Source organism: Pseudescherichia vulneris NBRC 102420 (genome assembly GCF_000759795.1).
GTDB classification, from domain to species: domain Bacteria; phylum Pseudomonadota; class Gammaproteobacteria; order Enterobacterales; family Enterobacteriaceae; genus Pseudescherichia; species Pseudescherichia vulneris.
Window position 1 is genome coordinate 343,314 of record NZ_BBMZ01000008.1, and the last position, 113,893, is coordinate 457,206.

Annotated in this window: 103 protein-coding genes (1 of these 103 running past the window's edge); 63 read left to right on the forward strand and 40 right to left on the reverse strand. The window is 55.5% G+C overall.

What is annotated here, in order from left to right; all coding sequences use genetic code 11:
* The 10 genes in view from EV102420_RS07470 to EV102420_RS07510 are tightly spaced (at most 52 nt apart) and all read left to right on the forward strand, a layout consistent with a single transcriptional unit that may run on beyond the window.
* Positions 1-1,699, forward strand: partial view of a hypothetical protein gene (locus EV102420_RS07470; protein ID WP_042390497.1) — the 3' portion only. It extends 1,157 nt beyond the left edge of the window; 1,699 of the gene's 2,856 nt are visible here — the last part of the coding sequence; its start codon lies off the left edge, out of view; the stop codon is at positions 1,697-1,699.
* 52 nt (positions 1,700-1,751) lie between these two features.
* On the forward strand, positions 1,752-2,219 hold the full coding sequence (locus tag EV102420_RS22305; RefSeq protein ID WP_072015205.1) for a hypothetical protein: 468 nt from the start codon (positions 1,752-1,754) through the stop codon (positions 2,217-2,219).
* 3 nt (positions 2,220-2,222) lie between these two features.
* A complete protein-coding gene (locus EV102420_RS07475; RefSeq protein ID WP_042390499.1) occupies positions 2,223-2,513 on the forward strand; it encodes a hypothetical protein in 291 nt (96 codons plus the stop codon).
* Positions 2,510-2,881 carry a hypothetical protein gene (locus tag EV102420_RS07480; protein WP_131406001.1) on the forward strand — a complete coding sequence of 124 codons (372 nt, stop codon included), beginning with the start codon at positions 2,510-2,512 and terminating at the stop codon, positions 2,879-2,881. Before EV102420_RS07475 ends, EV102420_RS07480 begins: the two co-directional genes overlap by 4 nt.
* Positions 2,868-5,309 (forward strand): hypothetical protein, encoded by a 2,442-nt coding sequence (locus tag EV102420_RS07485; RefSeq protein ID WP_131406002.1) that lies wholly within the window; start codon positions 2,868-2,870, stop codon positions 5,307-5,309. The genes EV102420_RS07480 and EV102420_RS07485 overlap by 14 nt, the downstream gene beginning before the upstream one ends.
* 48 nt (positions 5,310-5,357) lie before the next feature.
* The gene (locus tag EV102420_RS07490; RefSeq protein WP_042390504.1) at positions 5,358-5,912 is read left to right on the forward strand and encodes a hypothetical protein; all 555 of its coding nucleotides are present in this window, start codon (positions 5,358-5,360) and stop codon (positions 5,910-5,912) included.
* A 1-nt stretch (position 5,913) separates the two neighbouring features.
* Positions 5,914-6,558 carry a hypothetical protein gene (locus EV102420_RS07495; RefSeq protein ID WP_042390506.1) on the forward strand — a complete coding sequence of 215 codons (645 nt, stop codon included), beginning with the start codon at positions 5,914-5,916 and terminating at the stop codon, positions 6,556-6,558.
* A gap of 2 nt (positions 6,559-6,560) precedes the next feature.
* Complete coding sequence (locus tag EV102420_RS07500) at positions 6,561-6,980, forward strand: DUF6950 family protein (protein ID WP_042390508.1); 420 nt, start codon at positions 6,561-6,563, stop codon at positions 6,978-6,980.
* Positions 6,962-10,486 (forward strand): phage tail tip fiber protein, encoded by a 3,525-nt coding sequence (locus EV102420_RS07505; RefSeq protein ID WP_077776501.1) that lies wholly within the window; start codon positions 6,962-6,964, stop codon positions 10,484-10,486. The genes EV102420_RS07500 and EV102420_RS07505 overlap by 19 nt, the downstream gene beginning before the upstream one ends.
* Before the next feature lie 51 nt (positions 10,487-10,537).
* Entirely contained in the window at positions 10,538-10,813 is a 276-nt protein-coding gene (locus EV102420_RS07510; protein WP_255211658.1) for a hypothetical protein, read from the forward strand.
* Between the two features lie 11 nt (positions 10,814-10,824).
* On the opposite strand, the gene EV102420_RS07515 is transcribed toward EV102420_RS07510, so the two are convergent.
* Positions 10,825-11,271 carry a glycoside hydrolase family protein gene (locus tag EV102420_RS07515; protein WP_042390513.1) on the reverse strand — a complete coding sequence of 149 codons (447 nt, stop codon included), beginning with the start codon at positions 11,269-11,271 and terminating at the stop codon, positions 10,825-10,827.
* Positions 11,272-11,315: 44 nt separating this feature from the next.
* Here EV102420_RS07515 and EV102420_RS07520 point away from each other — a divergent pair, with 44 nt between their 5' ends.
* The 4 genes from EV102420_RS07520 (at position 11,316) to EV102420_RS07540 (ending at position 13,768) form a co-directional block, all read left to right on the forward strand.
* Positions 11,316-11,756: a GIY-YIG nuclease family protein gene (locus EV102420_RS07520; RefSeq protein ID WP_042390516.1), complete on the forward strand. Its 441-nt coding sequence runs from the start codon at positions 11,316-11,318 to the stop codon at positions 11,754-11,756.
* A 609-nt stretch (positions 11,757-12,365) separates the two neighbouring features.
* Positions 12,366-12,698, forward strand: a complete 333-nt coding sequence (locus EV102420_RS07530; protein WP_042390517.1) for a hypothetical protein — start codon at positions 12,366-12,368, stop codon at positions 12,696-12,698.
* Positions 12,698-12,976, forward strand: coding sequence for a hypothetical protein (locus tag EV102420_RS07535; RefSeq protein ID WP_042390520.1), 279 nt, complete (start codon positions 12,698-12,700; stop codon positions 12,974-12,976). The genes EV102420_RS07530 and EV102420_RS07535 overlap by 1 nt, the downstream gene beginning before the upstream one ends.
* 81 nt (positions 12,977-13,057) lie before the next feature.
* Positions 13,058-13,768, forward strand: coding sequence for a hypothetical protein (locus EV102420_RS07540; RefSeq protein ID WP_042390523.1), 711 nt, complete (start codon positions 13,058-13,060; stop codon positions 13,766-13,768).
* A gap of 57 nt (positions 13,769-13,825) precedes the next feature.
* Here the strand turns inward: EV102420_RS07540 and EV102420_RS21210 are convergent, their stop codons facing one another.
* On the reverse strand, positions 13,826-14,074 hold the full coding sequence (locus EV102420_RS21210; protein WP_255211659.1) for a hypothetical protein: 249 nt from the start codon (positions 14,072-14,074) through the stop codon (positions 13,826-13,828).
* A 45-nt stretch (positions 14,075-14,119) separates the two neighbouring features.
* Here EV102420_RS21210 and EV102420_RS07545 point away from each other — a divergent pair, with 45 nt between their 5' ends.
* A complete protein-coding gene (locus tag EV102420_RS07545) occupies positions 14,120-14,833 on the forward strand; it encodes a class I SAM-dependent methyltransferase (protein WP_042390524.1) in 714 nt (237 codons plus the stop codon).
* Between the two features lie 43 nt (positions 14,834-14,876).
* Here the strand turns inward: EV102420_RS07545 and EV102420_RS22870 are convergent, their stop codons facing one another.
* Together EV102420_RS22870 and nadC are read right to left on the reverse strand one after the other, a co-directional pair.
* A complete protein-coding gene (locus tag EV102420_RS22870) occupies positions 14,877-14,963 on the reverse strand; it encodes a prepilin-type N-terminal cleavage/methylation domain-containing protein (RefSeq protein ID WP_115084489.1) in 87 nt (28 codons plus the stop codon).
* 187 nt (positions 14,964-15,150) lie between these two features.
* The gene (gene nadC / locus EV102420_RS07550) at positions 15,151-16,044 is read right to left on the reverse strand and encodes a carboxylating nicotinate-nucleotide diphosphorylase (RefSeq protein ID WP_042390525.1); all 894 of its coding nucleotides are present in this window, start codon (positions 16,042-16,044) and stop codon (positions 15,151-15,153) included.
* An 88-nt stretch (positions 16,045-16,132) separates the two neighbouring features.
* Between nadC and ampD the strand changes: the two genes are divergently transcribed.
* Positions 16,133-16,696, forward strand: coding sequence for a 1,6-anhydro-N-acetylmuramyl-L-alanine amidase AmpD (gene ampD, locus EV102420_RS07555; RefSeq protein ID WP_042390528.1), 564 nt, complete (start codon positions 16,133-16,135; stop codon positions 16,694-16,696).
* Positions 16,693-17,547, forward strand: coding sequence for a beta-lactamase regulator AmpE (gene ampE / locus EV102420_RS07560; RefSeq protein ID WP_042390529.1), 855 nt, complete (start codon positions 16,693-16,695; stop codon positions 17,545-17,547). The genes ampD and ampE overlap by 4 nt, the downstream gene beginning before the upstream one ends.
* A gap of 92 nt (positions 17,548-17,639) precedes the next feature.
* Here the strand turns inward: ampE and EV102420_RS07565 are convergent, their stop codons facing one another.
* The 3 genes from EV102420_RS07565 to aroP all read right to left on the reverse strand — a co-directional run bounded on the left by EV102420_RS07565 (position 17,640) and on the right by aroP (position 21,548).
* Positions 17,640-18,590 (reverse strand): glycoside hydrolase family 43 protein, encoded by a 951-nt coding sequence (locus EV102420_RS07565; protein WP_042390532.1) that lies wholly within the window; start codon positions 18,588-18,590, stop codon positions 17,640-17,642.
* On the reverse strand, positions 18,590-19,996 hold the full coding sequence (locus EV102420_RS07570) for a glycoside-pentoside-hexuronide (GPH):cation symporter (protein ID WP_042390533.1): 1,407 nt from the start codon (positions 19,994-19,996) through the stop codon (positions 18,590-18,592). Before EV102420_RS07570 ends, EV102420_RS07565 begins: the two co-directional genes overlap by 1 nt.
* Before the next feature lie 175 nt (positions 19,997-20,171).
* Positions 20,172-21,548, reverse strand: a complete 1,377-nt coding sequence (aroP, locus tag EV102420_RS07575) for an aromatic amino acid transporter AroP (RefSeq protein WP_106403906.1) — start codon at positions 21,546-21,548, stop codon at positions 20,172-20,174.
* Positions 21,549-22,080: 532 nt separating this feature from the next.
* Here aroP and pdhR point away from each other — a divergent pair.
* The 4 genes from pdhR to lpdA all read left to right on the forward strand — a co-directional run bounded on the left by pdhR (position 22,081) and on the right by lpdA (position 29,289).
* The gene (pdhR, locus tag EV102420_RS07580) at positions 22,081-22,845 is read left to right on the forward strand and encodes a pyruvate dehydrogenase complex transcriptional repressor PdhR (protein ID WP_042390535.1); all 765 of its coding nucleotides are present in this window, start codon (positions 22,081-22,083) and stop codon (positions 22,843-22,845) included.
* Between the two features lie 241 nt (positions 22,846-23,086).
* Entirely contained in the window at positions 23,087-25,750 is a 2,664-nt protein-coding gene (gene aceE / locus EV102420_RS07585; protein WP_042390537.1) for a pyruvate dehydrogenase (acetyl-transferring), homodimeric type, read from the forward strand.
* Positions 25,751-25,764: 14 nt separating this feature from the next.
* Positions 25,765-27,666 carry a pyruvate dehydrogenase complex dihydrolipoyllysine-residue acetyltransferase gene (gene aceF, locus EV102420_RS07590; protein WP_042390539.1) on the forward strand — a complete coding sequence of 634 codons (1,902 nt, stop codon included), beginning with the start codon at positions 25,765-25,767 and terminating at the stop codon, positions 27,664-27,666.
* A 198-nt stretch (positions 27,667-27,864) separates the two neighbouring features.
* The gene (gene lpdA / locus EV102420_RS07595; protein WP_042390717.1) at positions 27,865-29,289 is read left to right on the forward strand and encodes a dihydrolipoyl dehydrogenase; all 1,425 of its coding nucleotides are present in this window, start codon (positions 27,865-27,867) and stop codon (positions 29,287-29,289) included.
* A gap of 74 nt (positions 29,290-29,363) precedes the next feature.
* Here lpdA and EV102420_RS07600 read toward each other — a convergent pair whose 3' ends face one another.
* Positions 29,364-30,158, reverse strand: a complete 795-nt coding sequence (locus EV102420_RS07600) for a DUF2950 family protein (RefSeq protein ID WP_042390541.1) — start codon at positions 30,156-30,158, stop codon at positions 29,364-29,366.
* A gap of 12 nt (positions 30,159-30,170) precedes the next feature.
* Positions 30,171-31,712 (reverse strand): DUF3300 domain-containing protein, encoded by a 1,542-nt coding sequence (locus EV102420_RS07605; protein ID WP_042390543.1) that lies wholly within the window; start codon positions 31,710-31,712, stop codon positions 30,171-30,173.
* A gap of 457 nt (positions 31,713-32,169) precedes the next feature.
* Between EV102420_RS07605 and EV102420_RS07610 the strand changes: the two genes are divergently transcribed.
* From EV102420_RS07610 to yacL, 3 genes are all read left to right on the forward strand, one after another.
* Positions 32,170-33,390 (forward strand): hypothetical protein, encoded by a 1,221-nt coding sequence (locus tag EV102420_RS07610; RefSeq protein WP_255211660.1) that lies wholly within the window; start codon positions 32,170-32,172, stop codon positions 33,388-33,390.
* 397 nt (positions 33,391-33,787) lie between these two features.
* Positions 33,788-36,385, forward strand: coding sequence for a bifunctional aconitate hydratase 2/2-methylisocitrate dehydratase (acnB, locus tag EV102420_RS07615; RefSeq protein WP_042390546.1), 2,598 nt, complete (start codon positions 33,788-33,790; stop codon positions 36,383-36,385).
* 140 nt (positions 36,386-36,525) lie between these two features.
* Positions 36,526-36,888, forward strand: coding sequence for a protein YacL (gene yacL / locus EV102420_RS07620; protein ID WP_042390547.1), 363 nt, complete (start codon positions 36,526-36,528; stop codon positions 36,886-36,888).
* A 50-nt stretch (positions 36,889-36,938) separates the two neighbouring features.
* On the opposite strand, the gene speD is transcribed toward yacL, so the two are convergent.
* The 3 genes from speD to EV102420_RS07635 all read right to left on the reverse strand — a co-directional run bounded on the left by speD (position 36,939) and on the right by EV102420_RS07635 (position 39,052).
* Complete coding sequence (gene speD, locus EV102420_RS07625) at positions 36,939-37,733, reverse strand: adenosylmethionine decarboxylase (protein WP_042390548.1); 795 nt, start codon at positions 37,731-37,733, stop codon at positions 36,939-36,941.
* On the reverse strand, positions 37,730-38,602 hold the full coding sequence (speE, locus tag EV102420_RS07630) for a polyamine aminopropyltransferase (RefSeq protein WP_042390549.1): 873 nt from the start codon (positions 38,600-38,602) through the stop codon (positions 37,730-37,732). Before speE ends, speD begins: the two co-directional genes overlap by 4 nt.
* 102 nt (positions 38,603-38,704) lie before the next feature.
* Complete coding sequence (locus EV102420_RS07635) at positions 38,705-39,052, reverse strand: YacC family pilotin-like protein (protein ID WP_042390551.1); 348 nt, start codon at positions 39,050-39,052, stop codon at positions 38,705-38,707.
* Positions 39,053-39,197: 145 nt separating this feature from the next.
* On the opposite strand from EV102420_RS07635, the gene cueO reads away from it, so the two are divergent.
* Positions 39,198-40,745, forward strand: coding sequence for a multicopper oxidase CueO (gene cueO, locus EV102420_RS07640; RefSeq protein ID WP_042390553.1), 1,548 nt, complete (start codon positions 39,198-39,200; stop codon positions 40,743-40,745).
* 146 nt (positions 40,746-40,891) lie between these two features.
* On the opposite strand, the gene EV102420_RS07645 is transcribed toward cueO, so the two are convergent.
* Together EV102420_RS07645 and EV102420_RS07650 are read right to left on the reverse strand one after the other, a co-directional pair.
* Positions 40,892-41,554 (reverse strand): CPBP family intramembrane glutamic endopeptidase, encoded by a 663-nt coding sequence (locus EV102420_RS07645; RefSeq protein ID WP_042390555.1) that lies wholly within the window; start codon positions 41,552-41,554, stop codon positions 40,892-40,894.
* A gap of 298 nt (positions 41,555-41,852) precedes the next feature.
* Positions 41,853-44,243: a glucose/quinate/shikimate family membrane-bound PQQ-dependent dehydrogenase gene (locus EV102420_RS07650; RefSeq protein ID WP_042390557.1), complete on the reverse strand. Its 2,391-nt coding sequence runs from the start codon at positions 44,241-44,243 to the stop codon at positions 41,853-41,855.
* Positions 44,244-44,445: 202 nt separating this feature from the next.
* Between EV102420_RS07650 and hpt the strand changes: the two genes are divergently transcribed.
* The gene (gene hpt / locus EV102420_RS07655; RefSeq protein WP_042390558.1) at positions 44,446-44,988 is read left to right on the forward strand and encodes a hypoxanthine phosphoribosyltransferase; all 543 of its coding nucleotides are present in this window, start codon (positions 44,446-44,448) and stop codon (positions 44,986-44,988) included.
* Positions 44,989-45,048: 60 nt separating this feature from the next.
* Here hpt and can read toward each other — a convergent pair whose 3' ends face one another.
* Positions 45,049-45,711: a carbonate dehydratase gene (can, locus tag EV102420_RS07660; protein WP_042390559.1), complete on the reverse strand. Its 663-nt coding sequence runs from the start codon at positions 45,709-45,711 to the stop codon at positions 45,049-45,051.
* A gap of 107 nt (positions 45,712-45,818) precedes the next feature.
* On the opposite strand from can, the gene EV102420_RS07665 reads away from it, so the two are divergent.
* The 3 genes from EV102420_RS07665 to EV102420_RS07675 are packed head-to-tail and all read left to right on the forward strand — an operon-like array spanning position 45,819 to position 48,756.
* Positions 45,819-46,745 (forward strand): ABC transporter ATP-binding protein, encoded by a 927-nt coding sequence (locus EV102420_RS07665; RefSeq protein WP_042390560.1) that lies wholly within the window; start codon positions 45,819-45,821, stop codon positions 46,743-46,745.
* Positions 46,742-47,512: an ABC transporter permease gene (locus tag EV102420_RS07670; RefSeq protein ID WP_042390561.1), complete on the forward strand. Its 771-nt coding sequence runs from the start codon at positions 46,742-46,744 to the stop codon at positions 47,510-47,512. The genes EV102420_RS07665 and EV102420_RS07670 overlap by 4 nt, the downstream gene beginning before the upstream one ends.
* Positions 47,512-48,756, forward strand: coding sequence for a polysaccharide deacetylase family protein (locus EV102420_RS07675; protein WP_052512334.1), 1,245 nt, complete (start codon positions 47,512-47,514; stop codon positions 48,754-48,756). Before EV102420_RS07670 ends, EV102420_RS07675 begins: the two co-directional genes overlap by 1 nt.
* Positions 48,757-48,759: 3 nt before the next feature.
* On the opposite strand, the gene panD is transcribed toward EV102420_RS07675, so the two are convergent.
* The 9 genes from panD to thpR form a co-directional block, all read right to left on the reverse strand.
* Positions 48,760-49,140: an aspartate 1-decarboxylase gene (panD, locus tag EV102420_RS07680; protein ID WP_042390564.1), complete on the reverse strand. Its 381-nt coding sequence runs from the start codon at positions 49,138-49,140 to the stop codon at positions 48,760-48,762.
* 65 nt (positions 49,141-49,205) lie between these two features.
* Positions 49,206-50,072, reverse strand: coding sequence for a pantoate--beta-alanine ligase (gene panC, locus EV102420_RS07685; protein ID WP_042390566.1), 867 nt, complete (start codon positions 50,070-50,072; stop codon positions 49,206-49,208).
* Positions 50,073-50,083: 11 nt separating this feature from the next.
* On the reverse strand, positions 50,084-50,875 hold the full coding sequence (panB, locus tag EV102420_RS07690) for a 3-methyl-2-oxobutanoate hydroxymethyltransferase (RefSeq protein ID WP_042390568.1): 792 nt from the start codon (positions 50,873-50,875) through the stop codon (positions 50,084-50,086).
* A 94-nt stretch (positions 50,876-50,969) separates the two neighbouring features.
* The gene (folK, locus tag EV102420_RS07695) at positions 50,970-51,449 is read right to left on the reverse strand and encodes a 2-amino-4-hydroxy-6-hydroxymethyldihydropteridine diphosphokinase (RefSeq protein WP_042390570.1); all 480 of its coding nucleotides are present in this window, start codon (positions 51,447-51,449) and stop codon (positions 50,970-50,972) included.
* On the reverse strand, positions 51,446-52,843 hold the full coding sequence (pcnB, locus tag EV102420_RS07700) for a polynucleotide adenylyltransferase PcnB (protein WP_072015208.1): 1,398 nt from the start codon (positions 52,841-52,843) through the stop codon (positions 51,446-51,448). Before pcnB ends, folK begins: the two co-directional genes overlap by 4 nt.
* 55 nt (positions 52,844-52,898) lie before the next feature.
* On the reverse strand, positions 52,899-53,795 hold the full coding sequence (gluQRS, locus tag EV102420_RS07705; protein ID WP_042390573.1) for a tRNA glutamyl-Q(34) synthetase GluQRS: 897 nt from the start codon (positions 53,793-53,795) through the stop codon (positions 52,899-52,901).
* A 68-nt stretch (positions 53,796-53,863) separates the two neighbouring features.
* A complete protein-coding gene (gene dksA / locus EV102420_RS07710) occupies positions 53,864-54,319 on the reverse strand; it encodes an RNA polymerase-binding protein DksA (RefSeq protein ID WP_007373199.1) in 456 nt (151 codons plus the stop codon).
* A gap of 176 nt (positions 54,320-54,495) precedes the next feature.
* Entirely contained in the window at positions 54,496-55,200 is a 705-nt protein-coding gene (gene sfsA, locus EV102420_RS07715) for a DNA/RNA nuclease SfsA (RefSeq protein ID WP_042390576.1), read from the reverse strand.
* Between the two features lie 9 nt (positions 55,201-55,209).
* Positions 55,210-55,740, reverse strand: a complete 531-nt coding sequence (gene thpR / locus EV102420_RS07720) for an RNA 2',3'-cyclic phosphodiesterase (protein WP_042390579.1) — start codon at positions 55,738-55,740, stop codon at positions 55,210-55,212.
* 78 nt (positions 55,741-55,818) lie between these two features.
* Here thpR and hrpB point away from each other — a divergent pair, with 78 nt between their 5' ends.
* From hrpB to fhuB, 6 genes are all read left to right on the forward strand, one after another.
* Positions 55,819-58,248 carry an ATP-dependent helicase HrpB gene (hrpB, locus tag EV102420_RS07725; RefSeq protein WP_042390719.1) on the forward strand — a complete coding sequence of 810 codons (2,430 nt, stop codon included), beginning with the start codon at positions 55,819-55,821 and terminating at the stop codon, positions 58,246-58,248.
* A gap of 100 nt (positions 58,249-58,348) precedes the next feature.
* Positions 58,349-60,901 (forward strand): bifunctional glycosyl transferase/transpeptidase, encoded by a 2,553-nt coding sequence (gene mrcB / locus EV102420_RS07730; protein WP_042390581.1) that lies wholly within the window; start codon positions 58,349-58,351, stop codon positions 60,899-60,901.
* A 223-nt stretch (positions 60,902-61,124) separates the two neighbouring features.
* Positions 61,125-63,317 carry a ferrichrome porin FhuA gene (fhuA, locus tag EV102420_RS07735; RefSeq protein WP_042390582.1) on the forward strand — a complete coding sequence of 731 codons (2,193 nt, stop codon included), beginning with the start codon at positions 61,125-61,127 and terminating at the stop codon, positions 63,315-63,317.
* A gap of 55 nt (positions 63,318-63,372) precedes the next feature.
* Positions 63,373-64,170: a Fe3+-hydroxamate ABC transporter ATP-binding protein FhuC gene (gene fhuC, locus EV102420_RS07740; RefSeq protein WP_042390583.1), complete on the forward strand. Its 798-nt coding sequence runs from the start codon at positions 63,373-63,375 to the stop codon at positions 64,168-64,170.
* The gene (gene fhuD / locus EV102420_RS07745; RefSeq protein ID WP_042390584.1) at positions 64,170-65,060 is read left to right on the forward strand and encodes a Fe(3+)-hydroxamate ABC transporter substrate-binding protein FhuD; all 891 of its coding nucleotides are present in this window, start codon (positions 64,170-64,172) and stop codon (positions 65,058-65,060) included. Before fhuC ends, fhuD begins: the two co-directional genes overlap by 1 nt.
* Positions 65,057-67,039, forward strand: coding sequence for a Fe(3+)-hydroxamate ABC transporter permease FhuB (fhuB, locus tag EV102420_RS07750; protein ID WP_042390586.1), 1,983 nt, complete (start codon positions 65,057-65,059; stop codon positions 67,037-67,039). Before fhuD ends, fhuB begins: the two co-directional genes overlap by 4 nt.
* Positions 67,040-67,126: 87 nt before the next feature.
* On the opposite strand, the gene hemL is transcribed toward fhuB, so the two are convergent.
* Positions 67,127-68,407 carry a glutamate-1-semialdehyde 2,1-aminomutase gene (gene hemL / locus EV102420_RS07755; RefSeq protein ID WP_042390588.1) on the reverse strand — a complete coding sequence of 427 codons (1,281 nt, stop codon included), beginning with the start codon at positions 68,405-68,407 and terminating at the stop codon, positions 67,127-67,129.
* Positions 68,408-68,507: 100 nt separating this feature from the next.
* On the opposite strand from hemL, the gene clcA reads away from it, so the two are divergent.
* The gene (clcA, locus tag EV102420_RS07760; RefSeq protein ID WP_052512335.1) at positions 68,508-69,914 is read left to right on the forward strand and encodes a H(+)/Cl(-) exchange transporter ClcA; all 1,407 of its coding nucleotides are present in this window, start codon (positions 68,508-68,510) and stop codon (positions 69,912-69,914) included.
* 81 nt (positions 69,915-69,995) lie between these two features.
* A complete protein-coding gene (gene erpA, locus EV102420_RS07765) occupies positions 69,996-70,340 on the forward strand; it encodes an iron-sulfur cluster insertion protein ErpA (RefSeq protein WP_042390590.1) in 345 nt (114 codons plus the stop codon).
* A 108-nt stretch (positions 70,341-70,448) separates the two neighbouring features.
* Here erpA and EV102420_RS07770 read toward each other — a convergent pair whose 3' ends face one another.
* Genes EV102420_RS07770 through mtnN form a run of 3 tightly spaced genes read right to left on the reverse strand, consistent with a single transcriptional unit; the run spans position 70,449 to position 72,574 of the window.
* Positions 70,449-71,072: a TRIC cation channel family protein gene (locus EV102420_RS07770; protein ID WP_042390592.1), complete on the reverse strand. Its 624-nt coding sequence runs from the start codon at positions 71,070-71,072 to the stop codon at positions 70,449-70,451.
* Between the two features lie 13 nt (positions 71,073-71,085).
* On the reverse strand, positions 71,086-71,883 hold the full coding sequence (gene btuF / locus EV102420_RS07775; RefSeq protein WP_042390594.1) for a vitamin B12 ABC transporter substrate-binding protein BtuF: 798 nt from the start codon (positions 71,881-71,883) through the stop codon (positions 71,086-71,088).
* On the reverse strand, positions 71,876-72,574 hold the full coding sequence (mtnN, locus tag EV102420_RS07780) for a 5'-methylthioadenosine/S-adenosylhomocysteine nucleosidase (protein ID WP_042390597.1): 699 nt from the start codon (positions 72,572-72,574) through the stop codon (positions 71,876-71,878). The genes btuF and mtnN overlap by 8 nt, the downstream gene beginning before the upstream one ends.
* An 82-nt stretch (positions 72,575-72,656) precedes the next feature.
* Between mtnN and dgt the strand changes: the two genes are divergently transcribed.
* The 3 genes from dgt to cdaR all read left to right on the forward strand — a co-directional run bounded on the left by dgt (position 72,657) and on the right by cdaR (position 77,052).
* On the forward strand, positions 72,657-74,171 hold the full coding sequence (dgt, locus tag EV102420_RS07785) for a dGTPase (protein WP_042390599.1): 1,515 nt from the start codon (positions 72,657-72,659) through the stop codon (positions 74,169-74,171).
* 136 nt (positions 74,172-74,307) lie between these two features.
* Positions 74,308-75,738, forward strand: coding sequence for a serine endoprotease DegP (gene degP, locus EV102420_RS07790; protein ID WP_042390601.1), 1,431 nt, complete (start codon positions 74,308-74,310; stop codon positions 75,736-75,738).
* A 156-nt stretch (positions 75,739-75,894) separates the two neighbouring features.
* Positions 75,895-77,052, forward strand: a complete 1,158-nt coding sequence (gene cdaR / locus EV102420_RS07795; protein WP_042390603.1) for a DNA-binding transcriptional regulator CdaR — start codon at positions 75,895-75,897, stop codon at positions 77,050-77,052.
* Between the two features lie 86 nt (positions 77,053-77,138).
* On the opposite strand, the gene EV102420_RS07800 is transcribed toward cdaR, so the two are convergent.
* From EV102420_RS07800 to map, 4 genes are all read right to left on the reverse strand, one after another.
* A complete protein-coding gene (locus EV102420_RS07800) occupies positions 77,139-77,528 on the reverse strand; it encodes a DUF3461 family protein (RefSeq protein WP_042390605.1) in 390 nt (129 codons plus the stop codon).
* A 109-nt stretch (positions 77,529-77,637) separates the two neighbouring features.
* Positions 77,638-78,462, reverse strand: a complete 825-nt coding sequence (gene dapD / locus EV102420_RS07805; RefSeq protein ID WP_042390607.1) for a 2,3,4,5-tetrahydropyridine-2,6-dicarboxylate N-succinyltransferase — start codon at positions 78,460-78,462, stop codon at positions 77,638-77,640.
* Positions 78,463-78,492: 30 nt separating this feature from the next.
* Positions 78,493-81,165 (reverse strand): bifunctional uridylyltransferase/uridylyl-removing protein GlnD, encoded by a 2,673-nt coding sequence (gene glnD / locus EV102420_RS07810; protein WP_042390608.1) that lies wholly within the window; start codon positions 81,163-81,165, stop codon positions 78,493-78,495.
* Between the two features lie 71 nt (positions 81,166-81,236).
* Positions 81,237-82,031 (reverse strand): type I methionyl aminopeptidase, encoded by a 795-nt coding sequence (gene map / locus EV102420_RS07815; RefSeq protein ID WP_042390610.1) that lies wholly within the window; start codon positions 82,029-82,031, stop codon positions 81,237-81,239.
* A 325-nt stretch (positions 82,032-82,356) separates the two neighbouring features.
* Between map and rpsB the strand changes: the two genes are divergently transcribed.
* The 20 genes from rpsB (at position 82,357) to tilS (ending at position 105,765) form a co-directional block, all read left to right on the forward strand.
* Entirely contained in the window at positions 82,357-83,082 is a 726-nt protein-coding gene (rpsB, locus tag EV102420_RS07820; protein ID WP_042390612.1) for a 30S ribosomal protein S2, read from the forward strand.
* A gap of 137 nt (positions 83,083-83,219) precedes the next feature.
* Positions 83,220-84,071, forward strand: a complete 852-nt coding sequence (gene tsf, locus EV102420_RS07825) for a translation elongation factor Ts (RefSeq protein ID WP_042390614.1) — start codon at positions 83,220-83,222, stop codon at positions 84,069-84,071.
* Positions 84,072-84,191: 120 nt separating this feature from the next.
* Positions 84,192-84,917 (forward strand): UMP kinase, encoded by a 726-nt coding sequence (pyrH, locus tag EV102420_RS07830; protein WP_042390616.1) that lies wholly within the window; start codon positions 84,192-84,194, stop codon positions 84,915-84,917.
* Positions 84,918-85,079: 162 nt separating this feature from the next.
* Positions 85,080-85,637 (forward strand): ribosome recycling factor, encoded by a 558-nt coding sequence (gene frr, locus EV102420_RS07835; RefSeq protein WP_042390618.1) that lies wholly within the window; start codon positions 85,080-85,082, stop codon positions 85,635-85,637.
* A gap of 111 nt (positions 85,638-85,748) precedes the next feature.
* A complete protein-coding gene (gene ispC / locus EV102420_RS07840; RefSeq protein WP_042390620.1) occupies positions 85,749-86,948 on the forward strand; it encodes a 1-deoxy-D-xylulose-5-phosphate reductoisomerase in 1,200 nt (399 codons plus the stop codon).
* A gap of 187 nt (positions 86,949-87,135) precedes the next feature.
* Positions 87,136-87,894, forward strand: a complete 759-nt coding sequence (gene ispU / locus EV102420_RS07845) for a (2E,6E)-farnesyl-diphosphate-specific ditrans,polycis-undecaprenyl-diphosphate synthase (protein ID WP_042390622.1) — start codon at positions 87,136-87,138, stop codon at positions 87,892-87,894.
* Between the two features lie 12 nt (positions 87,895-87,906).
* Positions 87,907-88,764 (forward strand): phosphatidate cytidylyltransferase, encoded by an 858-nt coding sequence (cdsA, locus tag EV102420_RS07850; protein ID WP_042390624.1) that lies wholly within the window; start codon positions 87,907-87,909, stop codon positions 88,762-88,764.
* Positions 88,765-88,775: 11 nt separating this feature from the next.
* Positions 88,776-90,128 (forward strand): sigma E protease regulator RseP, encoded by a 1,353-nt coding sequence (rseP, locus tag EV102420_RS07855; RefSeq protein ID WP_042390626.1) that lies wholly within the window; start codon positions 88,776-88,778, stop codon positions 90,126-90,128.
* Between the two features lie 29 nt (positions 90,129-90,157).
* A complete protein-coding gene (gene bamA, locus EV102420_RS07860; RefSeq protein WP_042390629.1) occupies positions 90,158-92,575 on the forward strand; it encodes an outer membrane protein assembly factor BamA in 2,418 nt (805 codons plus the stop codon).
* A gap of 115 nt (positions 92,576-92,690) precedes the next feature.
* The gene (gene skp / locus EV102420_RS07865) at positions 92,691-93,185 is read left to right on the forward strand and encodes a molecular chaperone Skp (RefSeq protein WP_042390631.1); all 495 of its coding nucleotides are present in this window, start codon (positions 92,691-92,693) and stop codon (positions 93,183-93,185) included.
* Between the two features lie 3 nt (positions 93,186-93,188).
* A complete protein-coding gene (gene lpxD / locus EV102420_RS07870) occupies positions 93,189-94,217 on the forward strand; it encodes a UDP-3-O-(3-hydroxymyristoyl)glucosamine N-acyltransferase (RefSeq protein WP_042390632.1) in 1,029 nt (342 codons plus the stop codon).
* Positions 94,218-94,316: 99 nt separating this feature from the next.
* On the forward strand, positions 94,317-94,772 hold the full coding sequence (gene fabZ, locus EV102420_RS07875; RefSeq protein WP_006173598.1) for a 3-hydroxyacyl-ACP dehydratase FabZ: 456 nt from the start codon (positions 94,317-94,319) through the stop codon (positions 94,770-94,772).
* A gap of 3 nt (positions 94,773-94,775) precedes the next feature.
* Positions 94,776-95,564, forward strand: a complete 789-nt coding sequence (gene lpxA, locus EV102420_RS07880) for an acyl-ACP--UDP-N-acetylglucosamine O-acyltransferase (protein WP_042390639.1) — start codon at positions 94,776-94,778, stop codon at positions 95,562-95,564.
* A complete protein-coding gene (gene lpxB, locus EV102420_RS07885; RefSeq protein ID WP_042390640.1) occupies positions 95,564-96,712 on the forward strand; it encodes a lipid-A-disaccharide synthase in 1,149 nt (382 codons plus the stop codon). Before lpxA ends, lpxB begins: the two co-directional genes overlap by 1 nt.
* Positions 96,709-97,305 carry a ribonuclease HII gene (rnhB, locus tag EV102420_RS07890; RefSeq protein ID WP_042390641.1) on the forward strand — a complete coding sequence of 199 codons (597 nt, stop codon included), beginning with the start codon at positions 96,709-96,711 and terminating at the stop codon, positions 97,303-97,305. The genes lpxB and rnhB overlap by 4 nt, the downstream gene beginning before the upstream one ends.
* A gap of 32 nt (positions 97,306-97,337) precedes the next feature.
* Positions 97,338-100,820, forward strand: a complete 3,483-nt coding sequence (dnaE, locus tag EV102420_RS07895; RefSeq protein ID WP_042390642.1) for a DNA polymerase III subunit alpha — start codon at positions 97,338-97,340, stop codon at positions 100,818-100,820.
* A 12-nt stretch (positions 100,821-100,832) separates the two neighbouring features.
* On the forward strand, positions 100,833-101,792 hold the full coding sequence (accA, locus tag EV102420_RS07900) for an acetyl-CoA carboxylase carboxyl transferase subunit alpha (protein WP_042390644.1): 960 nt from the start codon (positions 100,833-100,835) through the stop codon (positions 101,790-101,792).
* Positions 101,793-101,888: 96 nt separating this feature from the next.
* Positions 101,889-104,027 (forward strand): lysine decarboxylase LdcC, encoded by a 2,139-nt coding sequence (locus EV102420_RS07905; RefSeq protein ID WP_042390645.1) that lies wholly within the window; start codon positions 101,889-101,891, stop codon positions 104,025-104,027.
* Between the two features lie 56 nt (positions 104,028-104,083).
* Positions 104,084-104,476 (forward strand): VOC family protein, encoded by a 393-nt coding sequence (locus EV102420_RS07910; protein ID WP_042390647.1) that lies wholly within the window; start codon positions 104,084-104,086, stop codon positions 104,474-104,476.
* On the forward strand, positions 104,473-105,765 hold the full coding sequence (gene tilS, locus EV102420_RS07915; protein WP_042390649.1) for a tRNA lysidine(34) synthetase TilS: 1,293 nt from the start codon (positions 104,473-104,475) through the stop codon (positions 105,763-105,765). Before EV102420_RS07910 ends, tilS begins: the two co-directional genes overlap by 4 nt.
* A gap of 29 nt (positions 105,766-105,794) precedes the next feature.
* On the opposite strand, the gene rof is transcribed toward tilS, so the two are convergent.
* A complete protein-coding gene (rof, locus tag EV102420_RS07920; RefSeq protein ID WP_042390651.1) occupies positions 105,795-106,055 on the reverse strand; it encodes a Rho-binding antiterminator in 261 nt (86 codons plus the stop codon).
* Positions 106,042-106,242 (reverse strand): YaeP family protein, encoded by a 201-nt coding sequence (locus EV102420_RS07925; RefSeq protein WP_042390653.1) that lies wholly within the window; start codon positions 106,240-106,242, stop codon positions 106,042-106,044. Before EV102420_RS07925 ends, rof begins: the two co-directional genes overlap by 14 nt.
* 159 nt (positions 106,243-106,401) lie before the next feature.
* Between EV102420_RS07925 and EV102420_RS07930 the strand changes: the two genes are divergently transcribed.
* Entirely contained in the window at positions 106,402-106,947 is a 546-nt protein-coding gene (locus EV102420_RS07930) for a YaeQ family protein (RefSeq protein WP_042390655.1), read from the forward strand.
* Positions 106,944-107,363: an alternative ribosome rescue aminoacyl-tRNA hydrolase ArfB gene (gene arfB / locus EV102420_RS07935; RefSeq protein ID WP_042390657.1), complete on the forward strand. Its 420-nt coding sequence runs from the start codon at positions 106,944-106,946 to the stop codon at positions 107,361-107,363. The genes EV102420_RS07930 and arfB overlap by 4 nt, the downstream gene beginning before the upstream one ends.
* Positions 107,364-107,406: 43 nt before the next feature.
* Here arfB and proS read toward each other — a convergent pair whose 3' ends face one another.
* The 6 genes from proS to metN all read right to left on the reverse strand — a co-directional run bounded on the left by proS (position 107,407) and on the right by metN (position 112,992).
* Positions 107,407-109,125, reverse strand: coding sequence for a proline--tRNA ligase (gene proS / locus EV102420_RS07940; RefSeq protein ID WP_042390659.1), 1,719 nt, complete (start codon positions 109,123-109,125; stop codon positions 107,407-107,409).
* A gap of 111 nt (positions 109,126-109,236) precedes the next feature.
* Positions 109,237-109,944, reverse strand: a complete 708-nt coding sequence (tsaA, locus tag EV102420_RS07945; RefSeq protein ID WP_042390660.1) for a tRNA (N6-threonylcarbamoyladenosine(37)-N6)-methyltransferase TrmO — start codon at positions 109,942-109,944, stop codon at positions 109,237-109,239.
* Positions 109,941-110,348 carry an envelope stress sensor lipoprotein RcsF gene (gene rcsF, locus EV102420_RS07950; RefSeq protein WP_042390662.1) on the reverse strand — a complete coding sequence of 136 codons (408 nt, stop codon included), beginning with the start codon at positions 110,346-110,348 and terminating at the stop codon, positions 109,941-109,943. Before rcsF ends, tsaA begins: the two co-directional genes overlap by 4 nt.
* 107 nt (positions 110,349-110,455) lie before the next feature.
* Positions 110,456-111,271, reverse strand: a complete 816-nt coding sequence (locus EV102420_RS07955) for a MetQ/NlpA family lipoprotein (protein ID WP_042390665.1) — start codon at positions 111,269-111,271, stop codon at positions 110,456-110,458.
* Positions 111,272-111,314: 43 nt separating this feature from the next.
* Positions 111,315-111,968, reverse strand: coding sequence for a methionine ABC transporter permease MetI (locus tag EV102420_RS07960; protein WP_042390667.1), 654 nt, complete (start codon positions 111,966-111,968; stop codon positions 111,315-111,317).
* Positions 111,961-112,992: a methionine ABC transporter ATP-binding protein MetN gene (metN, locus tag EV102420_RS07965; RefSeq protein WP_042390669.1), complete on the reverse strand. Its 1,032-nt coding sequence runs from the start codon at positions 112,990-112,992 to the stop codon at positions 111,961-111,963. Before metN ends, EV102420_RS07960 begins: the two co-directional genes overlap by 8 nt.
* A gap of 186 nt (positions 112,993-113,178) precedes the next feature.
* On the opposite strand from metN, the gene gmhB reads away from it, so the two are divergent.
* Entirely contained in the window at positions 113,179-113,745 is a 567-nt protein-coding gene (gene gmhB, locus EV102420_RS07970; RefSeq protein WP_042390671.1) for a D-glycero-beta-D-manno-heptose 1,7-bisphosphate 7-phosphatase, read from the forward strand.
* Positions 113,746-113,893: the final 148 nt, after the last annotated feature.

The window sequence follows — 113,893 nt, forward strand, 5'->3', positions numbered from 1 at the left end:
AGCTCAAACTACGTTAGAACAGCAATCAATATGGTTTAAGTTCAAGAATACCAGTAATTTTTATGTTGAATATGGCGGTGTAGATACCTCTGGTAGTGCTTTAAGTCTTGCAGTATCACTAACAGTTAATAAAACGAAAACAGAAGAGGGTGCTATTAAGTACCGTTGCGGTCTGCCAATCACTACTACAGATGGCAGCATTACGGCGATGAATGTACCAATGAATCATTTTACACGGGTCAGTAAACCAGACGGCGGGCAATACCTTACAGCCGATCTACGTATGATTAGTGATTATGGTTCTAATACTGTTACCAAGTTTGAGTACCAGTCAGGTATTGCAGGCAAGTGCTACGATAATGTTGTTACAAGTACTATGGACAGTGACGGCGGTATGGTTGTTGGTTTCTGGATTTTTGATAATGAGAAACAGGATATTGGTACTTTCACATATCGCAGCTATAACGATAATTTTAATTTTCGTATTAGCGATGATAACAACTGGCGTTGGTGGGCTATGTTACCAGCAACTAATGGTGAATGGGTTACAAAAGTATTTTCTATCACGGATTTTAAACTTAATAGTTACCAACCAGATCATCCATTAGTTACAGATCCAGAGGATGGGGCAGAAATTCAACCCGACCCAATTCCGGCTTCACCAACACTGACGGGTAGAGAAGATTTTACGTTACTACTTGATGATGAACCTGTAGATGGCGTATCTGGACGTATTGACTGGTATTGTATTAATGATTTGCCAGAACTATATGATGATGGCGGTACGGGTGATTATTCGGTACTACTAAGTTTAACTTTCAATGATAGTACAGGTAATGGTTATACTGCCCGCTTGGGTGATTGTACAATCAAACAATACATGCTTGATAGTCTCGCATATACACCAGGTCTAATACCATTCAGTAATATTACAGATCCATATGCACAGCTTTATTCTGGCTGGAGGGGATTACCATATCCGGGGTATCAACTGCCCGCTATATGGTGTTTTAAAGGCACTCCAATTGATGAAGTGAGACTAAATAACAGTATTAAATTCCTCTGTGATGCACAAAACTGGTTTACTAATAAGTTCAAGCCCGTATTACCTGGCCCATGTGCTCAGGCTTTTGTTTGGAATAGACAAGACGCATTAGCGTACTTACCAGATGGTGAGGAACCAGATACGTTTCTCATGCAGCACTGGTATGCAGAAGCCTGGTCAGGTTATGAACCTCGTGCCTTTTTTGCCGGATGTGATGTAGTACATGAACTTTATCAACGTGGTGATTATGCGATACCTCAGAACATCATTATGTACTGCCTGAACTGGATGAACTACCTAAAGTGGTTCATGAAAAACAATGATGGTCATGCACCAACGTATTTTAAAGATACTGGTGAAGTACTTTACGATGGTTTTACAGGTCATATGTCCGGGTTATGGTTAGCAGGTGCTTCAATGATGGCTATTGCTGGTTATCCAGATCATGAGCTATTAGATTTGTTGTTTACAGAGATTCAAAATAACTACGATGTAATTACACCAAATCATGTAATGAATGGTTGCTGGAGTCCAGCTATCAGAAGCGGTAATGAGACAACAGAACAAAATAATAGTATGTACTTTGGATTCTATACAGGGGAACTACTCAGAGGTTTAGGGCTTTATATGAAGTACTACAACCTTTATATATAAATAAGAAGAAGGGGTGAAAAGGAATTTCACCCTAAATTTAAAGGAATAAATTATGTTTAATTCAATTTTTGTTGGTAACAACGTTAAGGTAGAAATCGCTGATGCACCAGTAGGTGGCGGCCAGGCTACTTCTTTTACAACCGTCGAAGATGTTAGTGCGTTCCCAGCCGCAGCAGGGGCAGAAAGTACCGTTGTGAGTGTGAATGTTTTTGGTGAACAATATGCAAAAAAATTAGTTGGTAGTCGTAGCGTACCTGATCTTAACCTTTCAGTACTATGGCGTCCGGGTGCAGTAGGCCAGGAGAAACTTGCCGCTGCTGCAACTTCCCAGCAACTGATTCAAGTTAAAGTAACCTATTATCAAAATCCAGGTTTTACAGGTTCAGCTTATTATTCTGTAGTGAATGGGTATGTAAGTTCTGATGCAATCTCTGGAGATTTTGACAGTGCTGTTAATCGTGATTTTGTTATCTCTGTAACTGGTGCTCCAGTAGCTACTGGTGAACTGTCTGGAGAATAATGAATGAACTTTGATAATTTAATGGAAGTTATTGGCGTAAAACTTACCCCATTCAAACTTACTGAAGAAGTTACAGTTTATATCAAACTACCATCAATTAAAGATAACGCAGAAGTTGCTGATCCATTCAAAGCTATTTTTTATTGTGTAGTGGATGAGTCTGGTAAACAAATCTTTGATTCAGCAGAACAAGTAGAAAAAAATGTAGACCTAACTATTCAGTTAAAGCTGAATAATGAAGTTGGTCGTGTTTTTGCCGAAGCATTCAAACCGGAAGACGTAGAGGTAAAGTGAGACGCGATCCGATTTTAAAATTGGGCCTATCTCTACTTAATAAAAATGGGTGTGGTGTGGAAGAACTCTGCACCATGCCCATTTTGCTTTTTTACTATCTCTTAATTTATAACGAAACAGTAAATCCTGATTCTGCACAGATAGAACAGATTCGACATACAGAACTACTACAGGCTATATGGTTGAGTACTGGTAATATAAAAAAGGAAGATATTCATAAATTTAATATTCACGAATTGGATTCTTTGAATTTAGTGTCTAACCAAACACTGGCAGAACGACAAGTAGAAAGAGAGAAGCGGATCGCAGAACAAAATAAAAATAACATGCTCACATGGATGGGAGTAAAACCAAATGGCACAAAATAATACACAGGCAATGATATTTGAAATCAGAGGTGATGAATCTGGTTTACAAAGATCATTAAAAAATGCCGCAAATAGTATCGGTGATTTTAGTAACAGGGCCGGGGGTTCATTCTCTGGTATTACTGCTGGTTTATCACAAACACAAATAGCTGTAGGTAGTTTAGCTGGGGCAGTTGGTGTAGCTGGTTTAGCAATTGCTGGTACTATGGCAAAAGTAGCAGCTCAATCAGAAAAGGCTTTTGAAATTTTCCAGGCTGGTTCTTTATCTCAAATGGGTATTACTCAACTACAGCAAATGGCTAACATATATGCGACTGTAGGATTAACTATTGAGAATATTGCCGATCAACAAAAAGATTTAAAAGATCGTATTGGTGATGCATTGACAAATGGGGCAGGGTCTTTTTTGACCGACGTGGTTCAACCATTGAGATTAAATATTCTTGAATTACAAAAGATGGCAGATGCTGGCGAAGATGTTTATGCACATATCTATTTCGCTGCAAAAGCTCAGGGTTTAAGTGCTTCTCAGATGGTCAATATGTTTGAGACTATGGGTAGTGATGCAGCCAAAAGGTTAACAGTACTCAAGCAATACAATAGCGAACAGGAGTACAATAATAATTTAAGTACTCAACAAGTTCAGTTAACTGAGGAACAAAGTACAGCATTTGAAAAATATCGTGAAAGTACTGCCACATTATCTATCGCTTGGGAAAAATGGAATAACTCTGCGATTGCACCGATTGCAAGTAATCTTGCTGATATTTTAAATTTAATGACTCGTATCCTTAATAGTAAACCCGTTGCCGCCGCAGCCGCTGCTACCGGGCAAGAGGGCTTAGATCGCGTCAAAAACTATCAGCAAGGTTTTCAACAAAACTTACTCAAAAATAGTTCTATCTTTGGACAACAGTTAGCAGAACAAAGTGAAAAAGATTCGATGCAGCTTAATAATAATTTAAGTTTTGCCGTAGGGTTAGCACAGGCCAATTTAGATAATCTGAAGAGTACTATTGCTGATTACAGTAAGGGCGTTGAGAAAAGTACTATCACTGCCTCAATGAAAACTTTCCAGACAGCGAAACAGGCTACTCAGGATTCTATCGATGCTCTGGATGTACAGTACAAGCAGACCAAGGAAGCGATTGAGAAGAGTGTACTTAAGGCTTACGGTGGTAATACTAAAGCCATGCAGGCCGATATCGATACACTTAGTGAAGGTTACAAAAAGAAACGTGCAGATCTTGTAAAAAGTCTAACTGCTGAAGAGGACAAGGCCGCCGACGCCGCCAAGAAGAAAGCAGAGGCTGAAGGGAAGAAGGCTGAAGCAGCTCAGAAACAGGCCGACGCAAAACGCATCCAGGCACAGAAGGTATTACAGCAAACCCTAACCGCTATCGCCGGTACTGGTGCTCAGGTACAGGTACAGCAGTTCACTGAACAACAGAACGCTATCGAAACTCGTATCCGGGACAGTGCAAAAACGTTAGGTACATCTGAAGCAGAAGTTACAGAGATGCTGAAGGGTCAATACGAGTCTCGTAAGCGTATGTTCAAGGAAATGACGGAATCTATGTTGAATGAGTCCGATCCCAAGAAGCTGGCACAGAACATTGCCGCTATCGGTGGGAACAACATCAACGGTACTCAACTTTCAGACATACAGAACGCACAGGATGAACGCCTTGGTATAGACAGTACCAGTCCGTTCCAGATGACAGCCGGGCAAAGTACCCTCGATAAGATCAGTACTGACGGTCAGGCAGAACTTGCACTTAACCAACAACTATACGAAGCCAAGCTTCTTGGGGATCAGGAGTATCAAGATCGTATGTTAGCAATCAATGATGCCACCAGTAATAAGATCGCTCAGGCAAACACTGATGCTGCTAACAAGACCCTCAGTATGTACGCAACTGGTGCTGAAAATCTCGGTACTATGATGGCCGGGGCTTTTGGCGAGTCGAACGCCGCAGCCGTTGCAAGTTTCGCGATCTCCAAAGGCGTAGCCGTGGCCCAGAGTATGATCAACATACAGCAAGGTATAAGTGAGGCAATGAAGCTCGGTTGGCCCCTGGGTATCCCGGCTGGACTCAAGGTTGCAGCGGAAGGTGCAAAGATTATGAGTACTATCAAAGGTACTAAGATCCAGGGTCAGGCTCATGACGGTTGGGACTCACTACCCAGTACTGGTACGTACAATCTTGAAAAAGGCGAGCGTGTAGTAGGGAAGTCTCTAAACCAGGATCTTACAAAGTACTTGAGCAATCAGGGAAGTAGTAGTACTGGTGATATTAAAATTGATGCCCCGTTAATTATCCAAAATGCTGGAGAACTTTCAGATAGTAAGTTTCAGGAAATGTGTGACAGGCACGCTGATACTTTAGTACAGGTAATTCGTAAATCTCAGAAGAAAAACGTATAAATACAATGTAGCCCACAGGACGTGGGCTTATTAATAAAGGATTATTAAATGTTTAATAACGCATTAATCAGCGAATATGTACTATCTGATAATATTCCACAATATCAAAATCAAACATGGTCGGGTGAGACTATTACCCGTATGGTTGGAGTACAGTACTATACCCTGAGTTTTAAAGTAACCCTAAACAAAAAGTACCGTAACGAGTTAGCAAACTTCTATGCTTCATATGCGTATGGCAAGCCGTTCGATATGTCATTAGGGTGGTGGGGTTCATATACTGGTACTCAAACATCTGGTATCCAGGCTACCGGGGCAAGAGCTGCCGGAGCTACTTCTATTGCCGTTACACAAAATACTTTAGAGATTGGTAGTTTAGTACAATTCAATGGACACAAAAAACTATATAGAGTTGTCGGTAACGATGGTTACACCATTACTATCTTCCCAGGCTTAACGAGAGCCATCCAGACAAGTGAAGTACTCATGTACGATAACTTACAAGGTTCTTTTATCCTAACGCCTCAGAACGCTACCTATCAGCTTCCAAGTACTAACGTTATTGAAGTGACAATTCAAGCCACCGAAAACATCAGGGGGTAATATGTCAATTCCAAATAATGTACTGAATAATCCAGTACTGGTGAACTACTGGAACATGATGAGAGGGGATAGTAAAAGTACTCTTACAGAGAAAGAACTATACCAGTGTGGGATTATGGTTAAGTTGATAGACCTGTTACCAGCTCAGGGAAGTAATATCTATCTTACAGATTCTATTGCAGACCAAAACTATAACGGGATTGTTTATCAATCTGTACCGGACTTTCTTGATTCAAGCTTTGCAAACTATGTAGAGAAGAACCAGATTAACAATAATGGTACTTCTTTCAAGGTTAGTAATGTTAGTCAGGATTATCTATCGATGGCACTACGTGGCCTTTGGAATGATGCAAAGGTTAATATCTGGATGGGTATTGTTAATCCTGCTGATGGTTCGATTCTTTACGCCTATCGAATCTTTAGTGGTTATGTGGATTACTTTAGCTCAGATTTTAGTATGCAGGGTACAGATACTACCAATACAACGACAGTTACACTGAATAGTATCTGGAAAAAATTAGATCAAACTCAACGGTTACTATCAAGTACAAGCATTCATCAAAGTACTCATGCTAATGATCACTTTTTTGACCTAATTAATATTCTCAACGCGAGTGAGCAGAACTGGAAGAGTAGTAAGAAATAATTATGAAAAATGGATTTATAACAGAGTATCTTAGTACTTTGGCAGGGAAGCCATTAGTTTATGGTGAGAACGATTGCCACGTTATGGTACTCACAGTAATTGATATGATCACAGGTTCTGATTACCGTGATGAAATATATCAGAAATACAATACACCAACAGCAGGTAGAAAATATGCAAAAGAACATTGCTCATTTCCTACATTACTCGGGTTATGTAAAGAGAAAGGCGAATTAGTTAATGAACCATTAGACGGGGATATTATTATTGCATCAGGCCATAGTACTGTGTACTGGCGGGGCAAGGTAGTAGTACTTTCAGAAGATAAAACTAAATATATCGTTTCTTATTTCAACCCGGATCAAAAACAAAAAATATACAGATTTACGGGGAGTAATAAACAATGGCTGTTGCAGCATTAGGAGTAGCATTAATCGCCGGGGCAAGTGCAGCGGCTGCGGCTTATGCAGCAGGACTATCAGTACTGGCAATTGTGGCAGTAGGTATTGGTACTGCGGCATTATCTTACATTTCATCTTCACAGATGATGAGCATAGGACAATCTGGTGTTTCATATCCCAGTACTGGTAGTAGTAACGCCCGGTCAACGAGTCCCAGTACTGGTATACCCATCGTGTATGGCGGTACTAACCGGAACAACCTTGATCCAGCCTATACCAAGGTAGGATCGATCGTGGTCTGGCAGAACGTACCTCAGGGAACGTCTAACCAGCTCTGTACGGTACATGCAATTAGTATCAGTGAGATAGGTTTAGAGCCAGGTGCCGGTACTGCTGGCGGTGGAGTTATCAAACAACTGTACATTGATAACGCACCAATACTTGTTGATGGAGCATTCATTACCGCCGAAGGGCAACTACCCCAGTCAATGTTATTACCGAAATTTAGAAATTATCTACAGATTGAAGTACGTTTCGGAAAACCTTCTTACGGTGGTTCAATGACATTAGCACGTCAGTATGGCGGTAGTCGCTGGACTGATGATATGCGAGGTGATGGTTTAGTACAGATTTGTACTGTGATTAAAAAAACTAACGATTCATTAATTGATGGTATTTTAACAAACATGAATTACACCCTCTCAGTAGAGATGAAAGGGAGGCTAATTTATGACCTAACAGATAATATTAAAAAACCAAGTTCAAACCCACCAAGCCAGATTTATGACTTTATTACGAATACAGAGTTTGGATTTGGACTAAACCCAAGTGATATTGATATTACAAGTTTTCGTAATATGGCTAACTACTGTAAGGCAAACCACTTTTATTCAAATGGCTCTATTCAGTATGATAAATCCTACAAAGAAAATATTGAAGCGATGTTAAGTACTTTCGGTGGTGTTCTGTATGAATCAAACGGTGTACTTTATCTTACCGTAGATGCACCAGATCTTCCAGTACAGCATTTTGATGAAAGTAATATCATCGGTAGCGTCAACATTACTACAGGTACTAAATCGGAATATGTTAATACGATGGATAGTACTTACACGAATCCCGAGAATGACTATTCAGAAGATATTATTCGTTTTCCAAGTGATGCAATCAATAACGATACAGTAGTAAAAGATGGCTATATCATTAAGAAAGATTTGAACTACAAATGGATTCAGGACAAAACTCAGTTAGCAACACTAAGTAATATTGAGCTATTAAAATCAAAGTACATTCACAATACAATCACTTTTAATACTTACATTACTGATATGAAAGTATTTGATGTTTTCACCATCAGTTTTAAAGAAGCTGGTTTTGAAAACAACAAGTACCGGGTAGTATCTCGTACTGTACCAATGACAGTAGATAAGACGGGTATCATTCAGATTACTGCAATCTCGTATGATGATGGTATCTATCAGGGTAAAGATCCGGGACGATTCCCACAGGAAGGGCTAACCAACCTACCGAACCCAACCTATGTTGCCCCACCAAGCAACCTAAGAGCACAGCGTTTAGGTGCTACGGCTTCTGGTAATGCGGTACTACTCTCATGGGATCTGAGTCAAGATACCTCAGTACGTGGTTACAAGATTCGGTACAAGCGTAGCGATTCAACTACCTGGATCAACATTGGCAACGTAGGCCAGTACTCAACCAGTTTCGAGATTTTGAATCTTGTATATGGTGTTCAGATTGATTTTGGTATCGAAGCGTACAATACCCTTGGTTATTCATCAGAGTTAGTTGCTATCTACAACCAGATGCCACAAGTCATCTTTGCACTACCGAAGATTACTAATCTGGATATGGTGAATGATGATTTAAGCTTAAACCAAACATATGCACAAGATTTCATATTTCAGTGGGATGATCAAAGTTCTACAGTAGTAAACGGTAAAACCTTTGCAGACTTCTTTAAGTACTATGAGATCCGCGTATATGACCGTTACCGTAAGTATATTAAATCGTACTATACAACTACCAATACCTGGACATATACCTTTGCAATGAATACGAGTGATGGTCTAAACCGTTATAGAGTATTCGGTATTATTGCACACGGCTGGGGTACTGGTATCTACTCAGAAGAAGTGCAGATTGAAGTAAGCAACCCACAACATCCACAATTATTGGGTATCAACCTTAAGAGCGGTTTTGACTCTGTATTCATTGACTGGACAGAATCTAACGTACCGGATTATGCAGGTATTGTAATGCAGATCGCCAAGGATGAGGGATTTAGCTCAGGCTCTAAGTACTTCAGCTCTACTAACCGCTATAGTACTTCATTTGGAATTGAGGACGGATCTTGGTATGCACGCGTGGCTGCTCAAGACGTGTTTGGAGCCGATGAACTTGTATGGTCGCCAACTATTGGTTTTAACCAGAACACGAAAGTACCGTACAGTAAGCTTAATGATGATGTAGTTGATAATCTTCTAAAAAGTGATGTTGCTACTGGTATTGTTGAGAAACAGATCGTAGATGAGCTTGGTTCACGCTGGCAGGTACAAGTATCCAATAATGGTAACGTAACAGGTATCGCATTAGCAGCAGATGAAAAGGATTCTGTGTTTACGGTTATGGCAGATCGCTTTAGTATCATCAGTACTGATAGTGCCAAGCAGAGTGATAAGGTTTACCCATTTGTAGTACAGAACGGAAAAACTTTTATTAATTCGGCAGTTATTGCCACGGCATCGATCAATGAAGCTATGATAAATGATCTCAGCGTCTCACGAGCGAAGATACAAACTGCCGCTATCGATAGTTCCAAAATAGCACAATTGAGCGTACAAAATTTTCACCTTCAAGATGGTATTATTGATTCAGCTAAAATATCCCAACAGCTACAAAGTGCTAATTGGAATGGTTTTTATGGCTGGATGATGAATAAGGATGGGTCTGCATATTTTGGTAATGTCACTGTTAGAGGTAATATTCAGGCAACATCTGGTACTTTGGATAACGTAACTATCAATGATAGCTGTACCATTAAAGGTACTCTATCTGCTGCAAGAATACTTGGTGATCAGTGCAGACCACAAACAAGTGGGGTAGAACGTAGCCCAAACATCTGGGGTACTACACCAGTAGCTGGAAGGCTTTATACCGCCTTAAGAATTAATGGTGAAGACTTTGACCGAGTTTTGAATAGTAATATCCACCTGATTTTTGGTGCATGGAAATGGAACATGTTTCAGGTTTTCATGGGGGGTGATGGTCTTGCTAATCAGTTAATCTGGTCATTTGATGCAGGTACTGGCGGTAAATATGCACCGAAAACCTTTGATGTTGATAATCTCATTATTCCTGCGGTAGGTCGTGGAAGGATGAATTACATATACGTAATGGCATCTGATGATCGTACTGGTAGTTGTGGTATTGGTATCGGTAAGGTTGTGGATGATCGATTAGATATCATGTTGTACCGTGCGGGTGAGAATCCAGTAAGTAATGCATAAATAATATGGGGTGAAAACCCCATTCCAATAATAATAAGAATAAAGAGGTACATGATGGATATTGGAACTATCGTATCACTGGCTATTGCGGGGGTTGCACTACTTTGGTCAATCTACCGTGATAAAAGTTCAGATACAGAAGATCTTCAGAAAAGAGTAAGTACTATTGAGACTAAGGTTGTACTTGCAGAAAGTACTATCGAACGCCTTGAGACAGAACAAGACGAAATGAAGAAAATGCTAAAAAGTCTGGAGAATCAAATTAACCAGATGAACTTAAAAGTTGAAAAGATTTTAACAATTTTAGAAAACACAAAAGGGGCTTAAGCCCCTTTTTATTATTTGTTGATTAGATGAGAAACCATATCACGTACACGGAATGGTGTTTGTGCATTCCATTTAGAATCCTGAGCTTGAAGTACTGCTTCACGATAATTTTTCTCATTCAATGCGGCAATCATTTTTTTAAAATTCTTTACTCCATTGATCCCTAACTGGAAGGTCATGAGAATTAGAAAATCATTCCAATCGGATGGTACATCAATCCCTAATGATTGTACTTGAAGTACCGCATTTGCTAAATCTTTTGATAGTAGTTTGTCGGCTTCTTCTTCAGTAAGCCCCTTTGAATAATCTTCCCCTTGTTTAATGAGATGACCATAACCTACAGTCATTTTACCCAGCGAATCCGCATAAGGGTAAAACTTACCATCTCTAAAGTACTTGAACTTTGCCTGATACTCTTTTGTACCTTCATAGATTTTTAATCGTTCTTTTAATTCCATTTATGTAATTCCTAATAAATATTCCATATATAGGAGTATTTATTATGAGAATTACGAAAGACTGGGAAATGTATAATCCAGAACAATGGGAATTAACAGATGTAGATAGCGGCAATTACGCTTCGTTTGTTTATATTATCCGTTTTGAAGATGGTCGGTTTTATATCGGTATGAAGAATGTATATAAGCGGCTACGAGATGCTAAGAAGCTATTAAGTACTACACAGTCAAGCGACTGGAAGAAGTACACGGGAAGTAGTACAAAAGTTAATAAACTCATTGATGCTGGATACGATTATGAAAAATCTATCTTATGGTGTTTCAAAACAGCAAATGAAGCGGCAATAGTAGAAGCTGCATTGATCTGTATGTTCGGCCTACTACCGGATAATTTAAACAAAGCTGTTATGTGCAAAGCTCGTTTACCTCTCAATGGTGCAGCTCTGTATGGAGTTATTCAAACATTAATTGGGGAGTTACAGTAATGACATGGCGTAGGGGTAATAGTCCCAATGATATGAGACGGTTTATCAATAACAATAGTCCGAAGATAGGTGATCAGTTTAAAAAAGAACTAAGCACGAGAATGCGTACCGTAACTCAGCAGATGCAAGTAAAGCTAAACCAGGAGGTAAAGGGTGGGGCAGTACCGTTTACTACTCGCAGTTTGAAGTTTAAGTTTCAGAAGGTTAATCAGAACGAAACTGTTAACCAGATTATAGTACTGCCAAATCAATCTTCTTATCTGAAGTACATTCTCGATCCTCAGTACTCACATCGTCCAGAGTCGAAGATGATACCGTACCAGAACGCCAAGCTAACGAAGCAGGGTAACATTACACAGCTACGTGCCAGATCTCAGAGTAATAAGTACAAGAAGATTAAGAGTAGTAACGGCAATACATACCTCATCGACACAACAAAGAAATCATCAAAGCGTAACCCAAAACTTGCACGAGATAAGCGAGTAATTGGGTACTACGGTTCAGTAGGTAGAAAACCACTATTTGATTTTTATGATGAAACAGAGAAGAGGGTAATACAACAACTAAGAACATTACGCGGTACATTCGATTACCGTTGGAGAAATTAAAATGACAGATTTAGAACAATTCCCCTGTTATGACTATACAGTACTGAAAGATTTTTCATTTCAGACAATCACCCCAGTTAGTGTAACCATTCCATATGACAATGCACTATCAGGTAGTAAGTACATTAAAAAGAAAGTAGATAAGGGGCAGGGTGATTTAGTAGTTTATACGTTCAGTCATGATAATACGCCGCGTGTTAACGAGGATGATGCACTATCGGTTGAACTACTCAAGAATATGGTTAATGTGAAGGTACTATATCTCTTTAACCACGTTTTCAAGGGGCATCGCGTTTATTCATGTGTATGTCAGATTATGCAGGATGCAAAATAATGATTAATTTAATTTTAGAAGTTATCAAAGCTGGGGTAGGGTTCTTTCAGAAGAAAAGTGAAGGTACTAAACAGATTGCAAATGATGTTAATGAAACTAATAGGGAAGAGATCAAACAGGGTTATAGTTGGCGTAATGCATTAGGTTATGTATGTGTTGCGATTTTAGCATATAGCTACGTGATTGTACCTTTACTCGATTATTTTGGAATCGTTGTTTTTCAACTACCTTTAGGGGACATTATTAGAATCATTGTACTTCTACTATCTGGTAGTTAAAGTGTAGTTATGAGGATTTGTGTTGATCGTTCTTTTTTAATGATTTAGTATGCATGTGTATCATTGTAATGAGATATTCAAATGAAATTAATATATAAAATATTAGGTGGCATACTTCTATTGGCTATATTCTCTGCTTTCCTTTTTTCACTTTATAGAGGTGATATTGAGAAAAGCAATCTAACAGACTGGATCTCAGCTTTTTGCAATTTGGCAATGGCAGCAGCGGCATTAGGTGGTTATCTTATTGCTAAGGATTGGCAAAGACAAAAGATGGATGAGGATGCATACCAATTATCTAAGCAAATTGTGTTACATAATTATAGAGATATAGCAAATGTTCATTCCAGCATATACGGCATTTGCGATTATTACGGCGTTATGATTGCTGCCTTACCCCAACGTGGAAAAGAGTACATGCCGACTTTAGAAAATATTAGAGAGTATAACGAAAAGCTTTATAGTATATATGAGTTGAGACGTACTTTAGATGACAATATCATTTTTATAGAAAAGTTAGGATGGGCTTTTAAAGAAAAGTTAAATTCCTTTTACGATGATTTTACAAGCATTGCCTTTGGTAAAATACTTTCCTTGACCGCTGAAGCACTTTCTACGCTTGAGAAGATACGAAATTTAATAGATGAAAATGATGATGAGCATTTAAGAGAGGAAAGTTTAAAATACTTAAAGTTAATTAATGAGTTAAGGAAAGAACAGAATAAGTTAGATGAAAAATATAAGTTTTTTAAATCATTCTCTATAACTGTTAAAGGTTATTTCGAAAATTAAAGCTAATTCATTAAATCCTTCACTTAAAAAGGTTGCCTCATATGAGACAACCTTTTTTCACTTACATTCCCAGATAGTATTTTGTACACCTGTTCCTGCGGGTAGATTCGGGTTCATGTTAGCACTATGGGTATAAGTTGCTTTCGATTTACCATACTGCTTACATGCGTTATTAGCTGTTTTCTGTAAACTATCTAAACCATACCAAGCGTCAGCCTGAATACTAACAGTTTTACCATCATTGTACTGAACCATTGCACAACCTGTTAAAGCAAATGCAATTAACATCATCCAAAGGTTTTTCATTATTTTTTCCTAAATACCCGTACTTAAATTGTACAGGTATAGATTATGGTAAAATTAACAAAAAAGGAAACGAAATTACATCAGCAAGTGATGGAGTTAGTACATTCAGATCGGGTACTCAAATATGAAGAAAAAGAGTTTATCCTCCAGAACTATGCAGGGGATGCAGTAGGGGCTACTGGGGCATTCTTTACTCCAGAAATGCTCTCATGGGACTTTATCATTGATGCCGGATGTACTGGACGTTGCATTGAACTATGTGCAGGTATTGGACGGCTATCCTTCGATCAGTATCAGCGGAACAAACCAGAGAACATTACTTGTGTAGAACTCAATCCAGAGTACGTGATGATTGGTAAGAGGGTACTCCCGGAAGCAGAGTGGGTTACTGGTGATGCATTAACTTTTACAACTTCAGAACGGTACGATGTTGTTTATGGCAATCCACCCTTCGGTAAGATCAAGACCAGTGATATCAAAACTGGTAAGTACTCTGGTTCAGAGTTTGAGTACAAGGTGATCGAACACGGCAGTACCTTAGCCCCATATGGGGTATGGATTGTTCCACAGGGTAGTGCAGGGTTTGTCTACAGTGGGGTACATTGCTATGAGCGGAGAGAATCAGGGAAGTACCAGAAATTCGCTCAAGATACTGGCTGGACGTTTGAAGCAGGGTGCGGTATCGATACCTCAATCTACCGGGATCAGTGGCATGGCACGAACGTAGTATGTGAAGTGGTAACGGTTGAGTACTTCTAAGTAAATTACAGATAAATCAGCGAGTTATGTCTATCCATTAATTTTAAATTAAGTACTTCATTTTAGCTGTACTAAGCACCATCAGCTCGATTAAGGTAAACCCCTGCTGTTTTTTCAATGACTGTTTCATGATGTGCTCCCTGGTTGATGCCGGGGAGTGTGTCAGCCCAGAGAGAGTGTGACGAGGGAGCAAAACGACGTTCGGGAAGGCCGCTTCCCGATTTTTTTACGTCGTTGCAGGGAGGAACAAAGCTTTTGCGAGCAGGAACGAAATCCGTCGCCCCGGTTAGCGCAGCACCACCGGGGCATTACCGGGACTAACGAAAACGCATCGAGAGATCGAGCGCACGTACATGCTTGGTCAGCGCGCCCACCGAGATATAGTCCACGCCGGTTTCCGCAAACTCGCGGATCGTGTCAAAGGTGACGTTGCCGGAGACCTCCAGCCGCGCCTGACCGTCGGTGATCCGCACCGCCTCGCGCATCTGCTCGGTGGTGAAGTTATCCAGCATGATGATATCGGCCCCGGCCTTCAGCGCCTCTTCCAGCTCCGTGAGCGTCTCCACTTCTACCTCGACCGGCACGTCCGGGTGCAGCCAGAAGGCTTTCTCTACCGCCTGGCGTACCGAGCCGGAGGCGATAATATGGTTCTCTTTGATCAGGAAGGCATCGGAGAGGCCGAGGCGATGGTTGGCCCCGCCGCCGCACAGCACCGCGTACTTCAGGGCGGTACGCAGGCCGGGCAGCGTTTTACGGGTATCCAGCAGCTGGGTTTTGGTGCCCGCGAGCAGATCCACGTAGCGGCTTACCTCACTCGCCACGCCGGAGAGGGTCTGCACAAAGTTCAGCGCCGTGCGCTCGCCGGTTAGCAGCACGCGGGAGGTGCCGTCCAGCTCGAACAGCGGCTGGTTAGCGGTCACGCGCTCCCCGTCGGCAACGTGCCATTGGATCTGCACGTCGTCGCCTGCCAGCTGAATAAAGACCTCTTCCACCCAGCGCTTGCCGCAGAAGATGCCATCTTCACGGGTGATCACCACCGCGTGCGAGCGCGTATCTTCCGCCAGCAGCTGGGCGGTAATATCGTTGTTCGCATCCACCTCGCCGCCCAGGTCTTCACGCAGGGCCTGCGCCACGGCGGCGGGGATATCCAAATTTATACGTTCCAGCAGCGCATCACGACGGCTATCGGGGTTGTAACGGCGAGGCGGCATGATAAAACTCCAAAAAGGGTAACGAATCAGAAGATTGAAACATGCTACTCTGAAGCGAGTATTAGAGCCATACTTGAGGAGTTCCCGTATGCAGTTAAACGAGGGCTGGCTGGTCGATGCGCGGCAGGTCCGCTCCCCGCATTATGACTGTCGCCCGGATGATGAGAGTCCCTCCCTGCTGGTCGTGCATAACATTAGCCTGCCCCCCGGTGAGTTTGGCGGGTCGTGGATCGACGCCCTGTTTACGGGCACGCTGGATGCCACCGCGCATCCCTTCTTTGCCGAGATTGCCCATCTGCGCGTCTCTGCACACTGCCTGATCCGCCGCGACGGCGAAATCGTCCAGTATGTGCCTTTTGATAAGCGCGCCTGGCACGCGGGCGTCTCCCGCTATTGCGGGCGCGAGCGCTGCAACGATTTTTCCATCGGTATTGAGCTGGAAGGGACGGATACGCTGCCCTATACCGAAACGCAGTATCAACAGCTGGCGGCGATTACCCAGGCGCTGGTTGCGCTTTACCCCGCCATTGCTGACAATATGACCGGACACAGCAACATTGCGCCCGAGCGGAAAACCGACCCTGGCCCGGCCTTTGACTGGGCGAAGTTTCGCGCTCTGCTTGCCCCCTCGTCAGATAAGGAGATGACATGACGCTATTCACGATGCTGCTGGTATTGATCGCCGAGCGCCTTTTTAAGCTTGGTGAGCACTGGCATCTGGATCACCGCCTTGAGGTGCTGTTCCGCCGGATAAAGCGCTTCTCGATGCTGCGCACGCTGCTGATGGCTGCCGTGGCGATGTTAGTGACCTTTCTGCTGCTGCGTGCGCTCTACGGACTCTTTTTCAACGTGCCGCTGCTGGTGGTGTGGATTATGCTCGGCCTGCTCTGCATTGGCGCGGGTAAGGTGCGCCTGCACTACCACGCCTATCTGAAGGCGGCCTCGCGAGATGACGGCCACGCGCGGGATACCATGGCCAGCGAGCTGACGCTGATCCACGGCGTACCGCCAGAGTGCGACGAGCGTGAGTACCTGCGCGAGCTGCAAAATGCCCTGCTGTGGATTAACTTCCGTTTCTACCTGGCTCCGCTGTTCTGGTTTGTTGTCGGCGGTGCGTGGGGGCCGGTGCTGCTGGTGGGCTACGCCTTCCTCCGCGGCTGGCAGTCGTGGCTGGCGCGATACATGACGCCGCACGCGCGCTTACAGTCTGGTATCGACGCTATTCTGCATCTGCTGGACTGGATCCCGGTGCGGCTGGTGGGGGTGGTTTATGCGCTCATTGGTCATGGTGAAAAGGCGCTGCCCGCCTGGTTTGCCTCGCTCACCGACTGGCGCACCTCGCAGTATCATGTCCTGACCCGGCTGGCCCAGTTCTCCCTAGCGCGTGAGCCGCATCTCGATAAAGTCGAAACGCCAAAAGCCGCGGTATCAATGGCGAAGAAGACCTCCTTCGCCGTAGTGGTGGTGGTGGCACTGCTAACCATTTACGGTACGTTGGTCTAAGAACGCCGGGTGGCGCTACGCTTACCCGGCCTACGGTCGCATCGTAGGCCCGGCAAGCTTGCGCCGCCGGGCGTTATACCTTGTCTGACATCTTAATAAGTATCCGCAGGCGGAACGCCAAAAATTGGCATGCCGTCGTTGTCCCACTGGATCAGCTTCAGGCGGGTATGACGGTTCGGATCGTAGAGCGGGTCGCCCTCAATCTCGGTGTAGTTCCGCGCATGGTAAACCAGCACGTCCTCACCGTCCGTTGTACTGGTAAAACTGTTGTGGCCTGGCCCGTACTGCTGGTTGTCGTAGCTGGTGGTAAACACCGGCTGCGGTGACTTATGCCAGTTCTCCGGCTGGCGTGGATCGGCATCAATAGCGATCCACAGCAGGCCCAGACAGTAGTTCTCATCAGTAGCGCTGGCGGAGTAGGTGACAAACAGCCTGTCACCATGCGTAATCACCGCCGGCCCCTCGTTGACCAGAAAACCCCGGCACTCCCACTCAAACTCCGGCTTGCTGAGCATCACCGGGTCGCCTTTCAGCGTCCACGGGTTCTCCAGCTCCGCCAGGTAGATGTTTGAGTTGCCTGCAATATCGGGGGCTTTCTGCGCCCACAGATACCACTGTTTGCCCTGGTGGTTGAACGTCGTGGCATCCAGCGCAAAGGTATCAAACGGCGTCTGCACTTGCCCCTTCTCTGTCCAGCGCCCGGTTAGGGGATCGGCATCGGCACACTCCAGCACAAACATGCGGTGCTGGAACATATTCAGCGCATCGAGATCGTGCGTATGGGTCGCGGCAAAATAGATGTACCACTTCCCGTCAATCTGATGCAGCTCCGGGGCCCAGATCAGCTGGCTCATCGGGCCGGTCTGCGGTTTACGCCATACCACCACCGGCTCGGCGTCGCGTAGCCCCTCCAGGGTAGCGGCGCGGCGGATCTCCAGCCGGTCATACTCCGGCACGGAGGCGATAAAGTAGTACCCATCACCGTGACGCAGAATGAACGGGTCGGCGCGTTGCTCAATAAAAGGATTTGGCCACTGGCGCATTATGCTTTCCTCACGTTGTCGCCTGTTGGAAGATCGGTGCTGTCACTCAGCTCGCGGTAATTAATGCGGCGCTTCTCCAGGTCGGCCTGGATCTGCTGCATGAATGTGCGGTCGACCTTCAGCATACGCACGACCCCGGCGGTAATCAGATAGCCGACGCCCGGAATAACGGTGAACAGCAGCATGATGCCGTTGATCGCCGTGGCGCTTTGCTGTTTCGCACCCGCATCGTAGCCGTACCAGGAGAGCAGGAAGCCTACCATCGCCCCGGCTACCGCCAGCCCGACTTTCAGGAAGAAGAGGTTACCAGAGAAGCTGATCCCGGTGATGCGTTTGCCGGTCTTCCACTCGCCGTAGTCGTCGACGTCTGCCATAAGTGACCAGTGCAGCGGGGAGGGGATCTGGTGAAGAATATTGAGCAGGAAGTAGAGCACCACGATCAGCACGGTCGCATGAGGATCGAAGAAATAGAAGGCTCCAGAGAAGAGTGCCAGCGCAATATTGGTCCAGAAAAACACTTTCAGCTTGCACCAGCGATCGGTCAACACTTTGGCGAGCATGCTGCCGATCATCATGCCTACTACGCCAAGGCTGATAAACAGCGTCGCGAAGTGGGTGCTCTGGCCCATAACCCAGGTGACATAGTACATGGTGGCGGCCATACGGATAAAACCGGGGCAGACGTTGCACAGGGTCAGCAGCAGAATGCGCACCCACTGGTCGTTTTTCCAGACGTCCCGCAGGTCTTTCTTCAGATCGTCATTGGTCTGCACCGCCGGACGGACGCGCTCGCGCACGGTAGCAAAACAGTAGAGGAACATGCACATGCCGATAAAGGCCAGCACCATCATCGCCATCTGATAGCCTTTGGCCTTATCTTCTCCGCCGAACCACTCCGCCATCGGCAGCAGCGTTAACGACAGCAGCAGCGTGGCGATGCCCACCAGCACGAAGCGGTATGACTGGCAGGCGACGCGCTCTTTGGGATCGTTGGTGATGACGCTGCCGAGAGAGCAGTAAGGAATATTGATGGCGGTATAGGTAATTGACAGCAGGAAGTAGGTGACGAAGGCATAGATAACCTTGCTATGGTAGCTCCAGTCCGGCGTGGTAAACATCAGCACGCTGAACACGGCGTAGGGCAGGGCGATCCACAGCAGCCAGGGGCGAAAACGGCCATATTTGCTTTTGGTACGGTCGGCCAGCGCCCCCATAATCGGGTCCGTTACGGCATCAATAACGCGGATAGAGAGCAGAAGCACCCCGACCAGCGCCGGTGCCAGACCAAATATGTCGGTATAAAAGTAGTTAACGAACAGCATGATAGCGCCGAAGATGATATTGCATCCGGCGTCGCCCATGCCGTAGCCGATCTTCTCTTTCACTGACAGCTTGTTATTATCCATCGCGAAATCTCCCGTTGATATAGAAAGAGATTATTTGCTCGCTACGGAATTTTTGCGTTACAGGATAGGGGTGCAGAGATGGACAAAACGGCTACGAAAGTGAATTTGTGAAGCGTCTTACAGTTTCACATCTGCCCTGCCTCCCTGGATTTAGGAGGCAGGGCAGCGCGTGCGGTTAGTGTGCCTTAACCGGCTTTCCCGCTTTTTGCTGCTTAATGAAGTAACCCACGGCAAGGATGGCCACCCAGACTGGGATCAGCCAGACGGAGATCGCCATGCCAGGGGTGATCGCCATGATCACCAGCACCGCCGCCATAAACAGCAGGCAGATCCAGTTTCCCAGCGGGTAGAAGAGCGCCGGGAAGCGCGTCTTCATGCCCTGCTTGTCTTTAGCGCGGCGGAACTTCATGTGCGCCAGGCTGATCATCGCCCAGTTGATCACCAGCGCGGAGACCACCAGCGCCATCAGCAAGCCAAAGGCTTCGCCAGGGGCGAGGTAGTTAATCAGCACGCACAGCGCGGTAAAGAGGGCAGAGGTGAGAATGGTCGCCACCGGTACGCCGCGTTTATCGACTTTCGCCAGCGCTTTCGGGGCGTTGCCCTGCTTGGCCAGGCCAAACAGCATCCGGCTGTTGCAGTAGACGCAGCTGTTATAGACCGACAGCGCGGCGGTTAAGACCACGATGTTGAGAGCGTTAGCAACAAAGGTATCTCCCAGCTCGTGGAAGATCAGCACAAACGGGCTGGTGTCGGCGGTTACGCGCGTCCAGGGCAGCAGCGAGAGCAGCACCGCCAGCGAGCCGATGTAGAAGATCAGGATCCGGTAGATAACCTGGTTAGTGGCTTTAGGAATGCTCACTTCCGGGTTATCTGCCTCAGCGGCGGTGATGCCTACCAGCTCTAGGCCGCCGAAGGAGAACATAATGATCGCCATCATCATCACCAGCCCGGTAAAGCCGTGAGGCAGGAAGCCACCCTGTTCCCAGAGGTTACGCACGGTGGCCTGCGGGCCTGCGCTATCGCTAAACAGCAGCCAGCCGCCGAAGAGGATCATCGCGACCACGGCAATAACTTTAATAATGGCAAACCAGAACTCCATCTCCCCGAACACTTTGACGTTGGTCAGGTTAATGGCGTTGATGATCACAAAGAAGGCCGCCGCCGATACCCAGGTGGGGATCTCCGGCCACCAGAACTGGATGTATTTCCCCACGGCGGTCAGCTCAGCCATCGCCACCAGCACGTAGAGTACCCAGTAGTTCCAGCCGGAGGCAAAGCCAGCAAACCCGCCCCAGTATTTGTAGGCGAAGTGGCTGAACGATCCGGCGACCGGCTCTTCAACGACCATTTCACCCAGCTGGCGCATAATTAAGAACGCGATAAAACCGGCGATGGCATAGCCGAGGATAATCCCCGGCCCTGCGGACTGAATAACGGATGCGCTGCCCAGAAACAGACCCGTCCCGATAGCACCACCCAGCGCAATTAGCTGAATGTGGCGGTTTTTAAGGCCGCGCTTCAGCGTTTCACCGTGCTGTTGACCTTCCATCATGAAACCTCATTTGTGGTTATTTTGTGTACGCTGTTGTGTGCGTGTACGTATAAAATTCCATTTTTGTATTTTTTTATTTACGTAAGCGGGATCTGAAATATCTGCCCATATCTTTCGTAAGGCTCAGAATAGTGATAAGCGCGCGGGAATGCACCTGCTTTATGCGGGGGTAGCGACGGGTTGGATAAAAAGAAAACGTTTGTAAATACTCCTTGCTACCCCCTAAAACATCCATTTAAATAATTAATCATGAAATTTGATTGAATATGCAAAATATAGCCCACTGAATCGGTTCAATTTGCACCGGGTACGTTTCAAAGAGGTTAAATCTGCCTCTTAAGGGGTAACGGTATCTTTTGTGCAAAGTTACATTCCTGAAACGTCATTTCTGTAATGTTGTTAAAATGTGCAGGGTTCCCTGATTTCAATCAAAACCTGTATGGACAGAAGGTGAATACTTTGTTACTTTAGCGCTAAGAACATGAAATTGGTAAGACCAATTGACTCCGGGCTAATGGCAGAGACAGGGAATATGGCCTACAGCAAAATCCGCCAACCAAAACTATCCGATGTGATTGAGCAGCAACTGGAGTTCTTGATCCTTGAGGGGACACTGCGCCCCGGTGAAAAACTTCCACCTGAACGCGAGCTGGCTAAACAGTTCGACGTTTCCCGTCCTTCGCTCCGTGAGGCGATCCAACGTCTTGAAGCCAAGGGCCTGCTGCTTCGTCGCCAGGGCGGCGGTACGTTTGTCCAGAACAGCCTGTGGCAGAGCTTTAGCGACCCGCTGGTCGAACTGCTCTCCGATCATCCTGAATCCCAATTTGACCTGCTTGAGACGCGCCATGCGCTGGAAGGGATTGCCGCCTATTACGCGGCGCTACGCGGCACCGATGAAGATCGGGTGCGTATCCGCGAGCTGCATCACGCCATCGAGCTGGCGCAGACGTCAGGGGATCTCGATGCCGAGTCTAGCGCGGTGGTTCAGTATCAGATTGCTGTCACCGAAGCGGCGCATAATGTGGTGCTGCTGCATCTGCTACGCTGCATGGAGCCGATGTTAGCCCAGAACGTTCGCCAGAATTTTGAATTGCTCTATGCCCGCAGGGAGATGCTCCCGCTGGTAAGCAAACATCGCACCAGTGTTTTTGAGGCGATTATTGCCAGGGAACCGGAGCAGGCGCGTGAAGCGTCGCACCGTCACCTGGCATTTATTGAGGAGATATTGCTGGATCGCAGCCGTGAGCAGAGCCGTCGGGAACGCTCAATGCGCAGGCTTCAGCAACGAAAGGACTAAGCGTGGTTCTTTAAACGCGCGGCAACTCACGCAGAACCTGTCTTATTGCGCTTTTGGTTGCCCAAAATAATTCAGGTTGTATCGCGGCGGCAAGCGACCGAATCCCCAGGAGCATAGTGAACTATGTGACTGGGGTGAGGAGCGTAGCCAACAAAGATACGACCTGAAGAATGAAGGGCAAAGAGTGCAATGGGACAGGTTCCAGACAATTAACGTAATCAGATAGATAAGGAATACCCCCATGTCAGAACGTCTCCAAAATGACGTGGATCCGATCGAAACTCGCGACTGGCAACAGGCGATCGAATCGGTCATCCGTGAAGAAGGTGTTGAGCGCGCTCAGTATCTAATTGAACAGATGCTTTCTGAAGCCCGCAAAGGCGGCGTGAAAGTAGCTGCAGGTGCAGGGGCTAACAACTACGTAAACACGATTGCCGTTGAAGACGAACCGGAATACCCGGGCAATCTGGATCTGGAACGCCGCATTCGTTCTGCAATCCGCTGGAACGCCATCATGACCGTGCTCCGTGCGTCTAAAAAAGACCTCGAGCTGGGCGGCCACATGGCGTCCTTCCAGTCTTCTGCGACCGTTTATGAAGTGTGCTTTAACCACTTCTTCCGCGCGCGCACCGAGAAAGACGGCGGCGACCTGGTGTACTTCCAGGGCCACATCTCTCCGGGCGTTTACGCACGTGCGTTCCTGGAAGGTCGTCTGACTGAAGAGCAGATGAACAACTTCCGTCAGGAAGTGCATGGCAACGGCCTCTCTTCTTACCCGCACCCGAAACTGATGCCGGAATTCTGGCAGTTCCCGACCGTATCCATGGGTCTGGGCCCAATCGGTGCGATCTACCAGGCTAAATTCCTGAAATATCTGGAACACCGTGGCCTGAAAGATACCTCTGAGCAGACCGTATACGCCTTCCTCGGCGACGGCGAGATGGATGAGCCAGAATCCAAAGGCGCGATCACCATCGCCACCCGTGAGAAGCTGGACAACCTGTGCTTCATCATCAACTGTAACCTGCAGCGTCTGGATGGTCCGGTAACCGGCAACGGCAAGATCATCAACGAACTGGAAGGCATCTTCGCTGGTGCTGGCTGGAACGTGATTAAAGTGATGTGGGGCGGTCGTTGGGATGAGCTGCTGCGTAAAGACACCAGCGGTAAACTGATCCAGCTGATGAACGAAACCGTTGACGGCGACTACCAGACCTTCAAATCCCGCGATGGCGCTTACGTGCGCGAGCACTTCTTCGGTAAATACCCGGAGACCGCAGCGCTGGTAGCTGACTGGACTGACGAGCAGATCTGGGCCCTGAACCGCGGTGGTCACGATCCGAAGAAAGTCTACGCTGCACTGAAAAAAGCGAAAGAAACCAAAGGTAAAGCGACTGTAATCCTGGCCCACACCGTTAAAGGTTACGGCATGGGTGATACCGCAGAAGGTAAAAACATCGCTCACCAGGTTAAGAAAATGAACATGGACGGCGTGCGCTATATCCGCGACCGTTTCAGCGTTCCAGTGACCGACGAGCAGGTTGAAAACCTCTCTTACATCACCTTCCCGGAAGGGTCTGAAGAGCACACTTACCTGCACGCCCAGCGTCAGAAGCTGAACGGCTACCTGCCGTCCCGCCAGCCTAAATTCAGCGAGAAGCTGGAACTGCCTGCGCTGGAAGACTTCAAATCGCTGCTGGAAGAGCAGAACAAAGAGATCTCTACCACTATCGCTTTCGTTCGTGCCCTGAACGTGATGCTGAAGAACAAGTCGATCAAAGATCGTCTGGTTCCGATCATCGCTGACGAAGCGCGTACTTTCGGTATGGAAGGTCTGTTCCGTCAGATCGGTATCTACAGCCCGAACGGCCAGCAGTACACTCCGCAGGACCGTGAGCAGGTTGCTTACTACAAAGAAGACGAGAAAGGCCAGATCCTGCAGGAAGGTATCAACGAGCTGGGCGCAGGTTCTTCCTGGCTGGCAGCGGCGACCTCCTACAGCACCAACGATCTGCCGATGATCCCGTTCTACATCTACTACTCCATGTTCGGTTTCCAGCGTATCGGCGACCTGTGCTGGGCAGCAGGTGACCAGCAGGCGCGCGGCTTCCTGATCGGTGGTACCTCCGGTCGTACGACCCTGAACGGTGAAGGTCTGCAGCACGAAGATGGTCACAGCCACATTCAGTCGCTGACTATCCCGAACTGTATCTCCTACGATCCGTCTTATGCTTACGAAGTGGCAGTCATCATGCATGACGGTCTGCAGCGTATGTACGGCGAAGCGCAAGAGAACATTTACTACTACATCACCACGCTGAACGAAAACTACCACATGCCGGCTATGCCGCAGGGTGCAGAGGAAGGTATCCGTAAAGGTATCTACAAACTCGAAACCGTTGAAGGCGCGAAAGGTAAAGTTCAGCTGCTGGGCTCCGGTTCTATCCTGCGTCACGTACGTGAAGCAGCGCAGATCCTGGCGAACGACTACGGTATCGGCTCTGATGTTTACAGCGTGACCTCCTTCACTGAGCTTGCTCGTGACGGCCAGGACTGTGAGCGTTGGAACATGCTGCATCCGATGGAAACCCCGCGCGTGCCGTACATCGCTCAGGTGATGAACGATGCACCGGCAGTGGCGTCCACTGACTATATGAAACTGTTCGCCGAGCAGGTTCGTACTTATGTACCGGCTGATGATTACCGCGTACTGGGTACTGACGGTTTCGGTCGCTCTGACAGCCGTGAAAACCTGCGTCACCACTTCGAAGTGGATGCATCTTACGTGGTTGTTGCAGCGCTGGGCGAACTGGCTAAACGTGGCGACATCGATAAGAAAGTGGTAGCGGAAGCCATCACCAAATTCAATATCGATGCAGATAAAGTTAACCCGCGTCTGGCATAAGAGGTAAAGAGAGAATGGCTATCGAAATCAATGTACCGGACATCGGGTCGGACGAAGTAGAGATCACCGAGATTCTGGTCAACGTGGGCGACAAGGTTGAAGCTGAACAGTCGCTGATCGTCGTAGAAGGCGATAAAGCCTCTATGGAAGTTCCGTCTCCTCAGGCTGGCGTTGTTAAAGAGATCAAAGTCTCTGTTGGCGACAAAACCGAGACCGGTAAACTGATCATGATTTTCGATTCCGCCGACGGTGCAGCAGCTGCTGCACCTGCGCAGGAAGAGAAGAAAGAAGCTGCTCCGGCTGCCGCTGCACCAGCAGCCGCTGCTAGCGCGAAAGAAGTGAACGTGCCTGACATCGGCGGTGACGAAGTTGAAGTAACCGAGATCCTGGTGAAAGTAGGCGATACCGTTACCGCTGAGCAGTCCCTGATTGTCGTAGAGGGTGATAAAGCCTCTATGGAAGTCCCGGCACCGTTCGAAGGTACCGTTAAAGAGATCAAGATCAACACCGGTGACAAAGTCTCTACCGGCTCCCTGATCATGGTCTTTGAAGTCGCGGGCGCTGCCCCGGCTGCCTCCGCTGCCAAACCGGAAGTGAAAGAGCAGGCTGCCGTTGCGCCAGCCGCTGCCGCTGGCGCGAAAGAAGTTCACGTACCGGACATCGGCGGTGACGAAGTTGAAGTCACTGAAGTGATGGTGAAAGTCGGCGATAAAGTTACCGCTGAGCAGTCACTGATCACCGTTGAAGGTGACAAAGCCTCTATGGAAGTTCCGGCACCGTTCGCCGGCACCGTTAAAGAGATCAAGATCAGCACCGGCGACAAAGTCTCTACCGGCTCCCTGATCATGGTCTTCGAAGTAGAAGGCGCTGCGCCTGCTGCTGCACCGGCCGCTGCCGCTCCGGCTCCAGCTGCTGCCCCGGCTCAGGCTGCTAAACCTGCTGCGGCGCCTGCTGCAAAAGCAGAAGGCAAATCTGAGTTCGCTGAAAACGACGCTTACGTCCACGCGACCCCGCTGATCCGCCGTCTGGCGCGCGAGTTCGGTGTGAACCTGGCGAAAGTGAAGGGCACCGGTCGTAAAGGCCGTATCCTGCGCGAAGACGTTCAGGCTTACGTGAAAGACGCCGTTAAGCGCGCTGAGTCTGCACCTGCTGCCGCTACCGGTGGTGGTCTGCCAGGCATGCTGCCGTGGCCGAAAGTGGACTTCAGCAAGTTTGGTGAAGTTGAAGAAGTGGAGCTGGGCCGTATCCAGAAAATCTCTGGTGCGAACCTGAGCCGTAACTGGGTGATGATCCCGCACGTTACCCACTTCGACAAAACCGACATCACCGATCTGGAAGCGTTCCGTAAACAGCAGAACGCCGAAGCTGAGAAGCGTAAACTGGACGTGAAATTCACCCCGGTTGTCTTCATCATGAAAGCCGTTGCCGCTGCCCTCGAGCAGATGCCGCGCTTCAACAGCTCGCTGTCCGAAGATGCACAGCGCCTGACGCTGAAGAAATACATCAACATCGGCGTTGCGGTTGATACCCCGAACGGTCTGGTTGTTCCGGTCTTTAAAGACGTGAACAAGAAGAGCATCACCGAGCTGTCTCGTGAGCTGACCGTGATCTCCAAGAAAGCGCGTGATGGCAAGCTGACCGCTGGCGAAATGCAGGGCGGTTGCTTCACCATCTCCAGCATCGGTGGCCTGGGGACAACCCACTTCGCGCCGATCGTTAACGCGCCGGAAGTGGCCATCCTGGGCGTCTCCAAGTCCGCGATGGAGCCGGTCTGGAATGGGAAAGAGTTCGTACCGCGTCTGATGATGCCGATCTCTCTCTCCTTCGACCACCGCGTGATCGACGGTGCTGATGGTGCGCGTTTCATTACCATCATCAACAACATGCTGTCTGACATCCGCCGTCTGGTGATGTAATCGTAAAAGCCGGCCTAACGGTCGGCTTTTTTCTGGTAATCTCATTATGTCGTTGAGGTTATTGGGACAAAGGACACTTCGTTTGCCGTTTGTTGTTTCAAAAATGTTAACAATTTTGTAAACTGCGAGCGGATAGAACGTCCCGGCGGATGCAAAGCCAAAGCACTTTGTACGGCCGGAAATAATTAAGAGGTCATGATGAGTACTGAAATCAAAACTCAGGTCGTGGTACTTGGGGCAGGCCCGGCAGGTTACTCTGCTGCTTTCCGTTGCGCTGATTTAGGTCTGGAAACCGTCATTGTTGAGCGTTACAGCACCCTCGGTGGTGTTTGTCTGAACGTCGGCTGTATCCCTTCTAAAGCGCTGCTGCACGTAGCGAAAGTGATCGAAGAAGCGAAAGCGCTGGCCGAGCACGGTATCGTTTTTGGCGAGCCGCAAACCGACATCGACAAAATTCGTACCTGGAAAGAAAAAGTCATCAACCAGCTGACCGGTGGTCTGGCAGGTATGGCGAAAGGCCGTAAGGTAAAAGTGGTTAACGGCCTGGGCAAATTCACCGGCGCGAACACCCTGGAAGTGGAAGGCGAAAACGGCAAAACCGTAATCAACTTCGACAATGCGATCATCGCGGCAGGCTCCCGTCCGATTGAACTGCCGTTCATTCCGCATGAAGATCCGCGCGTGTGGGACTCCACCGATGCGCTGGAGCTGAAAGAAGTGCCGAAGCGTCTGCTGGTTATGGGCGGCGGCATCATCGGTCTGGAAATGGGTACCGTGTACCATGCGCTGGGTTCAGAGATCGACGTGGTTGAGATGTTCGACCAGGTTATCCCGGCCGCTGACAAAGATATCGTTAAAGTCTTCACCAAACGCATCAGCAAGAAGTTCAACCTGATGCTGGAAACCAAAGTGACCGCCGTTGAAGCGAAAGAAGACGGCATCTACGTTTCCATGGAAGGCAAAAAAGCGCCGGCTGAAGCGCAGCGTTACGACGCGGTGCTGGTGGCTATCGGCCGCGTGCCGAACGGTAAAAACCTCGACGCAGGCAAAGCCGGTGTTGAAGTGGACGACCGTGGCTTCATCCGCGTTGACAAGCAGCTGCGCACCAACGTACCGCACATCTTTGCTATCGGCGACATCGTCGGTCAGCCGATGCTGGCACACAAAGGTGTTCACGAAGGTCACGTTGCCGCTGAAGTTATCGCCGGTATGAAACACTACTTCGATCCGAAAGTGATCCCGTCCATCGCCTACACCGAGCCAGAAGTTGCCTGGGTTGGCCTGACCGAGAAAGAAGCGAAAGAGAAAGGCATCAGCTACGAAACCGCCACCTTCCCGTGGGCTGCTTCTGGCCGTGCTATCGCTTCCGACTGCGCAGACGGTATGACCAAGCTGATCTTCGACAAAGAAACTCACCGTGTGATCGGTGGCGCGATTGTCGGCACCAACGGCGGCGAGCTGCTGGGTGAGATCGGTCTGGCTATCGAAATGGGCTGTGACGCTGAAGATATCGCGCTCACCATCCATGCGCACCCGACCCTGCACGAATCCGTGGGTCTGGCGGCAGAAGTGTTTGAAGGTAGCATCACCGACCTGCCAAACGCGAAAGCCAAGAAGAAGTAAGCTTCGACGCAGTATGATGAAAGCGGCTCATGGAGCCGCTTTTTTTATGGGTCGGGCCGACAAACCCTGCCGGATTAAGGTTCTACAGGCTGCCACGGCTCATTGGCGGCAAACGTATCGATCGCCTGCGCTTTCTTGCTCGTCTCCTTGCCTAAATCTGCCTGATAGACGCGGTCGTCCTGATCCACCATAAAGCTCATCACCCCGGTTTTCTGCCACTCTACCGGCCACGCCAGTAGAGCAAATCCTTGCGCGCTGTCGCTGTGGATGATCCGAAAGTGGTAGCCGTGATAGCCCTCGCCCGGCACGCCTGGGCTAAATGCTGGGCCGAGTGGGCTGGGTGCCTCGTCGGGCTTTACCGGCCAGTAGAGGCCGTCCTGCTGGCCTTCGCTGCTGATGAGTTTCGTGGCATAGACCTGCTTGCGCTGCCGGTAATCGTATTGCGCATCGACGTAGGCATGCATGGCTCCAATCGCCGACAGCTCGTTGCGGCCAATGGCGCGGGTCAGGATCTCCTCCTGCGCCGCAGGCATATCAAAGTGCCAGCCTCCGGCGATGTTGACTATAGGGATCGGCAGCTGCCAACCCGCGTCGCCGACGTTGAGATGGGCAACATTCTCTTGTTCGACAACCTCATGCTTCACTGCCCAGTCTCGGTTGAAGCGGGCGATAGCTTCGGGATCGACCTCCCTCTGCGGTAGAAACTGCCGCCAGTCATCGCCCAGCACGGCGGCAAGCTGGGCTTCGTTTTGATCCGCCACCGCTGTGGCAAAAGCACTCGCCGCCTCGTCAGAAGAGGAGAACAGCTGTTGCGCATAGCTCATCAACGGCAGCGAGAGCAGCAGGGTGCTTAGCAGGATTTTTTTCATTGTCGGCTCCGGTTAACGACGGCGAAACTCATGGCGTTCAGACAGGGCTTCACGCCCGGCTGCTCGCTGTTCAAGGTTGCCACTGTTGATGCGGCGGCTCTGCTCGCCGCGCAACTGCTGCGACTGCCATGATGGCGAGCGACTATCGTTTCCGCTAAAGGCGTTAGCGTGAGTGCTCACCAGACGCTGCTCGCGCTGTGGAGAGGTGGGGACGGTTCGCTGGTGCATCTCTCTCGTTACCCTTTGTTTCGGTTGAAGGGTTTCTTTAGCCAGTTCCTTTTTTGTCTGATGGGCTGGGCGCGTCGTGTCGCTATCGTAGCCGCGGTAGTTATTCCGCTGCGCAATCTGGTTGAGCTGCTGCGAGGCGGCCTTGCGCTGCGCATCGCGTGAAGAGACGCCCGCTACGCTATTCGCTGGCGCGTGATTACGCTGCTCGAACTGCGCCATGGCTGCCTGACGCTGGCTATCTCGTGAAGCCGTCGGCTTCTGCGTGGCGCTCAGTCCGCCGCTAACGTCAGTGGGGTGAAAACGCTGGGCAACCGCGCCGCTCTGGTAGGGGACGCCATTGCGATACGCTGGATTATGCTGCCAGGTCATGTTCTGCTCTTTCAGAGCCTGCCCTGAGATGCGGTTGAAGTTGTTAACGTTGATGTTGATGTTATCCCCGTTATGCTGGTAGCCGTTACCGTGGTAACCCTCATCATGATGATCGTGGTGATGATCATCGTCATCGTCCCAGTCGATGTTGCTGAACAGGGCATAGGTCGTAGCAACGCCCAGGCTATAGCCGAAGCCTTTGACAAAGCTCTCTGCAAACTGCTGGCCGGGAGGCGGGGGCAGATAGACCGGCGGGTAGGCCGTGTTTGGCCAGCTGCCGTAGACCGTAGCGGGGTTGTAGTTAGGGACATACACCACCTGCGGATCGGCAGGCTCAATCTTGATCACCGTCGGGGCAGGGGCAGGGGCGGGCGCGCTGCTGCTTTGTACCGTTGCAGGTGCGGTCGCTTTCTTCGGCGTGCTGCTTACCGTCTGCTGCGGCGTTGATTTTAGGGCGCCGGTCTGCTGAGCCAGCTGCCGCAATCGCTGTACGGAGTCCATCACATCCTGCGGCTGGGCGAGAAATGCATCGCCAAGATTTTGTACCCACTCCGGGTTCTCACCCATCAACGCCATCAGCTGCGGGAAGGCAACCAGCGACTTCACGCTCGGATCCCAAGGCTGCCCAGAGACCGCCTGGATGGCCGCATCGCCCTGTAGGGTTGGGTTATCCCGCGACCACTGCACCGCCTGTACTACGTTGGCCGGGTAGGTGGCAGCCATTAATACCTGAGAAAGCAATGGATCAGGATAGAGCGCCACCGGCGCGACCCACTGATCGATCTGCGCCGAGGTAAACGCAGCCTTCACCATCGACGGCTGGGGTTGGGGAGTCACAGGCACTGTCTGGGCAGACGTCTCAGGAGGGCGGCTTTTGACATAGAGCACGCCCGAGGCGGCAAACAGCCCGGCGCTGCACACGAGGGCCAGCGCAGCGTATTTAAAAGGCAGGGTCATTTTTTTCTCCCGATTTCCACAGAAATCGCAGGGTCAGATATAGCCTGAGTATGAAAGAGAAGAGATTTTATTTTTTGATTAATGTTGCGGGTAGCAAGTGTAGAAAAGGCGTCAGTGAAGCCCTCCTGATACGAAGGGATTGAAGCAGCGAGTAAATTTTAGCGATTCAGCCCCGTTTTTCGGCTAAAAAAAATAAACGTTACGCTACCTCTGCCGATGTTATTACTCTACCCCTAACGGTGAGAGGGAGTTTCATCGCATGATCCACGGTCTTAACTCAACCACGACGTTGCCTTTTACAGCACGTGTGAGTTCTCCACTACAGCCTGGCGCAAATGCACGTGCTGCCAGTAATAGCGTTCCCCCAACCAGCGCATCGACAAAAGTGATGTTTGGCAGCCAGACGCCGGAGATCGCAGCCGTTTACAGCCTGTCGCCAAAGAAAATCTCGGCCAGCATGTTAGTACCACAACATACTCAGCTCCTCGGACTGATGCAGGCGGTATCGGGCGGGTCGGTCTCCTCTTTTGCCAGCCTTGGCAGCGCGCTACTTAGCAACCTCAACGATAAGCGCGAGAATGTGACTCAGGCGCTGAGCGGAGCGGACATGGGCGCGGTAAATGCGTCCAGTGATGCTGCGGTAGCGCTGAATATCGTTACGCACTCCGGTTCGACGGTGAGCCTGGTCATGACCCAGCAGGCTGAAGGTTTGGCCGTCGAGGTGAAAACGCAGGGTGAGGCGCTCAGTGATGATGAAGCGGCTGCGGTAGCTAACCTGAGCGGGGCGCTGGAGAAGACGCTAAACGGTCTGGGCCAGCAGCCGCCACAGCTGGATCTTCTTGGTTTGACTCACTTTGACAGCAGCGTGCTGAAATCCATTGATCTGAAAACGGATCTGCGCAACGGCGAGGCTACGTTACAGTCGCTCAATTTCCATGCCGATGATAAAACGCGTTCGGTGACGTATGAGGATGCCGAGTTCTCGCTCGAGATGAGCAGCGACACCTCCCATCCGGCATTGACCGGCAATGCCGCACAGCAGCAATCTGCGCTGAGTGCGTGGGATGACAAACTCGACAAGGCGCGTAGAGCAGGGCATGGCGACCGCGATCAAATCGCGGTGCTGAAGTCGGTATTCCGTGCGTTAAACAGCCATACCGAGAGTGAGGCGGCGGCGATAAGCGACAGCAAAGCGATCCGCATCGGCGATAACGGTGCGTCGCAGCTGAGTGGCTTAAATGATTTTTCACTGTCGCTGACGCAAACGCAAAAATCAGCTAACCCGGCGCGCGGTGAGGAAAATGACCGCTTTGCCTATTCAGCCTCGCAGTCGACGGAAGAGAGTACCGGCAGCAGCGGTGTGAACACCGTGAAGCAGACGACGCATAGCCATCTCAGCGCCGCCTGGCACGAGGCGCTCGATCCGTCGATTCCATTGGCGTTGAACGCCATGAAGTCGTCGCAAAACTATTATTATCATCTGCTGGATAATGATGAAGAGAGCGCCACCACGCTAAACTATAACGGGCATGGACAGCTGGCCAGCGTTGGGCAACATGAGCAGGTAAATAACCGCGAAACGGTGAAAAAATACGTGCTGGGCAAACTGGTTGATCAAACCGTGACGCCGGAAGCCTATTCGCGTGATAAGCAGCTGGCGATATTAAAAACGCTGTAGCGCTGTGGAAAGTGACACGGCCCGGCAGGGCCGTTATGTCGACACGGGCGTAGATTTTCGCGTTAAAAAAGGCGCGTCCCTCCGTTTTATTCCACCCTTAACGATTCAGCTAATATTTAATGTTGCTTTTTTGTAAACAGATTAACACCCCCCCTAAATCCTGATATGCTGCCCAATGCGGTATCGGGCATTACCCTACAAACTACTGTTTCACAGAAGCATGAAGAGATCGCCTGTACACACAATCATTCAAGTTACCTCAAGGCGGCAAGGGAGTGAATCCTCAGGAGCTTACATAAGTAAGTGACTGGGGTGAACGAGCGAAGCCAACGTAGAAGTAGCTTGAAGGATGATGTGTCGCCGCACTATGACAATGAGAGCGAGGAGAAATACCGTCGTGCTAGAAGAATACCGTAAGCACGTAGCCGAACGTGCCGCCCAGGGAATTGTACCCAAGCCTATCGATGCAACCCAAATGGCCGCACTGGTCGAGCTGCTGAAATCCCCGCCAGCGGGTGAAGAAGAGTTCCTGTTAGATCTGCTTTCCAACCGTGTTCCGCCGGGCGTTGATGAAGCCGCCTATGTAAAAGCAGGCTTCCTGGCCGCCATCGTAAAAGGTGAAGCCACCTCGCCGCTGATTACAGCGGAAAAAGCCGTTGAGCTGCTCGGCACTATGCAGGGTGGTTACAACATCCATCCGCTGATTGAGGCGCTGGACAACGACGCGCTGGCCCCGATTGCCGCGAAAGCGCTCTCCCATACGCTGCTGATGTTCGACAACTTCTACGACGTGGAAGAGAAAGCGAAAGCGGGCAACGCCCATGCGCAGCAGGTGATGCTCTCCTGGGCTAACGCCGAGTGGTTCCTGAGCCGCCCGCCGCTGGCTGAAAAAATTACCGTTACCGTCTTCAAGGTGACTGGCGAAACCAACACCGATGACCTCTCTCCGGCACCGGATGCCTGGTCACGCCCGGATATCCCGCTGCATGCGCTGGCGATGCTGAAAAACCCCCGTGAAGGCATTGTGCCGGACGTGGTGGGTGCCGTTGGCCCGATTAAGCAGATTGAAGAGCTGAACAAAAAAGGTTTCCCGCTGGCCTACGTCGGTGACGTGGTTGGTACCGGTTCCTCCCGTAAATCCGCTACCAACTCGGTGCTGTGGTTTATGGGCGACGACATTCCGAACGTACCGAACAAACGCGGCGGCGGTCTGGTGCTGGGCGGCAAAATCGCGCCAATCTTCTTCAACACTATGGAAGATGCGGGTGCGCTGCCCATCGAAGTGGACGTAAACAGCCTGAACATGGGCGACGTGATTGACGTCTATCCGTTCAAAGGCGAAGTGCGCAACCACGAAACCGGCGAGCTGCTGGCCAACTTTGAGCTGAAAACCGACGTGCTGATCGACGAAGTGCGCGCCGGGGGCCGTATTCCGCTGATCATCGGCCGTGGCCTGACCACCAAGGCGCGTGAAGCGCTGGGCATGCCGCACAGCGACGTTTTCCGTAGCGCGAAAGCGGTTGAAGCCAGCAACAAAGGCTTCTCGCTGGCGCAAAAAATGGTGGGCCGCGCCTGTGGCGTGACCGGTGTTCGCCCTGGCGAATACTGTGAACCGAAAATGACCTCGGTTGGCTCGCAGGACACCACCGGTCCGATGACCCGTGATGAGCTGAAAGATCTGGCCTGCCTCGGCTTCTCCGCCGACCTGGTGATGCAATCCTTCTGCCACACGGCGGCCTATCCGAAGCCGGTGGACGTGACCACGCACCATACGCTGCCGGACTTCATCATGAACCGTGGCGGCGTGTCGCTGCGTCCGGGCGATGGCATCATCCACTCGTGGCTGAACCGTATGCTGCTGCCGGATACCGTCGGCACCGGCGGTGACTCCCACACCCGCTTCCCGGTAGGGATCTCCTTCCCGGCAGGCTCTGGTCTGGTGGCGTTTGCCGCGGCGACCGGCGTTATGCCGTTGGATATGCCGGAGTCGGTACTGGTGCGCTTCAAAGGTACGATGCAGCCGGGTATTACCCTGCGCGATCTGGTGCATGCTATTCCGCTGTACGCGATCCGTCAGGGCCTGCTGACCGTTGAGAAGAAAGGTAAGAAAAACATCTTCTCTGGCCGCATCCTCGAGATCGAAGGTCTGCCGGAGCTGAAAGTAGAGCAGGCCTTTGAACTGGCCGATGCCTCTGCCGAGCGTTCCGCTGCGGGCTGTACCATCAAGCTGGATAAGGCACCGATCACCGAGTACCTGACCTCTAACATCGTGCTGCTGAAGTGGATGATTGCGGAAGGATACGGCGATCGCCGTACCATCGAGCGCCGTATCCAGGGCATGGAGAAGTGGCTGGCGGATCCGCAGCTGCTGGAAGCCGATGCCGATGCCGAGTACGCCGCCGTCATCGAGATCGATCTGGCCGATATCAAAGAGCCGATCCTCTGCGCACCGAACGATCCGGATGACGCACGTCTGCTCTCTGACGTCGCCGGTGAGAAGATTGACGAAGTGTTTATCGGCTCGTGCATGACCAACATCGGTCACTTCCGCGCTGCCGGTAAGCTGCTGGACAGCCATAAAGGCCAGCTGCCGACCCGCCTGTGGGTCGCGCCGCCAACCCGTATGGATGCCGCTCAGCTGACGGAAGAGGGCTACTACAGCGTCTTCGGTAAGAGCGGGGCGCGTATTGAGATCCCGGGCTGCTCGCTGTGCATGGGTAACCAGGCGCGCGTAGCCGATGGTTCAACGGTGGTGTCAACCTCGACGCGTAACTTCCCGAACCGTCTGGGTACTGGGGCGAACGTCTTCCTGGCATCAGCGGAGCTGGCTGCGGTCTCTTCGCTGCTGGGTAAACTGCCGACGCCGGACGAGTACCAGATCTTTATGGCGCAGGTCGATAAGACGGCGGTGGATACCTATCGCTATCTGAACTTTGACCAGCTCGGCCAGTACACCGAGAAAGCCGACGGCGTGATCTTCCAGACCGCCGTGTAAGTCAGACCAGGCCTTAGGCCAGCATAAAACCCCTTCGTCTTGCGAAGGGGTTTTTTTATTTCTCCTCCTTCTCCCCGTTACGCTGTTTTTCTTCTCCGCGGCTGCGATAATTACCCTATTGCGGATGTGAGGAAAAAAACATGGATTACGAATTCTTACGCGACATCACGGGCCAGGTGAAAGTGCGCATGTCGATGGGCCACGAGGTGGTCGGACACTGGTTTAACGAAGAGGTAAAAGAGAATCTCGCCCTGCTGGATGAGGTAGAGCAGGCGGCGAAAACCGTCAAGGGCAGCGAGCGCCAGTGGCAGCGAATTGGTCATGAGTACACGATCTGGATGGACGGCGAAGAGGTCATCATCCGCGCTAACCAGCTGGAGTTCTCCGGGGATGAGATCGAAGAGGGGATGAGCTACTACGACGAAGAGAGCCTGTCGCTGTGCGGCGTTGAGGATTTTCTCCAGGTCGTCACGGCGTACCGTAAATTTATTCAGCAGAAGTAACGTGTTTTAAAAAGATTGTCGGAGCGTCCCTGCTCCGGCTTAAGCAGAGATTACACGGCGGGAATATTGCGCGCGTAGTAGATCTCGCGCATCTCTTTCCATAGCGATTCGGTAATGGCCTCTCGCTCTTCGGCGGTGAGATCTTCCGGGCGGGTGTGGAACATATAGTGCTTCAGGTCGAACTCTTTCAGCATCATCTTGGTATGGAAGATGTTCTCCTGATAGACGTTCACGTCCACCATGTCATACAGCGCCTTCATATCCTCAGAGAGGAAGTTCTGAATCGAGTTGATCTCATGGTCGATGAAGTGCTTCATGCCGTTGATGTCGCGGGTAAAGCCGCGCACGCGGTAGTCAACGGTGACGATGTCCGACTCAAGCTGGTGGATCAGGTAGTTCAGCGCCTTCAGCGGGGAGATGACGCCACAGGTTGAGACCTCAATGTCGGCGCGGAAGGTGCACAGGCCGCCTTCCGGGTGGCTCTCCGGATAGGTATGCACGCAGATGTGGCTCTTATCGAGGTGGGCAACCACCGTCTCCGGCAGCGGGCCGGGGTGGGCGGTTTTATCAATCAGGGTCGGATCGACCGGCTCTTCGCTCACCAGAATAGTCACGCTCGCCCCCTGCGGCTCATAGTCCTGGCGGGCAACGTTGAGAATGTTCGCGCCGATGATGGAGCAGGTCTCGGTAAGGATCTCCGTCAGGCGGTTAGCGTTATAGAGTTCGTCGATATAGGCAATATAGCCGTCACGCTCTTCGGCGGTTTTGGCATAACAGATATCGTAGATACAAAAACTCAGGCTTTTGGTCAGGTTGTTAAAGCCATGCAGTTTCAGTTTTTTCAATTTTCATCACCTCCTGAGGAGAGCGCATCGAGCAGGTATTGCGGCAGGGCGAATGACGCCGTATGGACAGCCGGAGTGTAGTAGCGACAGGTCAGGCCAGCGTTGTGAAAGCGCGCCTGGATAATCTCAGTAGAGAGGTTACGCAGGATCTCGTTGTCCGTCGCCCAGGCAAAGGTCATGATGCCGCCGTAGTAGGTGGGCACCGCCGCCTGGTAGAAGCTAACGTCGCTAAAGTAGTAGCTCAGCTTTTTGTGACTGCCTACGGCCTCATCCTGCTGCAGGAAGCTTACGCCGTTCTGAGCAACGAAGATCCCGCCTGGATTCAGGCAGCGTTTGCAGCCCGCATAGAAGTCGGAGGTAAACAGGCTCTCGCCTGGACCCACCGGATCGGTGCAGTCGGAGATAATCACGTCAAAGGTCTGCGCCGTCTGGTTGACGAAATTGACGCCGTCGTCAATCACCAGCGTAAAGCGCGGATCGTCGTAGCTGCCCGCGTTGTGATTCGGCAGATACTGGCGGCAGAACGACACAACGCCTGCATCGATCTCGACCATGGTAATGGTTTCAACATTTTTATGCCGGCTCACTTCGCGCAGCATCGCCCCGTCGCCGCCGCCGATGATCAGCACATGCTTCGCCTGGCCGTGGGCCAGCAGCGGAACGTGGGTCATCATCTCGTGATAGATAAATTCATCACGCTCGGTGGTCTGGACAACGCCGTCCAGCGCCATCACACGGCCAAAGGCGGCGTTTTCAAAGATGATCAGATCCTGGTGATCGGTCTTCTCGTGGTAGAGCACGTTATCAACGGCAAAGTACTGACCAAACTGGTCATGCAGCGTTTCATGCCACTGGCGGGTATCAGCCATGCATCCTCCTTCGTTAACATCCACACAAAATGGGCGCAACATCATAGCTAACTACAGCCGCTGATGCACGGCTATAACTTTAGCAGGGGAGGCGGGTTTACGTTACTTGACGTAGGCCAGCAGGCTGAGGGAGTCCCGGGCCAGCGCTTTGCATTTTTTGGCAACCGGAATGCCAATGCCGCTGAGATCGCGATAGCTATCTTCGCCGAGGGATTTCATATCAAAGGTGTCGTAGTTGCTCAGATCCCACTGGTTCTGCTGGGCAAAAAACACCAGCGCCCGGCGGATCTGGCCATTCGGTAGATTCTGGTAACCACAATCGTTTTTCAGAAACACGAACACGGCCGTCAGATCGGCCATGTCCTCCGCTTCAGACTCGCTGAGAGCATAACTATTTGCTGACATCGCCAGCAGGCTGGTGAACACAACGGTTCTGAAAAACGTCTTCATTCTTTTTACCAAAACATCACGGAAATTAAACGTTAGCATACTTGTGGGTAAGCCGACGATCTTTATTATTCGCCTTTCGCTTGACCTTGCCGCAGGGGCAGGGTTTAAGCTCAGGAGACCGTTTGCCGACGATAAGGATTCGACTATGCAACGCCGTGATTTTCTAAAATATTCCGCTGCGCTGGGGGTGATCGGCGCGTTACCAACATGGGCGCGGGCCGCCGCGCCAGAGGGGCAGGCTACGCTGCCGATACCCGATCTGCTTACTCCCGATGCCCAGAACCGCATCAGGCTCACCGTACAGGTTGGCTCCTCTACGTTTGCTGATAAAACCGCCACGACCTGGGGCTATAACGGCAACCTGCTGGGACCTGCGCTTCAGCTGCGGCAGGGCAAAGCGGTGACGGTAGAGATCCGTAACCGACTGACTGAAGAGACCACCGTTCACTGGCATGGACTGGAGGTGCCGGGTGAGGTAGATGGCGGCCCGCAGGGGATCATCCCGGCGGGCGGTGCGCGGGAAGTGACCTTCACGCCCGATCAGCGGGCGGCTACCTGCTGGTTCCATCCGCATCAGCATGGCAAAACCGGCCATCAGGTCGCGATGGGTCTGGCGGGCTTGGTCCTGATCGAGGACAACGAGAGCCGCATGCTGCGTCTGCCCAAGCAGTGGGGCATCGACGACGTGCCGGTGATTGTGCAGGACAAACGTCTGGCTGCCGACGGCCAGATCGATTACCAGCTCGACGTGATGAGCGCGGCGGTGGGCTGGTTTGGCGAGACCCTGCTGGCAAACGGGGCGGTCTATCCTCAGCATGCGGCCCCGCGTGGCTGGCTGCGTCTGCGCCTGCTGAACGGCTGCAATGCGCGCACCCTTAACTTTGCCCTCAGCGACGGACGTCGGATGTACGTCATCGCCAGCGACGGCGGTCATCTCGCCGAGCCGGTTGCGGTAACGGAGCTGCCGGTGCTGACCGGGGAGCGTTTTGAGGTGCTGGTGGATATCAGCGACGGCAAGCCGGTCGATCTGGTGACGCTGCCCGTCAGCCAAATGGGGATGGCCCTTCCACCGTTTGACCAGCCGCACCCGGTTCTGCGCATCCAGCCGCTGCGGGTCACTGCTTCCGGCATGCTGCCTGATAACCTGGTTAACGTGCCAGCGCTGCCGGATCTCACGGGCTTAACCCAGCGCACCTTCCACCTGTCGATGGATCCGATGCTCGACATGATGGGCATGCAGGCGCTGAAGGATAAGTACGGCGACAAGGCCATGACCGGAATGCATCACGGCGACATGATGGGTCATATGAATATGAACATGGATCACGGCGGCCACGGCGGCGAGTTTGATTTCCACAGCGCCAACCGTATCAACGGTAAAGCCTTTGATATGCATAACCCGCTGTTTGCCGCGAGCAAAGGGCAGTATGAGCGCTGGGTGATTTCAGGGGAGGGGGACATGATGCAGCACCCGTTCCATATCCACGGCACGCAGTTCCGCATTCTGTCTGAAAACGGCAAGCCGCCTGCGGCCCATCGGTCAGGCTGGAAGGATACGGTAAACGTCTACGGCGCGCGCAGCGAGGTGCTGGTGAAGTTCGATCATGATGCCCCGAAAGAGCATGCCTATATGGCGCACTGTCATCTGCTGGAGCATGAGGATACGGGAATGATGATGGGATTCACGGTATAAAAGGTTAGCCAGCGTTACTATAAGGAATCGATCCTTTTCTCGACCGCAGCGCTGTTGTTGCAGCCAGCCCATGATATTTACAGCTTCGCTGCGGTCCTTTAGATCTTTCAATTTTTTAAGATTATTATGGCGTGTAGTAACCGTTGTTAAATTATTGTATAGACTGCTGCTATGAATAGCATATTGAAAAAAGAGTGTAGCATTATTGGAAGCGCCAGGCCTTTAGTTAATACTCTGACACAAATGAGCAGTATGGAAAGGATAAATACAGAACTGTATTCGATTATTGACGAAAATTGTATATGCATCACACTAAAAATAAGAGAGGTAGCAAGCAATGGTACTATCATGCCTTGTCCAGCGCCAAGCGTATTACAAAAATGACATAACGAGTCAAACAGGCAACCTCTGTAAAAAATCTCCTCACAAAATGGGCTTATAATTATAAAGTAAATAATTCCTGGGGTGTCTGACAGAGAAAGATGCAATGAAGGAGTATGTTTATGGGTGAAGATAATGGGCAGGGCCTGCATCAAAAAAACCACTAAAAAAAATGGTAGTGATTTTTTTAAATGTGGGCCACTGATTTGGTTCTGTTTACGGTAGAAAACAGCATACGCACAAGTACCTATGCCTATCTCCAGTATAACCATTATGAGAAAGGCGAACCCTGCGCCAATAAATTTAGACGTAATCAGCGGAGATAATGTATTACCTATGGCCGCTAAAAAAAAGCACATCAATATAAATGATTTTTTTTGCGTGGATGACCCAACTTGGAGTTCTGTTCCTTCATTGATTACAGACATGTATTAACCTATAAAAAATAATATAGATAAAAAGTTGTTTATGCCCGCATTCATAATGCTTGAGCCAAAAGTATCAATGTTGAGAATTGTATTATATCCATATATGTTGTGCGCATAATGCACCTCACTATTACACGTATAATCTGTGTGGGGAATTGTGCATTTGTAAGAAATTATTTCTTTGAAGTAAGTGGTAGGCCGGGTAAGCGTAGCGCCACCCGGCGTCAGGTGCCTTATTCGACATCGTAACGCCCGGCGGCGCGAAGCTTGCCGGGCCTACAGAACTACATTAATTCTATTACTTCTCGTCGTCGGGCAGCGCGTAGGCAACGATATAGTCGCCCATCTTGGTACCAAACGAACCGTGACCACCCGCAGAGATGACAACGTACTGCTTGCCATTCACTTCATAGGTCATCGGCGTTGCCTGACCACCCGCTGGCAGACGACCCTGCCACAGCTTCTCACCGTTGCTCATGTTGTAGGCGCGCAGGTAGTTATCTGCGGTCGCCGCGATGAACAGCACGTTACCGGCGGTAGAGATCGGGCCACCCAGCATTGGCATACCGGTGGTGAACGGTAATGGGATCGGCATCGGGAACGGCAGGCTATCCTGCGGCGTACCGATACGTTTTTTCCACACCACTTCATTGGTTTTCAGATCCAGCGCGGAGATGTAACCCCAGGCAGGCTGTTTACACGGCAGGCCAATCGGTGACAGGAACGGGTTCAGGGTGACACCGTACGGCACGCCGTACTGCGGCTGAATACCTGACTCAGAGCCAGTACCCTGACCATTTTCCGGCTCTTCCATCGGGTTACCCGGACCACGCGGCATCAGCTTAGAGACAAACGGCAGCGCCATCGGGTTGGCAATCGCCACCTGACGGTGCGGATCCACAGAGATACCGCCCCACTCGAACATCCCCAGGTTACCCGGGAATACCAGCGTACCCTGCTCAGACGGCGGCGTGAAGATGCCTTCGTAGCGCAGGTTCTGGAAGATCACGCGGCACACCAGCTGGTCAAACATAGTGGCACCCCACATGTCTGCCCCGCTCAGATCTTTCTTCGGACGGAAGCTCAGGTCGGAGAACGGCTGGGTTTTGGTAACGTAGTCACCTTTGGCCGCACCCTGCGGAACCGGCTTCTCTGGCGCTGGCACAACCAGCTGACCGTTACGGCGATCCAGCACGAAGATGTTACCGGTTTTCGCCGGGGCATAGATTACCGGTACGGTTTGACCCTTAACGGTAATATCTGCCAGCGTCGGCTGGGACGGCATATCCATATCCCACAGATCGTGGTGTACGGTCTGATAGCTCCACGCCAGTTTACCGGTGGTGGCGTTCAGGGCCACGATAGAGCTGGCGTAACGCTCCTGCTCCGGCGTACGGTTACCGCCCCAGATGTCTGGCGTGGTGACGCCCATCGGCAGATAGACCAGATCCAGCTTGGCATCATAGGCCGCCGGTGCCCAGGAGTTCGGCGAGTTCGGCGTAAAGTGATGCTCGTCCGCTGGAATGGCATTCGGATCTTTCGCGCCCGGATCGAAGGCCCACAGCAGTGCGCCAGTGTTGATATCGAAACCGCGAATAACACCAGACGGCTCACGGGTAGAGTAGTTATCGGTTACCGCACCGGCAATAACAATCACCTTATCAGTAACGATCGGCGGCGAGGTTGGCTCGTACATGCCTGGGGTAGTGACCGGCATGTTGGTTTGCAGGTTCAGAATACCTTTGTTAGCAAAGGATTCGCACAGCTTGCCGTTGTCGGCGTTGACGGCGAACAGACGACCATCGTTTACCGGCAGAATGATGCGGCGCGGGCAGTTAGCTACCACGTCCGGGCTAGCATTGTTGGCGTTCGCCTCATGATAGGAGACGCCACGGCAGGTCACGTGCTGGAACGACGGATTGGTGTTCAGCTGCGGATCGAAGTGCCACTTCTCTTTACCCGTTGCGGCATCCAGGGCAAACAGACGCTGGTGCGCGGTGCAGAGGAACAGAGTGTCGCCAACCTTAATCGGCGTGACTTCATTGGTGATCTCACCCGGATCGGTTGGCAGCTTCAGATCGCCGGTACGGAATACCCAGGCCTCTTTCAGCTTGTGCACGTTGTCGGCGTTGATCTGCTTCAGCGGGGAGTAGCGCTGACCCTCCTGGTTACGACCATAGGCCGGCCAGTCGGCATCTGCGACCTGAGAGATCGGTGCAGCAGGCGTCGCATCAGCGCTCAGCGTGCCGTTAATCTCCTGCGGATCGTTAAAGCCCGCCCAGGTCAGCATCCCGCCGGTGATCACCAGCGCCACCAGCAGGGCGGCGACCGCACCGTTGGCAGGCACGATCAGGCGACGCCAGACAAACGGCAGCACCAGCCAGATACCAAAGAAGACGAGGATGTCGCTGCGCGGGGTGAGCGCCCAGAAGTCGAAGCCGACTTCCCAGACGCCCCAGATCATGGTGCCGAGCAGGAGCGCGGCGTAGAGCCAGAGCGCTGCACGCTTGCTACGCCACAGCAGCCAGGCGACGCCGAGCATGATAAGACCGGCAACGGGGTAGTACCAGGAGCCGCCAACGGCGACCAGCCAGACCCCACCGATCAGGAGGAATAGTCCGCATAGTGCTGCGAACAGGGCTGTTAACGTCACGAGCACGCGCGACGTCCGAGCTTTTGTTTCTGCCATAGAAAGAGACTCTTCATGTTTAATATTTTGATAGCAATTAATTATAGGATTTAACAAGTGTGACCGTCATCACATATTTGGCTTTTCTTAACTCACGCCCCCAATAAAAGCATTTGCTGGTATACTGGCGCGCTAATGAATTGATGCTGGAATAGACGCTATCCGCATCGAGTGAGTGGTTAAAAAATCAAACGGTTAGCATATGAAACATACTGTTGAAGTGATGATCCCGGAAGCGGAGATCAAAGCGCGTATTAGTGAACTGGGTCGTCAAATCACCGAACGCTATCAGGAGAGCGGCAGCGAGATGGTGCTGGTGGGCCTGCTGCGCGGCTCGTTTATGTTTATGGCCGATCTGTGCCGCGAAGTGCAGGTCCCGCATGAGGTCGATTTTATGACCGCCTCCAGCTACGGCAGCGGTATGTCCACCACCCGTGACGTAAAAATCCTCAAGGATCTGGATGAAGACATTCGCGGTAAAGACGTGCTGATCGTCGAAGATATTATCGACTCAGGAAATACGCTCTCTAAAGTGCGTGAGATCCTCAGCCTGCGCGAGCCGAAGTCGCTGGCGATCTGTACCCTGCTGGATAAACCATCGCGTCGGGAAGTTGAGGTGCCGGTAGAATTTGTTGGCTTCTCGATCCCGGACGAGTTTGTCGTGGGTTACGGCATCGACTATGCCCAGCGCTATCGTCATCTGCCTTACGTAGGCAAAGTGGTGCCGCTGGAAGAGCAGGCATAAAAAAGCCCGGTAGCGATTACGCTTTACCGGGCCTGACAAACGCGTGCCGCCAGGGCACGCTTATTTGTGGTTAATATGCTTCTGGCCGATGTTGGACACGCCCTTGCGATAGCCCTGTTCAAGAGTATCGCGGCTGGTAGCGGTGACGTCGAGATCGCGCAGCAGGCCGTCGTGAATACCGTAGGCCCAGCCGTGGATAGTGACATTCTGCCCGCGTTTCCACGCCGACTGCATGATCGTTGAGTGGCCCAGGTTATAGACCTGCTCCATCACGTTCAGCTCGCACAGGGTGTCGAGGCGACGCTCTTCCGGCATTTCGCTCAGCAGCGCGTTGTGCTTGAGCCAGATGTCACGGATGTGCAGCAGCCAGTTGTTGATCAGCCCCAGCTCAGGGTTTTCAACCGCCGCCTGGACGCCACCGCAGCCGTAGTGGCCGCAGATGATGATGTGCTCAACTTCCAGCACGTCCACCGCGTACTGCACTACCGACAGGCAGTTCAGATCGGTGTGGATAACCAGGTTGGCGACGTTACGGTGAACGAACAGCTCACCCGGCTCAAGGCCGGTCAAACGCTCGGCGGGAACGCGGCTGTCAGAGCAGCCAATCCACAGGAAACGCGGCTTCTGGGCTTTTGACAGGGTCTCGAAAAATCCGGGATCCTCTTCCACCAGCATTTTTGACCATAGTGCATTGTTACTGATGAGTGTATCTATATCTTTCATGGCGGTTAACGACCTGTAACCAAGTAAATGCGTTGAGCTAATATAGGTCAACTCCATTTAATTTTAAACCACACATAGAGTGTCAGAAAAAAGGTAAGCGAAACGACATGACCATTGCACTGGAGCTTGAGCAGCTTAAAAAAACCTATCCGGGCGGCGTGCAGGCGCTGCGCGGCATTGATTTAAAAGTAGAAGCGGGTGACTTCTACGCGCTTCTGGGACCCAACGGTGCGGGTAAATCGACCACTATCGGCATCGTCAGTTCGCTGGTAAATAAAACCTCGGGGCGGGTAAGCGTCTTTGGCTACGACCTGCAGAAGGACGTGGTAAACGCTAAACGTCAGCTTGGCCTGGTGCCGCAGGAGTTCAACTTCAACCCTTTTGAGACGGTACAGCAGATTGTTGTCAACCAGGCGGGCTACTATGGCGTAGAGCGCCAGGAAGCGCTGATCCGTAGCGAAAAGTACCTTAAGCAGCTCGATCTGTGGGAAAAACGCAACGAAAAGGCGCGGATGCTCTCCGGCGGGATGAAACGCCGCCTGATGATCGCCCGGGCGCTGATGCATGAGCCTAAGCTGCTGATCCTCGACGAGCCTACCGCTGGGGTGGACATTGAGCTGCGCCGTTCCATGTGGGGCTTCCTGAAAGATTTGAACGCTCAGGGCACGACCATTATCCTCACCACCCACTATCTGGAAGAGGCGGAGATGCTCTGCCGCAACATCGGCATTATCCAGCACGGCGAGCTGGTGGAGAACACCTCCATGAAGTCGCTGCTGGCCAAGCTGAAATCAGAGACCTTTATCCTCGACCTGGCTGCGAAAAGTCCGCTGCCGAAGCTGGAAGGCTACCAGTACCGGCTGGTTGATACCTCAACCCTGGAGGTCGAGGTGCTGCGCGAGCAGGGGATCAACAGCGTCTTTAGCCAGCTGAGCGCCCAGGGCGTTCAGGTATTAAGCATGCGTAACAAAGCCAACCGTTTAGAAGAGCTGTTTGTCACGCTGGTACACAATAAAAAAGGAGACCACGCATGATGCAGCTCTACTGGGTCGCGCTAAAGAGTATCTGGCACAAAGAGATCCAGCGCTTTATGCGCATCTGGATCCAGACCCTGGTTCCGCCAGTGATCACCATGACCCTCTATTTCATCATCTTCGGCAACCTGATCGGGTCGCGAATTGGTGAGATGCATGGCTTCACCTACATGCAGTTTATCGTTCCTGGCCTGATCATGATGGCGGTGATCACTAACGCCTACGCCAACGTGGCCTCGTCGTTCTTTAGCGCCAAGTTCCAGCGTAACATTGAGGAGCTGCTGGTGGCTCCGGTGCCTACCCACGTGATCATTGCCGGCTACGTCGGCGGCGGCGTGGCGCGCGGGCTGTGCGTCGGGGTGCTGGTCACGGCGGTATCGCTCTTCTTCGTGCCTTTCCAGGTGCATTCATGGCTGTTTGTTGGCCTGACGCTGCTGCTGACGGCGGTGCTCTTCTCGCTGGCGGGCCTGCTGAACGCGGTATTTGCCAAAACCTTTGACGATATCAGCCTGATCCCGACTTTCGTGCTGACGCCGCTCACCTATCTGGGCGGGGTGTTCTACTCCCTGACCCTGCTGCCGCCGTTCTGGCAGGGGCTGTCGCACCTTAATCCGATCGTCTATATGATCAGCGGTTTCCGCTTCGGCTTCCTGGGGATTAGCGACGTGCCGCTGGTAATGACCGTCGGCGTGCTGGCGGTGTTTATCATTGGGTTCTACCTGCTCTGCTGGTATCTGATCCAGCGTGGACGTGGCCTGCGTAGCTAATCAACATGCTCATGCGTCTACTTCTGGCGCTGCTCCTGGTATGGAGCAGCGCCGCCTCCGCCCGCCTGTTGGATCAGGACTCCCCGGCTCGCTATATGCAGACCACCGAGGCCGCCGCCGTCTGGGCGCAGATTGGCGACCGGGTGATCAACGTCGGCTATCTGCAGGCGGGGCAGATTATTGCGGTGATGAGTGGGGAAGGGGACTACAGCGCCTTTCGCTTCGGCTTTGGCCGGGCCTTTATCGACAAAGGCCATCTGGAGCCGGTGCGCGGTAAAAAACGGGTGCAGGACCGGCTGGGGGATCTCAACAAGCCCCTCAGTAATCAGAACCTGATAACCTGGAAAGCGACCCCGCTCTACAGCGGACCTAACGTCAGAAGCGCACCTTTCGGCATGCTGGCGGAGAACCTGCGCTACCCCATCGTCGGCAAGCTGCGCGACGGGCTGAACCAGACCTGGTTCCAGATCCGCATCGGCGACCGGCTGGCCTATATCAGCAGCCTGGATGCGCAGGAGGATCACGGCATCCCGGTGCTCACCTACCACCACATTCTGCGCGATGAAGAGAACACCCGTTTTCGCCACACCTCAACCACCACGTCGGTTCGGGCCTTCAGCAACCAGATGACCTGGCTGCGGGATCGGGGCTATACCACCCTGACGATGTATCAGCTGGAGGGCTACCTGAAGAACCGGCTCAACCTTCCGGCCCGCGCAGTGGTCATTACCTTTGACGACGGGCTGAAGTCGATCAGCCGCTATGCCTATCCCATCCTCAAGCAGTACGGCTTTAAGGCGACCTCGTTCACCATCTCGTCGCGCATTAAAGCCTATCCGCAACGGTGGGACCCGACATCGTTACAGTTTATGAGCATCTCCGAGCTGCGCGGCATTCAGGACGTGTTTGATATCCAGTCGCACACCCACTTTCTCCATCGGGTGGACGCCACGCGTCATCCCATTCTGCTCAGCCGCAGCTACCACATCATTGAGTTCGATTTTGCCCACTCGCGCCGGGCGCTGTCGCAGTTTAATCCGCACGTGGACTATCTCTCGTATCCCTTTGGCGGTTACAACGAAAAAGCGATCGAGGCGGCGAGGGATGCCGGTTTTCATATGGCGGTAACAACGGTGAAGGGGAAGGTGAAGCCGGGGGATAATCCGTTCTTACTGAAGCGACTCTATATCTTAAGAACGGATTCATTAGAGACGATGGCACGGCTGGTCGGCAACCAGCCGTAGCGATTAGGCAACCTGCACCGGCACCGCTTTTGCTTTGCGGGTCATCTCGTTGTCGCCGTCGAAGTAGGCCACCTTCGGCTGCCAGCTGCGGGCCTGCTCGTCCGGCATCGTCACGTAGGTGGCGATGATCAGGATGTCGCCCACGTCGGCACAGTGGGCCGCTGCGCCGTTGACCGAGATGATTTTCGAGCCGCGCTCGCCGGCAATCGCATAGGTGGAGAAGCGCTTGCCGTTGGTCACGTTGTAAATATCGATGGCTTCGTATTCCAGAATACCAGCCGCCTCAAGGAAATCCTGGTCAATAGCGCAGGAGCCTTCATAGTGCAGGTCTGCCTGAGTCACTTTGACGCGGTGGAGCTTGCCTTGCAGCATAGTGCGGATCATAACGTCTACCTTTGTGCTTGTGTTGGCCCGGCCGCCTGCGCCGCCGGGAGTAAAATGTCAGAGCATTAAACCGCTGGCGGCGGGGTCAGCTCTACCGTCACGTTGTCGATGAGGCGCGCCTGACCAAGCCATGCCGCCATCAGGATCACCGCCCGCTGGCTGGCATCGGTCAGCGCCAGCAGCGTGTCGGCATCGCGGATCTGGATCTCATCGGTACGAAAACCGGCTTCATCCAGCGCCTGTCCGGCCTCGGCAATCATCTCCTCCAGCTGGCGATTGCCTGCCCGCAGCTTCGCCGCCAGGGCGTTCATCTCTTTGCTCAGGGCCGGGGCAATCTTACGCTGCTCCGCCGTGAGGTAGCCGTTGCGCGAGCTGAGCGCCAGACCGTCTTTGGCGCGCACCGTCGGCACGCCAACGATGTCGATGTCGTAGCCCATGTCGGCCACCATCTTGCGGATCACCGCCAGCTGCTGGAAGTCTTTCTCACCAAAGCAGGCGACGTCCGGCTGGACCAGGTTAAACAGCTTGCTGACGATGGTCGCTACGCCACGGAAATGACCCGGACGGCTTGCACCTTCCAGCATGGTAGAGAGGCCAGGAACGTCAACGTAGGTCTGCTCACCGGTGCCCTGGGGGTAGACCTGATCGGCGGCAGGGGCGAAGACAAAATCCACCTTACGCTTGTTCAGCTTCTCGCAATCCTCCTGCAGGGTGCGCGGGTAGCGCTGCAGATCGTCAGGGCGATCAAACTGCATGGGATTAACAAAGATGCTCACCACCACCACATCAGCGTGGGTTTTCGCTTCGTCAACCAGCTGCATATGGCCATCGTGCAGGTTGCCCATGGTCGGCACCAGCGCAACGCGCTGGCCCTCACGGCGCAGTCGGCGGATGTGCTGGCGCAGCAGCGGCAGGGTTTCAATAATCAACACGCGTAGGCTCCTTAGTGAAAACTGTGCTCTTCGCCGGGGTAGGTCCCCGCTTCGACTTCGCTCACGTACTGGCGCACGGCAGCGCGCATGTCGCCCGTACCGGCCAGGAAATTCTTGGCAAATTTAGGAATATGACCGCCGGTGATGCCAAACGCATCGTGCATCACCAGGATCTGGCCGTCGGTGACGTTGCCGGCGCCGATGCCGATCACCGGAATAGTCAGCGCCTCGGTAATACGCTTCGCCAGCGCAACCGGCACGCACTCCAGGACCAGCAGCTGTGCGCCAGCCGCCTCTAACGCCAGGGCGTCATCAAACAGCGTCTGGGCCGCGTCGCCGCGTCCCTGCACCTTGTAGCCGCCGAAGACGTTTACCGACTGCGGGGTTAACCCCAGGTGGCCGCACACCGGCACGGCGCGCTCGGTGAGCATGTTAACCGTCTCGGCCAGCCAGCGGCCGCCTTCGATTTTAACCATGTTGGCCCCGGCGCGCATCACCGTGGCGGCGTTGGCAAAGGCCTGTTCAGGGGTGGCGTAGGCCATAAAGGGCAGGTCGGCGAGCAGCAGGCAGTTCGGTGCGCCACGGCGTACGCTCTGGGTATGGTAGGCGATATCCGCGACCGTGACCGGCAGGGTGGAGTCATGACCTTGTACCGTCATCCCTAACGAGTCGCCGACCAGCATGACGTTAATGCCCTCTTCGGCAAAAAGCTTGGCGAAGCTGTAGTCATACGCGGTGATGGTGGCAAAGCGTTTCTGTTCCTGCTTGCACTTTTGCAGCCAGGAGAGGGTGGTTGGTTTCATAGCGTTTCCTGATGGAGCCTTCAACTTTCCGGCATTTTATCAGTAACGTCAGGGCGGACAATGATTTTCAGCAGGTTTACGAGGCGGAGTGGTATTACCAGCTCGCCGGTTTTGCTGCGCCGAGGCGCGCAAGCACGCTGGCAAGCGTCTCGCCGTCGGGGAAACGCAGTTCAGGCGCGATCTCAAACAGCGGCCAGAGCATAAAACCACGGTTTTTCATATCGTAGTGAGGGACGGTGAGGCGCGGGGTGGAGAGCGTCTCATCGCCGAACAGCATGATATCGAGATCCAGCGTGCGCGGTCCCCAGCGCTCTGCTTTACGCACCCGGCCCTGGTCCAGCTCAATACGCTGGGTGTGATCCAGCAGGGATTCAGGCGCCAGCGAGGTCTCCAGCGCCACGGCGGCGTTAAGGTAGTCGGGCTGATCCTGCGGACCCAGCGGCGGCGTGCGGTAGAAGCCGGAGACGGCGACAATCCGGCTATCGGGGAGGGTTCCCAGCGCCGCGATTGCCGCATTAACCTGGGTCAGAGGTGACGCCAGGTTACTGCCAAGAGCGATATAGACCAGCGTCATGCACTGCCTTCGCGACGCGGGGCGCGCTTACGCGGGCGGCGATGGCGACGGCGGGCCTCGGGCTCGTCGTCCAGCACGTCAAGCATGCCTTTCTGCGCGGGCGGCGCGGCCACCTGAAACTCGCCCCACCACTGCACCAGACGTTGCAGTTCGTGGTTGCCCTCGATCTCGGCCCGCAGGGCGAGCAGATCGTAAGCGGCGCGGAATTTCGGATGCTCCATCAGCTTCCAGGCGCGTTTACCCTGACGACGGGACATGCGCAGCTGCAGCTGCCAGATATCGCGTACCAGGGTGGTGATCCGTTTCGGGATCGCCAGCGTACGGCAGGCTTCGTCCAGCACGTCGTTCATCGCCAGCGCGAAGGCGTCGTGATAGGTCAGGCCGCTCTCCTGGGCGATCTTCTGCGCGGTCTCCAGCTGCGGATACCAGAGCATAGCGGCAAACAGGAACGCCGGATTGACGCGCATGTCGTTCTGAATGCGGGTATCGGTGTTCTTCAGCACCAGGTTGATGATCCGCTCCATCGACGAATCGCCCTTCTCGGTGAAGAAGCGCGTGATGGTTGGGAACAGGGGCTGGAACAGGCTGTACTCGCGCAGCAGCTGATAGGTGTCAAAACCGTTGCCTGCCTGCAGCAGCTTCAGCGACTCTTCAAACAGGCGCGCCGGCGGCACGTCGTTGATCAGCGTCGCGAGACGGGCGATCGGCTCGGCGGTCTCCGGGCTGATGCGCATATGCAGCTTGGCGGCAAAGCGTACCGCGCGCAGCATCCGCACCGGATCTTCCCGATAGCGGGTCTCCGGGTTACCGATCAGGCGGATAACACCCTCTTCAAGATCCTGCATCCCGCCGACGTAGTCACGCACGGAAAAATCGGCGACGCTGTAGTAGAGGCTGTTGATGGTGAAGTCGCGGCGCTGGGCGTCGTCTTCAATCGAACCGAAGATGTTGTCACGCAGCAGCATGCCGTTCTGGCCGCGCTGGGAGGTGGTGCGGTCGGCAGGCTGATCTTCGTGATGACCGCGGAAGGTGGCCACCTCGATGATCTCTGGACCAAACATCACGTGCGCGAGACGGAAACGACGGCCTACCAGGCGGCAGTTGCGGAACAGCTTGCGCACCTGATCCGGCGTGGCGTTGGTCGTGACGTCAAAATCTTTCGGTTTTTTGCCTAACAGCAGATCGCGGACGCCGCCGCCTACAAGGTAGGCTTCATAGCCCGCTTTGTTCAGACGGTACAGCACCTTGAGGGCATTTTCACTGATATCTTTGCGGGAAATTGTGTGCTGCTCGCGCGGAATAACCGTCATTCGCGGCTGGGCGATGACCTCCTCGGCCATGCTTTCCTCGCGGCTTAACACCTTGCGGCAAAAATTAGCGACTCGGGTAAAAATAGTGCACCTCGGTTGTATCAGTCTTAACGACAAAAAAATTGCGGCTAATCATAGCTCAGAGTGGGGCATTTAGGAATGCCGGATTGATCTGCGCTGTCTCAGGAACCCGTGACAGATCCCACTTCTCTACCGCACGCGCCAGCAGGGCCCCGGTGGGCAAATCCTGCCAGTTACTTGTTACATCCTGATTGAGAAATTGTAAAGCACGGATCAGCGTCGGCCGCGGATCGCCTTCCGGCAGCGGTGGGGCATGATTCTGCTTGGAGAGCTTGTTGCCGTCGCTGTTCATCGCCAGCGGCAGGTGAACGTAGTCAGGCGGCTGCCAGCCAAGCTGCTGGTAGAGCGAAATCTGCCGCACCGTGGGGGCGATCAGATCCGCGCCGCGCACGATCTCGGTCACGCCCTGAAAATGATCGTCCACTACCACGGCCAGGTTATAGGCAAACAGGCCATCCCGACGGTGGATAATAAAATCCTCTCGCGCCAGGGCCTCATCAGCGTAGAGGTCGCCGCGCAGCCGGTCGCGAAAGTGCAGCACTGGCTGATGCTGCCACAGACGCAGGGCGGCGTTCTCCGGGCCGTTATCGCGCAGGCGACAGTGGCCGTCATACACCCCGCCAATGCTCTGAATACGCGCCCGCGTGCAGGTGCAGTAGTAGCTCAGCCCGCGCTGGCGTAGATCATTCAGCGCCTCGCGGTAGGCCTCATGCCGCTGGGACTGCCAAAGCACCTCACCGTCCCAATGCAGGCCGTAGCGATCGAGCTGGCGCAGAATAGTGTCGGCCGCGCCGGGTACTTCTCTGGGCGGATCGATATCCTCAATGCGTACCCGCCACGTCCCGCGCTGGGCACGAGCCTGTAAATAGCTGCCAAGGGCGGCTATCAGCGAACCAAAATGGAGTTCACCGGAAGGCGATGGCGCAAAGCGCCCAATATAGTGTGATTCTGGCATGTCGGCAGGCAAGAGATAACAGGGCGGGAGAGACTCCCGCCACAGAGAACGGTGCGAAAACGTCGGGCTTAGCCCGCCATCTGTTTTTCGCGGATTTCAGCCAGTGTTTTGCAGTCAATGCACAGGTCGGCTGTCGGACGTGCTTCCAGACGACGAATGCCAATCTCAACACCGCAGGATTCGCAGAAGCCAAAATCTTCGTCTTCTACTTTCTTCAGCGTTTTCTCGATCTTTTTAATCAGTTTACGCTCGCGGTCACGGTTACGCAGTTCGAGGCTAAACTCCTCTTCCTGGGCGGCTCTGTCAACCGGATCCGGGAAGTTAGCAGCTTCATCCTGCATATGGGTGACGGTGCGATCGACTTCATCCCTGAGTTGATTACGCCACGCTTCAAGAATACGCTTGAAGTGCGCCAGCTGGGCTTCGTTCATATACTCTTCGCCCGGCTTCTCCTGATACGGCTCCACGCCAGCAATGGCGAGAATACTCAGGGACGATGTTTTACGGTTTTGCCCTTCTTGCATGTTGCTTCTCCTTAACACGCACTATCGATCCCCGTGTTCGGGGGAAAAATCAGGCCGCTATAAATAGCAGATGCTTTTCCGGATAGCAATTATCTAAACGTAACACTTGACAACCCTGTGAGGAAAAGCGTATTTGCGCACGTAGACCAGAATGCTATCTGGCTGGTCGCCGGTCCTTAGCTTTCATAAGGTAAAGGCGATCTAAGACTTATTTCTTCGGCAGAAAGTTCCGCTTTGTAAATCAGAATTTCTACCCCCTGCCGCTGCGCTTCTTCTAAAAGCTGTGCGTATTTTGCATCAATATGGCGCGCCGGCGAGAAACGTTCAATGGCGGAGTGCAATACGGTAAACAGCATCACCGCCCGATCCCCACTGGCTGCCACGCTCATTAACTCCCGCAGATGCTTCTGCCCGCGAAGAGTCACTGCATCGGGAAAATAGCCGTATCCCTTGTCGGCAAGCGTGACCGATTTCACTTCAATATAGCAGTTGCGGCGTGCCTCCGCCTGCAACATAAGGTCTATTCTGCTATTTTCGGAGCCGTATTTTACTTCACTTTTCAGCACGCTATAGCCCTGCAGCTCAGGGATGACGCCGGAAAGAATCGCCTCTTTCGCCAGCGTGTTGGCCCGTAATGTGTTGACGCAAATAAACGTGCCATTTTGCGTCTGGGTGATCTCCCAGGTGTGCGGATACTTACGCTTTGCGCTGTCGGAGGTGGAGTACCAGACGGTGTCGCCGGGCGTAGCGCAGCCGGTCATCGCCCCGGTATTAGGGCAGTGCAGCGTCAGGGCCGTGCCGTCCGGGGTAATCACATCCGCCAGAAAACGCTTGTAGCGCTGCACCAGGGTGGCAGGCCGTAACGAAGGGGAGAACTGCATCAGAACCTCTTATTCAGCAAGCCGCCAGCTCTCCAGCGGCGTATAACGGGTGCGCCCCCGGGAAAACTGCGACTCATAAAGCACAAATTCGTTAACGGGAAAGGACCAGCTAAACCCCGGCGGCGGAATAGCCACCGCGTGGCTGGCGTTGCGCAGCAGCGTCACGTGGGGATGAAACGGCTGTGGGCTTTGGTAGCAGCCGCTGCGGGCGGCTTGGGCGCGCAGCAGGTTGGCCAGCTGCAACAGGCCGCGCGGCGGCTGACGCGTGCCGAGCCAGACTACCCGCGAGCGCAGCCACTGTCCGGCATCGTCCAGGGTCAAGGTAAAGCCGGGCTGACGGATGCGTCCGGCAAGCTGGCTCAGGGCGCGTTGCTTCTCCTCGCCGACCTCGCCGAGAAACGCTAGCGTCACGTGAAGATTCGCCGCCTCAATAGGACGTCCGGCCTCCGGGGCAAAGTGGGCCGCCCGCCAGTGGATAATTTGCTGCTGGATCTCGCCGGGCAGCGCAACGGCGAAAAACAGCCTTTTTGGCTCAGACATAAGCGATACTCGGTAATGATTTACGGCGATGCTACAATGCTCGCCGTTGAAATGAAAGTTAACCCCCTGGAGCCATGCGTGTCCTCTCTGCCCGTCGCTGCCGTACTGCCCGAACTGCTCTCTGCGCTCGCCCATGCGCCTCAGGTCCTGCTCAACGCCCCCACTGGCGCGGGTAAATCCACCTGGCTGCCGCTGCACATTCTCGCCGAGGGTAATATTGCCGGGCGCATTCTGCTGCTGGAGCCGCGTCGTCTGGCGGCGCGCAACGTTGCCCAGCGGCTGGCGGAGCTCTTAGGGGAGAAGCCGGGCGAGACGGTGGGCTACCGGATGCGCGGTGAAACCTGCGTTGGCGCAGCGACGCGTCTGGAGGTGGTGACCGAGGGGATCCTGACCCGCATGATCCAGCGCGATCCGGAGTTGACTGACATTGGGCTGGTGATCCTCGATGAGTTCCACGAGCGCAGCCTGGAGGCCGATCTGGCTCTGGCCTTGCTGCTGGACGTGCAGCAGGGGCTTCGCGACGATCTCAAGCTCCTTATTATGTCGGCGACGCTGGATAACGATCGTCTTCAGCGTCTGCTGCCGGACGCGCCGGTTATCGCCTCGGAAGGGCGCGCGTATCCTGTGGATCGCCGCTACCAGCCGCTGCCCAGCCACGTCCGCTTTGACGAGGCCGTTGCCGTGACGACCGCCGAGCTGCTGCGGGCCGAGCGCGGCTCGCTGCTGCTGTTTCTGCCCGGCGTCGGTGAGATCCAGCGCGTACAGGATCAGCTGGCTCAGCGCATCGGCAGCGACGTGCTGCTCTGCCCGCTCTACGGCGCGCTGCCCCTGAGCGAGCAGCGCAAGGCGATCCTGCCCGCGCCGGAGGGGCTACGCAAAGTGGTGCTGGCTACCAACATCGCCGAAACCAGTTTGACCATCGAAGGGATCCGGCTGGTGGTCGATAGCGCCCAGGAGCGGGTGGCCCGCTTCGACGCCCGCACCGGGCTGACGCGGCTGGTGACCCAGCGGGTGAGCCAGGCTTCAATGACCCAGCGTGCCGGACGTGCCGGACGGCTGGAGCCGGGCATTTGCCTGCACCTGCTGGCCAAGGAGCAGGCGGAGCGGGCGGCGGCCCAGAGCGAACCGGAGATCCTGCAAAGCGATCTCAGCGCCATGCTGCTGGAGCTGGTGCAGTGGGGCTGTCGCGATCCGGCCCAGCTCTGCTGGCTGGACATGCCGCCAGCGGTGAACCTGGCGGCGGCAGAGACCCTATTAGTGCAGCTCGGCGCGCTGGAAAACCGGCAACTGACCGCGCGTGGGCAGAAGATGGCGAGGCTGGGCGTGACGCCACGGCTCTCGGCTATGCTGGTGAGTGCCCAGACCGGTGACGAGGCGGCCACGGCGGCGAAGCTTGCTGCTATTCTGGAGGAGCCGCCGCGTGGTGGCAGTACCGATCTCGGGGTGGCCTTCTCCCGCAGCCAGCCGCACTGGCAGCGGCGCAGCCGTCAGCTGCTTAAGCGGCTCAACAGTGGGGAGGGCAGGGAAGATAGCGATCTGATCCCCATCCTGCTGGCGCGCGGGTTTGCCGACCGCATTGCCCGTCGGCGCGGTCAGGAGGGGCGCTACCAGCTGGCGAACGGCATGGGGGCGATGCTCGACGTAGACGACGCCATGGGCCGCCACGAGTGGCTGATCGCGCCGCTGCTGCTACAGGGCAGCCAGCAGCCGGACGCGCGCATTTTACAGGCAGTGTCGGTCAATATTGAGTCACTTACTACCGCCGCGCCGTGGCTGCTGCATAACGCCGATACCGTGGAGTGGGACGACGCCCATGGCACCTTGAAAGCGCTGCGCCGCAGCCAGATCGGCCAGCTGACGGTGAGCGTCAGGCCGCTGGCGAAGCCGTCAGAGACGGAGCTGCACCAGGCGATGCTGAACGGCATTCGCGATAAGGGGCTGCAGATACTGAACTGGACCCCGGCGGCGGAGCAGCTGCGCCTGCGCCTCCACTGTGCGGCGCAGTGGCTGCCAGAATATGATTGGCCAGCGGTGGATGACGCCTCGCTTTTAGCCACGCTTGAGCTATGGTTACTTCCCGATATGCAGGGCGTTCACTCCCTGCGAGCGCTGAAAGCGCTGGATTTGATCCACGCGCTCAACCATTTACTGCCGTGGCCGCTGCGTCAACGGCTGGATAGTGCGCTGCCTGGGCATTACACTGTGCCGACGGGAAGCCAGATTGCCATCCGCTATCATGCGGAAAATCCGCCGGTGCTGGCGGTGCGGATGCAGGAGATGTTTGGCGAGGCCGCCACCCCGGTGATTGCCGAGGGGCGGATGCCGCTGGTGTTGGAGCTGCTCTCGCCAGCGCAGCGCCCACTACAGATCACGCGCGATCTCAGCGCGTTCTGGGCGGGTGCTTACCGTGAAGTGCAAAAAGAGATGAAGGGACGTTACCCGAAGCATGTCTGGCCGGACGATCCGGCGAATACCGCGCCGACAAGGCGGGTAAAAAAATATTCGTAAGATTAGCGAAAGCGAAATTGAGAGATTTCTTCTTCTGCCCTCCGGTAGAAGAAAAGAGAATCGGGCCCTTGCGCCTGAAATAATGTAGCGGAGAGTAAGCATGGCGGGGAATGACCGCGAACCTATTGGACGTAAAGGCAGACCTGCGCGTCCGGTAAAAGAGAAGGTAAGCCGTCGTCGTCTCAGAGATGAAGAGATGGACGATGCGTATGACGAAGACGACGCACCTGCGCCGCGCCGTGGTAAAGGCGGCGGCAATGGCAAAGGAAAAGGCGGCAAGCGCAAGCGCGGCTGGTTCTGGCTGCTGCTGAAGATCTTTATCGTTCTGCTGGTGCTGTTTGCGATTTACGGACTCTATCTCGATCAGAAGATCCGCAGCCGCATCGACGGCAAAGTCTGGCAGCTGCCAGCGGCGGTGTATGGCCGGATGGTCAACCTCGAACCTGAGATGCCGATCAGCAAGAACGAGATGGTGAAGCTGCTGGAGGCCACCCAGTACCGCAAGGTGACGGCGATGACCCGTCCCGGCGAGTTTACCGTGCAGGCTAACAGCATCGAGATGATCCGTCGTCCGTTTGACTTCCCCGACAGTAAAGAGGGGCAGGTCCGCGCTCGCCTGACGTTCAGCGATAACCACCTGGACACCATCGAGAACATGGAGAACAACCGCCAGTTCGGTTTCTTCCGTCTCGATCCGCGTCTGATCACCATGCTCTCCTCGCCGAACGGCGAGCAGCGTCTGTTCGTCGCGCGTAACGGCTTCCCGGATCTGCTGGTGGATACCCTGCTGGCGACCGAAGACCGTCACTTCTATGAGCATGACGGGATCAGCTTCTTCTCCATCGGGCGTGCGGTGCTGGCGAACCTGACGGCGGGACGCACGGTGCAGGGGGCGAGTACCCTGACCCAGCAGCTGGTCAAAAACCTGTTCCTCTCCAGCGAGCGCTCCTACTGGCGTAAGGCGAACGAAGCCTATATGGCGCTGATCGTCGATGCGCGCTACAGCAAGGATCGTATTCTTGAGCTGTATATGAACGAGGTCTACCTCGGTCAGAGCGGCGATAACGAAATCCGCGGCTTCCCGCTGGCGAGCCTCTACTACTTTGGCCGTCCAGTAGAGGAGCTGAGCCTTGACCAGCAGGCGCTGCTGGTGGGTATGGTGAAAGGGGCCTCGATCTACAACCCGTGGCGCAATCCGAAGCTGGCCCTTGAGCGACGTAACCTGGTGCTGCGCCTGCTGCAGGAGCAGAAGGTCATCGACCAGGAGCTGTACGATATGCTCAGCGCCCGGCCGCTCGGGGTGCAGAAGCGCGGCGGGGTGATCTCACCGCAGCCGGCGTTTATGCAGATGGTACGCCAGGAGCTGCAAGCGAAGCTGGGGGATAAGGTTAAGGATCTCTCCGGCGTGAAGATCTTTACCACTTTTGACTCGGTGGCGCAGGACGCAGCGGAGAAAGCCGCTGTGGAAGGTATTCCGGCCCTGATCAAACAGCGTAAGCTGACCGATCTGGAGACGGCGATGGTGGTCGTTGACCGCTTCAGCGGCGAAGTTCGCGCCATGGTGGGCGGGGCGACGCCGCAGTTTGCGGGCTACAACCGTGCCATGCAGGCGCGACGCTCCATCGGCTCGCTGGCAAAACCGGCGACCTATCTCACCGCGCTGAGCCAGCCGAACCAGTATCGTCTCAACACGTGGATTGCCGATGCGCCGATCTCTCTGCCCCAGCCTAACGGCAAGGTGTGGTCTCCGCAGAACGATGACCACCGCTTTAGCGGCCAGGTGATGCTGGTAGATGCGTTGACCCGCTCAATGAACGTCCCGACGGTAAACCTCGGGATGGCGCTGGGCCTGCCAGCGGTGACCGACACCTGGACCAAGCTGGGCGTGCCGAAGGATCAGCTGCATCCGGTTCCGGCGATGCTGCTGGGGGCGCTGAACCTGACTCCGGTTGAGGTGGCGCAGGCGTTCCAGACCATCGCCAGCGGCGGTAACCGTGCAACGCTTTCCGCGCTGCGTTCGGTGATTGCCGAAGACGGGACGGTGCTCTACCAGAGCTTCCCGCAGGCGGAGCGTGCGGTGCCTGCTCAGGCGGCATACATGACCCTGTGGACCATGCAGCAGGTTATCCAGCGCGGCACCGGTCGTCAGCTGGGAGCGAAGTATCCGGGCCTGCATCTGGCAGGTAAAACCGGGACCACCAACAACAACGTCGACACCTGGTTCGCCGGGATCGATGGACGTGAGGTGACCATTACCTGGGTAGGACGTGATAACAACCAGCCGACCAAGCTCTACGGTGCCAGCGGGGCGATGGCCATCTACCAGCGCTATCTGGCGAACCAGTCGCCGATCCCGCTGGATCTGACTCCGCCGGAGGATATCGTCAACATGGGCGTGGACGAAGGCGGTAACTTCCTCTGCGGCGGCGGAGTGCGCTCGCTGCCGGTATGGACATCGAATCCGGATGCCCTCTGCCAGCAGAGCGAGATGCTGCTCCAGCAGCAACAGCAACAGCAGCAGCAGAGCGGTAACCCGTTTGAACAGTCGTCACCGCAACCGCAACAGCAGCCTCAGCAGCAGCAACAACAGCCGCAGCAGCAGGAGAAGAGCGACGGCGTTGCAGGCTGGATCAAAGACATGTTTGGCAACTAAGCCGTAGTAAACAGTGCCGGGCAGCATGATGCTTGCCCGGCCTACACCCCTACAGTTTTAACCCTCTTGTAACACCCTGTTATCCGTCTGGTTATTCCTTAATCCCTTAATTGTCGTAGGGGCGCATAACTCTTGCTATCTCCGCGAGGCCTGGCATATTATGCTGCGGTCATAATAATAATTATCGTTTACGTTATCATTCCATTATCCAGAGAGAAGCACCATGGCGCGTTCTGAAACTGCTCAGCCGGTCAACCTTTCGCTGCGTAAAATTGCCGTGGTGGTTGCCACTGCGGTCGGCAGCATCTCCTTTGCCGCACAGGCAGCTCCAAAAGAAGATACCATCACCGTTACCACCGCTGCCGCTGAGCAGGAGAGTGCCTGGGGCCCGGCACCGACCATCGCCGCCAAGCGTACGGCGACGGCGACCAAAACCGATACCCCGATTGAGAAAACGCCGCAGTCTATCTCCGTGGTGACCCGCGAAGAGATGGACATGAAAGATCCCTCCACGGTGAAAGAGGCGCTGAACTATACGCCAGGCGTATTCGCCACCCGCGGCAGCTCGGAAACCCTCGACGTGATCTCCATCCGTGGTTTTAGCGCCTCTACCGGCGCGAACACCAACCAATATCTCGACGGCTTGAAACTTCAGGGTGATAACTACTCTGAATCCTCTATGGATCCCTATTTCCTTGAGCGTATCGAGCTGATGCGTGGCCCGACCTCGGTACTCTATGGCAAGAGCAACCCCGGCGGCATCGTCTCTATGGTCAGTAAGCGTCCGACCACCGAGCCGCTGAAAGAGGTGGAGTTCCAGATGGGAACCGATAACCTCTACCAGACCGGCTTCGACTTTAGCGATGCCATCGACGATGACGGCGTGTTCTCCTACCGCCTCACCGGCCTGGGTCGCAGTGAAGATGCCCAGCAGACCATGGTTAAATCAACCCGCTATGCCATCGCGCCCGCCTTTAGCTGGCGTCCGGATGACAAAACCGATTTCACCTTCCTGAGCAACTTCCAGAGCGATCCGGATGCGGGCTACTACGGCTGGCTGCCGCGCGTCGGCACCGTGGTGCCGTACACCGACGCCAACGGTAACGCCCACAAGCTGGATACCGATTTCAACGAAGGCGAGCAGGACAACCGCATGTCCCGCCGCCAGCAGCAGATTGGCTACAGCTTCGCGCACGCCTTTGACGACACCTTCACGGTGCGCCAGAACCTGCGCTATACCCGTCTGCATACGCTCTACACCTCGGTCTACGGCAACGGCTTTACGGCCCCGACGCAGATCAACCGCGCCTTTGTCCGCTCCGATGAAGATCTGAACTCCTTCACCGTGGATACCCAGCTGCAATCCGCCTTTGCCACCGGCGCGGTGGATCACACCCTGCTGACCGGCGTTGACTACCTGCGCATGCGCAACGACATCAACGCGGACTACGGCTCGGCCGATCCGATAGACATGGTGGAGCCGCAGTATGGCAATGCTAACGTCAACGTTAACTTCCCGTATGCGGTGATTAACCGTCAGGAGCAGACCGGGCTCTACGCCCAGGATCAGGCCGAGTGGAACCACTGGGTGCTCACCCTTGGCGGCCGCTACGATTTTGCGAAAACCTCGACCTACACCCGCTCTACCAGCTCGCTGAGCGAGATCAACGACCAGCAGTTCACCTGGCGCGGTGGGGTAAACTATGTGTTTGATAACGGTATTGCGCCGTACTTCAGCTACAGCGAATCCTTCGAGCCGGTCGCCGGTTCAACGAAGCAGGGCAAACCGTTCGATCCGTCACGTGGCAAGCAGTATGAAGCGGGCGTGAAGTATGTGCCGAAGGATATGCCGGTTACCGTCACGGCAGCGGTATTCCAGCTGACCAAAGACAACAACCTGACGGCAGATCCGTCTGATAGCGCCTTCAGCGTGCAGGGCGGGGAGATCCGCTCCCGCGGCCTTGAGCTGGAAGCGAAAGCGGCCCTGACCAGCAATATCAACCTGACGGCGGCCTACAGCTATACCGATGCCGAGTACACTGACGATACGCTCTACCAGGGCAAACGTCCGGTGGAAGTGCCGCGTAACATGGCCTCCCTGTGGGCGGACTACACCTTCCACGAGACGGCGCTGAGCGGCCTGACGCTGGGCGCGGGCGCTCGCTACGTGGGCGATACCTCCAGCTTCTACACCGTTGGTGATAACGTCAACGGCACCTTCAACGTCGGCAGCTACACGCTGGTGGATGCGACGGTGAAATACGATCTGGCGCGCGTCGGCATGCCGGGCTCCTCCGTGGGCGTGAAGGTTAATAACCTGTTCAATCGGGAATACGTCTCCAGCTGCTATCGCGACTACGCGTGCTACTGGGGTGCCGATCGCCAGGTTGTGGCTACCGCCAGCTTCAGCTTCTAATCTCCTCCTCTCAGGGCACGGTTAATCGTGCCCTTTTTATTGATAAGTTGGTCCCATGCAGGAAAACAATACGCTTCCCGATACCACCTTTCAGCTCTGTGACGTCTCCTTTCATGTGCCCGGACGCACGCTGCTGCATCCGCTGTCGCTGACCTTTCCAGCCGGCAAGGTCACGGGTCTTATCGGTCACAACGGCTCGGGTAAATCCACCTTGTTAAAGATGCTGGGTCGCCATCAGCCGCCGTCCGAGGGCGATATTCTGCTGGACGGTCAGCCGCTGGAGAGCTGGAACAGCAAAGCCTTTGCTCGCCGTGTCGCCTATCTGCCGCAGCAGCTGCCGCAGGCGGAGGGGATGACGGTGCGCGAGCTGGTGGCGATTGGACGCTACCCGTGGCACGGGGCGCTGGGACGTTTTGGCGTGGCCGACCGGGAGAAGGTAGAGGAGGCGATTAACCTGGTGGGACTCAAACCGCTGGCCCACCGGCTGGTGGATAGCCTCTCCGGCGGCGAGCGCCAGCGGGCGTGGATCGCCATGCTGGTGGCGCAGGACAGCCGCTGCCTGCTGCTGGATGAGCCGACCTCGGCGCTGGATATCGCCCATCAGGTGGATGTCCTGGCGCTGATCCATCGCCTGAGCCAGCAGCGTGGGCTGACGGTGATCGCCGTGCTGCACGATATCAATATGGCGGCGCGCTACTGCGACTATCTGGTGGCGCTGCGCGGTGGAGAGAAGATTGCCGAGGGGACGCCGGAAACGCTGATGCAGGCCCAGACCCTGGGGCAGATCTACGGCATCCCGATGGGCATCCTGCCCCATCCGGCAGGGGCGGCACCGGTGAGCTTTGTCTACTGATGGCGGGGTTACCTATGATTAGTCGCCGCCGTTTGCTGACCGCGATGGCCCTTTCGCCGCTGCTGTGGCGGGCAGGAACCGCACGGGCGGCAGCCCTTGATATTCACCGCATCGTAGCGCTGGAGTGGCTGCCGGTAGAGCTGCTGCTGGCGATGGGCGTCGCCCCTTACGGCGTTGCCGACGTGAATAGTTACAACACCTGGGTCAACGAGCCCAAGCTGCCCGCCTCGACAATTGATGTCGGTCTGCGAACCGAACCTAACCTTGAGCTGCTCACGCAGATGCAGCCCTCGTATCTGGTCTGGTCGGCAGGCTACGGCCCCTCAGCGGAGGTGCTGGCGCGGATTGCCCCTGGCCGAGGCTTTAACTTCAGCGACGGCAAGAAGCCGCTGACCATGGCGCGCAACTCAATGAATGAGATGGCCCAGCTGCTCAACCTCGAGTCGGCGGCCCGGACACACCTCGATACCTTTGATGCCTTTATCGCCGCGATGAAACCGCGTTTTGCCCGGCGCGGCGACAGGCCGCTGCTGATGGTCACCCTGCTTGACGCGCAGCATATGCTGGTCTTTGCCTCGAACTGCCTGTTCCAGGAGACGCTGGATGAGTTTGGTATCCGCAACGCCTGGCAGGGGGAAACCACCTTCTGGGGCAGCACCACGGTGAGCATTGATCGGCTGGCGGTCTATAAGGACGCGGACGTGATCTGCTTCGATCACGGCAACGAGCAGGATATGCAGCGCCTGATGGCGACTCCGCTGTGGCAGGCGATGCCGTTTGTTCGGGCGGGACGCTTCCAGCGCGTGCCAGCGGTGTGGTTCTACGGAGCGACGCTGTCGGTGATGCACTTTGTCCGCGTTCTGGATAACGCCCTGGGAGGTAAAGCATGAGCAAGCGTATCGCGCCGCTTCCCGCCCTGCTGCTGGCGATCCTGTTTATCGCCGCCGCCTGGCTGACCTGGGCGAACCTCTCCCAGGCTCTGCCGCGTGACCAGTGGTCGCAGGCGATCTGGCACCCGGACGTGGATGCCATTACCCAGATGATTTTTCACTACAGCCTGCTTCCCCGGCTGGCAATCTCCCTGCTGGTGGGGGCCGGGCTCGGGCTGGTGGGCGTGCTGTTCCAGCAGGTATTGCGTAACCCGCTGGCAGAACCGACTACGCTGGGCGTCTCGACCGGGGCACAGCTGGGCATTACCGTCACCACGCTGTGGGCGATCCCCGGCGTGGCGGCCTCGCAATTTGCTGCCCTGCTTGGGGCTTGCGTCGTGGGCGCGCTGGTCTTTGGCGTCGCCTGGGGCAAACGCCTGTCGCCGGTGACGCTGATCCTCGCCGGGCTGGTGGTAAGCCTCTACTGCGGGGCGGTGAACCAGCTGCTGGTGCTGTTCCATCACGAGCAGCTGCAAAGCATGTTTATGTGGAGCACCGGCACCCTGACCCAGACCAGCTGGAGCGGGGTAGAGCGTCTCTGGCCGCAGCTGCTGGGCGGGGCGATGCTGACCCTGCTGCTGCTGCGCCCGCTGACCCTGATGGGGCTGGACGACGGCGTAGCGCGTAATCTGGGCCTGGCGCTGTCGCTGGCCCGCCTGGGGGCGCTGCTGCTGGCGATTGTCCTCAGCGCGCTGCTGGTTAACGCGGTGGGGATCATCGGCTTTATCGGCCTGTTTGCGCCGCTGCTGGCGAAGATGCTGGGGGCGCGTCGGCTGCTCTCCCGTTTGCTGCTGGCTCCGCTGATTGGGGCGCTGATCCTCTGGCTTTCGGATCAGGTGATCCTCTGGCTGACCCGCGTCTGGATGGAGGTCTCCACCGGCTCGGTGACGGCCCTGATTGGTGCGCCGCTGCTGCTGTGGCTGCTGCCGCGCCTGAAAAGCATGAGCGCCCCGGAGATGAATGCCGGGGACAACGTTCCCACTGAACGCCAGCACCTGCCGCGCTGGGCACTGGGCGGCATCGTCGTTCTGCTGCTGGCGGTGATGGCTGCCCTGGCGCTGGGCCGCGATGCCCAAGGCTGGCACTGGGCCAGCGGTGAGATGCTGGACGCCCTGGCGCAGTGGCGCTGGCCGCGCATCATTGCGGCGCTGGTGGCGGGCGTGATGCTGGCGGTCGCGGGCTGCATTATTCAGCGGCTGACCGGTAACCCGATGGCCAGCCCGGAAGTGTTAGGGATCAGCTCCGGCGCCGCCTTTGGTATCGTGCTGATGCTCTTCTTTGTGCCGGGGAACGCCTTTGGCTGGCTGCTGCCTGCCGGGAGCCTTGGCGCGGCGGTGACCCTGCTGATTATCCTGATCGCGGCAGGGCGGGGCGGTTTCTCTCCGCACCGGATGCTGCTGGCCGGGATGGCGCTTAGCACCGCGTTTACTATGCTGCTGATGATGCTCCAGGCAAGCGGCGATCCACGCATGGCGCAGATCCTCACCTGGATCTCCGGCTCGACCTATAGCGCCACCGGCGAGCAGGTGATCCGCTCGGCCATCGTGATGGTGATACTGCTGGCGCTCGTGCCGCTCTGCCGCCGCTGGCTGACCATTCTGCCGCTGGGCGGTGATACCGCCCGTTCGGTGGGGATGGCGCTGACGCCGTCGCGTATCGGTCTGCTGCTGCTGGCCGCCTGCCTGACCGCTACGGCGACGATGACCATTGGCCCGCTGAGCTTTATCGGCCTGATGGCCCCGCACATTGCGCGGATGATGGGCTTCCGGCGGACGGTGCCGCACATGGTGATCTCGGGGTTGATTGGTGGGGTGATGCTGGTGTTTGCCGACTGGTGCGGGCGAATGGTGATGTTCCCGTATCAGATCCCAGCCGGGCTGCTGTCGACCTTTATCGGTGCGCCGTACTTTATCTATCTGCTGCGTAAGCAGAGCCGATAGTTTTCCCCGGTGGCGCTGCGCTTACCGGGGCTACAGAGTCCGTAGGCCGGGTCAGGCGAAGCCGCCACCCGGCAATTAACGGTAAAACTACAGTTGGGCAAACGCCTTGCGCGCGGCGTCGAGGGTCTTGTTGATATCCTCGTCGCTGTGGGCAATGGACATAAAGCCCGCTTCAAACGCCGACGGCGCCAGGTAGATCCCCTCATCCAGCATCAGGTGGAAGAAGCGCTTGAAGCGTTCCACGTCGCACTTCACCACGTCCTGATAGCAGGTTACGGTCTCGGCATCGGTAAAGAAGATCCCGAACATGCCGCCGACGTGATTCACCACCAGCGGGATCCCCGCGTCCTGTGCCGCGTCCAGCAGGCCGTCAGCCAGGCGAGTGGTCAGATCCGTCAGGGTTTCGTGCACGCCCGGCTGGGACACCTCGGTTAAGCAGGCATAACCCGCTGCCATCGCAATCGGGTTACCGGAGAGGGTTCCCGCCTGGTAAACCGGCCCGGTTGGAGCCAGGGCGTCCATTACGTCGCGACGGCCACCAAACGCGCCCACCGGCATCCCGCCGCCGATGATTTTGCCGAGGCAGGTCAGATCCGGCACCACGTTGTAGTGTGCCTGCGCGCCCGCCAGCGCAACGCGGAAGCCGGTCATGACTTCGTCAATGATCAGCAGCGCGCCGAACTCATCACACAGCGCGCGCAGGCCCGGCAGGAACTCCGGCTGCGGCGGGACGCAGTTCATGTTGCCCGCGACCGGCTCGACGATAATGCAGGCGATCTCCTGCGGATACTGCTCAAAGGCTTCCCGCACCGAGGCCAGATCGTTATAGGTGCAGGTCAGGGTATGTTTAGCGAAATCCGCCGGCACCCCCGGTGAGTTGGGTTGACCGAGAGTGAGCGCGCCGGAGCCCGCTTTCACCAGCAGGCAGTCGGCGTGGCCGTGGTAGCAGCCCTCGAACTTAATAATTTTGTCGCGGCCGGTAAAGCCACGCGCCAGGCGAATGGCGCTCATCGTCGCCTCGGTGCCGGAGTTGACCATCCGCACCATATCCATGGTCGGGACCAGTTCGGTCACCAGCGCCGCCATCTTCACTTCCATCTCGGTGGGTGCGCCAAAGCTCAGGCCGCGCTCCGCCGCTTCGATCACCGCGTTGCGGATCGCCGGGTGGTTATGGCCCAGCACCATCGGACCCCAGGAGCCGACGTAGTCGACATAGGCCTTACCGTCCGCATCGTAGAGGTAAGCTCCGTCAGCGCGCTCGATAAACAGCGGCGTGCCGCCGACGCCGCTGAAGGCGCGGACCGGCGAGTTGACGCCGCCGGGGATAAGCTCGCGTGCCGCGCTGTAGAGGTTTTCTGACTTACTCATGGATTCGTTCCTGGTTGGTAGAGAAGGTAATTGCACTATTCTAAGGTATTCCGCGTTTGTTATAAAAGGATCGCCCAGGTAAACTACCTGCCCTAATTGTATGACTAATTCATTTTCGGCTATGAAAATAAAAACCAATGCGATGCGAACGCGGCGGATCCTCCGCCTACTGCAGCGGGATAAGACGCCGCTGGCGATCTTACTGATGGCTGCGCTGGTGGGCACTCTCGCGGGCGCTGTCGGCGTCGCCTTTGAGAAGGCGGTCAATGCGGTCAGCCTCTGGCGACTCGGCACGGTGGCGCAATTCGCTGATGACGCTGCGTGGCTGATGTGGCCCCTGGTCTTTGTACTCTCGGCGCTGCTTGCGATGGTGGGCTACTTTCTGGTGCGCCGCTTTGCCCCGGAGGCAGGCGGCTCGGGCATTCCCGAGATCGAGGGTGCGCTGGAGGAGCTGCGTCCGGTACGCTGGTGGCGCGTCCTGCCGGTCAAGTTTATCGGCGGCATGGGCACGTTAGGCGCGGGCATGGTGCTGGGTCGTGAAGGGCCGACGGTGCAGCTCGGGGGCAACGTTGGCCGCATGGTGCTGGATATCTTCCGCATGCGCGGCACCGAGGCGCGGCACACCCTGCTGGCCACCGGCGCGGCGGCGGGGTTGTCGGCGGCCTTTAACGCGCCGCTGGCCGGGATCCTGTTTATCATCGAGGAGATGCGACCGCAGTTTCGCTACAACCTCATCTCGATTAAGGCGGTCTTTACCGGCGTGATCATGTCGAGCGTGGTGTTTCGCTACTTTAACGGCGAGGCGGCGGTGATCGACGTAGGCAAGCTGACCAATGCGCCCATCAACACGCTGTGGCTCTACCTGGTGCTGGGGATGATCTTTGGCTGCGTCGGCCCGTTGTTTAACACCCTGGTTCTGCGTACTCAGGATCTCTTTGGCCGCCTACACGGCGGGCAGATTGGCAAGTGGGTGCTGATTGGCGGAGCCATTGGCGGCTTGTGCGGGGTGCTGGGGCTGATCGTGCCTGAGATCTCCGGGGGCGGCTTTACGCTGATCCCCATTGCGGCAGCGGGCAACTATACCGCCGGGATGCTGCTGTTTATCTTCGTTGCGCGGGTGATTACCACACTGCTCTGTTTCTCGTCCGGCGCGCCGGGGGGCATCTTCGCCCCGATGCTGGCGCTGGGCACGCTGCTGGGCACGGCGTTCGGCATGGCCTGCGCAGAGATTTTCCCGCTCTACCACCTTGAGGCGGGCACTTTTGCCATCGCCGGGATGGGGGCGCTGCTGGCCGCCTCGGTACGCGCGCCGCTGACCGGTATCGTGCTGGTTTTGGAAATGACTGACAATTATCAGCTCATTTTGCCAATGATTATTACCTGCCTGGGTGCCACGCTACTGGCACAGTTCTTAGGCGGTAAGCCGCTCTACTCCACGATCCTCGCCCGCACGCTGGCGAGGCAGGGAGGCGATCCTGACGGCAAGCCTCGCCAGGAGAATACTTGAACGATTTACCAGGGTAATGGATAATATGCACAAAGATCGGGCGGGTTAACGTCCGGATCGCCGTATCAATGGGAGTTTAAAATGAGTGATGACGTAGCGCTGCCTCTGCAATTTACTGAAGCAGCAGCAATTAAAGTAAAAAGCCTGATCGCGGATGAAGAGAATCCGAACCTGAAACTGCGCGTCTACATTACCGGCGGCGGTTGCAGCGGCTTCCAGTACGGTTTTACCTTTGACGACCAGATCAACGATGGCGACATGACCATTGAGAAGCAGGGCGTTGGGCTGGTTGTAGATCCGATGAGCCTGCAATACCTGGTTGGCGGCGCGGTAGACTACACCGAAGGGCTGGAAGGTTCCCGCTTTGTGGTCACCAACCCGAACGCCAAAAGCACCTGCGGGTGTGGCTCCTCATTCAGCATCTAAATCGCACCACGCTCGCCGTAGGCCGGGCAAACAGCGTGCCGCCCGGCATTACAGCGGTGGCATGGTAACGCCCGGTGGCGCCACGCTTACCGGGCCTACAAACTGGTTTTAGCCTCGATTCTCATCCAGCGCAAAAGTGGGCAGCTTCAGGTGCCAGCGGATCGCCGCCAGGCGGATAGTTAAGGTTACTACCATCCCCAGCATACTGGCGCTCTCCAGCGGTACGGCAAAGGTATAGAACGCTGTTGCGTGGACGATGCCGCCGATAATGCAGGCGGTAGCGTAAATTTCAGTGCGCAGGATCATCGGTATCTCCCGCGCCAGCACGTCACGAATAATCCCCCCGCCGACGCCGGTCAGCACGCCCATGCAGATCGCCACCATTGGCCCGGTCTCCGCCAGAAACGCTTTATTCACGCCGATGCCGACAAATACCGCCAGCCCGACGGCGTCCAGCACCGGCAGGATCCACTTTGGCAGCCTGCGCGGCTGACGCACCAGCACGATCGTCAGCAGGCAGGTGACCATCGCGACCACCAGGTCGGTGGGATCTTTGACCCAGAATACTGGCCCATGGGCGAGCGCCATATCGCGGATCGTGCCGCCGCCAATAGCGGTCACCACGCCTAATACCAGCACGCCGAAGGGATCCATACGTAGCTTTCCGGCCAGAAGAACGCCGGAGATGGCGAAAACGGCCGTGCCGATGATATCCAGCCAGTAGACGAGCATTGCTTATCCTCGATTATTTCCCTGCCGCCAGCGCGGTACAGAGTTGTTTTGCGGCGAGGATAATACGCGGGCTTGCGCGTTCAAACCAGTCGCTGTTGAGGACAATAAGTGGAATTTTGAGCTGTTTATCCCAGAATTGCGCAACCTCTGCGGCCTGAGTAGCATTTCCTGCAAAAACAATCGCCTCGGGCTGGCGGGCCAGCACGTGCTCACGGCTCACCTGCGGCCAGGGTACCCGGCTGGCGGCAAAGATATTTTCGCCTCCGCACAGCTCCAGCACCTCGTTCTGAATTGAACCTTTGGCGGTGGTGAAGAGTGGGGTGCCGCCAAACTGTATAAATACCCGTTTAGGCGTGGCGCTGGCGTAGCGTGCCTTCAGCTCGGCGTAGTCGGCCAGCAGCGTGTCAGCGGCGTGGTTAGCCTGCTCAGGGGCAGGGCTATAAGGAGCCAGCTGGCGCAGCGCCGCCGCGATCTGCTCCACGGTCTGGGCGTCGATCCACAGCACCTTGATACCGAGGCCCGCTAGCTGGTTGACCTGCCGCTCGGCGTTGCCGCCGCGCCAGGCCAGCACCAGATCCGGCTTAAGCGCGACGATGCGCTCAAGGTTGATCCCCTGAAAGCTGGCTACCTGCTCGATCTTTTCGGCCGCAGGTGGATAGTCAGAGAAGCTACTCACCCCGACCGGCTCGATCCCCGCCGCAAAGGCAAGCTCGGTATTGGCCGGGGAGAGGGTCACTACGCGGGGGGCGGCCAGCGCCGACCCCGCCGCCAGCAGCAGGGCGACGAGCGCCCTAACGCCGCGGTTAGCCACGCGCCAGCTTCTGCACGAGGGTTTCAACCATCAGGCTGGACTGCTTCGCCGCCACCGCCAGGAACTCGTCGAAGCTCAGGTGCGATTCACGGTCGGCCACGTCGGAGATGGCGCGAACCACCACGAAGGGCACGCCGAAGCTGTGGCAGACGTGAGCGATAGCGGTCGCTTCCATCTCAACGGCCACGGCCTGTGGGAAGTGGCTGCGGATCTTTTCCAGACCGGCTGCGCCGTTGATAAAGGCATCGCCGCTGACGATCAGCCCGCTGGCAGCGTTGAGGTTATGCTCAGCGATACAGGCTTTGGCGGCCGCAATCAGTTTCTCATCGGCCTTGAAGCCCGCCGGGCAGCCTGGCAGCTGGCCATACTCGTAGCCAAATGCCGTCACGTCGGCATCGTGGTAGCGCGCTTCGTCGGAGACCACGATGTCGCCCACGTTCAGCGTCGGGGCCAGGCCGCCGGCGGAGCCGGTGTTGATGATGGCATCCGGCTGGCAGCGCTCCAGCAGCAGGGCCGCGCCCATTGCCGCTGCCACTTTACCAATGCCCGATTTCAGCAGCGCAACGTCAACGCCATGCAGCTGGCCAGTGTAAATTTCGCTGCCGCCCACGCTGTGGGTCTGACGGTTTTCGATTTTGTCGCGCAGGAGCGCAACCTCTTCTTCCATTGCACCAATGATGCCGATTTTCATAGATTTACTCGCGATAAGCCAGATTTGAGGGCATAGTCTATCATGCGCTTACGGGGAAGCGCATTGCTCAGGGGGAGAGGATATGGCACAGATCGATTTCCGCAATAAGATTAACTGGCGTCGCCGCTACCGTTCACCCCAGGGCGTGAAAACCGAGCGCGAAGTGTTACGCATCTTCGAGAGCGATCGCGGTCGGATCGTCAACTCAGCCGCTATTCGTCGTCTGCAGCAAAAGACCCAAGTCTTCCCGCTGGAGCGCAACGCGGCGGTGCGTACCCGTCTGACCCACTCGCTGGAGGTGCAGCAGGTCGGGCGCTACATCGCCAAGGAGATCCTTAGCCGCCTGAAGGAGATGCGCCTGCTGGAGCGCTACGGGCTGGACGAGCTGACCGGCCCCTTTGAGAGCATCGTTGAGATGGCCTGCCTGATGCACGACATCGGCAACCCGCCGTTCGGCCACTTTGGCGAGGCGGCGATTAACGACTGGTTTCGCCAGCGCCTGCACCCGCAGGATGCCGCCAGCCAGCCGTTGAGCGGCGATCGCTGCGAGGTGGTCTCCCTGCGCCTGCGTGACGGCGAGGAGGCGGCCAACGACCTGCGGCGCAAGGTGCGCCAGGACCTCTGTCACTTTGAGGGCAATGCCCAGGGGATCCGCCTGGTGCACTCCCTGATGCGCATGAACCTCACCTGGGCGCAGGTAGGCTGCATCCTGAAATATACCCGCCCGGCCTGGTGGCGGGGCGAGCCACCCGCCAGCCACAGCTATTTAATGAAAAAACCGGGCTACTACTTCTCTGAAGAGGAGTACGTGGCGCGGCTGCGTAAAGAGCTGGACCTGGATACCTGGAGCCGTTTCCCGCTGACGTGGGTGATGGAAGCGGCGGACGATATCTCCTACTGCGTCGCCGATCTGGAGGACGCGGTAGAGAAAAACATATTTACCGTGGAGCAGCTCTACCAGCATCTCTATAACGCCTGGGGGCCGCACGAAAAAGGATCGCTATTTTCTCAGGTGGTAGAGAACGCCTGGGATAAATCCCGGGCTAACTCCCTCAGCCGCAGCGCGGAAGATCAGTTCTTTATGTATCTGCGGGTCAATACCTTAAATAAGCTGGTGCCCTACGCTGCCCAGCGCTTTATTGATAACTTACCGCAGATCTTCTCCGGCGAATTTAACCATGCCCTGTTGGAAGACGACAGCGGCTACAGCCAACTGCTTGAATTGTATAAGAGCGTGGCGGTTGAAAATGTCTTCTGCCACCCCGATGTTGAACAGCTGGAACTGCAAGGCTATCGCGTCATCAGCGGGCTGCTGGATATTTATCGCCCGCTGTTGCAGATGACGCTGGCGGACTTTAGCGAGCTAGCGGAAAAAGAGCGGGTGAAGCGTTTTCCCATTGAAACCCGCCTGTTTCATAAGCTCTCAGGACGCCACCGCCTGGCCTATGTAGAAGCCGTGAGCAAGCTATCGCGTGATGAAGCAGACTTCCCGGTGCTGGAATATTATTACCGCTGTCGCCTTATTCAGGACTATATCAGCGGCATGACCGATCTCTATGCCTGGGACGAGTACCGACGGCTGATGGCGGTTGAATAATATCTGAGCGATTGTAAAGACGCTCAATAAATTTTTACTTTTAACAACACGTTATGCCGGAACTTCGCGCTATAAATTGACTCTTATCGATACTTACACGCCGTTTTGCGTTATCAGTAAATAGAGATTAAGCGACATGAAAAAAACCACGTTAGCAATGAGTGCCCTGGCTCTGAGTTTAGGTTTAGCCCTGTCCCCGCTGTCGGTATCAGCGGCCGAAACCGCCTCAGCGATCCCGCCATCACAGCAGATGCCAAGCCTGGCACCGATGCTGGAAAAAGTGATGCCGTCGGTAGTGAGCATCAACGTTGAAGGCAGCACCACGGTCAATACCCCGCGTATGGGGCGTAACTTCCAGCAGTTCTTTGGTGAAAACTCGCCGTTCTGCCAGGAGGGGTCGCCGTTCCAGAGCTCGCCCTTCTGCCAGGGTGGACAGGGTGGCGCTGACGACGGTGGCCAACAGCAGAAATTTATGGCGCTGGGCTCCGGCGTGATTATTGATGCGGCGAAAGGCTATGTCGTGACCAACAACCACGTGGTCGATAACGCCAGCACCATTAAGGTCCAGCTGGGCGATGGGCGTAAATTTGATGCCAAGGTGGTGGGCAAAGATCCGCGCTCCGATCTGGCGCTGATCCAGATTCAGGATCCGAAAAACCTGACCGCCATTAAGCTCGCTGACTCCGATGCCCTGCGCGTGGGTGACTACACGGTAGCCATCGGTAACCCGTTTGGCCTCGGTGAGACGGTCACCTCGGGCATCGTCTCGGCGCTGGGCCGTAGCGGCCTGAATGCCGAAAACTACGAGAACTTTATCCAGACCGATGCGGCGATCAACCGCGGTAACTCCGGCGGTGCGCTGGTGAACCTCAACGGTGAGCTGATCGGTATCAACACCGCGATCCTCGCCCCGGACGGCGGCAACATCGGTATCGGCTTTGCGATCCCAAGCAACATGGTGAAAAACCTCACCGCGCAGATGGTGCAGTATGGCCAGGTGCGCCGTGGCGAGCTGGGTATTCTCGGCACCGAGCTGAACTCCGAGCTGGCGAAGGCGATGAAGGTTGACGCCCAGCGCGGGGCCTTTGTTAGCCAGGTGATGCCGAACTCGTCGGCGGCGAAAGCGGGCATTAAGGCAGGGGATGTGATCACCTCCCTGAACGGTAAGCCAATCAGCAGCTTCGCGGCCCTGCGGGCAGAAGTGGGCTCAATGCCGATCGGCAGCAAGGTCTCGCTGGGCCTGCTGCGTGAAGGCAAGCCGGTTACCGTTAGCCTTGAACTGCAGCAGAGCAGCCAGAACCAGGTGGAATCCAGCACCATCTTCAGCGGCATTGAAGGCGCTGAGATGAGCAACGCAGGCCAGAACAAGGGCGTCACCGTCAGCAACGTGAAGGCGAACAGCCCGGCAGCGCGCATCGGCCTGAAGAAAGGTGATGTGATTATCGGCGCGAACCAGCAGCCGGTGAAGAACATTGCCGAACTGCGTAAGATCCTCGACAGCAAGCCTTCAGTGCTGGCGCTGAATATCCAGCGTGGCGATACCTCTCTTTACCTGCTGATGCAGTAATCGCATTACCCCTTCTCCGCCCGGGGAAGGGGTCTCCTCACAGATTCTGTGAGGCCTTCCACAACTCCACACTTCCGCACCGTGCTTTGTGCTTTTGCACAATGCAGCGCGCTGGCAACTCCCTTATTCTTGTGATCTGCTCAGGGGAGGGATTACATGGCTGGCTGGCATCTTGATACCAAAATGGCGCAGGATATCGTTGCGCGCACCATGCGCATTATCGATACCAACATCAACGTGATGGATGCGCGCGGGCGCATTATTGGCAGCGGCGATCGGGAGCGTATTGGGGAATTGCACGAAGGTGCGCTGCTGGTGCTCTCTCAGGGGCGCGTAGTGGATATCGACGACGCGGTTGCTCGTCATCTGCATGGCGTACGCCAGGGGATCAACCTGCCGCTGCGTCTGGAGGGGGAGATTGTCGGGGTCATCGGCCTGACCGGTGAGCCGGAGACGCTGCGTAAGTATGGCGAGCTGGTGTGCATGACCGCCGAAATGATGCTGGAGCAGTCCCGTCTGATGCATCTCCTGGCCCAGGATAGCCGCCTGCGCGAGGAGCTGGTGATGAACCTCATCCAGGCCGAGGAGCACACGCCAGCCCTGACCGAGTGGGCGCAGCGTCTGGGGATCGATTTAAACCAGCCGCGCGTAGTGGCGGTGGTGGAGGTCGACAGCGGTCAGCTTGGCGTCGACAGCGCCATGGCCGAGCTACAGCAGCTGCAAAATGCGCTGACCACGCCGGAGCGTAACAACCTGATTGCTATCGTCTCCCTCACCGAGATGGTGGTATTGAAACCCGCCCTCAATCCGTTTGGCCGCTGGGATGCCGAAGACCATCGCAAGCGCGTAGAGCAGCTGATCGCCCGCATGAAAGAGAACGGCCAGCTGCGCTTTCGCGTCGCGCTGGGCAACTACTTTACCGGACCGGGCAGCATTGCCCGCTCCTACCGCACGGCACGCACCACTATGATGGTGGGCAAGCAGCGTATGCCGGAGAGCCGGAGCTACTTCTATCAGGATCTGATGCTGCCGGTGCTGCTGGATAGCCTGCGCGGCGGCTGGCAGGCCAACGAGCTGGCGCGTCCGCTTACCCGCCTGAAGGCGATGGATAACAACGGCCTGCTCAGGCGAACCCTGGCGGCGTGGTTTCGCCACAACGTGCAGCCGCTGGCGACCTCAAAGGCGTTGTTTATTCACCGCAATACGCTGGAGTATCGCCTGAATCGTATCTCGGAGCTGACCGGGCTGGATCTGGGGAATTTTGACGACAGGCTGCTGCTCTATGTGGCGTTGCAATTAGACGAACAAAGATGATTTTTGCCCGGTGGCGCTTCGCTTACCGGGCCTACGGGTGAGCGCCTGTAGGCCTGATAAGCAGAGCGCCATCAGGCGTAATGCACTTACTTGTTACGCGTTAACTTCTCAAGGTCGGACTCGATCTCGTTGATCTTGTTGGTCACCACGCTTTCAAGGTGGCGAAGGTCATCGAGGATCTTCCGTTTCAGGTCGATCTCGCTGCGATCGCGCTGGCAGATCTGATCCAGCTCGTCGATCACATACCGCAGGTTCGGGCTGATCTCCTGAACCTCTTTGTAGCCCTGGCCCACGCCGTCGGCGACCACGGTTTTACGCTGGCGTGGGTACTTAAACTTCACGCTTTTAGCAAAAAACTCGCCCCTGTCCTTATGAAAATAGATTTTCAGAATATCGTTATTGGCCTCCTGGCGAAGGCTATAGCGATCGATTTCATCCGGATTGGTAATGCCTAAACTTTTCAGATTATCGTACATAGCGGTACCCTTAAGCTCAACATAACCTATGAATAATTAACGAAAAATTCTATTTTGGCCACCAGCAAATGTAAAAAAAGCGGGGTAGCCCCCGCTTTTTTATCGCCCATTAGTCGATGGTACGCAACAGTTCGTTAATACCAACTTTGCCGCGCGTCTTCGCGTCGACCTTTTTCACGATAACCGCGCAGTAGAGGCTGTATTTGCCATCTTTTGACGGCAGGTTGCCGGAGACCACCACTGAGCCTGCCGGAACGCGACCGTAGTGCACTTCACCGGTTTCACGATCGTAAATACGAGTGCTCTGACCGATGTAAACGCCCATGGAGATCACTGAACCCTCTTCGACGATCACGCCCTCAACCACTTCAGAGCGCGCACCGATGAAGCAGTTGTCTTCGATGATGGTTGGATTCGCCTGCAGCGGCTCAAGAACGCCACCGATGCCCACGCCGCCGGAGAGGTGAACGTTTTTACCGATCTGCGCACAGGAGCCAACGGTGGCCCAGGTATCGACCATGGTGCCTTCGTCAACGTAAGCGCCGATGTTGACGTAGGAGGGCATCAGCACGGTATTGCGAGCGATAAACGCGCCCTGGCGCACGGCAGCCGGAGGCACTACGCGGAAGCCCTCTTTCTGGAAGCGCGCTTCGTCGTAGTTAGCGAACTTCATCGGCACCTTATCGAAGTAGCGGCTTTCGGCTCCGTCGATAACCTGATTATCGTTGATACGGAAAGAGAGCAGCACCGCTTTCTTCAGCCACTGATGCGTTACCCACTGGCCGTCGATCTTCTCGGCAACGCGCAGCGCGCCGGAGTCCAGCAGGGAAATCACCTGGTTTACCGCTTCACGGGTCACGGTATCCACATTCGCCGGAGTGATCTCGGCGCGACGCTCAAAAGCGGACTCAATAACGTTCTGTAACTGCTGCATTGTTAAACTCTTTCCATATAAATAAACACACTACCCTTTATCGTTTGGATTGAGGGCCTCTGTCAACCGTTGTTGTACTTCCTTCTGCAACACATTATTAAGACCACGCCGGTCGGCGGTAGCGATTATAAATAAATCTTCTACTCGCTCGCCGATTGTCGAAATTCTCGCCCCATGAAGCGAGATCCCAAGGTCGGCAAATACCTGGCCGACGCGGGCGAGCAGGCCCGGCTGGTCGAGAGAGATAAGCTCAAGAAAGCTCTTTCTGTCGGTGTGGGTCGGCAGAAAATTGACCTCGGTATCGACGGTAAAATGACGCAGCCTCGGCGGCTGGCGGCGCGGCTGCGGCGGCTGCCAGCTGCTCTGAGTGATGGCCTGGAGTAACCCCTGCTGGATCGCCTGGTGACGATCCGGCGAGAGCGGGCTGCCGTCCGGCTCCAGCACAATAAAGGTATCCATCGCCATGCCGTCGCGGGTGGTAAAGATCTGCGCGTCGTGAACGCTCAGGTTACGGCGGTCCAGCTCGGCGCAGACGGCGGCAAAGAGGTAGGCCCGGTCCGGGCTCCAGATAAAGATCTCCGTTCCGCCGCGCGTCGCCTGCGGACTGAGCAGGATCATCGGCTGGGTGAGATCGTGCCGCAGCAGATGCCGGGCGTGCCAGGCCAGCTGGTTTGGGCTGTGGCGGACAAAGTAGTTCGCCCGGCAGCGCGCCCAGATGTGATGCAGCGCCTCTTCGTTGATGTTGTCCATCCGCAGCAGGGCCAGCGCCTGCAGCTGATGGTGGCGCACGCGCTCGCGCATATCCGGCGTGCTCTGCACGCCACGACGCAATTGCTTCTCAGTGGCAAAGTAGAGCTCGCGCAGCAGGCTCTGCTTCCAGCTGTTCCATAGGGTCTCGTTGGTGGCGCAGATATCCGCCACCGTCAGGCAGACCAGGAAGCGCAGGCGGTTTTCCGTCTGCACCTGTTCGGCAAACTGCTTGATCACCTCGGGATCCTGAATATCCCGGCGCTGGGCGGTGACGGACATCAGCAGATGCTGACGCACCAGCCAAGTCACCAGCTGCGTCTCCCGCGAGTTAAGGCCGTGCAGCTCGGCAAACTTCTGCACGTCCTGCGCGCCGAGCACCGAGTGATCGCCCCCGCGGCCCTTAGCGATATCGTGGAACAGGGCGGCAATCAAAATCAGTTCAGGATGGGTAAGGCGCGGCCAGAGATCGACGCAGAGAGGATGCTTCTGCCGCGTCTCCTCCCGCGCAAAGCTCTCCAGCTTCAGCAGCACGCGAATGGTGTGCTCATCCACCGTATAAGCGTGGAAGAGGTCGAACTGCATCTGGCCGACGATGTGCGACCACTGGGGCATGTAGGCCCACAGCACGCTGTGCCGGTGCATCGGCAGCAGGCCACGGCTCACCGCGCCGGGGTGGCGCAGCATGCTGAGGAACAGGGTCCGCGCCTCCGGGATGTAGCACAGCGGCTGGGTCAGATGGCGGCGAGCGTGGCGCAGGTGGCGCAGGGTAGTGGAGTAGATCCCGGTGATGCTGCTGTTACGCACCATCATATAGAACATGCGCAGGATCGCCTGCGGCTCGCGGATGAACAGCGTCTCGTCGCGCAGGTCGATCAGCGTGCCGCGCAGCTGGAACTCTTCATCGATAGGGCGGGGCTTCTCGTCGGTGGTGAGGGCCAAAATCGCCTCATCAAAGAGCTGAAGCAGCATCTGATTCAGCTCGGATACCCGACGGGTAACGCGATAGAAGTCCTTCATCATCTGCTCTACCGGCTCGTTGCCGTCGCCGACATAGTTGAGCCGCTGGGCGACGCTGAGCTGACGATCGAACAGCAGACGGTTGTCGTAGCGGTTGATCTCCAGATGGAGGGCAAAGCGGATGCGCCACAGCAGATGCTGACACTCGTTAAGCTCGTTACGCTCGGCCTGGGTTAAGAAGCCGAAGCCTACCATCTCGCTCAGGGAGGTGGCTCCGAAGTGGCGACGCGCCACCCACTGAAGGGTATGAATATCCCGCAGGCCGCCGGGGCTGCTTTTGATATCCGGCTCCAGGTTATAGCTGGTGCCGTGGTAGCGCTGGTGGCGCTCATTCTGCTCGGCAACCTTGGCAGCAAAAAAGGTCTCTGAAGGCCAAAAGCCATCGCTAAAGATATGCTTTTGTAGCTCAAGGAAGAGGGCGACGTCGCCAATCAGCAGGCGAGACTCAATCAGGTTGGTGGCCACGGTGAGATCGGCAAGCCCCTCCAGCAGGCACTCTTCCAGGGTGCGCACGCTGTGGCCCACCTCCAGCTTCACGTCCCACAGCAGGGTCAATAGCTCGCCGATCTTCTGCGCCTGCTCGTCGGGCAGCTTTTTACGGCTGAGGATCAGCAGGTCGATATCTGAGAGCGGATGCAGCTCGCCGCGACCGTAGCCGCCTACTGCAACCAGCGCCGCATCGCCGTACTCCGCGAAGCCATACTCCACCCACAGGCGTTGCAGAAGCTGATCGATAAACTCGGTTCGGGCTTCAATGAGCTGCTCGGCGGAGAGGCCCTGGTCAAAGACGTGGCCCAGCCACTGCTGGAAGGTATCGATATGCGCCTTGATATCCGCGCAGTTCAGGCTGCTCTGCGGCCAGGAGGAGGGGTTAGCAGGCTGGCCGGGGAGGGAGGGCGCCGTGTGGCTAAACTGTTCTGAAAGAGTGTGGCTCATATCGCGTTGCGCTGCCCCCAATATAAGTAAAAGCTATCGCCATAAAAAAGCCGGCAATCGCCGGCTTCTTATCATTCGTTGTGCGAGAGTATCGCCGGGATGGTGTCATCCTTGCGGAGCGTCATAATTTCGCAGCCGTTCTCTGTCACCACAATAGTATGCTCGTACTGCGCCGACAAGCTCCGGTCTTTGGTTTTTACCGTCCAGCCATCTTTCATGGTGCGGATACGGTAGTCGCCTGCGTTGACCATCGGCTCAACGGTGAAGGCCATACCGGCCTGCAGCACCACGCCGCCGTCGTCAGCATCATAGTGCAGCACCTGCGGCTCTTCGTGGAAGCCACGGCCAATGCCGTGCCCGCAGTACTCGCGCACCACAGAGAAGCCTTCCGCTTCGACAAACTTCTGGATCGCCGCGCCAAGGGTGCGCAGACGGATGCCCGGCTTCACCATCTTCAGCGCCAGGTAGAGGCTCTCCTGGGTGACACGGCACAGGCGCTCGCCCAGAATGGTTGGCTTGCCAACGATAAACATTTTCGAGGTGTCGCCGTGGAAGCCGTCTTTGATCACGGTAACGTCGATGTTAACGATGTCGCCGTCTTTCAGACGTTTCTCGTCGTCCGGAATACCGTGACACACCACTTCGTTAATCGAGATGCAGACGGATTTCGGGAAGCCGTGGTAGCCGAGGCTGGCGGAGACCGCGTGCTGCTCGTTAACGATGTGATCGTTACAGATACGATCCAGCTCGCCGGTGCTTACGCCCGGTTTAATGTGCGCTTCGATCATCTCCAGCACTTCTGCAGCGAGGCGGCCTGCCACGCGCATTTTTTCGATATCTTCCGGGGTCTTAATTGGGATAGCCATGAATTCTGTCCATTAGCGTCGATGCATTGATAATAAACGTCATCGACAATAATTGTGTAAGTGCTGTCAATGTTACCAGTCCGAGACATAACCTGCCAAATTGAGAATTTCTGGCAGCACGCTACGCCAACAACTGTTGGAGTCTGCGGCGATTTTATGGTATAAAGCGCGCCGGACTTCCGTTCCTTCTTGTGGAGCGTGAGCCACAAATCTCACTTTGTGTAATAACACACACGTATCGACACATATTCCGGGGTGCCCTTTGGGGTCGGTGATATGGGATACGTGGAGGCATAACCCCAACTTTTATATAGAGGTTTTAATCATGGCAACTGTTTCCATGCGCGACATGCTCAAGGCTGGTGTTCACTTTGGTCACCAGACCCGTTACTGGAACCCGAAAATGAAGCCATTCATCTTCGGCGCACGTAACAAAGTTCACATCATCAACCTTGAGAAAACTGTACCAATGTTCAACGAAGCCCTGGCTGAGCTGAACAAGATCTCTTCCCGTAAAGGTAAGATCCTGTTTGTTGGTACTAAGCGCGCTGCGAGCGAAGCGGTGAAAGAAGCGGCTAACAGCTGCGATCAGTTCTTCGTGAACCATCGCTGGCTGGGCGGTATGCTGACCAACTGGAAAACCGTTCGTCAGTCTATCAAACGTCTGAAAGACCTGGAAACTCAGTCTCAGGACGGTACCTTCGACAAGCTGACCAAGAAAGAAGCGCTGATGCGTACCCGTGAGCTGGACAAGCTGGAAAACAGCCTGGGCGGTATCAAAGACATGGGCGGCCTGCCGGACGCACTGTTTGTTATCGACGCTGACCACGAGCACATCGCGATCAAAGAAGCAAACAACCTGGGTATCCCAGTATTTGCTATCGTTGATACCAACTCCGATCCGGACGGCGTTGACTTCGTTATCCCAGGTAACGACGACGCAATCCGTGCAGTTAGCCTGTACCTGAGCGCTGTTGCTACTACCGTTCGTGAAGGCCGTTCTCAGGATCTGGCTTCCCAGGCGGAAGAGAGCTTCGTAGAAGCTGAATAATAAGGCACGCTCTCTGAGCCCCTTATTGAGCAGGTAGTACCGAGTTTGGTTAGGGGGCCTGTTTATGGCCCCCTTTTTCACTTTTAAGGCTGTTTGGTTTTACGACCAGGCAGGTCAAATCTTCCGAGGATTTTAGAATGGCTGAAATTACCGCATCCCTGGTAAAAGAGCTGCGCGAGCGTACTGGCGCTGGCATGATGGATTGCAAAAAAGCGCTGACCGAAGCGAACGGCGACATCGAGCTGGCAATCGAAAACATGCGTAAGTCTGGCGCGATCAAAGCGGCGAAAAAAGCAGGTAACGTTGCTGCTGACGGCGTGATCATCACCAAAATCGACGGCAACTACGGCGTGATTCTGGAAGTTAACTGCCAGACCGACTTCGTTGCTAAAGACTCTGGTTTCCAGGCGTTCGCTAACAAGGTTCTGGATGCAGCGGTTGCTGGCAAAGTTAGCGACGTTGACGTGCTGAAAGCACAGTTCGAAGAAGAGCGCGTAGCGCTGGTTGCGAAAATTGGTGAAAACATCAACATTCGCCGCGTAGCTACCCTCGAAGGCGACGTGTTGGGCTCTTACCTGCACGGCGCGCGCATCGGCGTTCTGATCGCTGCTACCGGCGCTGACGAAGAGCTGGTGAAACAGCTGGCAATGCACGTTGCTGCAAGCAAGCCTGAATTCGTTAAGCCGGAAGACGTCTCTGCTGAAGTAGTAGAGAAAGAGTACCAGGTTCAGCTGGACATCGCCATGCAGTCTGGCAAGCCGAAAGAGATCGCAGAGAAGATGGTTGAAGGCCGCATGAAGAAATTCACCGGCGAAGTCTCTCTGACCGGTCAGCCGTTCGTTATGGACCCGAGCAAAACCGTTGGCCAGCTGCTGAAAGAGCACAACGCTGACGTCACTAACTTCATCCGTTTTGAAGTGGGTGAAGGCATCGAGAAAGTTGAGACTGACTTCGCAGCAGAAGTTGCTGCCATGTCCAAGCAGTCTTAAGTGGTCTGAAAGAAGCCGCCTGAGGGCGGCTTCTTTTTGTATCCAGCGTAAGCTGTATACTACATACGTTGTATCCGGAATTAACCCCCTCTCAATCGTTGAACGTCTCAGGAAAGAATCATGGCTACCAATGCAAAACCCGTCTATAAACGCATCCTGCTTAAGCTCAGCGGCGAAGCGTTACAGGGCACCGAAGGCTTCGGTATCGACGCAAGCATCCTTGACCGCATGGCTCAGGAGATCAAAGAGCTGGTGGAGTTGGGCATCCAGGTAGGCGTCGTCATTGGTGGTGGTAACCTTTTCCGTGGCGCAGGTCTGGCGAAAGCGGGGATGAACCGCGTAGTGGGCGACCACATGGGTATGCTGGCAACGGTCATGAACGGCCTGGCAATGCGTGATGCGCTCCACCGCGCCTATGTGAACGCCCGCCTGATGTCCGCTATTCCACTGAATGGCGTGTGTGATAACTACAGCTGGGCTGAAGCCATCAGCCTGCTGCGTAACAACCGGGTGGTGATCCTCTCTGCCGGTACCGGTAACCCGTTCTTTACCACCGACTCCGCAGCCTGCCTGCGCGGGATCGAGATCGAAGCGGACGTGGTGCTGAAGGCGACCAAAGTCGACGGCGTATTTACTGCCGATCCGGCAAAAGATCCGGCTGCTACCATGTACGATCAGCTGAGCTACAGCGAAGTGCTGGATAAAGAGCTGAAGGTGATGGATCTGGCGGCCTTTACCCTGGCCCGTGACCACAAGCTGCCGATTCGTGTTTTCAACATGAACAAGCCTGGCGCGCTGCGCCGCGTGGTAATGGGCGAAAAAGAAGGCACTTTGATCACGGAGTAATTTCCGTCATCAACAAATAGAGGTAAGATTCCGCTTTAACAGTAAAGCGGTTCTTATCAGACACCTTTTACCGTGTCATAGATTAAACGGGGCTATACTTAGCACACTTTACGGCGTGCTGACGTATGGTCTGCCTGAGACAAGTTTTCAAGGATTCGTAACGTGATTAACGATATCAGAAAAGATGCCGAAGTCCGCATGGATAAATGCGTTGAAGCATTCAAAACCCAAATCAGCAAAGTGCGCACCGGTCGTGCTTCCCCAAGCCTGCTCGACGGCATTATGGTGCCGTACTACGGTACGCCGACGCCGCTGCGTCAGCTGGCTAACATCACCGTTGAAGACTCCCGCACGCTGAAAATCAACGTGTTCGATCGCTCTCTGAGCCCGGCGGTTGAGAAGGCAATCATGGCGTCTGACCTCGGTCTGAACCCAAGCTCTGCCGGCACCGACATCCGCGTTCCGCTGCCGCCGCTGACCGAAGAGCGTCGTAAAGACCTGATCAAAGTGGTGCGTGGCGAAGCCGAAGGCGCACGCGTAGCGGTACGTAACGTACGCCGTGATGCCAACGACAAAGTGAAAGCGCTGCTGAAAGATAAAGCGATCAGCGAAGATGAAGATCGTCGCTCGCAGGACGACGTGCAGAAGCTCACCGACGTAGCCATCAAGAAGGTGGATGCGGCGCTGGCGGAAAAAGAAGCGGAACTGATGCAGTTCTGATCCCGCGCACGTGATTAAACAAAACGCCGTTCAGAGAAGCCTTACCGGGTTTTTGCTGGCGGCGTTTTGCTATGTTGCTCTTCTTAAGCCACCTTTGGACACCTCTCTCTCATGAAGCAGCTCACCCTCCTTGGCTCAACCGGCTCTATCGGTTGCAGTACTCTTGATGTGGTTCGCCACAATCCCGATCGCTTTACCGTTACGGCGCTGGTTGCTGGCAAAAACGTGGCCCGTATGGCAGAGCAGTGCCTGGAGTTTACGCCGCGCTACGCGGTGATGGACGATGCCGCCAGCGCCCGCGAACTCAAAGAGACGCTGGCACAGCACGGTAGCCGTACCGAGGTGCTGAGCGGCCAGCAGGCCGCCTGCGACATGGCCGCGCTGGACGAGGTCGATCAGGTGATGGCCGCTATCGTTGGGGCCGCGGGCCTGCTGCCGACCCTGGCGGCGATCCGCGCCGGGAAGCGCGTGCTGCTGGCTAACAAGGAGTCGCTGGTCACCTGTGGCCGCCTGTTTATGGAGGCGGTGAAAGAGAGTGGGGCGCAGCTTCTGCCGGTGGATAGCGAGCATAACGCCATTTTTCAGAGTTTACCGCAACCCTTCCAGCGCAACCTGGGGTACGCTGACCTCGAGCAAAATGGCGTAGCATCCATTCTGCTTACCGGGTCTGGTGGTCCCTTTCGTGAGACGCCGCTGTCTGAACTGGCTGCAATGACGCCGGATCAGGCCTGCCGCCATCCGAACTGGTCAATGGGACGTAAAATCTCCGTTGATTCCGCCACCATGATGAACAAAGGTCTGGAATATATTGAAGCGCGCTGGCTGTTTAACGCCTCTGCCCGCCAGATGGAAGTGCTGATCCACCCCCAGTCGGTGATCCACTCTATGGTACGTTATCTGGATGGCAGCGTGTTAGCGCAGCTGGGTGAGCCGGATATGCGCACGCCTATCGCCCATACGATGGCCTGGCCGGATCGCGTCAGCTCTGGCGTCAAGGCCCTCGATTTTTGCTCGCTCAGCACGTTGAGCTTTGCCGCCCCGGACTATGACCGCTATCCCTGCCTGAAGCTGGCAATGGAGGCGTTTGAACAGGGCCAGGCCGCGACAACAGCGCTGAATGCAGCAAATGAGGTGACGGTTGCCGCATTCCTGGACTCGCGCATTCGCTTTACCGATATCGCTGCCCTTAATCTATCCGTACTAGAACGTATGGATCTGCGCGAACCGCAGAGCATCGAGGATGTTCTGGCTGTGGACGCGCTGGCCCGCGAGACGGCGCAGAAACAGGTGAGCCATCTCGCAAGCCGGTGATATTGCAGCCATGAATGGCCGTGATATTTGTTAGCGTTCGGCTTCAGTGATATAGTCTGCGCCACCCGATCGCTGGTCTCAGGGCCGGAGCGGTCAGGTAAGCCGTGGTTTGACACGGCTTTTTTTACGTAAAGGCTTCAGTATTTCTGAGTACCGCTAAATCCTTTTCAGGGACTTAAAACGCGTTATGTTGTCAATGAACCTTCCTTTAAGCGAGAATTTGCCAGCACATGGCTGCCGCCATGTGGCGATAATTATGGATGGCAATGGTCGCTGGGCAAAAAGACAAGGGAAGATACGAGCCTTTGGACATAAAGCCGGAGCGAAGTCCGTCCGCCGCGCAGTCTCCTATGCTGCGAACCACGGCATCGACGCGCTAACGCTGTATGCTTTTAGCAGTGAGAACTGGAACCGTCCGGCGCAGGAGGTCAGCGCGCTGATGGAGCTGTTTGTGTGGGCGCTGGATAGCGAAGTAAAAAGCCTGCATCGTCACAATGTACGCCTGCGCGTCATCGGTGACACCAGCCGTTTTAACTCACGTCTGCAAGAGCGTATTCGCAAAGCGGAGGCGTTAACCGCGCAAAATAGCGGGCTGACGCTGAATATCGCCGCGAATTATGGCGGACGTTGGGATATTATTCAGGGAGTACAGCAGTTAGCGGTACAGGTACAAGAAGGGCTGTTACGCCCGGACCAAATTGATGAAGAGGCGCTGAGTAAGCAAATCTGCATGCATGAACTGGCTCCAGTGGATTTAGTGATAAGGACAGGGGGGGAGCACCGCATCAGTAACTTTTTGCTGTGGCAGATTGCCTATGCTGAACTTTACTTCACGGATGTTCTTTGGCCTGATTTCGATGAACAAGACTTTGAAGGTGCGCTGCATGCCTTTGCCAATCGAGAGCGTCGTTTCGGCGGCACCGAGCCTGGTGGCGACAAAGCCTGATGGGGGTAGCTTTTGCTGAAGTATCGCCTGATTTCTGCTTTTGTATTAATACCCGTCGTCATTGCGGCGCTATTTTTACTCCCCCCGGTGGGGTTTGCTCTGGTCACGCTCGCGGTCTGTATGCTGGCCGCCTGGGAGTGGGGCCAGCTTAGCGGCTTTACTTCACGCACGCAGCGGGTATGGCTGGCCGTGCTCTGCGGCCTGCTGCTGGCGGTGATGCTGTTTACGATCCCGGAGTACCACCATAACGTTCATCAGCCGCTGGTTGAGGGCTCGCTGTGGGCTTCGCTGGGCTGGTGGATCGCCGCGCTGCTGCTGGTGCTGTTCTATCCCGCCTCGGCGGCGCTGTGGCGCCACTCTAAGGCGCTGCGCCTGCTGTTTGGCATCCTGACCATCGTGCCCTTTTTCTGGGGTATGCTGGCTCTGCGCGCCTGGCACTATGATGATAACCACTACAGCGGCGCGCTGTGGCTGCTTTACGTCATGATCCTCGTCTGGGGTGCGGATTCCGGCGCGTACATGTTCGGCAAGCTGTTCGGCAAGCATAAGCTGGCGCCGAAGGTGTCGCCGGGGAAAACCTGGCAGGGCTTTATCGGCGGCCTGTTTACGGCGGCGGTGATCTCCTGGGGCTACGGCATGTGGGCAAACCTTGAGGTGACGCTCTCTACGCTGCTGATCTGCTCCGTGGTTGCGGCGCTGGCCTCGGTGCTGGGGGACCTCACCGAAAGTATGTTTAAGCGTGAAGCCGGTATCAAAGATAGCGGTCACCTTATTCCAGGACACGGCGGTATTCTCGATCGCATCGACAGCCTGACGGCGGCAGTACCGGTGTTTGCCTGCCTACTGCTGCTGGTCTTTGGGACGATTTAACGGATGATTTTATGCTGAGCATTCTCTGGAATCTGGCAGCGTTTATTGTTGCGCTGGGCGTGCTGATTACCGTGCACGAGTTTGGCCATTTCTGGGTTGCTCGCCGCTGCGGCGTCCGGGTTGAGCGCTTTTCCATTGGTTTTGGCAAAGCGCTCTGGCGTCGCACCGACAAGCAGGGCACCGAGTTTGTTATCGCCCTCATCCCGCTAGGGGGCTATGTCAAAATGCTCGACGAGCGCGTCGAGCCGGTGATCCCCGAGCTGCGTCACACCGCCTTTAATAACAAGACCATTGGCCAGCGCGCCGCCGTGATCGCCGCGGGCCCCGTGGCTAACTTCCTCTTTGCTATCTTTGCCTACTGGCTGGTGTTCATCATCGGCGTCCCTGGCGTTCGTCCGGTTATTGGTGAAATTACGCCCAACTCCATTGCCGCCAGCGCACAAATCGCCCCGGGGATGGAACTTAAAGCCGTTGACGGTATCGAAACGCCAGACTGGGATGCCGTGCGTCTGCAGCTGGTGGATAAAATCGGCGACGAACAGACCACCGTTAGCATCGCGCCTTTTGGCAGCGACAGCCGCCAGCAGAAGACGCTGGATCTGCGCAACTGGGCGTTTGAGCCAGACAAGCAGGATCCGGTGGCGTCACTGGGCATCCAGCCGCGCGCGGCACAGATTGAGTCCGTGCTGGCAGAGGTGCAGTCCGGGTCGGCGGCAAGTAAAGCGGGTTTGCAAGCTGGCGACAGGATCGTTAAAGTCGATGGTCAGGCAATCACGCAGTGGATGACCTTTGTGACCCTGGTGCGCGATAATCCGGGTAAACCATTGGCGCTGGATATAGAAAGGCAGGGAACTCCCTTGTCTTTAACGCTGATACCAGATACAAAACCGGGTAGCGGCAAGGATGAAGGGTTTGCGGGCGTCGTGCCAAAGGTTATCCCGCTGCCGGACGAGTATAAGACAGTACGCCAGTATGGGCCGTTTGATGCCGTTGTCGAAGCCACGGGTAAAACCTGGCAGTTGATGAAGCTCACGGTCAGCATGCTGGGCAAATTGATCACCGGCGACGTCAAACTGAACAACCTCAGCGGGCCGATCTCGATCGCCCAAGGGGCTGGGATGTCTGCGGAGTTTGGGTTGATCTACTACCTGATGTTCCTCGCCTTAATCAGCGTGAACCTCGGGATTATCAACCTGTTCCCTCTACCGGTTTTAGATGGGGGACACCTGCTGTTTTTAGCGATAGAGAAGCTAAAAGGCGGGCCGGTATCCGAGCGGGTTCAAGACTTTAGTTATCGCATTGGCTCAATACTGCTGGTGCTGTTAATGGGGCTTGCACTTTTCAATGATTTCTCTCGGTTATGAGAGTTAGTTAGGAAGAACGCATAATAACGATGGCGATGAAAAAGTTGCTTATAGCGTCGCTGCTGTTTAGCAGCGCGACCGTATACGGTGCTGAAGGGTTCGTAGTGAAAGATATTCATTTCGAAGGCTTACAGCGTGTCGCCGTTGGTGCGGCCCTCCTCAGTATGCCAGTGCGTCAGGGTGACACGGTGACTGATGAAGACATCAGTAATACTATCCGTGCGCTGTTTGCCACCGGCAACTTCGAGGACGTTCGCGTCCTGCGCGATGGTGATACGCTTCTCGTGCAGGTTAAAGAGCGTCCTACCATTGCCAGCATCACCTTCTCGGGCAACAAGTCCGTTAAAGATGACATGCTGAAGCAGAACCTCGAAGCCTCCGGCGTGCGCGTGGGTGAATCACTTGACCGCACCACTCTGGCCGATATCGAAAAAGGTCTGGAAGATTTCTACTACAGCGTCGGTAAGTACAGCGCCAGCGTGAAAGCGGTCGTTACGCCGCTGCCGCGTAACCGCGTCGACCTGAAGCTGGTCTTCCAGGAGGGCGTCTCCGCCAAAATCCAGCAGATCAACATCGTCGGTAACCATGCATTCAGTACCGAAGAGCTGATCTCAACGTTCCAGCTGCGCGATGAAGTGCCGTGGTGGAACGTGGTGGGCGATCGCAAATACCAGAAACAGAAGCTGGCAGGCGATTTGGAAACGTTACGCAGCTACTACCTCGATCGTGGCTACGCGCGTTTCAACATCGACTCCACTCAGGTCAGCCTGACGCCGGACAAAAAAGGCATCTACATTACCGTTAACGTTACCGAAGGCGATCAGTACAAGCTTTCCAGCGTTGAAGTCAGCGGTAACCTGGCTGGTCACTCCGCCGAAATCGAGAGCCTGACGAAAATTCAGCCGGGCGAACTCTATAACGGCACCAAAGTGACCAAGATGGAAGACGACATCAAAAAGCTTCTGGGTCGCTATGGCTATGCCTACCCGCGCGTACAGTCTCAGCCTGAGATCAACGACGCGGATAAGACCGTGAAGCTGCACGTCAACGTTGATGCGGGCAACCGCTACTACGTGCGTAAGATCCGCTTTGAGGGTAACGATACCTCCAAAGATGCCGTTCTGCGCCGTGAAATGCGTCAGATGGAAGGCGCATGGCTGGGCAGCGATCTGGTCGATCAGGGTAAAGAGCGTCTGAACCGTCTCGGCTACTTCGAAACGGTGGATACCGATACCCAACGCGTCTCAGGCAGCCCGGACCAGGTTGACGTGGTCTACAAGGTGAAAGAGCGTAACACCGGTAGCTTCAACTTCGGCGTCGGCTACGGCACCGAGAGCGGCGTGAGCTTCCAGGTCGGCGTCCAGCAGGATAACTGGCTGGGTACCGGTTACTCGGTAGGGATCAACGGGACCAAGAACGACTATCAGACCTACTCTGAGCTGTCCGTGACCAACCCGTACTTCACCGTTGACGGCGTGAGCCTCGGCGGTCGTATCTTCTATAACGACTTCGAAGCGGATGATGCGGATCTCTCCTCGTACACCAACAAGAGCTACGGCCTTGACGGTACGCTGGGCTTCCCGGTCAACGAGTACAACACCCTGCGCCTCGGCTTAGGTTACGTACACAACGACCTGTCCAACATGGAGCCGCAGGTGGCCATGTGGCGTTATCTCGACTCGGTGGGGCAGAGCGCCAACACCCAGGACAACGATAACGGCTACAGCGCTGACGACTTCACCTTTAACTACGGCTGGACCTACAACCATCTTGACCGCGGCTACTTCCCGACGGACGGCTCGCGCGTCAACCTGAACGGTAAGGTCACCGTACCGGGCTCGGATAACGAGTTCTACAAGGTAACGCTGGACACCGCGACCTACGTCCCGCTGGATGACGATCACAAATGGGTGGTTCTGGGCCGTACCCGTTGGGGCTACGGTGATGGCTTAGGCGGCAAAGAGATGCCGTTCTATGAGAACTTCTACGCCGGCGGCTCGAGCACCGTGCGTGGCTTCCAGTCCAACAACATCGGTCCGAAAGCGGTTTACTACGGTGGTAACAACCAGGAGAACTGCCAGACTAACGTCGCAGGCACGCTCTGTAAGTCTGATGATGCTGTCGGCGGTAACGCCATGGGCGTCGCCAGCCTGGAAGTGATCACCCCGACGCCGTTCGTGAGCGAGAAGTATGCTAACTCGATCCGTACCTCGGTCTTCTGGGATGCGGGTACGGTGTGGGATACCAACTGGAACGACACGGCGGAAACACGTGCCGCTGGCGTGCCGGACTATAGCGATCCGAGCAATATCCGTATGTCTGCGGGTGTTGCACTACAATGGATGTCTCCGCTGGGGCCGTTGGTCTTCTCCTACGCCCAGCCGTTTAAGAAATACGAAGGAGACAAAGCAGAACAGTTCCAGTTTAACATTGGTAAAACCTGGTAATTGCGCTGCGCAACGGAATGCACAGGTAGTGTAGCGCTGGTGTAGGCGATCAAGAGGTCGCTTCGCCACGCAAAGAAGGTATCTACGGATACATTGGGATGGTAAGGAGTTTATTGTGAAAAAGTGGTTAGTAGCTGCGGGTCTCGGTTTAGCGATGGTTACCTCTGCTCAGGCAGCGGACAAAATTGCGATCGTTAACATGAACAGCCTGTTCCAGCAGGTCGCTCAGACTACCGGTGTGTCCAAAACGCTGGAAAACGAGTTCAAAGGCCGCGCCAGCGAACTGCAGAGCCAGGAAAACGATCTGCAGGGCAAAATGCAGCGTCTGCAGCGTGACGGCTCAACGATGAAAGCGTCCGATCGTAGCAAGCTGGAAAAAGACCTCATGTCTCAGCGCCAGGCCTTCTCTCAGAAAGCCCAGGCATTTGAGCAGGATCGTGCGCGTCGTTCTAACGAAGAGCGTGGCAAACTGGTTAACCGTATCCAGTCTGCTGTGAAAAAAGTGGCAGCCGACCAGAGCATCGATCTGGTTGTTGACGCAAATACCGTTGCTTACAACAGCAGTGACGTAAAAGACATCACCGCTGATGTGCTGAAACAGGTTAAATAAGTAATGTCTACTATTCGACTGTCTGATTTAGCTCAACAGTTGGATGCAGAGTTACACGGTGATGGCGATATCGCCATCACCGGCGTTGCGTCCATGCAGTCCGCTAAAGCAGGTCAAATCACCTTCATGGTAAATCCAAAATACCGTGAACATCTGGCTGCTTGCCAGGCCTCTGCTGTCGTGATGACGCAGGACGACCTTCCCTTTGCCCACGGCCCCGCGCTGGTAGTGAAGAACCCCTACCTGACGTATGCCCGGATGGCACAAATTCTTGATACCACGCCGCAGCCGGCACAGGACATCGCCCCGAGTGCGGTGATCGATCCTACGGCGAAGCTGGGTAACAACGTCTCTATTGGCGCAAACGCCATTATCGAATCAGACGTCGAGCTGGGCGATAACGTAGTGATTGGCGCAGGCTGCTTCGTGGGTAAAAAGACAAAAATCGGTGCAGGCTCGCGTTTGTGGGCCAACGTGACCATTTACCACGAGATTGAAATCGGTGAAAATTGCCTCATTCAGTCCAGCACCGTGATCGGTGCGGATGGCTTTGGCTATGCCAACGATCGCGGCAACTGGGTGAAGATCCCCCAGCTTGGTCGGGTGATCGTCGGCGATCGTGTTGAGATCGGCGCCTGTACCACCATTGATCGTGGTGCGCTTGACGACACCATTATTGGCAACGGCGTTATCATTGATAACCAGTGTCAGATTGCACATAACGTCGTGATTGGCGACAATACCGCAGTTGCTGGCGGCGTCATCATGGCGGGCAGTTTAAAAATTGGCCGCTACTGCATGATTGGCGGTGCGAGCGTGATCAACGGTCACATGGAAATCTGCGATAAGGTCACCGTAACGGGCATGGGTATGGTGATGCGTCCCATTACTGAACCGGGCGTCTACTCATCAGGTATCCCGCTGCAACCCAATAAAACCTGGCGAAAAACAGCAGCGCTGGTGATGAATATTGATGACATGAGCAAGCGACTCAAGGCTCTTGAGCGCAAGGTCGTGCAGCAAGACGAATAATTCACCCGTTTTACGCCCAAACTTCTCGGCCTGACGGCATTAGATTGCCGCGGGCCGTGTTATTATTGCCATTCAGTATTTTTTGACAGGAAGAGTATTTTGACTACTGACACTCATACTCTGCACATTGAAGAGATTTTAGAACTTCTGCCGCACCGCTACCCGTTTTTACTGGTTGACCGCGTGCTGGATTTCGAAGAAGGTCGTTTTCTGCGCGCAGTAAAAAATGTTTCGGTTAATGAACCCTTTTTCCAGGGCCACTTCCCTGGTAAACCGATTTTTCCGGGCGTTTTGATTCTGGAAGCCATGGCGCAGGCCACCGGCATTCTGGCGTTTAAAAGCGTAGGAAAACTGGAACCTGGCGAGCTGTACTACTTTGCCGGTATCGATGAAGCCCGCTTCAAACGTCCGGTAGTGCCAGGGGATCAGATGATCATGGAAGTCACGTTTGAGAAAACGCGCCGTGGTCTGACCCGCTTTAAAGGCGTGGCAACGGTCGACGGTAAAGTTGTTTGTGAAGCTACTATGATGTGTGCACGTAGCCGGGAGGCCTGATACGTGATTGATAAAACTGCCTTTGTTCATCCTACCGCCATCGTGGAAGAGGGTGCCGTTATCGGCGCTAACGCCCACATTGGCCCGTTCTGTATTGTTGGACCCCATGTTGAAATTGGTGAGGGTACCGTACTGAAGTCTCACGTTGTCGTAAACGGCCACACCAAAATTGGTCGCGACAACGAGATCTATCAGTTCGCCTCCATCGGTGAAGTGAACCAGGATCTTAAATATGCTGGCGAACCAACCCGGGTGGAAATTGGCGATCGTAACCGCATTCGCGAAAGCGTAACCATTCACCGTGGTACCGAACAGGGCGGTGGTTTGACGAAGGTGGGCAGCGGTAACCTGCTGATGATCAACGCACACGTTGCGCATGATTGTACGGTAGGGAACAACTGTATCCTCGCTAACAACGCAACGCTAGCGGGCCACGTTTCGGTCGACGATCATGCCATCATCGGTGGCATGACGGCGGTACACCAGTTCTGCATCATCGGCGCGCACGTAATGGTGGGCGGCTGCTCTGGCGTTGCCCAGGACGTGCCACCGTACGTGATTGCCCAGGGTAACCACGCCACGCCGTTCGGGGTTAACATCGAAGGGCTGAAACGTCGCGGCTTCAGCCGTGAAGCGTTGATCGCCATTCGCAACGCCTACAAGCTACTCTACCGCAGCGGTAAGACGCTGGAAGAGGTGAAGCCTGAGATCGCCGAGCTGGCGGAAGCGCACCCGGAAGTCCGCGCGTTCAGCGAGTTCTTTGCGCGCTCGACGCGGGGCCTGATCCGTTAATGGTTGACGATCGTCCGCTTACGATTGCCCTGGTCGCCGGAGAAACCTCCGGCGATATTCTTGGTGCCGGGCTTATTCGTGCGCTCAAGCAGCGCGTGCCTAACGCCCGCTTCGTTGGCGTGGCTGGCCCGCTGATGCAGGCCGAAGGCTGCGAAGCCTGGTATGAGATGGAAGAGCTGGCGGTAATGGGCATCGTTGAGGTGCTGGGCCGTCTGCGTCGCCTTTTGCATATCCGTGCCGATCTGACGCGCCGCTTTACCGCGCTTAAGCCGGACGTGTTTGTCGGCATCGATGCTCCGGACTTCAACATTACCCTTGAGGGCAACCTCAAACAGCAGGGTATTAAAACGATTCACTACGTCAGCCCCTCCGTCTGGGCCTGGCGACAGAAACGCGTTTTCAAAATAGGCAGATCCACCGATCTGGTGCTGGCTTTCCTGCCTTTCGAAAAAGCGTTTTATGACCGCTTTAACGTGCCGTGCCGCTTTATCGGCCATACCATGGCGGACGCCATGCCGCTGGATCCCGATAAAAACGCCGCTCGCGACGCGCTTGGGCTCTCCCATGACGCCCATTGCCTGGCTCTGCTGCCAGGCAGCCGCGGCGCGGAAGTCGAGATGCTCAGCGCTGACTTCCTGCGCACCGCGCAGATCCTGCGCCAGCACTATCCCGATTTAGAGGTGGTGGTGCCGCTGGTCAATGCCAAACGCCGGGAGCAGTTCGAGCGCATTAAAGCCGAGGTCGCACCGGATCTGGTGGTTCACCTGCTGGACGGCAAAGGCCGCGAGGCGATGGTGGCCAGCGACGCCGCGCTGCTGGCCTCTGGCACCGCCGCGCTGGAGTGCATGCTGGCAAAATGCCCGATGGTGGTCGGCTATCGCATGAAGCCGTTTACCTTCTGGCTGGCAAAACGACTGGTGAAAACCGACTACGTTTCGCTGCCTAACCTGCTGGCCGGGCGCGAACTGGTGAAAGAGCTGTTGCAGGACGAGTGTCAGCCGCAGCTGCTGGCGGATGCGCTGCTGCCGCTGCTGGCCCGGGGCAACACCAGCCACGCCATGCATGACACCTTCCGTGAACTGCATCAGCAGATCCGCTGCAATGCAGATGAACAGGCGGCGGATGCTGTGCTGGAGCTAGCAAAATGAATGAATTTATCTATCCGCACCACCACTTAGTGGCGGGTGTGGATGAGGTGGGCCGTGGCCCACTCGTCGGCGCAGTCGTTACGGCGGCGGTGATCCTTGACCCCGCCAGGCCCATTATCGGCCTGAACGACTCCAAAAAACTGAGCGAAAAACGCCGCCTGGCGCTGTTTGCTGAGATTCAGGAAAAAGCGCTATGCTGGAGTCTGGGCCGCGCCGAACCGCATGAAATTGACGAGCTGAACATTCTGCATGCGACTATGCTGGCGATGCAGCGCGCCGTGGCCGGGCTATCCGTTGTTCCCGAATACGTGCTGATCGACGGCAACCGCTGTCCGGCCCTGCCTGTGCCGTCAATGGCGGTGGTAAAAGGCGATAGCCGGGTGGCGGAAATTAGCGCGGCCTCCATTATTGCCAAAGTCACGCGCGATGCCGAGATGGCTGCGCTTGACCTGACGTTCCCTCAATATGGCTTTGCGCAGCATAAAGGGTATCCGACCGCTTTCCATCTGGAGAGACTGGCGGAGCACGGCGCGACAGAGCATCACCGGCGTAGCTTTGCGCCAGTAAAACGCGCGCTGGGGCTGGTCTCCTGATTGCTGCACCAAAATAAGTAGAATGGATTAAGATGGCTGAACCACGTTATGTCCACCTGCGGGTGCACAGCGACTACTCCATGATCGATGGGCTGGCTAAGACCGGGCCGCTGGTAAAAAAGGCGGCCGCGTTGGGTCAGCCTGCGCTGGCGATCACCGATTTTACCAACCTCTGCGGTCTGGTTAAGTTCTACGGAACGGGCCACGGGGCAGGGATTAAGCCAATCGTTGGGGCGGATTTTCACGTCCAGAGCGATATCATGGGCGACGAGTTTACCCAAATTACGGTGCTCGCGGCCAACAACACCGGCTACCAGAACCTGACGCTGCTTATCTCACGCGCCTACCAGCGTGGCTACGGCGCGCTGGGGCCGTGGATCGACCGGGATTGGCTGGCAGAGCTGGGCGAAGGGCTGATCCTGCTCTCCGGCGGACGCATGGGCGACGTGGGCAAAAGCCTGCTGCGCGGCAACGCGGCGCTGGTGGATCAGTGCGTAAGCTTCTATGAAACCCACTTCCCGGATCGCTTCTATCTGGAGCTGATCCGTACCGGTCGTCCTGACGAAGAGAGCTACCTGCACGCCGCGGTTGAGCTGGCCCAGGAGCGTGGTCTGCCGGTCGTGGCGACCAACGACGTCCGTTTTATCGACAGCGGTGATTTTGACGCCCACGAAATTCGCGTGGCTATTCACGACGGCTTTACCCTCGACGATCCCAAGCGCCCGCGCCTCTATTCACCGCAGCAGTATATGCGCAGCGAAGAGGAGATGTGTGAGCTCTTCTCCGACATCCCGGAAGCGCTGGAGAACAGCGTTGAGATTGCCAAACGCTGCAACGTCACCGTGCGTCTCGGCGAATACTTCCTGCCGCAGTTCCCCACCGGCGACATGACCACGGAAGATTTCCTGGTCCTGAAGTCGAAAGAGGGGCTGGAGGAGCGTCTGGAGTTCCTCTTCCCGGACCCGGCGGAGCGCGCCGAGAAGCGCCCAGCGTACGACGAACGCCTCGACGTTGAGCTGAAAGTGATCAACCAGATGGGCTTCCCGGGCTACTTCCTGATCGTGATGGAGTTTATCCAGTGGTCGAAGGATAACGGCGTCCCGGTAGGGCCTGGGCGTGGTTCTGGCGCGGGATCGCTGGTGGCTTATGCGCTGAAGATCACCGACCTCGATCCGCTGGAGTTTGACCTGCTGTTCGAACGCTTCCTGAACCCGGAGCGTGTCTCAATGCCTGACTTCGACGTTGACTTCTGCATGGAGAAACGTGACCAGGTGATCGACCACGTGGCAGAGATGTACGGTCGCGAGGCGGTGTCGCAGATTATCACCTTCGGTACGATGGCGGCGAAAGCGGTGATCCGCGACGTGGGCCGCGTGCTGGGCCACCCCTACGGCTTTGTGGATCGCATCTCCAAGCTGGTGCCGCCGGATCCGGGCATGACCCTGGCGAAAGCCTTTGAGGCCGAGCCGCAGCTGCCGGAGATCTACGAGGCTGATGAAGAGGTCAGAGCCCTCATCGACATGGCGCGCAAGCTGGAAGGGGTGACGCGTAACGCCGGTAAGCACGCCGGTGGCGTGGTGATCGCGCCAACCAAAATTACCGATTTTGCGCCGCTCTACTGCGACGAAGCCGGGCAGCATCCGGTTACCCAGTTTGATAAGAACGACGTGGAGTACGCGGGACTGGTGAAGTTCGACTTCCTCGGCCTGCGTACGCTGACGATCATCGACTGGGCGCTGAAGATGATCAACCCGCGCCGGGCGAAGCAGGGGCTGGAGCCGATTGATATCGCCGCGATCCCTCTCGACGACAAGAAAAGTTTTGATATGCTGCAGCGCTCGGAAACCACCGCGGTCTTCCAGCTTGAATCCCGCGGCATGAAGGATCTGATTAAACGTCTGCAGCCTGACTGCTTCGAAGATATGATCGCCCTGGTGGCCCTGTTCCGTCCTGGTCCGTTGCAGTCCGGGATGGTAGATAACTTTATCGACCGTAAGCATGGCCGGGAAGCGATCTCCTATCCTGACGTGCAGTGGCAGCACGAGTGCCTGAAGCCGGTGCTGGAGCCGACCTACGGCATCATCCTCTATCAGGAGCAGGTGATGCAGATTGCCCAGGAGCTCTCCGGCTATACGCTGGGCGGCGCGGACATGCTGCGTCGTGCGATGGGTAAGAAGAAGCCGGAAGAGATGGCCAAGCAGCGCTCGGTCTTTGAAGACGGGGCGAGAAAGAACGGCATTGACGGTGAGCTGGCGATTAAAATCTTTGACCTGGTAGAGAAATTCGCCGGTTACGGATTTAACAAATCGCACTCCGCTGCCTATGCTTTGGTGTCGTATCAGACGCTGTGGCTGAAGGCCCACTATCCCGCTGAATTTATGGCGGCGGTAATGACGGCGGATATGGACAACACCGAGAAGGTGGTGGGGCTGGTGGATGAGTGCTGGCGGATGGGGTTAAAGATCCTGCCGCCGGATATCAACTCCGGGCTGTACCATTTTCACGTTAACGACGACGGCGAGATTGTCTACGGGATCGGCGCCATCAAGGGCGTGGGTGAAGGCCCGATTGAAGCCATTCTGGAGGCGCGAAATAAAGACGGCTACTTCCGTGAGCTGTTCGACCTTTGCGCCCGCACCGACACCAAGAAGCTTAACCGTCGGGTTCTGGAGAAGCTGATTATGTCCGGGGCGTTTGACCGCCTCGGGCCGCACCGCGCCGCGCTGATGAACTCGCTGAACGATGCGCTGAAAGCCGCCGATCAGCATGCTAAGGCAGAGGCAATCGGCCAGGCGGATATGTTTGGCGTGCTGGCGGAGGAGCCAGCGCAGATCGAGCAGTCCTACGCCAACTGCCAGCGCTGGCCGGAGCAGGTGGTGCTGGATGGGGAGCGTGAAACGTTGGGGCTCTACCTGACGGGTCACCCGATTACCCAGTATTTAAAAGAGATTGAGCGCTATGTCGGCGGGCTTCGGCTCAAAGACATGCACCCGACAGAGCGTGGTAAGATCACCACCGCTGCGGGGCTCGTCATTGCGGCGCGGGTTATGGTCACCAAGCGCGGCAATCGTATCGGCATCTGTACGCTGGATGACCGTTCCGGCCGTCTGGAGGTGATGTTATTCACCGACGCGCTGGATAAATACCAGCAATTGCTGGAAAAAGACCGCATACTCATCGTCAGCGGACAGGTCAGCTTTGATGACTTCAGTGGGGGGCTTAAAATGACCGCCCGCGAAGTGATGGACATTGACGAAGCCCGGGAAAAATATGCTCGCGGGCTTGCTATCTCGCTGACGGACAGGCAAATTGATGACCAGCTTTTAAACCGACTCCGTCAGTCTCTGGAACCCCACCGTTCGGGAACAATTCCAGTGCATCTCTACTACCAGAGAGCGGATGCGCGCGCCCGGTTGCGCTTTGGTGCAACATGGCGTGTCTCTCCGAGCGATCGTTTACTTAACGATCTACGTGGCCTGGTTGGCCCGGAGCAGGTGGAACTAGAGTTTGACTAATACAGGAATACTATGAGTCTGAATTTCCTTGATTTCGAACAGCCGATCGCCGAGCTGGAAGCGAAAATCGATTCCCTGACGGCAGTGAGCCGCCAGGATGAAAAACTGGATATTAACATCGACGAAGAGGTGCATCGTCTGCGCGAAAAAAGCGTAGAGCTGACGCGTAAAATCTTTGCCGATCTCGGCGCATGGCAGGTCGCGCAACTGGCGCGCCATCCACAGCGTCCGTACACCCTGGATTATGTCCGCCTGGCGTTTGATGAGTTCGACGAGCTGGCCGGGGACCGCGCCTACGCTGACGATAAAGCCATTGTGGGCGGTATCGCGCGTCTGGACGGGCGTCCGGTGATGATCATTGGTCATCAGAAAGGGCGTGAAACCAAAGAAAAAATCCGCCGTAACTTCGGTATGCCAGCACCGGAAGGCTACCGCAAAGCGCTGCGCCTGATGGAGATGGCCGAGCGTTTCAACATGCCGATCATTACCTTCATCGACACCCCGGGTGCTTACCCAGGCGTGGGTGCGGAAGAGCGCGGCCAGTCTGAAGCCATTGCCCGCAACCTGCGTGAGATGTCGCGTCTGAACGTGCCGGTGATCTGCACCGTCATCGGTGAAGGCGGCTCCGGCGGCGCGCTGGCTATCGGCGTGGGCGATAAAGTTAACATGCTGCAGTACAGCACCTACTCGGTGATCTCCCCGGAAGGCTGTGCGTCTATTCTGTGGAAGAGCGCCGATAAAGCGCCGCTGGCAGCAGAAGCGATGGGTATTATCGCTCCGCGTCTGAAAGAGCTGAAGCTGATCGACTCCATTATTCCAGAGCCGCTGGGTGGCGCGCACCGCAACCCGGAAGCGATTGCCGCGTCGCTGAAGGCGCAGCTGCTGGAAGATCTGGCCGATCTGGACGTGCTGAGCAAAGATGAGCTGCGTGACCGTCGTTACCAGCGCCTGATGAGCTACGGCTACGCCTGATCTCTTTAGAACGCCGGGCGGCGCTCACGCGTGCCCGGCCTACAAAACCCGCTCGCCTCAACTATGCTTACCTGTGAATTCGCACGGAGGTAAGCATTGAATATCATCGCCATTATGGGGCAGCAGGGCGTTTTTTATAAAGACGAGCCCCTCAAAGAGCTTCACCTTGCGCTGGAGCAGCAGGGTTTCCAGCTCATCTACCCCACCAGCAGCAACGACCTGTTAAAACTCATCGAACACAACCCGCGCATCTGCGGCGTCATCTTTGACTGGGATCGGCATGGCCTCGATCTGTGCAGCGAGATCAACCAGCTCAACGAGTATCTGCCGCTCTACGCCTTTATCAATACTCACTCAACGATGGACGTCAGCGCCCACGATATGCGTATGGCGCTCTGGTTTTTCGAGTACGCGCTGGGCGTGGCCGACAGCATTTCGACGCGTATCCGCCAGTATACTAACGAGTACCTGGACCAGATCACGCCGCCGTTTACCCGCTCGCTGTTCACCTATGTGAAAGAGGGTAAGTACACCTTCTGTACGCCCGGACACATGGCCGGTACCGCCTACCAGAAAAGCCCGGTGGGCTGCCTGTTCTATGACTTTTTCGGCGGCAATACCCTCAAGGCCGACGTCTCGATCTCCGTGACCGAGCTGGGATCCCTGCTCGATCATACCGGCCCGCACCTGGAGGCCGAAGAGTATATCGCCCGCACCTTTGGTGCCGAGCAGAGCTACATGGTGACCAACGGCACCTCGACCTCCAACAAGATTGTTGGCATGTACGCCGCGTCTGACGGCAGCACGCTGCTTATCGATCGCAACTGCCACAAGTCGCTGGCCCACCTGCTGATGATGAGCGACGTGGTGCCAATCTGGCTCAAGCCGGGACGCAACGCGCTGGGTATTTTAGGTGGCATTCCCCGTCGCGAGTTTAGCCATGAAAGCATTACAGAGAAGGTGGCAGCGACGCACGGGGCCAGCTGGCCGGTTCACGCGGTGATCACCAACTCTACCTATGACGGGCTGCTCTATAACACCAACTGGATCAAAGAGACCCTGGACGTGCCGTCGATTCACTTCGATTCGGCGTGGGTTCCCTACACTAACTTCCACCCCATCTACGAAGGCAAGAGCGGCATGAGTGGCGATCGCGTGCCGGGCAAAGTTTTCTTTGAAACCCAGTCGACGCACAAGATGCTGGCCGCGTTCTCCCAGGCATCGCTGATCCACGTTAAAGGCGAATATGACGAAGATACCTTTAACGAAGCCTACATGATGCATACCACCACCTCGCCCAGCTATCCGCTGGTGGCCTCTATCGAGACGGCGGCGGCGATGCTGCGGGGCAATCCGGGTCGACGGCTGATCAACCGCTCCGTCGAGCGCGCGCTTCACTTCCGTAAAGAGGTGCAGCGGCTGAAAGACGAGGCGGAGGGCTGGTTCTTCGATATCTGGCAGCCGGAGGATATTGAAGAGGCCGACTGCTGGCCGGTTGCGCCGGGTGAGGCATGGCACGGCTTCCGCGAGGCGGATGCGAACCATATGTTCCTCGATCCGGTCAAGGTGACGATTCTGACGCCGGGCATGGACGAGCAGGGCAACATGGGTGAGGAGGGCATTCCCGCCGCGCTGGTGGCGAAATTCCTCGACGAGCGCGGCGTGGTAGTGGAGAAGACCGGCCCCTACAACCTGCTGTTCCTCTTTAGCATTGGTATCGATAAAACCCGGGCGATGGGACTGCTGCGCGGCCTGATGGAGTTTAAGCGCGCCTACGATCTCAACCTGCGGGTGAAGAACATGCTGCCGGATCTCTACGCGGAGGATCCCGACTTCTACCGCAACATGCGCATTCAGGATCTGGCCCAGGGGATCCACAAGCTGATCTGCCAGCACGAGCTGCCGCGCCTGATGCTCCAGGCCTTCGACGTGCTGCCGCACATGATCATGACCCCGCATCAGGCGTGGCAGCTCCAGGTCAAAGGCGAAGTGGAGACCGTCGAGCTGGAGGCGCTGGTGGGAAGAGTCTCTGCCAATATGATCCTGCCGTATCCACCGGGCGTGCCGCTGCTGATGCCAGGAGAGATGATCACCGAGCGCAGCCGGGCGGTGCTCGATTTTCTGCTGATGCTCTGCGCCATCGGCCGCCACTATCCCGGTTTTGAAACGGATATCCACGGTGCGAAGCGCGATGAGGACGGCGTTTACCGGGTAAGGGTCTTAAAACAGGCCTGACCCCCTTGCGCAGGGATGCGCAGCGTCGTAACGTTGGCATGAAAAAAGGAGGGGTTATGCTTGGTTTAAAAAAGGTTCACCACATCGCGATCATTGCGACGGATTATGCGAAGAGCAAAGCGTTTTACTGCGACATCTTAGGCTTTACGCTGCAAAGCGAGGCCTATCGTGAAGAGCGGGACTCATGGAAGGGCGATCTGGCGCTGAACGGCGAGTATGTGATTGAGCTTTTCTCCTTTCCTTTCCCCCCCGCGCGGCCCAGCCGCCCGGAAGCCTGCGGCCTGCGCCATCTGGCCTTTAGCGTGGACGACGTAGAGCGGGCGATAACCCACCTGCAACAGCACGGCGTTGAGTGCGAGCCGGTGCGTATCGATCCCTTCACCGGCAAGCGCTTCACCTTTTTCACCGATCCCGACGGTCTGCCGCTGGAGCTGTACCAGCAGGAATGACGCCTTCAACCCTTATGCAAAGTCTGCACGCCTGCCGCCGGTTTCTGGTGGCGTTTAGCGGCGGGCTGGATTCCACCGTTCTGCTGCACCAGCTGGTGCAGTGGCGCATGCAGCAGCCTGACGTTTCCCTGCGGGCGATCCACGTTCATCATGGGCTCAGCACAAACGCCGATGCCTGGGTAACTCACTGCCAGCAGGTATGCCGCCGCTGGGATGTGCCGCTGAGCGTAGTCCACGTGACGCTGGCGGCGGACGGTTTAGGCATTGAAGGCCAGGCGCGTAAGGCGCGCTATCAGGCTTTTGCCGAGGCGCTGCTGCCGGGGGAGGCGCTGCTTACCGCCCAGCATCAGGATGACCAGTGCGAAACGCTGCTGCTGGCGCTGAAGCGCGGCAGCGGCCCGGCGGGGCTGGCGGCCATGCCTGCCGAGCTACCCTTCCACGGCACCCAACTGCTGCGCCCGTTGCTCAATGAAACCCGTGAAACGCTGGAGCAGTGGGCCTGCGCCCATCGGTTAAGCTGGATCGAAGATGAGAGTAACCAGGACGCCAGCTACGATCGCAACTTTATCCGCCTGGAGGTTCTACCCCTGCTGAAGCAGCGCTGGCCGCACTTTGCCAACGCGGCGGCGCGCAGCGCGGCGCTGTGCGGTGAGCAGGAGCAGCTTCTGGACGAGCTGCTGGCAGACGAGCTGGCGGGCCTGGTCAGCACAGAGGGAGCATTAACCGTTGCGCCCTTGATGACCATGAGCGCCAATCGCCGGGCGGCGCTTCTCCGCCGCTGGCTGGGCGGGCTGGGTGCGCCAATGCCGTCACGGGATCTGCTGACCCGCATCTGGCAGGAGGCGATCCTCGCCCGGGAGGACGCGTCTCCGCGTCTGGTGCTGGGATCTCATGAGATCCGCCGCTTTCAGGGCCAGCTGTGGTGGGTGAAAAGCACCTCCAGCCAGCGGCAAACCGTTATTCGCTGGTCCGCGCCATGTGCGCCGCTGACGCTACCCAACGGGCTGGGAGAGCTGGCGCTAGTGCCAGGGGGCGATATTCGCCCGCCGCAGCCAGATGAGCCGGTAACGGTGCGCTTTCATGCGCCGGGGATGCTCTACATCGCAGGACGCCACGGCGGGCGCAAGCTGAAAAAAATCTGGCAGGAGCTGGGGGTCGCCCCCTGGCTGCGGGATACCACGCCCATCCTGTTTTACGGCGAAACGCCGATCGCGGCGGCAGGGCAGTTTGTGACGCAGACAGGGCTAGCGGAAAACGCTGAAGGGTTACGGCTGACGTGGCGGAAATGACGGGCAGCATGCTGCCCGCTGGAACAGGTTCAGGATTCGCTCACCACAACGGTGCCGATATCCGGGTGGCTAAAGCTGGCAATTTTGTCGAGACGGAGTTCACGCGTTTCACCTGCTGCATCGACGAGCAGGTACTCAACGTTCTTACGCGAGACTAAATCGCTGGCTTTGCCCTTGAGCTCTTCGCCATCTTTCAGCGTCAGCGTCAGTAATAGATGCTGCTGGCAGGCGAGTTCAAGGTTGTCATAGTCATCGCAGTTGATGGGTTGATACGTTTCATTCATTGACATAATCGCTCACCAGTAAGTTCGCGGCAGCATAGGCTGCCTTTTCCCTGACGGGCTCAGGAAGCACATCGTCCGATGCCACTTCATTGAGCGCTTTTAACACGCAGCCCAGCGCATCCGGGATAAACCCTAAGTCTCCGCTGGCAATCTCCGCATACCGCTTGCGTATTAACTCACAATAATTGTCCACATGCCCTCCTGTCAGTGTACCGACTTCACCGTGGGATGTAAGTTTAAGCCTACGAAGATAAACTCTGTTTCGCAAGGTGACTATACCATACTCATCCCGGCAATATCAGCGGGCTGAATGTTTGCTACAATAGGCGCTATTTTGCGAAGGAGCGACAACATGGCATTGAAAGCAACCATTTATAAAGCGACGGTGAACGTGGCCGATCTGGACCGTAACCAGTTTCTTGATGCCACCCTGACTCTGGCGCGCCACCCTTCTGAAACCCAGGAGCGTATGATGCTGCGCCTGCTGGCGTGGATCAAATTTGCCAACGAGCGGCTGCAGTTTACCCGTGGGCTGAGCGCGGAAGATGAGCCGGAAGCCTGGCTGCGCAACGATCATCTGGGGATCGACCTGTGGATTGAGTTGGGGCTACCGGAGGAGCGACGCATCAAGAAAGCCTGCACCCAGTCGAAAGAGGTGGCTCTCTTTACCTACAACAGCCGGGCGGCGCAGGTCTGGTGGCAGCAGAACCAGAGCAAGCTGGCTGGATTCAGTAACCTGAGCATCTGGTATCTCGATGATGAGCAGCTGGCGCAGCTGAGCGCATTTGCCTCCCGCACCATGGTGCTTCAGGCCACTATTCAGGATGGCGCAATCTGGCTCTCGGACGCGGAGAATAACCTGGAGATCCACCTGACAACCTGGCAGAGCGCGGCATGATTGAGATTTCACGCAGCGTTGCTATTCCCGACAGCGAGATCGAGCTGACCGCCATTCGCGCCCAGGGCGCGGGTGGGCAGCACGTGAATAAAACCTCCACGGCGATCCACCTGCGCTTCGATATTAAAGCCTCCAGCCTGCCGGATGCGTACAAAGAGCGCCTGCTGGCGGCCAGCCATCATCTCATTACCAGCGATGGCATGGTGGTGATCAAGGCTCAGGAGTACCGCAGCCAGGAGATGAACCGCGAAGCGGCGTTGGCCCGTCTGGTGTCGCTAATTCAGGAGCTGATGGTGGAGCAGAAGAGCCGCCGTCCTACGCGTCCGACGCGGGCGTCGAAAGAGCGGCGTCTGGCAACCAAGTCGCAAAAGTCGTCGGTAAAGGCGATGCGCGGCAAGGTGCGCGGCGGAGAGTAGAGGAAGCACGCCCGGCAGACAGCGCCGCCGGGCAGAGCATGGCTTAGCCTTTGATGGCTTTTACCAGATAGTCGAGAATGTCGCCGGTCTTAATCAGCTGCTTCTCGCCGTTGCGACGGTATTTGTATTCGATATCGTCGCTGTCGAGGTTGCGGTCGCCGATCACGATAGTGTGCGGAATACCGATCAGCTCCATATCAGCAAACATCACGCCCGGACGCTCTTTACGATCGTCCATCAGCACTTCAATCCCCTGCGCGTTCAGCTCAGCGTAAAGCTTCTCGGCCAGCTCCTGCACGCGGAAGGATTTGTGCATGTTCATCGGCAGAATGGCAACCTGGAACGGCGCAATCGCGTCCGGCCAGACGATACCGCGCTCGTCGTGGTTCTGCTCAATGGCCGCCGCCACTACGCGGGTCACGCCGATACCGTAGCAGCCCATGGTCAAGATCTGGTTACGGCCATCTTCACCCTGGACTGACGCTTTCAACGCTTCAGAGTACTTGGTGCCCAGCTGGAAGATGTGACCCACTTCGATACCGCGTTTGATCATCAGCGTACCCTGGCCGTCCGGGCTTGGATCGCCAGCGACCACGTTACGGATGTCTGCCACTTCCGGGGTCGCCACGTCGCGGTCCCAGTTAATGCCGAAGTAGTGCTTGCCGTCAACGTTGGCGCCCGCAGAGAAGTCGCTCATCACGGCAACGGTACGGTCGATAATCACCGGGATCGGCATGTTCACCGGACCGAGGGAGCCAGGACCGGCGTTGACGATAGCGCGGATCTCAGCTTCGGTAGCGAAGGTCAGCGGGCTGGCAACCTGCGGCAGCTTCTCTGCTTTCACTTCGTTCAGCTCGTGATCGCCACGCACCAGCAGGGCGACCAGCGGGTAAGCACTGCCCTCTACCGCTTTTACCAGCAGGGTCTTAACGGTCTTTTCAATCGGCAGGTTAAACTGCTCCACCAGCTCGGCGATGGTTTTCGCGTTTGGCGTATCGACCAGGGTCATCTCCTGAGTGGCCGCCGCGCGCGCTTCTTTCGGTGCCAGCGCTTCGGCAAACTCGATGTTGGCCGCGTAGTCAGAGCTGTCGGAGAAGATCACGTCATCTTCACCGCTCTGGGCCAGCACCTGGAACTCGTGCGAGGCGTTACCGCCGATAGAGCCGGTATCCGCCTGCACGGCACGGAAGTCGAGATCCATGCGGCTGAAGATTTTGCTGTAGGCAGCGTACATCGCGTCGTAGGTCAGCTGTAGTGATTCCTGTGAGGTATGGAAAGAGTAGGCGTCTTTCATCAGGAACTCACGGGAACGCATCACGCCAAAGCGCGGACGGACTTCGTCACGGAATTTGGTCTGGATCTGATAGAAGTTCAGCGGCAGCTGCTTGTAGGAGCTCAGCTCGTTACGGATCAGATCGGTAATGACCTCTTCATGCGTCGGGCCGAGAACAAACGGGCGCTCGCCGCGATCGGCAATGCGCAGCAGCTCCGGACCGTACTGCTCCCAGCGACCACTCTCCTGCCACAGGTCAGCGGGCTGAACCACCGGCATTAACACCTCGATCGCACCGGCGTTGTTCATCTCTTCACGCACGATGTTTTCGACTTTTTTCAGAACGCGCACGCCGGTCGGCAGCCAGGTGTATAACCCGGAGGCCAGCTTGCGGATCAACCCGGCGCGGAGCATCAGCTGGTGGCTGATCACTTCGGCGTCGGCTGGTGTCTCCTTCAGTGTGGAGAGCAGATATTGGCTAGTACGCATGTTATTACGATTCCATTTGGACGATGGGTACAGGCCCAAAGCGGGCCTGACACAAAAAAAGTGATTCAGTTTACCAGCGAGACAGCTATGTCAAAAGAGAGCGGGCAGAATTTACCGCGCTTCCAGCGCAAAGACCTCAAAGCCCGCGTCGGTCACCCGCCAGCGGACGTTGAAATCGAGCAGCCAGACGGCATACTCCTTGCCCGCCTCTTCCTGCTGGCGATAGGCGGGACGAGGATCCTGCGCCAGCACCTCGACGATAAACTGTCGAAGATGCGGATAGCGCGTCTCCAGCTGCGGCAGGCGCGCGGCAAGCTCGGGGGTAAAGCCCACCGGCATGGTGGCCTGCGGTGCCTGCTGGGCGTAGCTGGCTTTGGCCTCCGGCAGGGCTTCGGCAAAGGGCAGGTAGGGTTTGATATCCACCACCGGCGTGCCGTCCACGAGATCGAGGCTGCCTAGCTCAAGGATCACCTGCTCACCCTGGCAGCGAATGCCTTTTAGCTCCACCAGCGACATGCCGATGGGATTCGGGCGAAAGGTCGAACGGGTCGCGAACACCCCCATTCTGGCGTTGCCGCCGAGTCGGGGAGGGCGCACCGTGGGCCGCCAGCCGCCTTCCATCGTTTGATGGAAAATAAACAGCAGCCAGAGGTGGCTAAACGCCTCCAGCCCGCGCACCGCATCGGCCTGGTTATAGGGAGCGATGAGATGAAGCTCACCGCCGCCGCTTTTCACCAATCCCGGCTGACGCGGAACGGCAAACTTCTCTTTATAGGGGGAGCGAATAACGCCTATCTGCGCAAACTGAAAGGTGCTCATTTCGCCGAAACGTTAAGCGCCGATCCGATGCAGACGGCCTGGCGATAGCAGCCCGGCGTGCCGCTGGTCACTTCGCAGCTGTGCTGAAGTACCGCATTGGCTTTCATTTTGGCCGCGTTGATCTGCATACGCTTGCGGGCGGTCGGGATGTTCGGCGGCGAGTCCTGGTTGCTTGCCTGGCAGGAGTCACCGGAGACCTCACCCAGATCGCGGAACGTTTTGCCAATCAGCTCTTCCGGATTGGTGATGACTCTGACCGGAGCCGGGGGCGATACTTTCGTTTTCACTGGCTCCGCTTTCGGCGGCGTTGCTGCGTTGCTTTGAACGGGTTCGACGGGAGATCTGCTTAGCATGGAGCAGCCGCTGAGCATGAGTGCCAGTAAACAGATCGGTAAAGCACGCATAGTATTTCCTCAATGAGTGATCAAATTGTCAGTTATTGAACCAGTTGCCTGCATAAATGACAAGGCGGGCTTGCGCCCGCCCTGAATGATATTATACCGAGGAGAGATTACCAGCCTTTAACTGCACCGCCGTTAAAGACCTTGTTCGCCGCCTGGTCAACTTCGTCAGACTGGTAGGCCTGCACGAATTTCTTCACGTTTTCCGCGTCTTTATTATCTTCACGGGTCACGATCATGTTCACGTACGGAGAGTCTTTGTCTTCAACGAAGATACCGTCTTTCGCCGGGGTCAGGTTGATCTGGCTGGCGTAGGTGGTGTTAATCACCGCCAGGGCAATCTGCGCGTCGTCTAGCGAGCGCGGCAGCTGCGGTGCTTCCAGCTCAACAATCTTGAGGTTTTTCGGGTTCTCGGTCACGTCCAGAACGTTCGGCAGCAGGCCAACGCCCTCTTTCAGCTTGATCAGACCCTGTTTTTGCAGCAGCAGCAGAGAGCGGCCCAGGTTGGTCGGATCGTTCGGAACCGCAATCTGCGCGCCATCCTGCAGTTCGCTCAGGGCTTTGATCTTCTTAGAGTAGCCCGCGATAGGGTAGACGAAGGTGTTGCCTGCGGAAACCAGCTTATAGCCACGATCTTTGATCTGCTGATCCAGATACGGTTTATGCTGGAAGGCGTTAGCATCGATATCGCCCTTGCTCAGCGCTTCGTTTGGCAGCACGTAATCGTTGAAGGTCACCAGCTCAACGTCGAGGCCGTATTTGTCTTTTGCCACTTTCGCGGCCACTTCAGCAACCTGCTGCTCAGCACCCACAATAACGCCGACTTTAATGTGGTTCGGATCTTTTTCATCCTGGCCGCAGCCTACCAATGCCAGAGCACCAATTAGCGCACCCGCCGCCGCAAAGGTCTTAAATTTGAACACCATGTTATTTCCTTAACTCACTGAGTCGATTGTGTTGTGTACAACGCTATTTATGCGTTACTGCCCGGACGATACGATCGCCAGAGAACTGAATCAGATAAACCAGCACGACTAATAATATCAGCACCGTGTTCATTACGGTGGCGTTATAGCCGATATAACCATACTGATAGCCGATCTGGCCCAGCCCGCCTGCGCCGACCGCGCCGCCCATGGCGGAGTAGCCCACCAGGGTGATTAACGTAATGGTGGCCGCGTTGACCAGTCCCGGCATGGCTTCAGGCAGCAGCACCTTGCGCACGATCTGCATCGGCGTCGCGCCCATGGCACGGGAGGCTTCAATCAGGCCGGTCGGGATCTCCAACAGTGCGTTTTCCACCATACGGGCAATAAAGGGCGCAGCGCCTACGGTCAGGGGCACAATTGCCGCCTGCAGGCCGATGGAGGTGCCGACAATCACGCGGGTGAATGGGATCATCCATACCAGCAGGATAATAAACGGAATGGAGCGGAAGATATTCACCAGCGCAGAGAGGGTGCGGTAGAGCTTCGCGTTCTCAACGATCTGCCCCGGACGGGTCACGTACAGCAGCACGCCTACCGGCAGGCCAATCACAAACCCAAAGAAGCCGGAGACAAAGGTCATCGCCAGCGTCTCCCAGACGCCACGCGCCAGTAACCACATCATTGGCTCAGACATAACCCAGTACCTCTACTTTTACATGATGTTCCTGCAGCCAGGCGATGGCGGCCTGGGTATCCTGCTGCGAGCCGTGCATTTCTGTCAGCATAATGCCGAACTTCACGCCGCCGGCGTAATCCATCTGCGCACTGATAATGTTGTTGTTGACGTTGAACCGACGCGCGGTTTCGGAGAGCAGCGGCGCGTCTACCGACTGGCCGGTAAACTCCATACGCAGCATCGGCACGCTGTCGGCCTCTGCGTTGGCCTTCAGGCGCTGCTGGTAATCTTCCGGAATATCCAGATGCAGCGTGGACTGAATAAACTGCTGGGCCAGCGGTGTCTTCGGATGAGAGAACACTTCGCTAACCGTATCCTGTTCAATCAGCTCGCCGTTGCTGATCACCGCTACGCAGTCACAGATACGCTTCACGACATCCATCTCATGGGTAATAAGAAGAATGGTTAAGCCGAGACGGCGGTTGATATCTTTCAACAGCTCCAGAATAGAGCGCGTCGTCGCCGGATCCAGCGCGCTGGTGGCCTCATCGCAGAGCAGCACTTTCGGATTGCTTGCCAGCGCGCGGGCAATGGCCACGCGCTGCTTTTGGCCGCCGGAGAGGTTAGCCGGATAGCTGTCGTGCTTATCGGCCAGGCCGACCAGGTCCAGCAGTTCGGTCACGCGACGCTTGATTTCAGCCGCCGGGGTGTTGTCCAGCTCCAGCGGCAGCGCCACGTTGCCGTAGACCGTACGGGACGCCAGCAGATTAAAGTGCTGGAAAATCATGCCAATCTGGCGGCGTGCGCGGGTAAGCTGCGCTTCCGACAGCGTCGTCAGCTCTTCGCCGCCCACCTGGACGCTACCCTGCGTTGGGCGTTCAAGCAGGTTGACGCAACGAATCAGCGTACTTTTACCAGCACCCGATGCGCCGATGACGCCATAAATTTGCCCGGCAGGGACATGCAGGCTGACATTGTTCAGCGCCTGAATGGTGCGGTTCCCCTGCTGGAACACTTTGGTGATATTCGAAAGTTTAATCATTAGAATATTTTTATCGTAAGAGTTAGCCGTGGCATTTTGTTCTGCCAGATACGGGCAGTGACCGTAAACAGAGCGGATGGTAAGGCATCCAGACGTCTAATTCAATGTAACTCGCTCTCATGAGCACTTTCTTGCCGCGTGAAACATGAGATACTAGCGTGACACGTCTTTTTCAGGAGTAAGCCGGTGGCACAATCAGTACCCGCAATTTTTCTCGATCGTGATGGCACGATTAACGTCGATCATGGTTATGTCCACGAGATTGACGATTTTGAATTTATCGATGGCGTAATAGATGCCATGCGTGAATTAAAAGCGATGGGCTTCGCGCTGGTGCTGGTAACCAATCAGTCCGGCATCGCCCGGGGCAAATTTACCGAAGTGCAGTTCGAAACCCTGACCGAATGGATGGACTGGTCGCTGGCGGATCGCGGCGTTGATCTGGACGGCATCTACTATTGTCCTCATCACCCCCAGGGTACCGTGGAAGAGTTCCGCCAGGTGTGCGACTGCCGTAAGCCGCATCCGGGGATGCTGAACTCCGCACGCGACTTTTTGCATATCGACATGGCCGCCTCATATATGGTGGGCGATAAAGTAGAAGATATGCAGGCAGCAGCAGCGGCTGGCGTCGGCCATAAAGTATTAGTGCGTTCTGGCAAACCGGTCACCCCCGAGGGGGAAAATGCAGCCGATTGGGTGCTTAATAGCCTTGCAGAGCTGCCGGCAACGATTAAAAAGCAGCAAAAGTAGCCGTTATGACGAAAAGATGAGCGGTTGAAATAAAATTGTATTTTTCCGCTTGTCAGCTCCGAATAACTCCCTATAATGCGCCTCCATCGAAACGGCAAACGTGAATCACTTCACGGAAACAGCCGGTCCGGTTGAAGAGAAAAAATTC

What these genes read in the sequence shown, in the direction of transcription:
- EV102420_RS22305 (WP_072015205.1), top strand. Translation starts at nt 1,752, where the DNA reads ATGTTTAATTCAATTTTTGTTGGTAACAACGTTAAGGTAGAAATCGCT.
- EV102420_RS07475 (WP_042390499.1), top strand. Translation starts at nt 2,223, where the DNA reads ATGAACTTTGATAATTTAATGGAAGTTATTGGCGTAAAACTTACCCCA.
- EV102420_RS07485 (WP_131406002.1), top strand. Translation starts at nt 2,868, where the DNA reads ATGGCACAAAATAATACACAGGCAATGATATTTGAAATCAGAGGTGAT.
- EV102420_RS07490 (WP_042390504.1), top strand. Translation starts at nt 5,358, where the DNA reads ATGTTTAATAACGCATTAATCAGCGAATATGTACTATCTGATAATATT.
- EV102420_RS07495 (WP_042390506.1), top strand. Translation starts at nt 5,914, where the DNA reads ATGTCAATTCCAAATAATGTACTGAATAATCCAGTACTGGTGAACTAC.
- EV102420_RS07500 (WP_042390508.1), top strand. Translation starts at nt 6,561, where the DNA reads ATGAAAAATGGATTTATAACAGAGTATCTTAGTACTTTGGCAGGGAAG.
- EV102420_RS07505 (WP_077776501.1), top strand. Translation starts at nt 6,962, where the DNA reads ATGGCTGTTGCAGCATTAGGAGTAGCATTAATCGCCGGGGCAAGTGCA.
- EV102420_RS07510 (WP_255211658.1), top strand. Translation starts at nt 10,538, where the DNA reads ATGATGGATATTGGAACTATCGTATCACTGGCTATTGCGGGGGTTGCA.
- EV102420_RS07515 (WP_042390513.1), bottom strand. Translation starts at nt 11,271, where the DNA reads ATGGAATTAAAAGAACGATTAAAAATCTATGAAGGTACAAAAGAGTAT.
- EV102420_RS07520 (WP_042390516.1), top strand. Translation starts at nt 11,316, where the DNA reads ATGAGAATTACGAAAGACTGGGAAATGTATAATCCAGAACAATGGGAA.
- EV102420_RS07530 (WP_042390517.1), top strand. Translation starts at nt 12,366, where the DNA reads ATGACAGATTTAGAACAATTCCCCTGTTATGACTATACAGTACTGAAA.
- EV102420_RS07535 (WP_042390520.1), top strand. Translation starts at nt 12,698, where the DNA reads ATGATTAATTTAATTTTAGAAGTTATCAAAGCTGGGGTAGGGTTCTTT.
- EV102420_RS07540 (WP_042390523.1), top strand. Translation starts at nt 13,058, where the DNA reads ATGAAATTAATATATAAAATATTAGGTGGCATACTTCTATTGGCTATA.
- EV102420_RS21210 (WP_255211659.1), bottom strand. Translation starts at nt 14,074, where the DNA reads ATGAAAAACCTTTGGATGATGTTAATTGCATTTGCTTTAACAGGTTGT.
- EV102420_RS07545 (WP_042390524.1), top strand. Translation starts at nt 14,120, where the DNA reads ATGGTAAAATTAACAAAAAAGGAAACGAAATTACATCAGCAAGTGATG.
- EV102420_RS22870 (WP_115084489.1), bottom strand. Translation starts at nt 14,963, where the DNA reads ATGAAACAGTCATTGAAAAAACAGCAGGGGTTTACCTTAATCGAGCTG.
- nadC (WP_042390525.1), bottom strand. Translation starts at nt 16,044, where the DNA reads ATGCCGCCTCGCCGTTACAACCCCGATAGCCGTCGTGATGCGCTGCTG.
- ampD (WP_042390528.1), top strand. Translation starts at nt 16,133, where the DNA reads ATGCAGTTAAACGAGGGCTGGCTGGTCGATGCGCGGCAGGTCCGCTCC.
- ampE (WP_042390529.1), top strand. Translation starts at nt 16,693, where the DNA reads ATGACGCTATTCACGATGCTGCTGGTATTGATCGCCGAGCGCCTTTTT.
- EV102420_RS07565 (WP_042390532.1), bottom strand. Translation starts at nt 18,590, where the DNA reads ATGCGCCAGTGGCCAAATCCTTTTATTGAGCAACGCGCCGACCCGTTC.
- EV102420_RS07570 (WP_042390533.1), bottom strand. Translation starts at nt 19,996, where the DNA reads ATGGATAATAACAAGCTGTCAGTGAAAGAGAAGATCGGCTACGGCATG.
- aroP (WP_106403906.1), bottom strand. Translation starts at nt 21,548, where the DNA reads ATGATGGAAGGTCAACAGCACGGTGAAACGCTGAAGCGCGGCCTTAAA.
- pdhR (WP_042390535.1), top strand. Translation starts at nt 22,081, where the DNA reads ATGGCCTACAGCAAAATCCGCCAACCAAAACTATCCGATGTGATTGAG.
- aceE (WP_042390537.1), top strand. Translation starts at nt 23,087, where the DNA reads ATGTCAGAACGTCTCCAAAATGACGTGGATCCGATCGAAACTCGCGAC.
- aceF (WP_042390539.1), top strand. Translation starts at nt 25,765, where the DNA reads ATGGCTATCGAAATCAATGTACCGGACATCGGGTCGGACGAAGTAGAG.
- lpdA (WP_042390717.1), top strand. Translation starts at nt 27,865, where the DNA reads ATGAGTACTGAAATCAAAACTCAGGTCGTGGTACTTGGGGCAGGCCCG.
- EV102420_RS07600 (WP_042390541.1), bottom strand. Translation starts at nt 30,158, where the DNA reads ATGAAAAAAATCCTGCTAAGCACCCTGCTGCTCTCGCTGCCGTTGATG.
- EV102420_RS07605 (WP_042390543.1), bottom strand. Translation starts at nt 31,712, where the DNA reads ATGACCCTGCCTTTTAAATACGCTGCGCTGGCCCTCGTGTGCAGCGCC.
- EV102420_RS07610 (WP_255211660.1), top strand. Translation starts at nt 32,170, where the DNA reads ATGTTAGTACCACAACATACTCAGCTCCTCGGACTGATGCAGGCGGTA.
- yacL (WP_042390547.1), top strand. Translation starts at nt 36,526, where the DNA reads ATGGATTACGAATTCTTACGCGACATCACGGGCCAGGTGAAAGTGCGC.
- speE (WP_042390549.1), bottom strand. Translation starts at nt 38,602, where the DNA reads ATGGCTGATACCCGCCAGTGGCATGAAACGCTGCATGACCAGTTTGGT.
- EV102420_RS07635 (WP_042390551.1), bottom strand. Translation starts at nt 39,052, where the DNA reads ATGAAGACGTTTTTCAGAACCGTTGTGTTCACCAGCCTGCTGGCGATG.
- cueO (WP_042390553.1), top strand. Translation starts at nt 39,198, where the DNA reads ATGCAACGCCGTGATTTTCTAAAATATTCCGCTGCGCTGGGGGTGATC.
- EV102420_RS07645 (WP_042390555.1), bottom strand. Translation starts at nt 41,554, where the DNA reads ATGTCTGTAATCAATGAAGGAACAGAACTCCAAGTTGGGTCATCCACG.
- EV102420_RS07650 (WP_042390557.1), bottom strand. Translation starts at nt 44,243, where the DNA reads ATGGCAGAAACAAAAGCTCGGACGTCGCGCGTGCTCGTGACGTTAACA.
- hpt (WP_042390558.1), top strand. Translation starts at nt 44,446, where the DNA reads ATGAAACATACTGTTGAAGTGATGATCCCGGAAGCGGAGATCAAAGCG.
- can (WP_042390559.1), bottom strand. Translation starts at nt 45,711, where the DNA reads ATGAAAGATATAGATACACTCATCAGTAACAATGCACTATGGTCAAAA.
- EV102420_RS07665 (WP_042390560.1), top strand. Translation starts at nt 45,819, where the DNA reads ATGACCATTGCACTGGAGCTTGAGCAGCTTAAAAAAACCTATCCGGGC.
- EV102420_RS07670 (WP_042390561.1), top strand. Translation starts at nt 46,742, where the DNA reads ATGATGCAGCTCTACTGGGTCGCGCTAAAGAGTATCTGGCACAAAGAG.
- panD (WP_042390564.1), bottom strand. Translation starts at nt 49,140, where the DNA reads ATGATCCGCACTATGCTGCAAGGCAAGCTCCACCGCGTCAAAGTGACT.
- panB (WP_042390568.1), bottom strand. Translation starts at nt 50,875, where the DNA reads ATGAAACCAACCACCCTCTCCTGGCTGCAAAAGTGCAAGCAGGAACAG.
- folK (WP_042390570.1), bottom strand. Translation starts at nt 51,449, where the DNA reads ATGACGCTGGTCTATATCGCTCTTGGCAGTAACCTGGCGTCACCTCTG.
- gluQRS (WP_042390573.1), bottom strand. Translation starts at nt 53,795, where the DNA reads ATGCCAGAATCACACTATATTGGGCGCTTTGCGCCATCGCCTTCCGGT.
- dksA (WP_007373199.1), bottom strand. Translation starts at nt 54,319, where the DNA reads ATGCAAGAAGGGCAAAACCGTAAAACATCGTCCCTGAGTATTCTCGCC.
- sfsA (WP_042390576.1), bottom strand. Translation starts at nt 55,200, where the DNA reads ATGCAGTTCTCCCCTTCGTTACGGCCTGCCACCCTGGTGCAGCGCTAC.
- thpR (WP_042390579.1), bottom strand. Translation starts at nt 55,740, where the DNA reads ATGTCTGAGCCAAAAAGGCTGTTTTTCGCCGTTGCGCTGCCCGGCGAG.
- mrcB (WP_042390581.1), top strand. Translation starts at nt 58,349, where the DNA reads ATGGCGGGGAATGACCGCGAACCTATTGGACGTAAAGGCAGACCTGCG.
- fhuA (WP_042390582.1), top strand. Translation starts at nt 61,125, where the DNA reads ATGGCGCGTTCTGAAACTGCTCAGCCGGTCAACCTTTCGCTGCGTAAA.
- fhuC (WP_042390583.1), top strand. Translation starts at nt 63,373, where the DNA reads ATGCAGGAAAACAATACGCTTCCCGATACCACCTTTCAGCTCTGTGAC.
- fhuD (WP_042390584.1), top strand. Translation starts at nt 64,170, where the DNA reads ATGGCGGGGTTACCTATGATTAGTCGCCGCCGTTTGCTGACCGCGATG.
- fhuB (WP_042390586.1), top strand. Translation starts at nt 65,057, where the DNA reads ATGAGCAAGCGTATCGCGCCGCTTCCCGCCCTGCTGCTGGCGATCCTG.
- hemL (WP_042390588.1), bottom strand. Translation starts at nt 68,407, where the DNA reads ATGAGTAAGTCAGAAAACCTCTACAGCGCGGCACGCGAGCTTATCCCC.
- clcA (WP_052512335.1), top strand. Translation starts at nt 68,508, where the DNA reads ATGACTAATTCATTTTCGGCTATGAAAATAAAAACCAATGCGATGCGA.
- erpA (WP_042390590.1), top strand. Translation starts at nt 69,996, where the DNA reads ATGAGTGATGACGTAGCGCTGCCTCTGCAATTTACTGAAGCAGCAGCA.
- EV102420_RS07770 (WP_042390592.1), bottom strand. Translation starts at nt 71,072, where the DNA reads ATGCTCGTCTACTGGCTGGATATCATCGGCACGGCCGTTTTCGCCATC.
- mtnN (WP_042390597.1), bottom strand. Translation starts at nt 72,574, where the DNA reads ATGAAAATCGGCATCATTGGTGCAATGGAAGAAGAGGTTGCGCTCCTG.
- dgt (WP_042390599.1), top strand. Translation starts at nt 72,657, where the DNA reads ATGGCACAGATCGATTTCCGCAATAAGATTAACTGGCGTCGCCGCTAC.
- degP (WP_042390601.1), top strand. Translation starts at nt 74,308, where the DNA reads ATGAAAAAAACCACGTTAGCAATGAGTGCCCTGGCTCTGAGTTTAGGT.
- cdaR (WP_042390603.1), top strand. Translation starts at nt 75,895, where the DNA reads ATGGCTGGCTGGCATCTTGATACCAAAATGGCGCAGGATATCGTTGCG.
- EV102420_RS07800 (WP_042390605.1), bottom strand. Translation starts at nt 77,528, where the DNA reads ATGTACGATAATCTGAAAAGTTTAGGCATTACCAATCCGGATGAAATC.
- dapD (WP_042390607.1), bottom strand. Translation starts at nt 78,462, where the DNA reads ATGCAGCAGTTACAGAACGTTATTGAGTCCGCTTTTGAGCGTCGCGCC.
- glnD (WP_042390608.1), bottom strand. Translation starts at nt 81,165, where the DNA reads ATGAGCCACACTCTTTCAGAACAGTTTAGCCACACGGCGCCCTCCCTC.
- map (WP_042390610.1), bottom strand. Translation starts at nt 82,031, where the DNA reads ATGGCTATCCCAATTAAGACCCCGGAAGATATCGAAAAAATGCGCGTG.
- rpsB (WP_042390612.1), top strand. Translation starts at nt 82,357, where the DNA reads ATGGCAACTGTTTCCATGCGCGACATGCTCAAGGCTGGTGTTCACTTT.
- tsf (WP_042390614.1), top strand. Translation starts at nt 83,220, where the DNA reads ATGGCTGAAATTACCGCATCCCTGGTAAAAGAGCTGCGCGAGCGTACT.
- pyrH (WP_042390616.1), top strand. Translation starts at nt 84,192, where the DNA reads ATGGCTACCAATGCAAAACCCGTCTATAAACGCATCCTGCTTAAGCTC.
- ispC (WP_042390620.1), top strand. Translation starts at nt 85,749, where the DNA reads ATGAAGCAGCTCACCCTCCTTGGCTCAACCGGCTCTATCGGTTGCAGT.
- ispU (WP_042390622.1), top strand. Translation starts at nt 87,136, where the DNA reads ATGTTGTCAATGAACCTTCCTTTAAGCGAGAATTTGCCAGCACATGGC.
- rseP (WP_042390626.1), top strand. Translation starts at nt 88,776, where the DNA reads ATGCTGAGCATTCTCTGGAATCTGGCAGCGTTTATTGTTGCGCTGGGC.
- bamA (WP_042390629.1), top strand. Translation starts at nt 90,158, where the DNA reads ATGGCGATGAAAAAGTTGCTTATAGCGTCGCTGCTGTTTAGCAGCGCG.
- lpxD (WP_042390632.1), top strand. Translation starts at nt 93,189, where the DNA reads ATGTCTACTATTCGACTGTCTGATTTAGCTCAACAGTTGGATGCAGAG.
- lpxB (WP_042390640.1), top strand. Translation starts at nt 95,564, where the DNA reads ATGGTTGACGATCGTCCGCTTACGATTGCCCTGGTCGCCGGAGAAACC.
- rnhB (WP_042390641.1), top strand. Translation starts at nt 96,709, where the DNA reads ATGAATGAATTTATCTATCCGCACCACCACTTAGTGGCGGGTGTGGAT.
- dnaE (WP_042390642.1), top strand. Translation starts at nt 97,338, where the DNA reads ATGGCTGAACCACGTTATGTCCACCTGCGGGTGCACAGCGACTACTCC.
- accA (WP_042390644.1), top strand. Translation starts at nt 100,833, where the DNA reads ATGAGTCTGAATTTCCTTGATTTCGAACAGCCGATCGCCGAGCTGGAA.
- EV102420_RS07910 (WP_042390647.1), top strand. Translation starts at nt 104,084, where the DNA reads ATGCTTGGTTTAAAAAAGGTTCACCACATCGCGATCATTGCGACGGAT.
- tilS (WP_042390649.1), top strand. Translation starts at nt 104,473, where the DNA reads ATGACGCCTTCAACCCTTATGCAAAGTCTGCACGCCTGCCGCCGGTTT.
- rof (WP_042390651.1), bottom strand. Translation starts at nt 106,055, where the DNA reads ATGTCAATGAATGAAACGTATCAACCCATCAACTGCGATGACTATGAC.
- EV102420_RS07930 (WP_042390655.1), top strand. Translation starts at nt 106,402, where the DNA reads ATGGCATTGAAAGCAACCATTTATAAAGCGACGGTGAACGTGGCCGAT.
- arfB (WP_042390657.1), top strand. Translation starts at nt 106,944, where the DNA reads ATGATTGAGATTTCACGCAGCGTTGCTATTCCCGACAGCGAGATCGAG.
- proS (WP_042390659.1), bottom strand. Translation starts at nt 109,125, where the DNA reads ATGCGTACTAGCCAATATCTGCTCTCCACACTGAAGGAGACACCAGCC.
- tsaA (WP_042390660.1), bottom strand. Translation starts at nt 109,944, where the DNA reads ATGAGCACCTTTCAGTTTGCGCAGATAGGCGTTATTCGCTCCCCCTAT.
- rcsF (WP_042390662.1), bottom strand. Translation starts at nt 110,348, where the DNA reads ATGCGTGCTTTACCGATCTGTTTACTGGCACTCATGCTCAGCGGCTGC.
- EV102420_RS07955 (WP_042390665.1), bottom strand. Translation starts at nt 111,271, where the DNA reads ATGGTGTTCAAATTTAAGACCTTTGCGGCGGCGGGTGCGCTAATTGGT.
- EV102420_RS07960 (WP_042390667.1), bottom strand. Translation starts at nt 111,968, where the DNA reads ATGTCTGAGCCAATGATGTGGTTACTGGCGCGTGGCGTCTGGGAGACG.
- metN (WP_042390669.1), bottom strand. Translation starts at nt 112,992, where the DNA reads ATGATTAAACTTTCGAATATCACCAAAGTGTTCCAGCAGGGGAACCGC.